The 115,343-nt window shown below is 63.9% G+C and carries 106 protein-coding genes and 2 pseudogenes (1 of these 108 running past the window's edge); 54 read left to right on the top strand and 54 right to left on the bottom strand.

Going from position 1 to position 115,343, the window contains the following annotated elements:
* From SO139_RS07605 to SO139_RS07565, 9 genes are all read left to right on the top strand, one after another.
* Positions 1–960 carry the 3' portion of an amidase gene (locus tag SO139_RS07605; protein WP_449378294.1) on the top strand. Its footprint begins 480 nt before the window's first position, so only the last 960 of its 1,440 coding nucleotides appear in the window; its start codon lies beyond the left edge, outside the window; the stop codon is at positions 958–960.
* The gene (atzF, locus tag SO139_RS07600; RefSeq protein WP_449378293.1) at positions 957–2,378 is read left to right on the top strand and encodes an allophanate hydrolase; all 1,422 of its coding nucleotides are present in this window, start codon (positions 957–959) and stop codon (positions 2,376–2,378) included. The genes SO139_RS07605 and atzF overlap by 4 nt, the downstream gene beginning before the upstream one ends.
* A 20-nt stretch (positions 2,379–2,398) precedes the next feature.
* Positions 2,399–3,370: an ABC transporter substrate-binding protein gene (locus tag SO139_RS07595; RefSeq protein WP_449378395.1), complete on the top strand. Its 972-nt coding sequence runs from the start codon at positions 2,399–2,401 to the stop codon at positions 3,368–3,370.
* A 15-nt stretch (positions 3,371–3,385) separates the two neighbouring features.
* Positions 3,386–4,183, top strand: a complete 798-nt coding sequence (locus SO139_RS07590; protein ID WP_449378292.1) for an ABC transporter ATP-binding protein — start codon at positions 3,386–3,388, stop codon at positions 4,181–4,183.
* A 4-nt stretch (positions 4,184–4,187) separates the two neighbouring features.
* Positions 4,188–5,006: an ABC transporter permease gene (locus tag SO139_RS07585; RefSeq protein ID WP_498539852.1), complete on the top strand. Its 819-nt coding sequence runs from the start codon at positions 4,188–4,190 to the stop codon at positions 5,004–5,006.
* Between the two features lie 451 nt (positions 5,007–5,457).
* Entirely contained in the window at positions 5,458–5,760 is a 303-nt protein-coding gene (locus tag SO139_RS07580; protein ID WP_449378290.1) for a DUF485 domain-containing protein, read from the top strand.
* Positions 5,757–7,448 (top strand): cation acetate symporter, encoded by a 1,692-nt coding sequence (locus SO139_RS07575; RefSeq protein WP_449378289.1) that lies wholly within the window; start codon positions 5,757–5,759, stop codon positions 7,446–7,448. Before SO139_RS07580 ends, SO139_RS07575 begins: the two co-directional genes overlap by 4 nt.
* Before the next feature lie 113 nt (positions 7,449–7,561).
* Positions 7,562–9,364, top strand: a complete 1,803-nt coding sequence (locus SO139_RS07570) for a putative nucleotidyltransferase substrate binding domain-containing protein (RefSeq protein ID WP_498539851.1) — start codon at positions 7,562–7,564, stop codon at positions 9,362–9,364.
* Positions 9,365–9,366: 2 nt separating this feature from the next.
* Complete coding sequence (locus SO139_RS07565; RefSeq protein ID WP_449378287.1) at positions 9,367–10,038, top strand: 3'-5' exonuclease; 672 nt, start codon at positions 9,367–9,369, stop codon at positions 10,036–10,038.
* 68 nt (positions 10,039–10,106) lie between these two features.
* On the opposite strand, the gene SO139_RS07560 is transcribed toward SO139_RS07565, so the two are convergent.
* The 3 genes from SO139_RS07560 to SO139_RS07550 all read right to left on the bottom strand — a co-directional run bounded on the left by SO139_RS07560 (position 10,107) and on the right by SO139_RS07550 (position 13,111).
* A complete protein-coding gene (locus SO139_RS07560; RefSeq protein WP_449378286.1) occupies positions 10,107–10,595 on the bottom strand; it encodes a flavin reductase family protein in 489 nt (162 codons plus the stop codon).
* 5 nt (positions 10,596–10,600) lie between these two features.
* Positions 10,601–12,190, bottom strand: a complete 1,590-nt coding sequence (locus SO139_RS07555; RefSeq protein WP_449378285.1) for a 4-hydroxyphenylacetate 3-hydroxylase N-terminal domain-containing protein — start codon at positions 12,188–12,190, stop codon at positions 10,601–10,603.
* A 111-nt stretch (positions 12,191–12,301) separates the two neighbouring features.
* On the bottom strand, positions 12,302–13,111 hold the full coding sequence (locus tag SO139_RS07550; RefSeq protein WP_449378284.1) for an IclR family transcriptional regulator domain-containing protein: 810 nt from the start codon (positions 13,109–13,111) through the stop codon (positions 12,302–12,304).
* Between the two features lie 138 nt (positions 13,112–13,249).
* Between SO139_RS07550 and SO139_RS07545 the strand changes: the two genes are divergently transcribed.
* The 5 genes from SO139_RS07545 to SO139_RS07525 are packed head-to-tail and all read left to right on the top strand — an operon-like array spanning position 13,250 to position 17,986.
* The gene (locus SO139_RS07545; RefSeq protein ID WP_449378283.1) at positions 13,250–14,578 is read left to right on the top strand and encodes an ABC transporter substrate-binding protein; all 1,329 of its coding nucleotides are present in this window, start codon (positions 13,250–13,252) and stop codon (positions 14,576–14,578) included.
* Between the two features lie 22 nt (positions 14,579–14,600).
* On the top strand, positions 14,601–15,317 hold the full coding sequence (locus SO139_RS07540) for an ABC transporter ATP-binding protein (protein WP_449378282.1): 717 nt from the start codon (positions 14,601–14,603) through the stop codon (positions 15,315–15,317).
* A gap of 3 nt (positions 15,318–15,320) precedes the next feature.
* Complete coding sequence (locus SO139_RS07535) at positions 15,321–16,019, top strand: ABC transporter ATP-binding protein (protein WP_449378281.1); 699 nt, start codon at positions 15,321–15,323, stop codon at positions 16,017–16,019.
* A 5-nt stretch (positions 16,020–16,024) separates the two neighbouring features.
* A complete protein-coding gene (locus tag SO139_RS07530) occupies positions 16,025–16,894 on the top strand; it encodes a branched-chain amino acid ABC transporter permease (protein ID WP_449378280.1) in 870 nt (289 codons plus the stop codon).
* Positions 16,895–16,906: 12 nt separating this feature from the next.
* Positions 16,907–17,986 carry a branched-chain amino acid ABC transporter permease gene (locus tag SO139_RS07525; protein ID WP_474797085.1) on the top strand — a complete coding sequence of 360 codons (1,080 nt, stop codon included), beginning with the start codon at positions 16,907–16,909 and terminating at the stop codon, positions 17,984–17,986.
* A gap of 273 nt (positions 17,987–18,259) precedes the next feature.
* Here the strand turns inward: SO139_RS07525 and SO139_RS07520 are convergent, their stop codons facing one another.
* Entirely contained in the window at positions 18,260–18,466 is a 207-nt protein-coding gene (locus SO139_RS07520; RefSeq protein ID WP_449378278.1) for a cold-shock protein, read from the bottom strand.
* 737 nt (positions 18,467–19,203) lie between these two features.
* Between SO139_RS07520 and SO139_RS07515 the strand changes: the two genes are divergently transcribed.
* Positions 19,204–19,647: an SRPBCC family protein gene (locus SO139_RS07515; RefSeq protein WP_449378277.1), complete on the top strand. Its 444-nt coding sequence runs from the start codon at positions 19,204–19,206 to the stop codon at positions 19,645–19,647.
* 560 nt (positions 19,648–20,207) lie between these two features.
* The gene (locus tag SO139_RS07510; RefSeq protein WP_449378276.1) at positions 20,208–20,660 is read left to right on the top strand and encodes a universal stress protein; all 453 of its coding nucleotides are present in this window, start codon (positions 20,208–20,210) and stop codon (positions 20,658–20,660) included.
* Positions 20,661–20,931: 271 nt separating this feature from the next.
* Here SO139_RS07510 and SO139_RS07505 read toward each other — a convergent pair whose 3' ends face one another.
* From SO139_RS07505 to SO139_RS07490, 4 genes are all read right to left on the bottom strand, one after another.
* Positions 20,932–22,263, bottom strand: a complete 1,332-nt coding sequence (locus tag SO139_RS07505; protein WP_449378275.1) for an Hsp70 family protein — start codon at positions 22,261–22,263, stop codon at positions 20,932–20,934.
* Positions 22,264–22,354: 91 nt separating this feature from the next.
* Complete coding sequence (locus SO139_RS07500) at positions 22,355–23,251, bottom strand: YncE family protein (RefSeq protein WP_449378274.1); 897 nt, start codon at positions 23,249–23,251, stop codon at positions 22,355–22,357.
* A 15-nt stretch (positions 23,252–23,266) separates the two neighbouring features.
* Positions 23,267–24,013 (bottom strand): sulfite exporter TauE/SafE family protein, encoded by a 747-nt coding sequence (locus SO139_RS07495; protein WP_449378273.1) that lies wholly within the window; start codon positions 24,011–24,013, stop codon positions 23,267–23,269.
* Positions 24,014–24,147: 134 nt separating this feature from the next.
* Entirely contained in the window at positions 24,148–25,044 is an 897-nt protein-coding gene (locus SO139_RS07490; RefSeq protein WP_449378272.1) for a DUF1259 domain-containing protein, read from the bottom strand.
* A gap of 478 nt (positions 25,045–25,522) precedes the next feature.
* Here SO139_RS07490 and SO139_RS07485 point away from each other — a divergent pair, with 478 nt between their 5' ends.
* The 10 genes from SO139_RS07485 to SO139_RS07440 all read left to right on the top strand — a co-directional run bounded on the left by SO139_RS07485 (position 25,523) and on the right by SO139_RS07440 (position 33,902).
* The gene (locus SO139_RS07485) at positions 25,523–25,660 is read left to right on the top strand and encodes a hypothetical protein (protein ID WP_198031694.1); all 138 of its coding nucleotides are present in this window, start codon (positions 25,523–25,525) and stop codon (positions 25,658–25,660) included.
* A gap of 239 nt (positions 25,661–25,899) precedes the next feature.
* A complete protein-coding gene (gene oxlT / locus SO139_RS07480) occupies positions 25,900–27,189 on the top strand; it encodes an oxalate/formate MFS antiporter (protein WP_449378271.1) in 1,290 nt (429 codons plus the stop codon).
* 260 nt (positions 27,190–27,449) lie between these two features.
* The gene (gene oxlT, locus SO139_RS07475; RefSeq protein WP_474797082.1) at positions 27,450–28,766 is read left to right on the top strand and encodes an oxalate/formate MFS antiporter; all 1,317 of its coding nucleotides are present in this window, start codon (positions 27,450–27,452) and stop codon (positions 28,764–28,766) included.
* Positions 28,767–28,955: 189 nt separating this feature from the next.
* Positions 28,956–29,381, top strand: coding sequence for a CBS domain-containing protein (locus tag SO139_RS07470; RefSeq protein ID WP_449381505.1), 426 nt, complete (start codon positions 28,956–28,958; stop codon positions 29,379–29,381).
* A 105-nt stretch (positions 29,382–29,486) separates the two neighbouring features.
* Positions 29,487–30,500 carry a 2-dehydropantoate 2-reductase gene (locus SO139_RS07465; protein WP_449381504.1) on the top strand — a complete coding sequence of 338 codons (1,014 nt, stop codon included), beginning with the start codon at positions 29,487–29,489 and terminating at the stop codon, positions 30,498–30,500.
* Positions 30,500–31,288 (top strand): fumarylacetoacetate hydrolase family protein, encoded by a 789-nt coding sequence (locus SO139_RS07460; RefSeq protein ID WP_449381503.1) that lies wholly within the window; start codon positions 30,500–30,502, stop codon positions 31,286–31,288. Before SO139_RS07465 ends, SO139_RS07460 begins: the two co-directional genes overlap by 1 nt.
* Positions 31,289–31,523: 235 nt before the next feature.
* On the top strand, positions 31,524–31,721 hold the full coding sequence (locus tag SO139_RS07455; protein ID WP_449381502.1) for a hypothetical protein: 198 nt from the start codon (positions 31,524–31,526) through the stop codon (positions 31,719–31,721).
* 77 nt (positions 31,722–31,798) lie between these two features.
* Positions 31,799–32,398 carry a hypothetical protein gene (locus SO139_RS07450; protein ID WP_449381501.1) on the top strand — a complete coding sequence of 200 codons (600 nt, stop codon included), beginning with the start codon at positions 31,799–31,801 and terminating at the stop codon, positions 32,396–32,398.
* Positions 32,399–32,583: 185 nt separating this feature from the next.
* On the top strand, positions 32,584–33,111 hold the full coding sequence (locus tag SO139_RS07445; RefSeq protein WP_449381500.1) for a P-loop nucleotide/nucleoside kinase family protein: 528 nt from the start codon (positions 32,584–32,586) through the stop codon (positions 33,109–33,111).
* 80 nt (positions 33,112–33,191) lie between these two features.
* On the top strand, positions 33,192–33,902 hold the full coding sequence (locus tag SO139_RS07440) for a hypothetical protein (RefSeq protein ID WP_449381499.1): 711 nt from the start codon (positions 33,192–33,194) through the stop codon (positions 33,900–33,902).
* Between the two features lie 40 nt (positions 33,903–33,942).
* On the opposite strand, the gene SO139_RS07435 is transcribed toward SO139_RS07440, so the two are convergent.
* From SO139_RS07435 to SO139_RS07425, 3 genes are all read right to left on the bottom strand, one after another.
* Positions 33,943–34,278: a hypothetical protein gene (locus SO139_RS07435; RefSeq protein WP_449381498.1), complete on the bottom strand. Its 336-nt coding sequence runs from the start codon at positions 34,276–34,278 to the stop codon at positions 33,943–33,945.
* A 360-nt stretch (positions 34,279–34,638) separates the two neighbouring features.
* Positions 34,639–35,400: an outer membrane protein gene (locus tag SO139_RS07430; protein WP_449381497.1), complete on the bottom strand. Its 762-nt coding sequence runs from the start codon at positions 35,398–35,400 to the stop codon at positions 34,639–34,641.
* Positions 35,401–35,573: 173 nt separating this feature from the next.
* Positions 35,574–35,846, bottom strand: coding sequence for a hypothetical protein (locus tag SO139_RS07425; protein WP_449381496.1), 273 nt, complete (start codon positions 35,844–35,846; stop codon positions 35,574–35,576).
* Positions 35,847–36,133: 287 nt separating this feature from the next.
* On the opposite strand from SO139_RS07425, the gene SO139_RS07420 reads away from it, so the two are divergent.
* From SO139_RS07420 to SO139_RS07405, 4 genes are all read left to right on the top strand, one after another.
* Complete coding sequence (locus SO139_RS07420) at positions 36,134–37,129, top strand: NAD(P)H-dependent flavin oxidoreductase (protein WP_449381495.1); 996 nt, start codon at positions 36,134–36,136, stop codon at positions 37,127–37,129.
* 57 nt (positions 37,130–37,186) lie between these two features.
* Entirely contained in the window at positions 37,187–38,158 is a 972-nt protein-coding gene (locus SO139_RS07415) for a quinone oxidoreductase family protein (protein WP_449381494.1), read from the top strand.
* A 209-nt stretch (positions 38,159–38,367) separates the two neighbouring features.
* Positions 38,368–39,741 (top strand): cation-efflux pump, encoded by a 1,374-nt coding sequence (locus SO139_RS07410; RefSeq protein WP_449381493.1) that lies wholly within the window; start codon positions 38,368–38,370, stop codon positions 39,739–39,741.
* Between the two features lie 223 nt (positions 39,742–39,964).
* Complete coding sequence (locus tag SO139_RS07405) at positions 39,965–42,295, top strand: PAS domain-containing sensor histidine kinase (RefSeq protein WP_449381492.1); 2,331 nt, start codon at positions 39,965–39,967, stop codon at positions 42,293–42,295.
* A gap of 6 nt (positions 42,296–42,301) precedes the next feature.
* Here the strand turns inward: SO139_RS07405 and SO139_RS07400 are convergent, their stop codons facing one another.
* Positions 42,302–43,195: a LysR family transcriptional regulator gene (locus SO139_RS07400; protein WP_284261668.1), complete on the bottom strand. Its 894-nt coding sequence runs from the start codon at positions 43,193–43,195 to the stop codon at positions 42,302–42,304.
* 227 nt (positions 43,196–43,422) lie between these two features.
* On the opposite strand from SO139_RS07400, the gene SO139_RS07395 reads away from it, so the two are divergent.
* Genes SO139_RS07395 through SO139_RS07375 form a run of 5 tightly spaced genes read left to right on the top strand, consistent with a single transcriptional unit; the run spans position 43,423 to position 49,388 of the window.
* Positions 43,423–43,899, top strand: a complete 477-nt coding sequence (locus SO139_RS07395; RefSeq protein WP_474797081.1) for a formate dehydrogenase subunit gamma — start codon at positions 43,423–43,425, stop codon at positions 43,897–43,899.
* Positions 43,896–45,452: a formate dehydrogenase beta subunit gene (locus SO139_RS07390; protein ID WP_449381490.1), complete on the top strand. Its 1,557-nt coding sequence runs from the start codon at positions 43,896–43,898 to the stop codon at positions 45,450–45,452. The genes SO139_RS07395 and SO139_RS07390 overlap by 4 nt, the downstream gene beginning before the upstream one ends.
* A 10-nt stretch (positions 45,453–45,462) precedes the next feature.
* Positions 45,463–48,336: a formate dehydrogenase subunit alpha gene (gene fdhF, locus SO139_RS07385; protein WP_449381489.1), complete on the top strand. Its 2,874-nt coding sequence runs from the start codon at positions 45,463–45,465 to the stop codon at positions 48,334–48,336.
* 4 nt (positions 48,337–48,340) lie between these two features.
* Positions 48,341–49,165, top strand: a complete 825-nt coding sequence (gene fdhD, locus SO139_RS07380; RefSeq protein WP_498539850.1) for a formate dehydrogenase accessory sulfurtransferase FdhD — start codon at positions 48,341–48,343, stop codon at positions 49,163–49,165.
* Positions 49,155–49,388, top strand: a complete 234-nt coding sequence (locus SO139_RS07375) for a formate dehydrogenase subunit delta (RefSeq protein ID WP_449381487.1) — start codon at positions 49,155–49,157, stop codon at positions 49,386–49,388. The genes fdhD and SO139_RS07375 overlap by 11 nt, the downstream gene beginning before the upstream one ends.
* Here SO139_RS07375 and SO139_RS07370 read toward each other — a convergent pair.
* From SO139_RS07370 to SO139_RS07310, 13 genes are all read right to left on the bottom strand, one after another.
* Complete coding sequence (locus tag SO139_RS07370; RefSeq protein WP_449381486.1) at positions 49,363–52,329, bottom strand: bifunctional [glutamine synthetase] adenylyltransferase/[glutamine synthetase]-adenylyl-L-tyrosine phosphorylase; 2,967 nt, start codon at positions 52,327–52,329, stop codon at positions 49,363–49,365. The genes SO139_RS07375 and SO139_RS07370 overlap by 26 nt on opposite strands.
* Positions 52,326–53,786 (bottom strand): sensor histidine kinase, encoded by a 1,461-nt coding sequence (locus tag SO139_RS07365; protein ID WP_449381485.1) that lies wholly within the window; start codon positions 53,784–53,786, stop codon positions 52,326–52,328. Before SO139_RS07365 ends, SO139_RS07370 begins: the two co-directional genes overlap by 4 nt.
* Positions 53,770–54,450, bottom strand: a complete 681-nt coding sequence (locus SO139_RS07360) for a response regulator transcription factor (protein ID WP_449381507.1) — start codon at positions 54,448–54,450, stop codon at positions 53,770–53,772. Before SO139_RS07360 ends, SO139_RS07365 begins: the two co-directional genes overlap by 17 nt.
* Positions 54,451–54,724: 274 nt before the next feature.
* Positions 54,725–56,302 carry a Do family serine endopeptidase gene (locus tag SO139_RS07355; RefSeq protein WP_498539849.1) on the bottom strand — a complete coding sequence of 526 codons (1,578 nt, stop codon included), beginning with the start codon at positions 56,300–56,302 and terminating at the stop codon, positions 54,725–54,727.
* A 193-nt stretch (positions 56,303–56,495) separates the two neighbouring features.
* Positions 56,496–56,975 carry a cytochrome c-type biogenesis protein gene (locus tag SO139_RS07350; RefSeq protein WP_449381483.1) on the bottom strand — a complete coding sequence of 160 codons (480 nt, stop codon included), beginning with the start codon at positions 56,973–56,975 and terminating at the stop codon, positions 56,496–56,498.
* Between the two features lie 4 nt (positions 56,976–56,979).
* On the bottom strand, positions 56,980–58,962 hold the full coding sequence (locus SO139_RS07345; protein ID WP_449381482.1) for a heme lyase CcmF/NrfE family subunit: 1,983 nt from the start codon (positions 58,960–58,962) through the stop codon (positions 56,980–56,982).
* Positions 58,959–59,450 (bottom strand): cytochrome c maturation protein CcmE, encoded by a 492-nt coding sequence (gene ccmE, locus SO139_RS07340; protein ID WP_449381481.1) that lies wholly within the window; start codon positions 59,448–59,450, stop codon positions 58,959–58,961. The genes SO139_RS07345 and ccmE overlap by 4 nt, the downstream gene beginning before the upstream one ends.
* Positions 59,451–59,481: 31 nt before the next feature.
* Positions 59,482–60,588 carry a c-type cytochrome biogenesis protein CcmI gene (gene ccmI / locus SO139_RS07335; protein WP_449381480.1) on the bottom strand — a complete coding sequence of 369 codons (1,107 nt, stop codon included), beginning with the start codon at positions 60,586–60,588 and terminating at the stop codon, positions 59,482–59,484.
* A 133-nt stretch (positions 60,589–60,721) separates the two neighbouring features.
* On the bottom strand, positions 60,722–60,991 hold the full coding sequence (locus SO139_RS07330) for a hypothetical protein (RefSeq protein ID WP_449381479.1): 270 nt from the start codon (positions 60,989–60,991) through the stop codon (positions 60,722–60,724).
* Between the two features lie 101 nt (positions 60,992–61,092).
* A complete protein-coding gene (locus SO139_RS07325) occupies positions 61,093–62,487 on the bottom strand; it encodes a hypothetical protein (protein WP_449381478.1) in 1,395 nt (464 codons plus the stop codon).
* Positions 62,488–62,648: 161 nt separating this feature from the next.
* Positions 62,649–64,025, bottom strand: a complete 1,377-nt coding sequence (locus SO139_RS07320; protein WP_449381477.1) for an ATP-binding protein — start codon at positions 64,023–64,025, stop codon at positions 62,649–62,651.
* Between the two features lie 80 nt (positions 64,026–64,105).
* Complete coding sequence (locus SO139_RS07315) at positions 64,106–64,780, bottom strand: response regulator transcription factor (protein ID WP_449381476.1); 675 nt, start codon at positions 64,778–64,780, stop codon at positions 64,106–64,108.
* 230 nt (positions 64,781–65,010) lie between these two features.
* A complete protein-coding gene (locus tag SO139_RS07310) occupies positions 65,011–65,163 on the bottom strand; it encodes a hypothetical protein (RefSeq protein ID WP_449381475.1) in 153 nt (50 codons plus the stop codon).
* A 225-nt stretch (positions 65,164–65,388) separates the two neighbouring features.
* On the opposite strand from SO139_RS07310, the gene ku reads away from it, so the two are divergent.
* The 4 genes from ku to SO139_RS07290 all read left to right on the top strand — a co-directional run bounded on the left by ku (position 65,389) and on the right by SO139_RS07290 (position 67,455).
* Positions 65,389–66,375: a non-homologous end joining protein Ku gene (gene ku / locus SO139_RS07305; RefSeq protein ID WP_449381474.1), complete on the top strand. Its 987-nt coding sequence runs from the start codon at positions 65,389–65,391 to the stop codon at positions 66,373–66,375.
* Between the two features lie 60 nt (positions 66,376–66,435).
* Entirely contained in the window at positions 66,436–66,672 is a 237-nt protein-coding gene (locus tag SO139_RS07300) for a hypothetical protein (RefSeq protein ID WP_449381473.1), read from the top strand.
* Positions 66,673–66,868: 196 nt separating this feature from the next.
* Positions 66,869–67,030: a hypothetical protein gene (locus SO139_RS07295; RefSeq protein ID WP_449381472.1), complete on the top strand. Its 162-nt coding sequence runs from the start codon at positions 66,869–66,871 to the stop codon at positions 67,028–67,030.
* A 260-nt stretch (positions 67,031–67,290) separates the two neighbouring features.
* Positions 67,291–67,455, top strand: coding sequence for a Flp family type IVb pilin (locus tag SO139_RS07290; protein ID WP_027521278.1), 165 nt, complete (start codon positions 67,291–67,293; stop codon positions 67,453–67,455).
* Positions 67,456–67,538: 83 nt separating this feature from the next.
* Here SO139_RS07290 and SO139_RS07285 read toward each other — a convergent pair whose 3' ends face one another.
* Both SO139_RS07285 and SO139_RS07280 read right to left on the bottom strand, forming a co-directional pair.
* A complete protein-coding gene (locus SO139_RS07285) occupies positions 67,539–68,732 on the bottom strand; it encodes a M20/M25/M40 family metallo-hydrolase (RefSeq protein ID WP_449381471.1) in 1,194 nt (397 codons plus the stop codon).
* Positions 68,733–68,838: 106 nt separating this feature from the next.
* Positions 68,839–69,414 (bottom strand): CAP domain-containing protein, encoded by a 576-nt coding sequence (locus SO139_RS07280; RefSeq protein ID WP_449381470.1) that lies wholly within the window; start codon positions 69,412–69,414, stop codon positions 68,839–68,841.
* A gap of 183 nt (positions 69,415–69,597) precedes the next feature.
* Between SO139_RS07280 and SO139_RS07275 the strand changes: the two genes are divergently transcribed.
* Positions 69,598–70,623: an aldo/keto reductase gene (locus tag SO139_RS07275; protein WP_449381469.1), complete on the top strand. Its 1,026-nt coding sequence runs from the start codon at positions 69,598–69,600 to the stop codon at positions 70,621–70,623.
* Between the two features lie 24 nt (positions 70,624–70,647).
* On the opposite strand, the pseudogene SO139_RS07270 reads toward SO139_RS07275, so the two are convergent.
* A pseudogene (locus tag SO139_RS07270) lies at positions 70,648–71,043 on the bottom strand ((R)-mandelonitrile lyase).
* A gap of 51 nt (positions 71,044–71,094) precedes the next feature.
* Positions 71,095–72,288 carry an arabinose transporter gene (locus SO139_RS07265; protein WP_449381468.1) on the bottom strand — a complete coding sequence of 398 codons (1,194 nt, stop codon included), beginning with the start codon at positions 72,286–72,288 and terminating at the stop codon, positions 71,095–71,097.
* A gap of 116 nt (positions 72,289–72,404) precedes the next feature.
* Here SO139_RS07265 and SO139_RS07260 point away from each other — a divergent pair, with 116 nt between their 5' ends.
* From SO139_RS07260 to SO139_RS07240, 5 genes and pseudogenes are all read left to right on the top strand, one after another.
* Positions 72,405–73,304 (top strand): LysR family transcriptional regulator, encoded by a 900-nt coding sequence (locus SO139_RS07260; RefSeq protein ID WP_449381467.1) that lies wholly within the window; start codon positions 72,405–72,407, stop codon positions 73,302–73,304.
* Between the two features lie 134 nt (positions 73,305–73,438).
* A complete protein-coding gene (locus SO139_RS07255) occupies positions 73,439–75,073 on the top strand; it encodes a thiamine pyrophosphate-requiring protein (RefSeq protein ID WP_498539848.1) in 1,635 nt (544 codons plus the stop codon).
* Between the two features lie 133 nt (positions 75,074–75,206).
* Positions 75,207–77,798: a GAF domain-containing sensor histidine kinase gene (locus SO139_RS07250; protein WP_498539847.1), complete on the top strand. Its 2,592-nt coding sequence runs from the start codon at positions 75,207–75,209 to the stop codon at positions 77,796–77,798.
* A 2-nt stretch (positions 77,799–77,800) separates the two neighbouring features.
* Positions 77,801–77,925: pseudogene (locus SO139_RS07245) on the top strand (response regulator); the annotation flags it as partial.
* Between the two features lie 213 nt (positions 77,926–78,138).
* Entirely contained in the window at positions 78,139–79,815 is a 1,677-nt protein-coding gene (locus SO139_RS07240) for an alpha/beta hydrolase (protein WP_449381506.1), read from the top strand.
* Positions 79,816–79,854: 39 nt separating this feature from the next.
* On the opposite strand, the gene SO139_RS07235 is transcribed toward SO139_RS07240, so the two are convergent.
* The 6 genes from SO139_RS07235 to SO139_RS07210 form a co-directional block, all read right to left on the bottom strand.
* Complete coding sequence (locus SO139_RS07235; RefSeq protein WP_498539846.1) at positions 79,855–81,168, bottom strand: LLM class flavin-dependent oxidoreductase; 1,314 nt, start codon at positions 81,166–81,168, stop codon at positions 79,855–79,857.
* A gap of 23 nt (positions 81,169–81,191) precedes the next feature.
* Positions 81,192–82,265: an ABC transporter substrate-binding protein gene (locus tag SO139_RS07230; protein WP_449381463.1), complete on the bottom strand. Its 1,074-nt coding sequence runs from the start codon at positions 82,263–82,265 to the stop codon at positions 81,192–81,194.
* A 21-nt stretch (positions 82,266–82,286) separates the two neighbouring features.
* Positions 82,287–83,075, bottom strand: coding sequence for an ABC transporter permease (locus SO139_RS07225; RefSeq protein ID WP_449381462.1), 789 nt, complete (start codon positions 83,073–83,075; stop codon positions 82,287–82,289).
* A 2-nt stretch (positions 83,076–83,077) separates the two neighbouring features.
* Positions 83,078–83,851 carry an ABC transporter ATP-binding protein gene (locus SO139_RS07220; RefSeq protein ID WP_449381461.1) on the bottom strand — a complete coding sequence of 258 codons (774 nt, stop codon included), beginning with the start codon at positions 83,849–83,851 and terminating at the stop codon, positions 83,078–83,080.
* Positions 83,852–84,167: 316 nt separating this feature from the next.
* A complete protein-coding gene (locus tag SO139_RS07215; RefSeq protein ID WP_449381460.1) occupies positions 84,168–85,751 on the bottom strand; it encodes an MDR family MFS transporter in 1,584 nt (527 codons plus the stop codon).
* 170 nt (positions 85,752–85,921) lie between these two features.
* Positions 85,922–86,437, bottom strand: coding sequence for a YcgN family cysteine cluster protein (locus SO139_RS07210; RefSeq protein ID WP_449381459.1), 516 nt, complete (start codon positions 86,435–86,437; stop codon positions 85,922–85,924).
* 295 nt (positions 86,438–86,732) lie between these two features.
* On the opposite strand from SO139_RS07210, the gene SO139_RS07205 reads away from it, so the two are divergent.
* The 4 genes from SO139_RS07205 (at position 86,733) to SO139_RS07190 (ending at position 90,840) form a co-directional block, all read left to right on the top strand.
* The gene (locus tag SO139_RS07205; RefSeq protein ID WP_449381458.1) at positions 86,733–89,012 is read left to right on the top strand and encodes a transglycosylase domain-containing protein; all 2,280 of its coding nucleotides are present in this window, start codon (positions 86,733–86,735) and stop codon (positions 89,010–89,012) included.
* A gap of 9 nt (positions 89,013–89,021) precedes the next feature.
* Positions 89,022–89,600: a DUF1214 domain-containing protein gene (locus tag SO139_RS07200; protein ID WP_449381457.1), complete on the top strand. Its 579-nt coding sequence runs from the start codon at positions 89,022–89,024 to the stop codon at positions 89,598–89,600.
* Entirely contained in the window at positions 89,597–90,181 is a 585-nt protein-coding gene (locus tag SO139_RS07195) for a DUF1254 domain-containing protein (protein ID WP_449381456.1), read from the top strand. Before SO139_RS07200 ends, SO139_RS07195 begins: the two co-directional genes overlap by 4 nt.
* Positions 90,182–90,687: 506 nt before the next feature.
* Positions 90,688–90,840 carry a hypothetical protein gene (locus tag SO139_RS07190; RefSeq protein WP_449381455.1) on the top strand — a complete coding sequence of 51 codons (153 nt, stop codon included), beginning with the start codon at positions 90,688–90,690 and terminating at the stop codon, positions 90,838–90,840.
* 622 nt (positions 90,841–91,462) lie between these two features.
* On the opposite strand, the gene SO139_RS07185 is transcribed toward SO139_RS07190, so the two are convergent.
* The 14 genes from SO139_RS07185 to SO139_RS07120 all read right to left on the bottom strand — a co-directional run bounded on the left by SO139_RS07185 (position 91,463) and on the right by SO139_RS07120 (position 105,441).
* Entirely contained in the window at positions 91,463–91,783 is a 321-nt protein-coding gene (locus tag SO139_RS07185; RefSeq protein WP_449381454.1) for a 4Fe-4S binding protein, read from the bottom strand.
* A complete protein-coding gene (locus SO139_RS07180; RefSeq protein ID WP_498539845.1) occupies positions 91,780–93,405 on the bottom strand; it encodes an FAD-dependent oxidoreductase in 1,626 nt (541 codons plus the stop codon). The genes SO139_RS07185 and SO139_RS07180 overlap by 4 nt, the downstream gene beginning before the upstream one ends.
* 43 nt (positions 93,406–93,448) lie before the next feature.
* Positions 93,449–94,318, bottom strand: coding sequence for an ABC transporter permease (locus SO139_RS07175; protein ID WP_498539844.1), 870 nt, complete (start codon positions 94,316–94,318; stop codon positions 93,449–93,451).
* On the bottom strand, positions 94,311–95,192 hold the full coding sequence (locus tag SO139_RS07170) for an ABC transporter ATP-binding protein (protein ID WP_474797080.1): 882 nt from the start codon (positions 95,190–95,192) through the stop codon (positions 94,311–94,313). The genes SO139_RS07175 and SO139_RS07170 overlap by 8 nt, the downstream gene beginning before the upstream one ends.
* Complete coding sequence (locus SO139_RS07165; protein ID WP_474797079.1) at positions 95,189–96,244, bottom strand: ABC transporter substrate-binding protein; 1,056 nt, start codon at positions 96,242–96,244, stop codon at positions 95,189–95,191. Before SO139_RS07165 ends, SO139_RS07170 begins: the two co-directional genes overlap by 4 nt.
* A gap of 28 nt (positions 96,245–96,272) precedes the next feature.
* Entirely contained in the window at positions 96,273–97,202 is a 930-nt protein-coding gene (locus tag SO139_RS07160; RefSeq protein ID WP_449383819.1) for a TauD/TfdA dioxygenase family protein, read from the bottom strand.
* A 644-nt stretch (positions 97,203–97,846) separates the two neighbouring features.
* A complete protein-coding gene (locus SO139_RS07155; RefSeq protein ID WP_449383820.1) occupies positions 97,847–98,146 on the bottom strand; it encodes a hypothetical protein in 300 nt (99 codons plus the stop codon).
* A 125-nt stretch (positions 98,147–98,271) separates the two neighbouring features.
* A complete protein-coding gene (locus SO139_RS07150) occupies positions 98,272–98,991 on the bottom strand; it encodes a hypothetical protein (protein WP_498539854.1) in 720 nt (239 codons plus the stop codon).
* Positions 98,992–99,409: 418 nt separating this feature from the next.
* On the bottom strand, positions 99,410–100,174 hold the full coding sequence (locus SO139_RS07145; protein WP_449383821.1) for a hypothetical protein: 765 nt from the start codon (positions 100,172–100,174) through the stop codon (positions 99,410–99,412).
* A gap of 2 nt (positions 100,175–100,176) precedes the next feature.
* Positions 100,177–100,374: a hypothetical protein gene (locus SO139_RS07140; RefSeq protein ID WP_449383822.1), complete on the bottom strand. Its 198-nt coding sequence runs from the start codon at positions 100,372–100,374 to the stop codon at positions 100,177–100,179.
* Positions 100,375–100,378: 4 nt separating this feature from the next.
* A complete protein-coding gene (locus tag SO139_RS07135) occupies positions 100,379–100,819 on the bottom strand; it encodes a hypothetical protein (RefSeq protein ID WP_498539843.1) in 441 nt (146 codons plus the stop codon).
* Between the two features lie 40 nt (positions 100,820–100,859).
* Complete coding sequence (locus SO139_RS07130) at positions 100,860–104,267, bottom strand: CHAT domain-containing protein (protein ID WP_449383824.1); 3,408 nt, start codon at positions 104,265–104,267, stop codon at positions 100,860–100,862.
* Positions 104,268–104,472: 205 nt separating this feature from the next.
* Positions 104,473–105,234, bottom strand: a complete 762-nt coding sequence (locus SO139_RS07125; protein WP_449383825.1) for a hypothetical protein — start codon at positions 105,232–105,234, stop codon at positions 104,473–104,475.
* An 18-nt stretch (positions 105,235–105,252) separates the two neighbouring features.
* Positions 105,253–105,441, bottom strand: coding sequence for a hypothetical protein (locus SO139_RS07120; RefSeq protein ID WP_449383826.1), 189 nt, complete (start codon positions 105,439–105,441; stop codon positions 105,253–105,255).
* A gap of 252 nt (positions 105,442–105,693) precedes the next feature.
* Here SO139_RS07120 and SO139_RS07115 point away from each other — a divergent pair, with 252 nt between their 5' ends.
* Positions 105,694–106,668, top strand: a complete 975-nt coding sequence (locus tag SO139_RS07115) for a DUF2336 domain-containing protein (protein ID WP_498539842.1) — start codon at positions 105,694–105,696, stop codon at positions 106,666–106,668.
* A 3-nt stretch (positions 106,669–106,671) separates the two neighbouring features.
* On the opposite strand, the gene SO139_RS07110 is transcribed toward SO139_RS07115, so the two are convergent.
* The 3 genes from SO139_RS07110 to SO139_RS07100 are packed head-to-tail and all read right to left on the bottom strand — an operon-like array spanning position 106,672 to position 109,650.
* Positions 106,672–107,016 carry a DUF1491 family protein gene (locus SO139_RS07110; RefSeq protein WP_449383828.1) on the bottom strand — a complete coding sequence of 115 codons (345 nt, stop codon included), beginning with the start codon at positions 107,014–107,016 and terminating at the stop codon, positions 106,672–106,674.
* A gap of 59 nt (positions 107,017–107,075) precedes the next feature.
* Entirely contained in the window at positions 107,076–107,792 is a 717-nt protein-coding gene (locus SO139_RS07105; RefSeq protein ID WP_449383829.1) for a peptidoglycan-binding domain-containing protein, read from the bottom strand.
* Positions 107,785–109,650: a PAS domain-containing sensor histidine kinase gene (locus tag SO139_RS07100; protein WP_449383830.1), complete on the bottom strand. Its 1,866-nt coding sequence runs from the start codon at positions 109,648–109,650 to the stop codon at positions 107,785–107,787. Before SO139_RS07100 ends, SO139_RS07105 begins: the two co-directional genes overlap by 8 nt.
* A 385-nt stretch (positions 109,651–110,035) precedes the next feature.
* On the opposite strand from SO139_RS07100, the gene SO139_RS07095 reads away from it, so the two are divergent.
* Positions 110,036–110,461, top strand: a complete 426-nt coding sequence (locus SO139_RS07095) for a DUF5330 domain-containing protein (RefSeq protein ID WP_449383831.1) — start codon at positions 110,036–110,038, stop codon at positions 110,459–110,461.
* Positions 110,462–110,529: 68 nt separating this feature from the next.
* Positions 110,530–110,958, top strand: coding sequence for a SufE family protein (locus tag SO139_RS07090; RefSeq protein WP_498539841.1), 429 nt, complete (start codon positions 110,530–110,532; stop codon positions 110,956–110,958).
* A 7-nt stretch (positions 110,959–110,965) separates the two neighbouring features.
* Here the strand turns inward: SO139_RS07090 and SO139_RS07085 are convergent, their stop codons facing one another.
* Positions 110,966–111,379 (bottom strand): Ros/MucR family transcriptional regulator, encoded by a 414-nt coding sequence (locus SO139_RS07085; protein ID WP_449383833.1) that lies wholly within the window; start codon positions 111,377–111,379, stop codon positions 110,966–110,968.
* A gap of 9 nt (positions 111,380–111,388) precedes the next feature.
* Positions 111,389–112,252, bottom strand: coding sequence for a DUF308 domain-containing protein (locus SO139_RS07080; protein ID WP_498539840.1), 864 nt, complete (start codon positions 112,250–112,252; stop codon positions 111,389–111,391).
* A 312-nt stretch (positions 112,253–112,564) separates the two neighbouring features.
* On the opposite strand from SO139_RS07080, the gene SO139_RS07075 reads away from it, so the two are divergent.
* Positions 112,565–114,214, top strand: a complete 1,650-nt coding sequence (locus SO139_RS07075; protein ID WP_449383835.1) for a glycosyltransferase family 39 protein — start codon at positions 112,565–112,567, stop codon at positions 114,212–114,214.
* A 183-nt stretch (positions 114,215–114,397) separates the two neighbouring features.
* Positions 114,398–115,177 (top strand): class II aldolase/adducin family protein, encoded by a 780-nt coding sequence (locus SO139_RS07070; RefSeq protein WP_498539839.1) that lies wholly within the window; start codon positions 114,398–114,400, stop codon positions 115,175–115,177.
* The last annotated feature ends 166 nt before the right edge of the window (positions 115,178–115,343 follow it).

The following is a 115,343-nucleotide window of genomic DNA, read 5'->3' as shown; positions in this document are numbered from 1 at the left end:
CGCAATCCCTGGAATCTCGCCCACACGCCGGGCGGCAGCAGCGGAGGCTCGGCGGCGGCGGCGGCGCTGAACTTCGGGCCGTTGCATGTCGCGACTGACGGCGGTGGTTCGACCCGGCTGCCGGCGGCGCATAGCGGCGTGTTCGGGTTCAAACCGACATTCGGCCGCGTCCCCGTCTATCCGCCCTCGCAGAACGGCACCCTGTTTCACGTCACGCCGATGACGCGCCGGGTCGACGACGCGGCCCTGCTGCTCGATGCAATCGCGCGTCCGGACGGACGCGACTGGAACGCGCTGCCGTCGCAGGAGATTCCCTGGCTGGCGGATCTCGATCGCGGCGTCAAGGGCTTGCGCGTCGCGTTCAGCCCGGGGCTCGGCTACGCTCAGGTCGATCCGGAGGTCGCGAAAATCGGCGCCGCGGCGGCCAAGACCTTTGCCGAGCTCGGCGCGGTCGTCGAAGAGGTCGACCCCAAAATCGAAGACCCCTTCGATATCTTCCAAACCTTCTGGTTCGCCGGCGCCGCGAAGCTGCTGGCCTCGTTCGATCCCGCCCGCCGCGCGTTGGTCGAGCAAGGCTTGCAAGACGTTGCCGAAAAGGGCCGGAGCATCGATGTCATCAGCTACCTGCAGGCTGTCGACCGGCGCGAAGCGCTCGGCCGGCACTTCAACCGCTTCCATCAGGACTGGGACCTGCTGCTCACGCCGACGACCGCGCATCCCGCTTCGGTCATTGGCGCATCGGAGGCCGATCTCGTGGTTCGGCCGATCCGTTCGCCCTTCACCTATCCGTTCAACCTGACGCAACAGCCGGCGGCTTCGATCCCGGCGGGATTGACTGCCGCGGGATTGCCGGTGGGCTTGCAGATCATCGGTGCGAAATTCGCTGATACCACCGTCCTGCGCGCCGCGCGTGCGTTCGAGCAGGCGAAGCCGTTTCCGCGTCCGCAGGATCCTTCATGAGTAGACCAACGCAAATGCTCGATCTCACGCTCCCGCAATTGACCGCCGCCTATGCGAGCGGCACGCTCAAGCCGTCGGGCGTCGTCGAACGCATCCTGGACGAAATCGCGCGCCGCGGCGAGGATGGCGTCTGGATCAGCGTCGTCGGGCGCGAGGACGCGCTCGCGCGGGCGAGGCAGCTAGAGGCGCTGCCGGCGCAGCAACGCGAGGCTCTTCCGCTCTGGGGCATTCCCTTCAGTGTCAAGGACTGCATCGACACGGTCGGTCTGCCGACCACGTCGGCATGCCCGGCGTTTTCCTATGCGCCGGCAAGGAACAACCCGGCGGTGGGGCGCCTGCTCGCCGCAGGCGCGATCCTGATCGGCAAGACCAATATGGACCAGTTCGCGACCGGGCTCGTGGGCGTGCGATCGCCTTATGGCGTGGCGCGCAATCCATTCGATGCTCGCTACATTCCCGGCGGCTCGAGCTCGGGGGCGGCGGTGTCGGTCGCCGCGGGGCTCGTCAGCTTCGCGCTCGCCAACGATACCGGCGGGTCGGGCCGCGTGCCGGCCGCATTCAACAATGTCGTCGGATTGAAGCCGACCCGGGGCCTGCTCAGCGAAGTCGGTGTCGTCGCGGCCTGCCGCTCGATCGAGACGCTCTCGATTTTCGCATTGACGGTGCCGGACGCCCAGGCCGCGTTCGACGTTGCGCGCGCCCATGACGAGGAGGATCCGTTCTCCCGGACCGGATCGCTGACGGAAGCACGTCCGCTGCCAGCCAAGTTCAGCTTCGGCGTCCCCTCCCCGCAATGGCTCGACTTCTTTGGCGATCTGGATGCGGCCGCGCTGTTCGACAAGGCGGTCGCGCGGCTGCAAGGCCTTGGCGGGCGCAAGGTGGAGATCGACTACGCGCCCTTCGCGGAGATCAACGATCTCCTGTTCAAGGGCGCATGGCTCGCGGACCGTTACGGAGCGCTTCGCCATTTCGCCGACAAGCAGCCCGAGGCGCTGCTTCCGGTCACCCGCGAGATCCTGTTCGGGGGCCGCGGCATCTCGGGCGGCGACGTCTTCGCGGCCCAGCAGCGGCTCAACATTCTCAAGCGGCAGGTCGACAAGCTCTGGAACGAGATCGATATCCTCGCCGTCCCCACCACCGGCACGATCTACCGGATCGACGAGGTCGAAGCTGATCCGATCGTCCTCAATGCCAGGCTCGGGACCTACACGAACTTCGTCAATCTCGCCGATCTCTCGGCGGTTGCGGTTCCCAGCGGCTTCCTGCCGAACGGCCTGCCGCAGGGCCTGTCGCTGATTGCCCCGGCCTTCGCCGATCATCGTGCAGCCTCCCTGGCGCAGCGCTTCCACGAAGCCGGCCAACTCCCGCTCGGCGCGCGCGGTGTGCGGCCGGCTGCGAATCCAAACCATCGTTATTGACACAAGGAGACCGTATCGTGATGTCCATTGCCGCCTCATTCCGGCCGGGCAGGCTCGCAGCCGCCGCAATCGCCGCCGTGATGTCGCTTACCTCCGCATCATCGCACGCTGAAGACATTACGATCGGCGAAGGCATTGCGCTCGGCTGGGGCCAGTTCTTCGTCGCCGATCACGACAAGACCTGGCAGAAGCAGGGACTGACGCCAAAGGTTTCGACCTTCGCCAGCGGAAGGCTGGTGCTGGACGCGCTGGTCGGCGGCGGCGTAGTGATCGGCACAGCGGCCGAGACGCCGGTCGTCTTCGCAGCCCTGAACGGGCTGCCGGTTCGGATCATCGGCACCTTGAACCGGCATGAACCGTTCGATCTCGTCGCGATCAAGGACATCAAGACCGCGAAGGACGTCAAGGGCCGGCGTATCGGCTATTCGCAGGGCACGAACGCGCATCTCTATCTGTCGAAGCTGCTCAAGCAGGAGGGCCTCGCCTGGTCGGACATCACCGCCGTCAGCCTCAATCCCGGCGACTTCGTCAGCAGCCTCGCCGGCGGCGCGATCGACGGCTTCATCTGGACCGAGCCGCATCTATCGCAGGCCGTCGCGCAAGGCACCGACAAGTTCCACATCATCCGTTCGGAAGGGCTCTACAACACCTACTCCTCGATCATCACCCTGCAATCGACCATCGACAGCAAGGCCGATCTGCTCGTGAAGGCGCTGAAGGCATTGATCGAGGCGGACGACACCATCAGGAAGGATCCCGATGCCGCGGCAACACTGACCGCAGAGCGGATCAAGCTCGATCCCGCGATCGCAAAATCCTTCTGGAAACGGACCAATTTCAATCTCGCGCTGGACAAGCCTGCGCTGGTGTCCCTGCTGCAAGAGCAGGCGAAATGGGCCGTGGACAACAAGCTGGTGCGTCCGGATGCGAAGATTCCCGACTTCAACACCGTGGTGGTGACGTCGCTGTACGATCGGGCGCGCAGCGAATAGACCAGGCCGGCTGCAATGGACGCGAGGGTGGAGATCAAGCCGCATACCAACGCCGGTGTGCCGCTGATCAGGTGCATCGAGCTCGGTCATGTCTACGATTCCGGTCGCGGCAAGACCATCGCGCTCGGCAATATCTCGCTGACCATCGACCGCGGCGAATTCGTGTGCATTCTCGGACCGAGCGGATGCGGCAAAAGCACGCTTCTTAACATCCTCGCGGGCTTTGTCGCGCCCGCCCATGGCGACGTCCGGGTGGATGGCCACGCCATCGACGGCCCAAGCTCCGAACGCGGCGTGGTGTTTCAGGACTACTCCCTCTTTCCCTGGCTGACCGCGCAGGCCAACGTCGAGTTTGGCCTCCGCATGGCGGGCATGGCAGCGGCGAAGCGGAGCGACATTGCCCGACAATTGCTCAGCAGTGTCGGACTTCCCGACGCCGGCGCAAAATATCCCTTCGAGCTGTCGGGCGGGATGAAACAGCGCATCGCGATCGCACGGGCCCTCGCAACTCGCCCGTCCCTGTTGTTGATGGACGAACCCTTCGCGGCCCTCGATGCAATGACCCGCAGCTCGCTTCAGGCCAAATTGATCGATATCCACAGGCAGGAGCAGCCCACGATCGTGTTCGTGACCCACAATATCGCGGAGGCGCTGGTGCTCGCGACGCGCCTGATCGTGATGTCGCCGAATCCGGGACGGATCGTCGAGGACATCAAGGTCGACCTGCCACGTCCGCGCCGGCGTACGACACCGCGCTTCAACGAATTATACGAGCACGTGGCAAGATCAATCGGGCTGGAGACCGCCGAGTAACAGCATGACATTGCGCGTAAGCAGTCACACGCTCGCCGGCTTCATCGGCACACTCGCCTTCTTCGGCGCATGGGAGGCACTGAGCCGCAGCGGCCTCGTCAACGACGTTATGCTCCCGGCGCCAAGCACGATCGTGCAGTCCGGATGGACGCTGATCCTCGATGGCGAGCTGCCGCGGCATCTGGCCGCAAGCCTGTTGCGCGCGGCGATCGGGTTCGTCAGCGGATCGGTGCTCGCCGTCGCGCTTGGGGTGGCCATGGCTCGATTGCCGCTGCTGCACGGAACGCTCAATCCACTCGTGCAGATGTTCCGCGCCGTGCCGTCACTCGCCTTCGTGCCATTGGCGATCTTCTGGTTCGGCATCGGCGAGGCATCCAAGATCTTCCTGATCGCCTGGGGCGTCTTCTTCCCGGTATGGGTCAACACCTATATCGGCGTGCGCGATGCCAGCCCGCTGCTTGGGCGGGCGGCGGCCAGTCTTGGCGCGCGCGGCTGGCGCAATTTCGTGTTCGTCATCATTCCCGGCGCACTGCCGTTCATCATCGCTGGCCTCAGGATCAGCCTGTCCGTCGCACTGGTCGTTCTCGTCGCGGCCGAACTCGCCGGCGCCGCCTTCGGAGTCGGCTACCTTATCCAGATGTCGCAGCAGGTGTTCCGGGTCGACCACATGTTCGTAGGCCTGATCGCACTCGGCACGATGGGCGTGGCAGCCGATCTCTTGTTCGAGCGCACGGTGCGCTGGCTCCTGCCCTGGTACGGTGCCGAAAAGGCCGGGCACAGCGACGGACGAGCAGATCGATCCCCCGCCGCCAAGAAGCTCTGAGACGCCGTGTCGGATCGGCCGCGTCTCACGGGCAGACCTATGGTTTGGGTGACGATGGTTCGCACTGGTCCGTCCGGATGGCGCGAGAGGACTTCCGGCAGCCGTGATCCCGAGGGGGCGGCTGCTTCCTTGCGGAACGCGGGTTGATAGCAACCAATATTCACGATGCGGCCGCTGGCTCTGGCGGCAGATTGGCAAGTTCCGGCCGGACGATCCACTGCCGGCGCTCCCAACAAAAGCGGGCAAAAAATCCGAGATCTCGCGTCGGGCCGGCCACGTCTGAGCGAAAGTAGCCGCTCGGATCGATCCCGGCATTGCCCGGGGGACATCCCACTCGGATCAGCCGGATTTGATCTGGATCATGGAAGCCGGTCCGTCTGCAGGACACTCTAGTCAAGCCCTCGCCACGCAGGGGGCTGTCGCAACGGGAAGAACTCCAGGGATCATTGCTGTGAGCAAGCTCGCAAGGATTGAAAGCGATCCGAACTACCAGGAGCTCGTGCGTCGCCGTTCGTCGCTGGGCTGGACGTTGTCGCTGATCATGCTGGTCATCTATTTCGGCTTCATCCTGCTGGTAGCCTACGCTCCCAAGTTTCTGGGCGCTCCACTTGGTCACGGCGTGACGACGATCGGCATTCCAATCGGATTGTCCGTCATCGTGCTCGCCTTCGTGCTGACGGGCATCTACGTGCGGCAGGCGAATTCCAGCTACGACGTGCTCATTCGCAAGATTGTTGAGGAGAACCCCTCATGAGAAAGTTCTCCCTGTTGCTTGTACTCCTGCTCGCAAGCATGCCCACGCTCGCGCTTGCCGCTGGCGCCGTCGAGGGCGGCTCCAAGCAGGAGATCAACTGGTCGGCGATCGGTATGTTCGTCGGGTTCGTCGGCTTGACGCTCGTCATCACCTATTGGGCCGCAAAGCGGACCGCGTCGGCAGCAGATTTCTACTCGGCCGGCGGCGGCATTACGGGCTTCCAGAACGGGCTTGCGATCGCCGGCGACTACATGTCGGCGGCTTCCTTCCTCGGCATTTCCGGCCTCGTCTACACATCCGGCTACGACGGCTTGATCTACTCCGTCGGATGGCTCGTGGGTTGGCCGATCGTCACGTTTCTGATTGCCGAGCAGCTGCGCAATCTCGGCAAGTTCACTTTTGCCGACGTCACGTCGTTTCGGCTCGGGCAGACCGACATCCGGATCCTGGCGGCCTGCGGCTCGCTGGTGACCGTTGCGTTCTACCTGATCGCGCAGATGGTCGGGGCAGGCAAGCTGATCCAGCTGCTGTTCGGTCTCGACTACTGGATCGCGGTCGTCCTGGTCGGCGGCTTGATGATGATCTACGTGACCTTTGGTGGAATGAAGGCAACGACCTGGGTGCAGATCATCAAGGCGGTGCTGCTGCTCTCGGGCGCAACCTTCATGGCCGGAGCCGTCCTCTACAAGTTCGGGTTCAGTCCGGAAGCTCTGTTCGCCAAGGCAACCGAGGTGCATCCCAAGAAGCTCGCGATCATGGAGCCCGGCAGCCTGATTTCCAACCCGCTGTCGGCAATCTCGCTCGGCCTTGCGCTGATGTTCGGAACGGCGGGTCTGCCGCATATCCTGATGCGCTTCTTCACGGTGAAGGATGCCCAGGCCGCGCGCAAATCGGTGTTCTATGCGACGGGCTTTATCGGCTACTTCTACATCCTGACCTTCATCATCGGCTTTGGCGCGATCACGCTGGTTTCGACCGATGCGATGTTCCTGGACGGGGCCATTCTTGAACGGACCAAGAGCGGAATCGCGGCGATCAAGGGCGGCTCCAACATGGCCGCGATCCATCTTGCGAACGCCGTCGGCGGCAACCTGTTCCTTGGGTTCATTTCGGCCGTCGCCTTTGCCACGATCCTGGCGGTGGTGTCGGGGTTAGCCCTGGCCGGGGCGTCATCCATCAGCCACGATCTCTACAGCATGGTCATCAAGGGCGGAAATGCCAACGAGCAGGACGAGATCCGCGTCTCGAAGATCGCGACATTGGTCCTCGGCGTGCTCGCGATCTTCCTCGGCATCGTGTTCGAGAACCAGAACGTCGCCTTCATGGTGGGCCTTGCCTTCGCCATCGCGGCCTCCTGCAACTTTCCCGTGCTCGTGATGTCGATCTTCTGGAGAGGCCTGACGACGCGGGGCGCGCTGATCGGCGGTTTCCTCGGTCTCATCAGCGCGGTCGTCGGCGTCGTTCTGTCGCCGGCCGTCTGGGAGGTGACGCTGGGCTTCGCCAAGGGATCTGCGCCGATCAAACTGGACAATCCGGCTCTGTTCTCGATGGCCATCGCATTTGCAGGCATCTGGCTTTTCTCCACTCTGGACCGCAGCAAGCGTGCCGCTATCGACCGTGACGGCTTTGATGCACAATATGTTCGGTCCCAGACTGGCATCGGAGCTGCCGCTGCCACGACGCACTGAACGAGGCCACAGGGCGGGCTCTTCGGCATCGGCCGGGTCACTGCACCGGCCGGTGCCGCGCTTCGAGGGTCAGTCGCCAGCGCCGGGATCGTCCGTGGCTTCGAGAGGCCGAAATGCCCAAGGCATTCGACATCAACAATCCACCGTTCGATCGTCTGACGCCGAACGAGGCCGAGACGTTACGAGGGGCGCTCGACATAGCGTACTTCCGTCCGGGCGAAGCAATCATCGCCGGGGACGCTCCGGCGGATGCCATCTATGTCGTCATCAAGGGCACGGTCGAGGAGCGGAGTGAAGCCGATCTGCTCGCGCTGCTTGGTCCAAAGGACACATTCGATAGCCGCGCACTCGTTCACGACCAGAACGGTCACAAGTTTCTCGCCCGCGATGAAACGCTTTGCTATGTGATCCCCAGGAAGGTCGCCCTCAACCTGATCAAGGCCAATCCGCGATTTGCGGCATTCTTCTACCGCGAAATCTCGCAAAAGCTGGATGAGCTTGCCAACGACGAAGAGGCCAGGCGTTACGGCTCGCTGATGCATGCCAGGGTTGGCGAGCTATTCCTGCATCCTCCATCATTCGTGGCTGCGACCGACACGATTGAAGCCGCTGGTCACCTGATGCGCGAGATCAACAGCAACGCTCTGTTCGTACGCAATGGCGAGCGGATCGGCATTATCACGGGCATGAACCTGTCCAAAGCGGTGGTGTTGCGGCGTCTGCCTATCCAGACACCGGTGGGCGAGCTCGCGAACTTCGACATCGTGTCGATCCGCCCCGACGATTTCGTCTCCTCGGCTCTCCTGCTCATGACGAAGCACAACAAGCGGCGGCTCGCCGTGCACGACGGCGAACGGTTCGTCGGTATTCTCGAGGAAATCGATCTCCTGGGTTTCCTGGCAGGCAGTGCTCAGGTCGTCGCCGGTCGCATCGATCGAGGCTCCAGCCTGCAGGATCTCGCGGTTGCTGCAGGCGAGATCGAAGCACAAACGCGGGTGCTGCGGCGGCAAGGCGTCAAGGTCGAGGTCATCGCGGAGATCGTCTCGGACCTCAACCGGCGCCTGCTGTCCAGACTGTTCGAAATGGTCGCGCCGGCAGAGCTGCGGACCAGCGGTTGCCTGATCGTGATGGGTAGCGAGGGGCGCGGCGAGCAGACCATGCGCACTGACCAGGACAACGGTCTCATCCTCGATGGTCCAGTCGAGAGCAAACCCCTGGAGCATTTCCGCAACGAATTCTCCGGCGCGCTAGGAGGTTTCGGGTTTCCGCCTTGCCCCGGCAACATCATGGTGAGCAATCCGGCATGGTCGAAGCCGCTCACCGACTACCTGACGGATTTCCGTCGCTGGGTCGCCCTCCCCGACGAGGCCGCGCACATGAATGTAGCCATCGTGTATGATGCCCAGGCGATCGCCGGCAACGCGTCACTGCTGGATAGCGCCAAGTCGACGCTGATCGAGCTGATCCGGGGTGAACAGGCGTTCCTGGCCCACTTTGCGCGCGCAGTTGACGCCTTCGAAACGCCAATCGGTCTTTTCAACAACCTGATCACATCCGAGGGTAGCGGAGACGCGCTTGACCTGAAGAAAGGCGGAATCTTTCCCATCGTGCACGGCGTTCGCAGCCTGGCGCTCGAACAGGGCTTGCGCGAGACTTCCACCGACAAGCGAATCTCCCGGCTGTGTGACTTGGGAGTGTTGCGAGCAGATTTTGGACGCGACCTGAAACAGGCCTTCCGATTCTTGCTGATGCTCCGGCTCGACGGGCAGCTGGCCGCATCCGCCGGGACGTCGGGTACTCTGGTGAGACCTGCGCATTTGTCCAGCATGGAACGTGATCTGCTGCGGGACACGCTTCAGGTCGTGAAGCAGTTTCGAGAAATTGTTCGTCATCGTTTCAAGCTCGGTATGTTCTAAAGATGTTGCCACGCGCGATCAAACGGTTGCTTCACCAGGCGACCCTGAGCGATCAGTCGTATCGATTCATGTTCGATCGAGCTCCGGACGACGACTTTGTCGTCTTAGATTGCGAGACCACGGGTCTCAACGTGCGGACGGACGACATCGTCACCATTGCGGCCATCAGGATTCGCGGCAATCGGATTCTGACCAGCGAGCATTTCGAAGCCGTCGTCCACCCCGACAGGGAGATGGGAGCGGAAGCAATCAAGATCCACCGCTTGCGTCACTCCGATGTCGCGGCCGCGCCGATCGTCTGGAAGGTGCTGCCGAGCCTTCTCCGGTTCATCGGGGCGCGCCCCCTCATCGGCTACTACGTCGACTTCGACATCGCCATGCTGGACAAGTACATCCTTCCGTTGGTCGGGATCGAGCTGCCGAACGAGCGGATTGAAGTTTCACGGCTCTACTACGATCGCAAATACGGTGATGCGCCGCCCAACACGTCGATCGATCTCTCGTTCGCCGCGATCCTCCGCGACCTCCGTATTCCTCCTCTTGCACAGCACGATGCTTTCGACGACGCCTTGATGACTGCAATGATGTTCTTGCAGTTGCGCGACCTCGCCGAGCGCGGCGTACGGATCGAGCGCCAACGCACAAGCGCCGTTTTCAATCCGATCGGAGCGTAGCCAAGGCCCAGTGAGGCTTCCCGCTCGACCACCAGAAGCCGACGGCTTCCACTCCGCAGCGGTGACGTTCAAGACCGCTGAAAGCTCCCGTAGTTGCCCTTGTGAAACACGAGGGGGCTACACGCAGATTCGTCGCCCGACAGCACCTCACCGAGGATGATGTCGTGGTCGCCGGCCTTGTGGGTGGTGGCCACGCGGCAGCAGAGCCGGGCTGCGGCGCCCTGCAGCAGCGGCAGTCCGTCGGCGCTGAATGCCACTGCCAGATCCTCGAACCTGTTCTTCGATTGCCCTGTGAAGCGGCGGGACAGGTCGGATTGATGCTGGCCCAGAATATTCACCGAAAACAGGCCGCGCTGCCGGATCGCCGCTCCGGTCGCGCTGCCCTCATTGGTGCAGAACAACAGCATGCAGGGATCGAGCGACACCGACGTCAGCGAGTTGATCGTCGCGCCGAACAGCTCGCCGTTCCATTCGGTCGCGATGACGGCGACGCCGGTCGGAAACGTTCCCATCACCGACCGGAAACGTTTGGAATCGATGGCGGTTCTGCTCAGCATCGATCTCACTTTCGCAGCATGTGGTAGCTGAGCTCGCCGGGATCTGTGAGGTCCGGGACCTTCCAGCCGTCGAGGTCGTACTCGGCCATGCAGTCCTCGGCAAAGCCCTTGAAGCGGTCGGCATTGCCCGAGGCCTGCGCGCCGAACAGGCAGTAGCGACGGATCTCCTCGGTCGAGCCGCCGTAGTTGATCTCGTAGAGCTCGTGGCGTCCGCCGAACTCGCTGCCGAGGCAATCCCACAACAGCTTGAGCAGCTTGACGCGCTCCTCCGCCTTGTAACCGTTGGAGCCGCGCAAATAGCGATCGAGATAGGGGCGGATCTCGTCGTTCTTGAAATCGCTGGCGTGGCTGTTGAGATAGATCAGGCCCGAGGCGACCGTCTGCTCGATCAAATATTTCACCTTGGTGTAGGCCATGGTGGCGATGATCTGATAGGCGTTGCCGGGGTCCATGTTGGGCAGCACGTAATCGCCGATCCATGGTTTTGGATCGCGCACCATTGCATCCGACAGGCTCCAGAACAGATTGCGCCAGGCGATGACTTCGCCGACATTGGCCTGCACGCCGCGATAGTCCTTGGTGCCGGCGGCCTCCGTCGCCTTCAACAACAGTCCGCTGATGAAGTCGAGCTTGACCGCAAGCCGCGTGCAGCCATGCACGACGAAGCGCGGCAGGAATCCGGTGCGCGGGAAGAAATTGTTCGCCTTGTCGATGTCGCCGTAGACGAAGACGTTCTCCCAGGGCACCAGCACCTTGTCCATGATGAACACGGCGTCGTTCTCGTCGAGCCGGCTCGAGATCGGATAGTCGAACGGGCTGCCCATCACGCTCGCACTCATCTCGTAGGAGGTGCGGCAGATGAACTTCACGCCGGGCGCGTTGGTCGGCACCATGAACACGACGGCGAACTTCTTGTCTTGCAGCGGAATGAGCCCGTGATGCGCGACGAAGGTATAGTTCGTCAGCACGGATCCGGTCGCGACCACCTTGGCGCCGGAGACGATGATGCCGGCATCGGTCTCCTTCTCGACATGGCAGCAGACGTCGGCGACTTCGTTCGGCGGACGGTCGCGGTCGACCGGCGGATGGATGATGGCGTGGTTGATGAAGGGCACGCGCTCCTGGCTGAACTTGTACCAGCGCTTGGCATTGTCCTGGTACGGCTCGTAGAAATCCGCGTTGGCACCCAGCGTCGCGAGAAACGCGGCCTTGTAGTCCGGCGCCCGGCCCATCCAGCCATAGGTGATCTTCGCCCATTCGGCGATCGCGTTACGGCCGGCGAGAAGATCGTCCATCGTCTTCGGCGCCTTGAAGAACGCGTGCGTCACGCCGCCATTGCCGGTCTCGGTCGGCAGCAGGAGCCTGTCCTTGCGCTTGTCGTCGTGGAGCGCGTCGTAGAGACGCGCGACCATGCGTGCGGTGTTGCGGAAGGCCGGGTGCCTGGTGACGTCCTTCACCCGCTCGCCATAGATGTAGACGGTGCGATCGTCGCGCAGCGAGTCTAGATATTCCGCGCCTGTTTGCGGACGCGTGACTTTGACGTTGCCGGTGTGCTCCGGCGGAATTGCCACCGCTGCCTGCGCCTTGCCTGCCATCGCGCGATCTCCCCTTTAGGAATCGTTCGATAATCGAACTAGTGTCCGTATTTCGAACTTATCGCGACGATACGGCCGGCCCGCCTCGATGGCAAGAGCCGGACACGTCCCTCAGACGGTCATTGAGGAGACCTGCTCGCTGATGCGATTGAGCTCGGGCAGGAAATGCTCGCGCATTTCATTGCGCGTCGTTCGCGTCGAATGCGTCGACAGGTTGATGGCGCCGACGACCTGGCCGGCGCGATCGAACACCGGCACGGCGATCGCACGCAGGCCGCGCTCTAGCTCCTCGTCGACGATGGAGAATTTTTGGGCGCGGTCGGCGCGAATGCGGTCGAACAGCGCCTGAAGATCGGTGATGGTCTGCGGCGTGTAGGCCTCGATCCGCTGCGACTTCAGCCGCCGCCAGATCTCGGCCTCGTCGAGATAGCCGAACAGCACGCGGCCGAGCGCCGTGTGCAGCGCCGGCAGCCGGCTCCCGACCGACAACGCAGCCGACATGATGCGCCTTGCGGGCACGCGGGCGACATAGACGATGTCGTTGCCTTGCAAGATAGCGGCCGAGCAGGATTCGGCGAGACGCTCGCTGAGCTCGCGCATCAGGGGCAGGGCGCGATCGATCCAGCTCTGCGTCGACAGGTAAGCGAAGCCGAGATCCAGGATCTGCGGCGACAGCGCGAAGGTCCGGCCGTCCTGCACGACATAACCAAGCTGGGTGAGCGTACGCAGCACCCGCCGCGCGGTGGCACGCGAGAGATCGGCAACCACGGCTGCTTCCGACAGCGTCATGGTCGGCCGCTGACGACCGAACGCGCCGAGCACCGCCAGGCCCTTGGCGAGTGTCGTCATAAACTCCTTGTCGTCGGGCTCGCCCTTGCGATGCCCGGGGTCGGCCTTGTGGCGCTCGGATGCTTGCGTCATGACGCGGCCTGTTGACTCCATCTGGGCGCTGGCGGAAACTGGTCGAATTACGAACTACTGTTCGAATATCGAACGCCGGCCCGTGTGTCAATCGATCCACGATGAGAATCCGGCGCATCCAGAGGGGAGGACGCGCAGATGACCTGCCGCAAGATCAGCTCGACTCATCGTCATTCCGTCGATCGCCGCACGCTCCTGAAATACTCCGCTGCAACGGGCGCGGCCCTCTCGGTCGGATTGAAGTCGCCGGCGATCGCGCAAACGCGCGCGATCAAGCTCGGCTATGTCTCCCCGCTCACAGGCCCCCTCGCCGCCTTTGCCGAGGCCGACAATTTCATCCTCGCCAATTTCAAGGAGGCGACCAAGGCGGGCATCAAGGTCGGCAATGCCACCGTGCCGGTCGAAGTGGTGGTCAAGGACAGCCAGTCCAATCCGAACCGCGCCGCCGAGGTCGCCAAGGATCTCATCGTCCAGGACAAGATCGATCTGATGCTGGTGGCATCGACACCGGAGACCACCAATCCGGTCTCGACCCAATGCGAGATCGAGGAGGTGCCGTGCATCTCCACGGTTGCGCCGTGGCAGCCCTGGTTCATTGGCCGCCAGGCCAATCCCGGCGGCGGACCGCCGGCGTGGAAGGGCTTCAACTACACCTATCATTTCTTCTGGGGGCTCGAAGACGTCATCGCCGTCTTCACCAACATGTGGAGCCAGGTCGCGACCAACAAATCGGTCGGCGGTCTCTTTCCCAATGACGGCGACGGCAACGCATGGGGCGACAAGGTCGTCGGCTTCCCGCCAGTGCTCGAGAAGGACGGCTACAAGCTCACCGATCCGGGCCGCTACCAGAATCTCACCGACAATTTCTCGGCACAGATCGGCGCGTTCAAAGCGGCGAATTGCGAGATCATCACCGGCGTGGTGCTGCCGCCGGACTTCACCACCTTCTGGAAACAAGCGCTCCAGCAAGGTTTCAAGCCCAAGGTCGCCTCGGTCGGCAAGGCGATCCTGTTCCCCGTCGCGGTCGAGGCGCTCGGCAAGGACGGTCACAACTTGTCCTCGGAGGTGTGGTGGACGCCAAACCATCCGTTCAAATCTTCGCTCACGGGCATGAGCGCGAAGGATCTCGCCACGGCCTATGAGGGCGCGACCAAGAGGCAATGGACGCAGCCGATCGGCTTCGTCCACGCGCTGTTCGAGGTCGCGGTCGATGTCTTGAAGCGCGCGCCCGATCGCGACGGCAAGGCGATCGCCACGACGATCGCCGCGACCGATCTCGACACCGTCGTCGGCAAGGTGCAGTGGGGATCTGCGAACCTGCCGCCGTTTGCCGCCAAGAACGTCGCCAAGACGCCGCTCGTCGGCGGACAGTGGCGGTTCAAGGACGGCAAATACGACATCGTCGTCACCGACAACCGGACGGCGCCGGCCATTCCGGTCGGCGGCAAGATGGAGCCGATTGCCTGATCGGGCGGCGCGTTGAAAAACCATGCTGCTGGAAGTCGCCGGCCTTAAGAAGAGCTTCGGGTCGATCGTCGTCGCCGACGATCTCGACCTGACGATCGCGCCTTCCGAGGCCGTCGGCATCATCGGTCCGAACGGCGCGGGCAAGACCACATTGTTCAACCTGATCGCCGGCGGCCTGTCGCCGAGCGCAGGCCACATCCGCTTCGACGGCAGCGACCTCGCCGGGTTGCCGCCGCAGGGCCGTTGCCACGCCGGCATCGGCCGCACCCACCAGATCCCGCAGCCGTTCGAAAATCTCACGGTATTCGAAAACCTGCTCGTCGGCGCGGTCCATGGCCAGCGCAAGACCGAACGTGAGGTCGCGCAATCCTGCGGCGAGATTCTCGACCAGCTTGGGCTGCTCAAGCGTGCCAACACGCTCGCGGGTTCTCTCACATTGCTCGAGCGCAAGCGTCTGGAAATGGCTCGCGCGCTTGCGACGGCGCCAAAGCTTCTGCTGCTCGACGAGATTGCCGGCGGCTTGACCGAGGGCGAATGCGCCGAGCTCGTCGCGACCATCGGTGAAATCCGCAAGACCGGCGTCGCGATCCTGTGGATCGAGCACGTCGTCCATGCTTTGTTTGCCGTGATCGACCGACTGGTCGTGCTCAATTTCGGACGCAAGATCGCGGAAGGCGCGCCGAAGGAGGTGATGCAACGGCCCGACGTGCATCAGATCTATATCGGCATCGAGGCGTGAGGCATGCCGCTGCTCAGGACACAGAAGCTCACGGCCTTCTATGGCGACTTCCAGGCGCTGTATGGCGTCGATACAAGCCTCGAGGCGAGCGAGACCATCGCGATCATCGGCGCAAACGGCGCAGGCAAGTCGACCTTCCTGAAAGCAATCGCGGGCCTGATTCCCGGTGCGGCCGACAGCGTGTTGCTCGACGGCCTGCGGATCGGCGCAAAGCGTGCTGCCGACATCGTCAAGCTTGGCGTCGCGCTGGTGCCGGAAGGACGACGGCTATTTCCCTCGCTCACCGTGGAGGAGAATCTCCTGATCGGCGGCTACGGCCGCAAGCTCGCTGGCCCCTGGACGCTCGATCGCGTCTACGCCCTCTTCCCTATGCTGAAGGAGCGGCGGACGTCGCCCGCGCCCATCCTGTCGGGCGGCCAGCAGCAGATGGCCGCGATCGGCCGCGCCCTGATGTCCAATCCCCGCGTGCTCTTGTGCGACGAGATCAGCCTCGGGCTTGCGCCGATCGTCATTGCCGACATCTACGCGGCCCTGCCGCGGATCAAGGCCGAAGGCACCAGCGTCGTGCTGGTCGAACAGGACATCGTGCAGGCGATGAAGGCCGCCGATCGCGTCTACTGCTTCCAGGAAGGTCGCGTCTCCCTGGAGGGCCGTCCCGGCGCGCTCTCGCGCGACCAGATCCACCGCGCTTATTTTGGTTGAATGCGATGACCGGCTTTCTCGACGCGATCATCCAGGGCATCCTGCTCGGCGGCCTCTATGCCCTGTTCGCCACCGGGCTCTCGCTGATGTTCGGCGTGATGCGGCTCGTCAATCTCGCCCATGGCGACTTCATCGTGCTCGCAGCCTTTGCCATTTTCGTGGTGACGGAGAAGCTTGGGCTCGATCCCTTCGTTGCGGTCGCTGTCGCAGCTCCGATCCTGTTTGTGCTCGGCTTTGCGCTTCAGCACGTATTGTTGAACCGTACGCTCGGACGCGACCTCCTGCCACCGCTGCTCGTTACCTTCGGCCTCTCGATCATCATCCAGAACGGGCTGTTGCAGACATTCTCCGCCGACAGCCGTCGCCTGCGCTCCGGCGCGATCGAGACGGCCTCGGTGTCGCTCGGTGGCGATATCGCGGTGGGCGTTGTGCCGCTGCTGACGCTCGCGTCTGCCATCGCGGTGATCGTGCTCCTCAACATCATCTTCTATCGCACCGCGATCGGCCGAGTGTTCCGCGCTACTTCTGACGATCTCGACGTCGCGCAGCTCATGGGGATCGACGTCAACCGCACCTTTGCGATTGCGATGGGCCTTGCCTTCGTCGTAATCGCGATCGCGGCGCTCTATTTGGGCCTGCGGGCCAATTTCGATCCCACCATCGGTCCGGCGCGACTGCTCTATGCCTTCGAGGCCGTGATCATCGGCGGGCTCGGCAGCTTCTGGGGCACGCTGGCGGGCGGCATCGTGCTCGGCCTCGCCCAGACCATCGGCGCGCGAATCGACCCGGAATGGCAGATCCTGTCCGGCCATCTCGCCTTCCTCGTGGTGCTGGCGATCAGGCCGCGCGGCCTGTTTCCGCGCGCGGTCGATTGAGGAGCCGCGATGATGGATACGGGCGCAGCGAGGCCGACGCGGGTGTTTCACATCGAGACCGCCGATCGACTTTCGCGCTCCTCGGCAATTGTCGCCTGTATCGTCCTGCTCATGCTGGTAATGCTCCCGGTCTTCGCCGGCCGCAATCTCATCCAGGATCTGATCTTCCTGTTCTACATGCTGGCCCTGGCGCAATGCTGGAACCTGCTTGCGGGCTACGCCGGCCTGATCTCGGTCGGCCAGCAGGCTTTCGTCGGACTGGGTGGTTATGTGCTCTTCACGCTGACGCTCATCGGCGGCGTCAATCCGTTACTCGCAATCCCCGTTGCGGGCATCGTGTCGGCGACACTGGCTTTGCCGACCGCGCTGATCGTCTTCCGCCTGCGCGGCGCCTATTTCGCGATCGGCACCTGGGTCGTGGCCGAAGTCTACCGTCTGGCTTTCGCGCAGGTGAAGGCGGTCGGCGGCGGCACGGGAACCTCGCTCTCCCCATCCGTCACCTCCTCCGTGCCCGGCATCGAGTGGATCAAGGCGCTGCTCGATGTGCGCACGCCGGCGGCGCGCGACATCGCCTCCTACTGGCTTGCGCTGGCCTTGATGGCCGGCACGCTCGCCTTCGTCTATCTCGTGCTGCGCTCACGCCGCGGCCTTGCCTTGGGCGCGATCCACGACCGCGAGGCCGCGGCTGCGAGCCTCGGCGTCGACATCGAGCGCATCAAGCTCACCGTCTATGTCGCGACCGCCGCGATGACCGGCATGGTCGGCGCGCTGATCTACCTTCAGAAGGCGCGCATCTCGCCGGACGCCGCCTTCTCGGTGCTCGACTGGACCGCCTACGTCGTCTTCATCGTCGTCATCGGCGGCATCGGCACGATGGAAGGCCCTGTCATCGGCGCGATCATCTTCTATCTGATGCAGCGCTATCTCGCCGATTTCGGCGCCTGGTATCTCATCCTGCTGGGCACGCTTGGCATCCTCGTCATGCTGTTCGCGCCGCGCGGCCTCTGGGGCCTCGTCTCCGAACATTACGACCTGACGCTATTCCCGACGCGGCGCCGGCTGGTGGTGGACGAGGATAACGGTCGGGGATGAGGCCGGCACCGTGAATGCCCCTCCCCACTCCCGGGCTCCCATCTTGTTCGCTGCGTCTTCGGCAGCGTGATCCGGACCCGAAAGGCCGCGTTAGCGCAAGGTGTGAGGCGGTTTTCCCTCGCGACAAACGCGGAACGCGTTTGCGCGGAGATCATGCCCAAACAGCAACCTAAAGCGCGATGACGATTCATCCTAATCCCATCACGCTTTGGGGGAAGCCGCAGCCTGGTCGCCTTGGCTATTTCTGCCGGAGATCAGTCGTCAGTGGGCGTGTCAGACCCTCAGGTTTTCCGCGCTGCTTTTGCCACGCTTGGGGTCGACTTTGACTTCGTAAGAGATCTTTTGGCCTTCTGCCAAGCCAGAAAGACCCGCGCGTTGGACCGCGCTGATGTGAACGAAGATATCGTTGCCGCCATCGTCCGGAGCGATGAATCCAAACCCTTTTTGACCATTAAACCACTTCACCGTACCCGTCGCCATACTATCACTTCCTTCTGCTTCACTGCTGCATCTGCTCACTGTCCGAGAAAGGACCGCGATTTCTTGCTTACCCTGCCAAAGCTCAACGTCATGAGCGCCAACCCCGTAGCTTCAACCAGGGCCGAGCCGACTTCATTGGAGATGTTATGGCGAGAGATGAATTTGCCGCCGGTGCTTAAAATGTTACGCCTCGATCATCGCCGCGCTTTCCGTGAGAGCGCTTTCCGTTTTGGGTACGTCTTTCGGCTGCTCCAACGCCAGAAATCCGAGTGGGCATCCGCCGCTGTTCGTCCGTGATGGTCGGATCGGCAAGCCGTCCCGATCCGCACCAACGGTCCCGCAACGGGCGGCCGCTACGGGACCATTGGTGCGACGCGTATCGGGTTGCCGATACGCCCCCCAATAAAATGCGACGGAAATGAAGCATGCAATTGTCCCTAAAGACAATTGTCCGTCGGAGGCGGCCGTCCCAACTGCCTTGAGCGCGCAAGGTCAGAAGAATTCCTCCAGGCGCCGGAGCAACCGTTCGGCCACTGCAGGCCGGCGTTCACGATGACGCCACTGGATGTGCGGCAGTTTAGCAGTGCCGGCCAGACGATCCGCCGCCGGGCTCCCAACAAAGCCAGCAAAAAATCTGAGATGTCGCGTCGGGCCGGCTACCTCCCGTTCGTCCTCGGGTTATGAATGGGCAACGGACGTCCGCGTCGGACCCATCACTTCAAGGAGGATTAACGAGCATGCCTAGCACTGTACGCCTGCACCGCGTCCTGGCGACCAGCCCCGAGAAGATCTATCGCGCCTTCCTCGAGGCGGACGCACTGGCGAAATGGCTTCCGCCCAACGGCTTTACCTGCACCGTGCATCACCTGGAGCCGAAGGTCGGCGGCACATTCAGAATGTCCTTTCGGAACTTCACGACCGGCAACGGCCACGCCTTTGGTGGCGAATATGTCGAGCTCGTTCCGGGCGAGCGGCTGCGCTACACCGACAAATTCGACGATCCCAATTTGCCGGGCGAAATCCAGGTGACCGTGATCCTGAAGAAAGTATCGGTCGGCACCGAGCTGGATATCACGCAGGCAGGCATACCGGACGCCATTCCGCCTGAGGCCTGCTATCTCGGCTGGCAGGAGTCGCTGCGGAACCTGGCAAGGCTCGTCGAGCCTGAGATCAATCAGTAGGCCGCGGAGTGAGCTGAACCGCTTTGACGTCAGACGAAAGGGCCGCCTGTTGAGGCGGCCCTTTTTGTGTGACAGACGCATCGCCGTGGGTTCGCCCGGCTCGTCCAATGCCGAGATCATCGCGACCGGCGTTTCACTCGCGCGGGAGCAGCACTCGATCCATAGCGAGGAGCGCTCTTTTCTGGTAAGTACACAACACTCCGGAATCTCCTTCGATGATCAGCAGCGGCGCCTCGAGCTTCCCATGATCACCGCGCGGCATTGGCCCCAATGTCATTTCCAAAGTGTTCGCATTGCGTGCCGGGTCCATGACCGGGCAAAGCGGCCACGACGCGCAGTAGCATCGGCAGAATGGAGGGCCCGATGACCAGAAGGATCAAATGGTGGGGTGTGATCGGCGTCGCGGCGTTCATCATCGGCGCGCTGATCGTGATCCATTACTCACTGCGGATCGCCGCCCTGATGGGGGTCGCTCACTAACGTAGCGAGACGCGGACGGCGACGATCGGGCTATACAAGTAAGCGCCACTCAAAATGTTCGACGAGCAAGGGAGCCCCCAATGTACGCCAATATTCTCTTGAGCACGGATGGATCGGATGTCGCGAGAAAAGGCCTTGAGCATGGAATTGCCCTGGCAAAGGCCTTGAACGCCAAAGTGACGGTGATCACCGTAACGGAACCGCTGCCAGTCGACTATGGGGGCGGACACGCCGGGGGTTGGATTCCCTCGCAGGAAGAGTTTGATCACTTCGACGCAGCCTGCAAGGAACGCGCGGACAAGTTGCTCGGCGAAGCTCGAGCTATGGCGGAGCAGGTCGGAATATCTGCAGAGCTCTTGCATGTTCCGAATGCGCACCCAGCCACTACGATCATAGAAACAGCAAAGTCGGGGGGCTGCGACTTGATCGTCATGGGCTCTCATGGGCGTCGCGGCCTCAGGAAGCTATTCCTGGGAAGTCAAACATCGGAGGTCCTGGCCGACGGAAGCGTGCCGGTATTGGTCGTGCACTAAAACGGATCAAGCTTGCGGCGAGTTAATCTGCCTTACCGAAAAGATATTTGCAGCGGCGCGTGATCTGCGGTTGCTACATCTTGGTGTTTCCATGGAAGCGTAGCCTCCTCGCCGCACGAGGGGGTCTTTAGTGGAGGAAACGCTCGGCCCGGAAGTCTCCCCGACCCTCCGGGCCGCTTTCTCGCCCGGACCGATCGGAAATATTCTGCGCCAGGACGTGGCAGGGGCACACTTCCTTCGTGGCAACAATCAAGCCTAATCCGATCGCGCTCTACGCGCTCGCTCTCGACGTGAGCCCGCCGCTAGCGGCCCAGCGGTCCGGATCGGGGCTGTGTCCGATCAGGGCGAGGCCGTAAGCGATCGACTCGAACTGGTCGCCCGACATCAGCCGTTCGTTGCCGAACCGCTCGGCGAATAGCCGCCGCACCGCGGGCACGAAGGAGGTCCCGCCGGTCAAGAACACCTTTTCTACTTCGCGCGCGGTGATGCCGGCCTCGCCCAGCACCTTGTCGATGGTCGCCCCTAACCTCGCGATATCGTCGGCAATCCAGGCTTCGAAATTTTTCCGGGTGATGGTCGAGCCAATGTCGACCCCGCCGCGATTGAAGCGGAAGTCCACCTGATCCTGGGTCGACAACGCGACCTTGGCATCGGATACCGCGCGGTACAGCGAAAAGCCCAGGTCGAGATCGACGATGGTGATGAAATCCTGAAGCAGAGCCGGCTTCAGCGCGGTGCGCGAAAGCTCCCGGAGCTCGCGCAGATCGCCGTTGCTCTTCATCATCGCGAGCTGATGCCAGCGCGCGAGGTTGGTGTAGTGGCTGTTGGGGATCGGCAGCACCTTGTCGAATGATCGGAAGCTGGTGCCTTTGCCCAGCCGCGGCGAGACGACGTGATCGACGATGCGGTAATCGAACGTGTCGCCCGCAATCCCGATGCCGGCATGGCCGAGCGGCTCGGAGCGCAAAGCCCCGCCTGTTCGCGAAAAACGCATCACGGAGAAATCGCTGGTGCCGCCGCCGAAATCCGCAACCAGCACGGTGGCATCGCGCTCCAGCCGGCGGGCGAAGGAGAACGCTGCTCCCACCGGCTCGTAGACATAGCGCGCGTGGCCGGCGCCCAGGCGTTCGAACGCGGCCCGATAGCGCTGCATCGCCAGCGCCTCGTCGGGATTGCCACCGGCAAAGCGCACCGGCCGTCCGACCGTGATGCTTGCCGCCTCGAAGCCGAACCTGTCTCCGCCATGGCGCGCCAGCGTGCGCAGGAACGCCGCCAAAATATCCTCGAACTTGTAGCGCTGCCGGAACACCTGGGTGGAATTGAAGCTGCTGCTGGCCGCGAAGGTCTTGAACGACTGCAGGAAGCGGTAGACGTGGCGTCCTTCGAGAAACTGTTCGATCGCCCACGGGCCGCCTTCAGCCTGCGCTCCCGCTCCCGGCCGATCCTCCCAGAAGCACAGGGCCGACACAAAGACGCTGTGGCGTTGTCCGCCATGATCGAAGCGGATGGCCTCGACCCTACGGTCGTCCGTCGCGAGCGCGACGACCGTATTGCTGGTCCCAAAATCGATGCCGATCGAGACGGCGGGCGAGGCGCTCGACATAAACCACTCTGACAGATGCTTGGAAAAGGGGGCAGACCATTAGCGGCTTTGAACTGCCCTGCCAAGTCCCCGATCCACCACTGAAATGCCGTCATCCGTCAGCCAAAACCAGAACTCCGCCGTGGCGAGGCGAAATCACATAGAGCTGGTCGGGCGCGACCAACGCGGTTGTGTGTGCCCCCTCCCCGGTCGTGGTCCGTGATCTCGCACCCGTCTTCGGATCGATCGTCTCGATCACACCGGGCTCGCCGATCGCCACATGGACGCGACCGGTGGCCGGATTGAAGAAGGTCACGTCGGGCGCGCCCGCGATCGGCCAGACGTTGGTCACCTTTCCGGACGTGCTGTCGACCTCCACCAGCTCGCCGTCATCGCAGGCGGCGTAGAGCCGGTGGCTGATATGATCGATGTCGAGACCATGCGCACCGCCTGATGGCAATGGCCAATGCACGACGTCGCCGAGATCGGGCAGCCGGGCCGACAAAATCATCGAGGGCTCGCGGATGCAGAGAAACACCCGCTCGGCGGCGGCATTCGTGACGCACCAGCGCGGCCGACCCGGCAGATCGATCGTGCGCTGCGTGACGTCCTTCAGATCGATGCATTGCAACGTCGGCCCTTGCTGCGCATCGCCGATGCAGGCGGCGATGCCGATCCCCTTGCGCCTGACGATCGCTGCACCGTTCGGACGTGGCCCCGACGGGAGGACACCTTTGATGTCGTAAGTCGCGGCGTCCAGCCAGGAGACCGTGGCCGCCCCGCGATTGGTGGTGAGAATTTCGCCGTCATCGGCTACGGCACCTGCCACCCCCGGAAAGCCCGGAAGCGTCGCGATGTGCTTGTGCGTGTCGTGATCGATCACCTCGATGCAGTCGCGCGCGGTGTGGGCGATGAAGACGCGGCGGGTTCTGGGATCGAAGGCGGCATGGTCGAAGTCGCTGTTCGATCCGTCGGGTATGGCGATGACGCCAAGAGTTCTGAGTGACATGATGACCTCGTGAAGTCAGCGAAAGGCAACCGGCAGCACCGAGACGATCAGCGACAGTCCCGCGAACAGCAGCAGCACCAGCACCATCTTGCGAAAAGTCTCGTCGTCGATCTTTCCAAACAGCCTGAAACCCGACCAAAGACCGGCGACCATGAACGGCACGCCCAGCGCGTACAGCACCAGCGTATCCCTGGTGATGGTGCCAGCGGCGGCCTGGGACAGCGAGATGACGACGAAGGCCACGAACAGGACCGGCTGAAACACGGCGCGCTGCACGTCCTTGGGCCATCCGCGCCATTGACAGGAGATCGTCGAGATGATGCCGCCGAGCCCGGTCAGGCCGCCGAGCAGGCCGTTGGAGATTCCGATCGCGATGTCGGCCCCGGTGCCGATCTTCATCGGAGCGAACACGGGTCGAGTCAGCCCGTAGATCGCATAGAGCATCAGCAAGATGCCGACGCCGAAGCGCAGGTGCGTCGGATTGAGATAGGCGAGAATGCTGACGCCGATCGGGATGCCGATGACGGTGCCCAGCGCTAGCGGCCAGGCCTTCCTGAGGTCGAGCACATGCCGCAGCTTGAAGATGCCGTAGCCCTGCGTGAGCAGGCCATAGCCGGCGATCAGCGTGGCGGTCTGCATCGGCGTGATGATGTGCAGCCAGATGCCGGATACGACGAGGCCCATGGCAAAGCCGGAGAAGCCACTGACGAAGCCGCCGCCGAGCGCGGCCAATGCAAACAGCGCGAAGGCAAGTCCATCCACAGGGTCACTCCCCCCGAACGAGGTCGCGAGCTCTTGGATGGATGTCCATCTGACGGGGAGGCCTGCATGTCCCCAACGTCGTCGAGCTAGTGTGGCGGAGCGCTTTGCATGTCGAATTCCGTCTGTGCCGTACGTCAGCTCTTCGTGCTTGCGGTCTTGTCGATCGCGGCGCGCAGGCCCTTGGCGAGCTTGATCGCATCGTCGTTGGCCCAGAAATGCATGAAGAACAGCCGCGGCTGCTCGTCCAGCATGTGGCTGTGCAGCGCCGTCACCTCGATGCCGTTCGCCCTGAGCGCCGCAATCACCGGGTTCACCTCCTCGCCCGTCAGGACGAAATCGCCGGTGATGGCGGCCTTGCCGCCGCCGGTCGGCTGGAAGTTGATGCCGGTCGCAACCCCCAGCGGTCCCACCGGATTGAGCGGCATGCCGCCTTCGCTGATGGGATCGCGACGCGGCACGGTGAACGCGTAGACGCCGCCATTAGCCTGTCCCTTGGCGCCGATGATCTGATCGAGCTGCGCCGTATCGAGATCGACCGCAGGCGGCGGGCCGGCCGGCGCGGCGATGGTAAGCGGCGTCTTGCTCTCGGCGAGCGCATCGTGGATGGCCGCGGCGAGTCTGCTGGGATCGCCATGCCCGGCGACATGTATGTAGAACGTCGCCGGGCTCGCGCGCAGGAGATGATTATGCACGGCTGATATCTCGAGCCCGCTTTCGATCATCTTCGCCATCACCGGATTGATCTCGGATTCGAGCAGCACCAGATCGCCCATGATCATCGCGCCGCCATGCGCGGGCTTGAACGCGATCCAGCCGCCGAGCGCGAGCGCCGGCTTGATGGTCACGCCATCGAGCGTCACGGCAAGATCGCTGCGCGGAAAGCCGTAACGATGCACGTCGCCGGCAACCGTCGGCTTTCGGCCCAGCGTGTCATCGATCCTCTGCCAGTCGACGTCCTGCGCCCACGCAAGTGAAAGGCTGCCCACGACCGCCAGCAGCAGGGTCGCACAAGAGATGATGGATTTGCGCATGAGTGTTCTCCTGGTTGTGTCCTGCCCCAGGGCAACAGGCGCGGCTCCGCGGAGACAGCGCGCCTCAACGTGTGCCGGCGCGCTCGAGCTGCCGGCAAGTCGGGATCGTTTGTCAGGTGAAGTCGGGATGTAAGCTGACATGCGGCGTCCTCGAGAAGTCAGGACGCGATTCTTGGGCATGTCGCCTCACGGGGAGATCGCACATCCCCGTTAGGCGAATAAAGACCCTCGCGCCCACCGCGTCAACATGGTGGTGCCGATCGGGCTCGAGATGATCAGAGCAACGGAAACCGCCCCGCTTTGCTCCATTTCCGCATCCTTATGCCCGAAACGGCCGCTTTAAGGGAAAGTTATGCTGCAATGCAGGATGACAAATGCTGCTATGCAAACAAATCGATTGTTTCTGGCATCTGGCATACATAAGTTGCCCTTCGAAGATGAGACGGCACACTGGCCGCCTTGAGAAAGGGAACTTCCGATGTCCAAGTCCGCCGCCGTTGCGCTCCAGCCCTCCAGCTCTCTGATCAGCCGCCTCGTGGCCGCGATCGACCGCCTGTTGATGGCGAGCGCCGAGATCTCCATTCGCAATGGCGACCAGCCGCGCTTTGGCCTTTAAGACCTTCAGCGCGTCGTATTGTCGCGCCGAGTTTAAATCTCCCGAATTGCGACTTTCGATGAATGGCCCCTCTCCGCGGGGCCATTTCTATTTGTGCCCACGGCTCGTTGCGCGACCTCGATTCAAGACGGTTGCGGCATAAGCGCACGGCGAGCCGTCGGGCGCTTGAAGCTTGGCATAATGAATACAAGAATGCCTCTACAGCGCTCGCAACAAAGAGAAGCGCCTCTGGAGGATTCATGACGGACATGGTGCACGCAACAACGGCCCCAGCGGCCGCTCGCGTCAGCGACACCTTTCGCTGGGCTCAACTCGCGATCGGCGTAGCCGCGATGGTGATGATCGCGAACTACCAATACGGATGGACGTTCTTCGTCCCCGACATCCAGAAAACGTTCGGCTGGGATCGCGCCTCGATCCAATGGGCCTTTACGTTGTTCGTGCTGTTCGAGACCTGGCTCGTGCCGGTCGAGGGATGGTTCGTCGACAAATACGGCCCGCGCATCGTCGTGCTCGTCGGCGGCGTGCTATGCGCGATCGGCTGGGTGATCAACGCCAAGGCCACCACGCTGAACGGTTACTATCTCGGCATGATCGTCGCGGGCATCGGCGCCGGCGCCGTCTACGGCACCTGCGTCGGCAACGCGCTGAAATGGTTTCCGGACAAGCGCGGCCTTGCCGCCGGCCTCACCGCGGCCGGCTTCGGCGCAGGCTCCGCGCTCACGGTCGCGCCGATCCAGGCGATGATCAAGGACTCAGGATTCCAGTCCACCTTCCTCTATTTCGGCCTCGGCCAAGGCATCATCATCTGCATTCTCGCCTTCTTCCTGCTCGCGCCGAAGCCGGGCCAGGTGCCAAACGTGGTGCAGAATGCAGCGCTGGTGCAGAGCCGCCGCAACTATCAGCCGACCGAAGTGCTGCGACAGCCGATCTTCTGGCTGATGTACTTCATGTTCATGATCGTCGGCGCCGGCGGCCTGATGGTGACGGCGAACCTGAAGCCGATCGCGGTCGACTGGAAGGTCGACGCCATTCCGGTCACGCTCGTCGGCATGACCATGACGGCGGTGACCTTCGCGGCGACCATCGACCGCGTGCTCAATGGCCTGACGCGTCCGTTCTTCGGCTGGATCTCCGACATGATCGGCCGCGAGAACACGATGTTCATCGCCTTCGGCATGGAGGGCATCGGCATCTGGATGCTCTACCTCTGGGGCCACGATCCCGTCTGGTTCGTGCTGCTGTCGGGCTTCGTGTTTTTCGCCTGGGGTGAGATCTACTCGCTGTTCCCCTCGACCTGCACCGACACGTTCGGCGCAAAGTTCGCGACCACCAATGCGGGCCTGCTCTACACTGCGAAGGGCACAGCCGCACTTCTTGTTCCGCTCGCGAACTACGTGCAGCAGACCTCGGGCCATTGGGACAACGTCTTCATCATCGCGGCCGGCGCCAACATCCTTGCCTCACTGCTTGCGATCCTGGTGCTGAAACCCTGGCGCAAGACTGTGGTCGCGCAGGCGACTGCGTAAGACTTTACCTCTTCCATCTGCGTGTTGCGCCCGGCCCCCTGGGGCCGGGCGTTTTCGTTTTTTGGAGACCGGTTCCGATTTCACATAATCCGAAGGCGCCAATGCATTTTGCTGCGACGCATGACAAGATAGGGCTTGCATTCTGGGATATGGTATACCAAGGTGCGCGCCGCGCTTGCGACGATACGCCACAAGATTTGCGACACTCCGCCGTCTTGCCGGCGTGGATAACAACAGACAGGCGCCTTGGGAGGTTGTTGATGATTTCCAGCACGGACGGCGCCGTCACGGCCGCGCCTCTTCGAAGTGGTTTCCGTTGGCTCCAGCTCGTGATGGGCATCGTCTGCATGGCGATGATCGCCAACCTGCAATATGGATGGACGCTGTTCGTCGATCCGATCGACGCCAAGCATCACTGGGGTCGCGCCGCGATCCAGCTCGCTTTCACGATTTTCGTGGTGACCGAAACCTGGCTGGTGCCGATCGAAGCCTGGTTCGTCGACAAATACGGCCCACGCATCGTGATCATGTTCGGCGGCGTGATGATCGCGCTGTCCTGGGTGCTCAACTCCTACGCTGAATCGCTCACCTTCCTGTATGCCGCTGCGGTCGTCGGCGGCATGGGTGCGGGCGCGGTGTACGGCACCTGCGTCGGCAACGCGCTGAAATGGTTCCCCGACCGCCGCGGTCTTGCTGCCGGCGCGACCGCCGCAGGCTTCGGCGCAGGCGCCGCGATCACCGTCGTGCCGATCGCCAGCATGATCGCCTCGAGCGGCTACCAGAGCGCATTCTTCACCTTCGGCATCGGCCAGGGGCTGATCGTTTTCCTGCTCGCCTTCTTCATCCAGCCGCCGTCGATCTTCGTGCCGCCGAAGAAGAAGAAGCTCAACCTGCCGCAGACCAAGATCGACTTCACCCCGCCGCAGGTGCTGCGCAGCCCGATTTTCTGGGTGATGTACGTGGTGTTCGTGATGGTTGCCTCCGGCGGCCTGATGACTGCGGCCCAGATCGCGCCGATCGCACACGACTTCAACATCGCCAACACGCCGGTCACGCTCGCCGGCTTCCAGATGGCGGCGCTGACCTTCGCGATCTCGCTCGACCGCATCTTCGACGGTTTCGGCCGGCCGTTCTTCGGCTGGGTCTCCGACAATATCGGCCGTGAGCACACCATGTTCATCGCCTTCGGCACGGCCGCCCTGATGCTGCTGACGCTGTCGGCCTATGGCCACGTGCCGATCGTGTTCGTGCTCGCGACGGCGGTGTACTTCGGCGTGTTCGGTGAGATCTACTCGCTGTTCCCCGCAACCTGCGGCGACACCTTTGGTTCGAAGTTCGCAACCACCAACAACGGCATGCTCTACACCGCGAAGGGCACCGCCTCGCTGCTGGTACCGCTCGCAAGCGTGATCTCGGCGACCTATGGCTGGAAGTCGGTGTTCGTCGTGGCAGTTGCGCTGAACGCGACAGCGGCGTTGATGGCCGTGTTCGTGATCAAGCCGCTGCGGCGCTCCTTCATCCTCGGCAAGGAAGCCGAGATGACCGAGGCGGCGACGGGCAACGCAAAGACGGCATAGCCGTCCACCACATCGACATTCAATCGAAAGGGGCGCAGCATTGCGCCCCTTTCTTTTTGTCAATTCCTCTCGCCGGACAAACGTCAGCATGGCTGCCGCAAGATTTTTCGTATGTGCCAAATCCAGCGCTTGACGATTGGCATAATGTATACCAGACTATTTCCAGATCGTTCACCCAGGGAGGTTGCAATGCTGGTCGGAGACATTCTGCGCAAGAAGACATCGCGCGTCGTGACCGTGCGTATGAACGAAACGGTGGGTATTGCCGCGAAGCTGATGCGGGCCAACAACATCAGCGCACTGGTGGTCAAGGACGTCGTCCGCTCCGAGGGCAACACCGCGGTCGGCATGTTCACCGAGCGCGACGTGGTGCGTGCCGTTGCCGAGCACGGCGCGAACGGCGTCAACGTCAAGGTCTCCCAGCTCGTCTCGGTGCAGCAGCTCGTCTCCTGCACCTCCTCCGACACGATCGAGCACGTACGGCATCTGATGAACCGGCACCACATTCGGCACCTGCCCGTCATCGACGACTACAGCCTCATCTCCGTCATCAGCATGCGCGACATCGCCGCTGCCGTCGACCAAATCACCGACAGCACGCCGCACGCGGCCTGACGGACGAGCAACTTCCACCCGTGACTTCCACCCCTGCTCGGACCATCCGAGCCGGCCTGGACCTTTCGTGCCCAAAATCCGATTCAGCTTCCCCGCGAGGATTTTATGAAGATCTGCATCTACGGCGCCGGCGCGATCGGCGGATATCTTGGTGTGCAGCTTAAGCGCGCTGGTGCCGACGTCAGCCTCGTTGCGCGCGGCCCTCACCTCGCCGCCATGCGCGAGCGTGGCCTCACGCTGCTGATGGACGGCGAGGAGCACGTGGTGCATCCGCGCTGCACTGACAACGCGGCCGAACTCGGCGTGCAGGACTACATCATCGTCACGCTGAAGGCGCACTCGATCACCGGCGTGATCGAGAAGATGCAGCCGCTGCTCGGGCCGCGCACCCGCATCGTCACCGCGGTCAACGGCATCCCCTATTGGTACTTCTACAGGCATGGCGGAACTTACGAGAACTCGACGCTCGAGAGCATCGATGCCGGCGGCCGGCAGTGGCGCGAGCTGGGCGCGGAGCGCGCCATCGGCTGCATCGTCTATCCCGCCACCGAGATCGAGGCGCCCGGCGTGATCCGTCACGTCTACGGCAACAACTTTCCGCTCGGCGAACCCTCGGGCGAGATCACGGGCGACGTCCAGCGCTTGGCCGATCTCTTCGTCGCCGCCGGCATGAAGGCGCCGGTGCTCGACCGCATCCGCGACGAAATCTGGCTGAAACTGTGGGGCAACGTCTGCTTCAACCCGATCAGTGCGCTGACCCACGCAACCCTCGACGTGATCTGCACCGATCCTGCGACGCGTGCGCTGTCGCGCGCGGTCATGCTGGAGACGCAGGCGATCGCCGAGACCTTTGGCGTCAAGTTCCGCGTCGACGTCGAGCGCCGCATCGAGGGCGCCCGCAAGGTCGGCGCGCACAAGACCTCGATGCTCCAGGATCTCGAGCGCGGCCGCCCGATGGAGATCGATCCGCTCGTCACTGTGGTCCAGGAAATGGGCCGCATGACCGGCATCGCAACGCCCGCGCTCGATTCCGTGCTCGCCATGGTCAGCCAGCGCGCCCGGATCGCCGGCCTCTATGACGGCGTCAGGGTGCCGGCCGAAACCAAGGCGGTGGCGTGATGAGCGCGGCCGGCCCGAGCAAATGGCTCCGCTTCCGCAATAATGGCGCGACGGGATTCGGGACGCTCACGCCGAGCGGCATCGCCGTTCATGACGGCGAGATGTTCGGTCGCAACGCGCCGAATGGCAAAGTGCTGGCGCTCGACGAAGTGGAGCTGCTCGCGCCATGCGCGCCGAGCAAGATCGTCGCGCTCTGGAACAACTTTCACGCACTCGCCGCAAAGCTCAATCAACCCGAGCCGCCGGAGCCGCTGTATCTGTTGAAAGCAACCAGCAGCATCACGACGCCCGGCGCCGTGATCCGCCGCCCGTCCTCCTATGACGGCAAGACCACCTATGAAGGCGAGCTCGGCATCGTCATCGGCAAGACCTGCAGCCGCGTTTCCAAAGCCGAGGCCGACGCCTTCATCTTCGGCTACACCTGCGTCAACGACATCACCGCCAACGACATCCTCACCCGCGATCCCACTTTCGCGCAATGGGCCCGCGCCAAGGGCATCGACGACTACGGCCCGTTCGGCCCGGTGATCGTCACCGGCCTCGATCCCGCGAAGCTCGTCGTGCGCACCATCCTCAACGGCGCCGAACGGCAGAACTATCCGATCTCCGACATGATCTTCAGCGCGCAAGAGCTGGTCAGCAAGATCTCGCACGACATGACCCTGCTTCCGGGCGACCTCATTGCCGTGGGCACCTCCGTCGGCGTCGGCGTGATGAAGGAGCCCGTCAACATCGTGACCGTCGCAATCGACGGCATCGGCGAGCTCACGAACGAGTTTCGGCTGTAGCTGAACCGTCGTAGCCCGTATCGAGCGCAGCGGAATGCGGGAGAGCGCGGCCCCGGACTGACGATCGCTTCGAGTTGCCGCGATCCCTGCGTCATTTTCATCACACAAAACATATACCTCCAACGCGCCGCGCGTTCGCCGCACTGTGGACGCATTCCGACGTCCATCTTCGACTTGCTTGGGAAGCGCGGCAGGCTACGGTCGTGCTTTGTCTGATCTCAAAGGGGAACTACCAGTGAAGAAAATCGTGATTGCTATGGGTGCAACGCTTGCCCTGGTGACGGCCGCGAGCGCCGCGGATCTGCCGCACCGGCAGCCCGTTCCCGTCTATCCTCAGGGGCCGGCTCCGATCGGCAAGATGCCGATCGGCAAATCACCGATTGGAAAGGCTCCGATCGGCAAGGCGCCCGGCCCCATCGTGTCGCGCTACTAAAGCCTCACGCATCTCCAAATCTGCTTTTATCGACGGCTGAAAGGCGAAGCGTGGCAATCACACGTCAGAGATCGGCATTGCGCCTCCTTGCGGGATGCGCAGTCCTCTCGCTCGTTTGTGCGATCCAGTCGGCTTCCGCCCACGAGACGCGCAAGCGCATCGCTGATGCGAATGCGCTTGCGTCCCGTGACGCACCTGCCCGCTCGAAGCCGGGTCAGGCAAAAGGCCCGTACTACGTGGACTTCAGGGCAAGGACCGCGGCAAGCTGGGGACATGCCTTCGTCTGGTACGGCAAGACCAGCGAGCGCGCCGTCGAAGTCGCAGGCCTGACGCCCGTGGGCGACACGCTCACCTACGCCCTCGGCCACGTCATCCCGGTCCCATCGGAGACCGGCGCGAGCTATGGCGACCTCGATCCGGAATATCTGACCGCGAGCTACCGCGTCTATCTGAACGAGGCCGACGCCAAGCGGGTGTTCGCTTACATCAGGAAGTTGCAGGACTCCTCGCCGCTCTGGAACGCCGAGACGATGAACTGCACGGGCTTCATCGGCAACATCGCCGATTTCATGGGACTGAAAGTCCCGATGCGCTGGCAGCGCCCCGAGGAGTACGTCAACAAACTCAAGGAAATGAACGCCGGCCGCCAGATGGTCCAGCTCGCGCCGGAGCAGTAGCGCGCATTTTCAATGCCCAATGGGTAGGATGGGTAGAGCGAAGCGAAACCCATCTCGCTCGTGAGAGGAAACGATGGGTTTCGCTTCGCTCTACCCATCCTACGCAATCCTCCCGCGCTACCGCCCTTCGCGATTCGTTATGCACGGCCTATTGCCAGCACTGAACGGCCGAACCAACATGGGGCATGACAGCATTCACTACGCCCCAGCTGCTGGTGCTCAGCGGCCTGCCTGGCACCGGAAAGACGACGCTAGCCCGGGAGCTGACGAGACAAACCGGCGCGACCTACCTTCGCATTGACGCTATCGAACAGAGCCTGCGGGCGGGCGGCGTCGAGCCTGGCGCGTACGGCTACGTCGTCGCGAACGCGCTCGCGTTCGAGAATCTTAGACTCGGCCGCGTTGTCATTGCCGATTGCGCCAATCCCGTCCTTGCCAGTCGGCGCGGCTGGCGTGCAACGGCCCAGCGAGCCTCTGCCCGGATTGTCGAAATCGAACTGATCTGCAGTGACCTCGCCGCTCACCGTGGCCGGATCGAAGCCCGCGTGTCCGATATCGAAGGCCACATCCTCCCGACCTGGGACGAGGTCGTGAACAGGTCCTACGAAGCCTGGGACCGGGACCACCTCATCCTGGACACGGCGGATGGTTCGACAGACTCCCTGATCGCTCGCATTCTGCAGCACATCGGGGCGAACCGCCGGGACGAGTGACTCGAACCCGAGTGTCGCAGAGCGCGACAAACAAGGCACTGCCACCGGTAAAGACATCGTCACCCCCGCAGATCGCCATCATGTCCTTCATACTCGGCCTCCTCTCCGGTCTTCTCGGCGCACTCGCCGGCTGGTCGGGCCTTGCCGCGCTGGTGGTCATGCTCGGCGGGCCGGACCGCGACGGCGGCATCGCGATGGGCGCGTTCTTCAAGATCGGACCATTTGGCGGCCTCGCCGGCTTCATCGTTGGCGTCTGGCTGTTCACGAGGTTCGGCCTCGTCCGCGAGAGCGTACCGTCGGACGATGCGGCGGTACCGGGCGCGGTGAGCCGGGCGCGCATCTCCTACCCCGTTGCCGTGACTGTCGTGACGATCGTCGCGGGCCTCGCCTATTGGGGCTGGTACGAGCTGATCCGCTCGCCCTACCTCACGCACGGCTTCATGATGCTCGAGCTGCAATTCCGCCTGCCGCCCGGCATGGCCTTGCCGCCTGACAGGACCGACGTGCAGATCTATGTCGACGAAGGCCACGGCTACGCGCCGGTGACGGTGGGCGAGCTCTGGCACGGCCACGACGGCGACCGCCAGGTCATCCTCGCGACCGCCGCGCTGTCGTACAAGACGAGCCGGCGCGAGGTCAGCCTGACTCTGCCCGATGCGGCCACCGAGACATGGCGGCTCGATCTCTCCCGCGATCCCGATCCCACGCCGGGCTATTCGCCCTGGCGTCCCGGGATCGGCGGTTCGCCTGCGAAGATCGAGATGAATTTCCGCTTGAGTGCCGACAGGTGAAGGCGCGTGTAGATGGAGGGAACGCCCAGGCGGGCCCACCTCATTGATCGCTCACCGCGTCAAGCGGAACCGTGCCTTCGCATCCAGCGGCGCTGCCATCGACGACGCGAACGAATGCCGTCCGATAGCCGCTACCGAGAACTTCAATCTTGCTGCCTTGCGGGGTTTTGCACATTAGTAGCGGCAAGAGAGGACTCTCATCGGTAGACCCGGTATTCGTCAGGCTGTTGAAGCGGCTGAGTGCCTCCGCGTCCTTGAACACAAAAACCATCGGCGAGTTTGTGTTGTTGCGTAGCACCTTCGCTTCGCTGTCGGTCATCACGACGACCGCAATGACAATAGCGAGGAAGCAAGCTGGTTTAGAAAGCCTGAGCATCGCCAGTCCTCGGATGATATCAGCTTGCTTCTTTCACGATTGGAGAGTCCCCTGGCTCGCAATTCCAGAATTGGCACATGTTCGAGAGCTCTGTCTTACGACCTTTGATTCAGATCAAGCAGCAGCCAGTTTCAGCGGTATCGCCACTGCAGTCCGGCTAAGCGTTTCGTGCAACAAAAAAGCCCCGGCTGTACCGGGGCTCAAGTGGCGGGTAACCAGCGATCGATCAAAGCGCGATGAGATTGGGATGAATCGTCATCGCGCTTTGGATTATCGCTTGAGCATGATCTCCGCGTTTGTCGCGAGGGGAAACCGCTTCACGCATTGCGCTAACGCGGCCCTTCGGGTCCGGATCATGCTTTAGTAGCGCGCGGTGACCGGTGCACCGTAACCGCCGAAGCGGTAGTTGAAGCGCACGGTGACCATATCAACGTCCTGGCTGATCCGGTCGCCGAGAAGGACGACGCCACCGGGCGTGACCACACCTCCGGCTGCGAAGGTGCGGTCGTCATGCCCCATCCAGAGATGGTCGTATTCAAGACCGACCGACCAGTTCGGCGCGAACCCATACTCCCAGCCGACGCCCAAGGCCCCACCCCAGCGCGTGTGACTTGCCGAGTCCAGACCGACCCCGGTGAAGTTGTTGAAGACATCAAGTCGATTGTGGGTCACGGCTGCACCACCCTTCACGTAGAACAGTGATGCGTTCCACGCCCAACCGAGTTGGGCCGTGAAGAGGCCAATGCCGTCGGTTTTCCCTGTGGTCGAAAGCAGCGGATCGATCAGGCTGACGCGCGTATTCTTGATGTCGGCCCAGTCGCCCTGAGCTTCCAATCCGAACACGAACTGATTGGTTTGCCAGCGATACCCGATCTGTCCGCCGACAAGGCCACCGGAGCGAGAAGCGCAACCGCCTGCGACCGTTCCTGCGAGCGTCACGAAGTCCACGCAACCGCGGCTTTGACCCCATCCACCATTGGCACCGATGTAGAAGCCGCTCCAACTGTAGATCGCCACCACCGGCGCAGGTGGCGGTGCCTTGACGGCCATGTCGGCCGCCGATGCGGGAGCAACCAAGCCCAAGCCGGCGAAGCCGACAGCCGCCAACAACAGTTTCTTCATGTGATTATCTCCTTGTCCCCGAATGCCAACGGCGTCGACCGTTATGCACGTTCACGTGCATATCTGTTTCGATTCCAGCCTGAAGTTTAATGATGAGCGTCTCAAGGCCCCGTAACAGAATGGCAACACTCAAGAGCAATCGAAAGCGCAGTGCTGAACGTCGGGTACAACGCTCAATCGAAGTCGAGACGTCGCGAAGGTTCAGCCGTACCGTCGGGTTCTTCTGCAAGCCACATGTGCACGTCGGCGGACGGGACATGCCGCCTCGGCAGATATGGATTTATTGTACCCGCGAAAACGACCAGCCCTTCGTCCAGCTTTGCGCGCGCGAAAACTTTGGCCTCGGCTTCGGTCGCAAATGTCCTGGTTTCGCGCGGGCTTCGTCTTTTGGAGAGAAGAAGCCCCTGTTTGCGGGTTTCAAAGGTGACGTACCAGGTTAGCGTCATCTCACTCGACTGCCAAACGTCTCAGTTGTGTGGAGGCAGTTCAGTCGTGGAGCTGCGCGCAGCCTTGATTTAGGTCAATCGATTGCGAGCGCGCACCGGCGGATCGGACTGCGAAGGCCTGCCCGCATAGGATTATCCGCCGCGCGGAATCATCCCCGGCCCTCGCATGATCGCCCTGTCCTGGGCGCACTTCCTGCGAATGGACTTTCGCCGGACCGGGCGGCATCCTGCCGGCGAAATCAATCGATAACAGGGCCGTCACGCGCCCGAGCAAACAGAGGGCGCCCATGCTGAAGACACGTTTCACCGAGCTGGTCGGCGTCGAGCACCCGATCGTCCAGGGCGGCATGCAGTGGGTCGGGCGCGCCGAGCTCGTGGCGGCGGTGGCGAACGCCGGCGCGCTCGGCTTCATCACGGCACTGACCCAGCCGACGCCCGAGGACCTCACCAAGGAGATCGCGCGCTGCCGCGAACTCACCGACAAGCCGTTCGGCGTCAACCTCACCATTTTGCCCGCGATCAAGCCGCCGCCCTATGCCGAATACCGCGCCGCGATCATCGAGGCGGGCATCAAGGTGGTCGAGACCGCCGGCAACAAGCCGCAGGATCATGTCGACGAGTTCAGGAAGCACGGCGTCAAGGTCGTGCACAAATGCACCAGTGTCCGCCATGCCCTCTCGGCCGAGCGGATGGGCGTCGACGCCATCTCGATCGACGGTTTTGAGTGCGCCGGCCACCCCGGCGAGGACGACACGCCCGGCCTGATCCTGATCCCGGCCGCCGCCAACAAGGTCAAGATCCCGATAATCGCCTCGGGCGGCTTTGCCGACGCGCGGGGCCTCGTGGCCGCGCTGGCGCTCGGGGCCGACGGCATCAACATGGGCACGCGCTTCATGGCAACCAGGGAGAGCCCGATCCACCAGCTCATCAAGGAGAAGATCGTCGCCAATGACGAGCGCGAGACCGAGCTGATCTTCCGCACCATGCGCAACACCTCGCGCGTTGCCAGGAACGCGATCTCGACCAAGGTCGTCGCCATGGAGAAGGAAGGCGCCAGGTTCGAGGACATCCGCGAGCTCGTCGCCGGCGCCCGCGGCAAGATGGTCTATGCGTCAGGCAATTCGGACGAGGGCATCTGGTCGGCCGGCCAGGTGCAGGGCCTGATCCACGACATCCCGAGTTGCGCCGAGCTCATCTCCCGCATTGTGCGTGAGGCCGAAACCATCATCAGGAACCGGCTCGAAGGAATGATCGTTCACCCGAAAGCGGAGGCTGCGGAATGATCACCTGTGCACCCCTTCGCGTTGCGATTCAGGTTTAGGATGAACCAGAGGTGACGCATGAAGGCCTACGTCTATGGCCCTAACGGGGCTGCGATTTCCGACTTCGCTCAACCATCACCCAAGGGCACGCAGGTGCTGGTCCGCGTCCGCGCCTGCGCACTCAACCGCGCCGACATCGGCATGCGCAAGGGACACGCCCATGGCGCGGCCGGCGGGGTCGGCACCGTGCTCGGCATGGAATGGGCCGGCGAAGTCGCAGCCCTCGGGCCCGACGCCAAGGGCGTGAAAGTCGGCGACCGCATCATGGGCTCGGGCGCCGCGGCATTTGCGGAGTACACACTCGCCGATCACGGCCGTCTGTTCCATGCGCCCTCGAACATGAACTTCGAAGAAGCTGCGACCCTGCCAGTCGCGCTCGCGACCATGCACAACGCCGTCGTCACCGTCGGCGGGATTCAGCCGGGCCAATCAGTCCTGATCCAGGGCGCAAGCTCCGGCGTCGGCCTGATGGCGATGCAGATCGCCAAGCTCAAGGGTGCAAAGCTCGTGATCGGTTCGTCGACGGATGCCCATCGCCGCAGCCGGCTCACCGACTACGGCGCCGATCTCGCGATCGACTCCTCCGATCCCGGCTGGGTCGATCAGGTGGTGACGGCCACCGGCGGCGATGGTGTCGACCTCATCGTCGACCAGGTCTCGGGCAAGGTCGCGAACCAGAACCTTGCCGCCACCAAGGTGAAGGGGCGCATCGTCAATGTCGGCCGTCTCGGCGGCACGCATGCCGACTTCAATTTCGACCTGCACGCGGCGCGCCGCATCGACTATGTCGGCGTCACCTTCCGCACCCGTACCATCGAGGAGATCCGCGAGATTTTCGAGGAGGTTCGCAAGGACATCTGGAGTGCGGTGGAGGCGCGGAAGCTGCGACTGCCGATCGACAAGGTATTTGCCTTCGGCGACATCGACGAGGCCTTCGCGCACATGGAGGCCAACAGGCATCTCGGCAAGATCGTCGTGACGCTACCGTAGGAGCCGCTCCAGTCTCGGTCTCTCGTGGGCAAAGCGAAGCGTGCCCACCATGCATCAGCGGGCGCGGAATTGATGGTGGGCACGGCGCTACCGCGCCTTTGCCCACCCTACGAGATCAAGCAAGATGTAGATCGCTCTTGCAACTCACTTGCGACTACGCCTGTGGATCATCGCTTGATGTTGGGCGATGGGCTGCTAAATCCCCGGCCATGACAGCACAGCACAGCAAAACCTCGGTCGCCGCGATCTCGATCTTCGCCAGCGGCGGCATGGCCGCCGCCAAGTTCGTGGTCGGAATCACGATCGGCTCGCTAGCGCTGATCTCGGAAGCCCTGCATTCCTCGATCGACCTGGTCGCGACCATCATCACCTGGGCGGTGGTGCGGGTGTCCGACAAGCCGGCCGACGACGAGCATCATTACGGCCACGGCAAGCTCGAGAGCATCTCCGCGCTCGGCGTCACCGCCCTGCTCTACGTGCTGGCCGGCGGCATCCTGGTCGAGGCCTATAGCCGCATCCGCGAGGGCTCGCCGCCGCCGACCATCTCGGCCGTGCCCTTCGTCGTGCTGGTGATCGACATCCTCGTCAATCTCTGGCGGGCGCGAGCGCTGCATCGCGCCGCGCGGGAGACGCGGAGCCAGGCACTCGCCGCCGACGCGCTGCATTTCGCCTCCGACGTGATGGGCTCATTTGCCGTCATCGCCGGCCTCATCCTCGCCGCCTTCGGCTTCTGGTGGGGCGACGCCGCGGCGGCCGTCGCCGTCGCCGTGATGATCGCGGCTCTTGGCCTGCGCATGGCCGGCTCCACGGTGCAGACGCTGGTCGACCGCGCGCCGGAGGGCGCGTTGGAGCAAGCCACGGCCGTGATCAAGAGCGTGCCCGGCGTGCTCGACGTCGAGCGCCTGCGCGTGCGCATGGTCGGCGCGACCTATTTCATCGACACCATCGCAAAGGTGCCGCGGACCTATCCGATCGACCGCGTCGAGGACATCAAGCGCAACGCGCAAGCCGCCGTCGGCAAGGCGTTCGGCGATGCCGACCTCACCTTCACCGCGGTCCCCGTGGCGCGCGACAACGAGACCGTGCGCGACCGCATCATGGTGATCGCACGCAATTCGGGCCTTGCCATCCATCACGTCACCGTGCACGACCTCGGCGCCAAGCTGATCGTCGGTATCGATCTCGAGGTCGACGCCGAGATGCCGCTGGTCGCGGCCCACGACGTCGCCAACACGCTGGAGCGCAACATCCAGGAGGAGTTCGGCGAGGATGTGGAGGTCGACGTCCATATCGAGCCGCTCCAGCCGGAGCTGCCGTTCGGCGTCGACGCGCCGGCGGAACGGGTGCAGGCCATTGCAGCCGCGCTCACCGGCTTCGCCGCTGATAGCGAGATCCACGACATCCATAATGTGCGCGTGCGCAACACCGATGCCGGCGAGATCGTCAACTTTCACTGTCGCGCCACGCCGTCGATGAGCGTGATCAAGGTGCACGAGCAGGTCGACGAGATCGAGCGCGCACTGCGGCGCGCCTTCCCGAGCGTGAAGCGCGTGATCAGTCACGCCGAGCCGCCGCGCGCCTGACCGATCACGCGAAGAGTCACACGTTCCCGTTTCGGACTCACCGCGCACGTCATATTGAGGACGCTCGCGGTGCACACTCTCCATTGGATAAGAATTATTTCGCGTTAACGATTCGTTGACTCTCGACAGCCCGCGAAAACTGGATTCAAATCGCTGTGATTCGGAAGCGAGCGGGGGCTTCATTCCGAATTGTGGTGCAGCAATATCTCTGGGGGCCGAAGGCATGCCGCGCGCAGACGCCGCGAGCGCGTGCGTCCAATCCGATTCGATCAAGGGATTGGCGCAATCGATCGCGAAACCGGCCTACCACCGGCTCCTGATCGCCGAGCCGGCGCTCCGGCGCGCTGTGCCTACCCTCATCATCGCCTTCCTCATCACCATCTGTCTCGGCGCCTTCGTCCAGGTCGTTGACCAGACCCGGCAGAAGCGTCTGGTGATCAAGCACGACATTCAGGCGCTCGCCGACCTCCTCGCCGAGCGCATCGACCGCGTCGCTGCGGTGCGCGTGGATCGGCAGAAGAACATCGAGCGTCTGCCGACGCTGTTGCCCGAGCTCATTCCCTCCTGGGGCACGGCTACGGGCCGCCACGTCATCGTCACCTCCGTTGGCACCGACCGCCGCATCCTCGCACGCATTCCCGTGGACACCGATCCGGCCGGCAACGACCGCCTGCTCGATGCGATCACCACCGCGCAGCTGGTTGCGACGCCGCCGCAACAGAACGACGTCTCCGATCTCACACTACCGAGCGGCAACAGCGCGATGGCAATCTCGCGTCCGATCAAGTCACTGCCCGGTCAGGTCACCGTGATCCAGGAGCGCAACGAGCCGATCTGGGGCTCGGATGCGGCGCTCTCGGTGACGCTGTCGGCGACCACCGGCTTCGTCGTCCTGATTCTCGGATTCGCCTTCCACTGGCAGTCGACCCGCGCCCGCGAGGGCGACCTGATCAACGACGCCGTGCGCGGCCGAATCGACACCGCGCTCAACCGCGGGCGCTGCGGCCTTTGGGACTGGGATCTTTCGCGCGGCAAGATCTTCTGGTCGCAGTCGATGTTTTCGATGCTGGGCCTCGACGGCCGCAACGAGCTCCTCACCTTCGGTGAGGTCAACGCGCTGGTGAAGTCGGACGACATCGACCTGTTCGCGATCGCCGACCAGCTGATCTCGGGCCAGATCGACCACATCGACCAGAGTTTCCGCATGCAGCATGTCGACGGCCACTGGATCTGGCTCCGGGTGCGCTGCGAGCGCACCCGCGCCACGGGCGATTCCGCCATGCACCTGATTGGCATCGCTGTCGACATCACCGAGCAGAAGAGCCTTGCCGAAAAGACGGTGGAAGCCGACCTGCGGCTGCGTGACGCCATCGAGACGATCCCGGAAGCCTTCGTGCTGTGGGACAACAGCGACCGTCTGGTGCTCTGCAACTCGCACTTCCAGCGCCTGCACAGACTGCCAGACTCGGCCGTCATCCCCGGGACCTCCTACGAAACCGTGCTCGAGGTCGGCCGCATGCCGGAGGTGCGCACCCGCCACAACGAGACCGCCAACCAGGGACCGGGCGCCCGCACCTTCGAGGCGCAGCTCGACGACGGCAGCTGGCTGCACATCAGCGAGCGCCGCACCAAGGACGGCGGCTACGTCTCGGTCGGCACCGACATCACGCGCATCAAGGAGCACGAGCAGAAGCTGGTCGACAACGATCTGCGCCTGCGCGCCACCGTCATCGACCTGAAGCGCTCGCAGGCGGCGCTGGAGCGCCAGACCAACGAGCTCGCCGATCTCGCCGAAAAATACCAGCGTGAAAAGACCCGCGCCGAGGAAGCCAACCAGACCAAGTCAAAATTCCTCGCCAATATGAGCCACGAGCTGCGCACGCCCTTGAACGCGATCATCGGCTTCTCGGAGGTCATGGGAAGCGGCATGTTCGGCGAGCTCGGAAACGAGAAGTACCAGGAATACTGCCAGGACATCCTCACCAGCGGCCACTATCTGCTGGAGGTCATCAACGACATCCTCGACATGTCCAAGATCGAGGCCGGCCGCATGAAGCTCGACATGGAGGAGCTGGACCTGTCGCGCACGCTCGCCGAATCGCTGCGGGTGGTCTCAGGCCGTGCCGAGGACAAGAACCTGACGCTCGATGCCGACATCGAAAACATCATCTCTGTCGTCGCCGACCGCCGCGCCACCAAGCAGATCATCGTCAACCTCCTGTCCAACGCCGTGAAGTTCACGCCCGACGGCGGCCGCATCGTGGTGCGCAGCCGGCAGCTCGAGGACAAGGTCGTGCTGATGATCGCCGACACCGGCATCGGCATCGCCCCGCATTCGCTGACGCGGCTCGGCCGGCCCTTCGAGCAGGTCGAGAGCCAGCTCACCAAGACCTATCATGGCTCGGGCCTGGGGCTTGCGATCGCCCGCTCGCTCGCGCAACTGCATGGCGGCACGATGCGGCTGCGCTCGAAGATCGACGTCGGCACCGTCGTGCGCGTCACGCTGCCGCGCGATGCCAACAAGGTCTCAGCCGGGATCTCCGCGGCCGCCTGACCCCGATCAGGATTGCAGGGTCGGCGCCACCTCGCGTGCGACGTTGACGAGCGCGGCGATCAGCGGCGTCATCGGGTCGCGCTGCGGGATCACGAGGCCAATGCTGTAGTTGACCTCGGGATCGATGATCGGAATCGAGCGGACGGTGTCCGCAAGACCGAGCGTCTCGGCAAGCTTCGCCGGCATCACGCTCGCCCAGCGCCCCGTCTTCACATGGGTGAACAGCACCAGCAGCGAGTTCGACGTCAGCGTCGGCGTCGCCTCGGCGTTCACCGAGCGCAGCGCGCGGTCGATGATGCGGCGGTTCTGCATGTCCGGCGTCAGAAGGCACAGCGGCACCTTGCCGACCTCGGCCCAGGTCACCGTCTCGCGGTCGCCGAACATCGCATCCGGCGCGGTCAGGAGGCGATAGCTCTCGTTGTAGAGCGGGATGGTGCGCACCTTGCCGATCGGCTCGTTCTCGATATAGGTCAGCCCCGCATCGACCTCGAGATTTTCGAGAAGTCCCAGCACCTCGGACGAGGTAGTCGACTGGATGCGGAAACGCACCTCCGGATGTTTGGCGCGGAACGGCGTCGTCAGCGAGGCCACCATGCCGAGCGCGGTCGGGATCGCCGCGATGCGGATCTCGCCGGAGAGCTTGTGCTTCAGGCCGTTGATCTCGTCGCGCATGGCGCGGGCGTCGCCGACGATGCGCCGCGCCCAGTCGAGCGCCCGCTCGCCTTCCGGCGTAAAGCCCTGGAAGCGCGAGCCGCGCTGGACCAGCATGACGCCGAGGATCTCCTCGAGCTGCTTGAGCCCGGTCGACATGGTCGGCTGGGTGACGCCGCAGGCCTCTGCCGCGCGTCCGAAATGCCGCTCCTTGGCGAGCGCCAGCAGAAGTTCAAGCTTGTCGAGCAACCGCTATTCCCCTGGAATTCTGTCGTGGCATGCAAGCTATCACGGCCGGCTCCCTCCAACACGCGAAAACGGGCCGCGGCAGGAACAATCATTCGATTTTCATATCAGCCAATTGCAACGACCGATCGATGCGAATTCCCGATCGCAGCATGAGACAGCTTTATTGATTCTCGAACGATTCCAAATACTCATGGAGGGGTCGGTCACCCTCTGATTGAGAATGAAGAATGACGGGGATTCACGAGCCTTGGGACGAAACGCGCGGCGCTGAGATCATCGCCGAACATGCCGGACAGGAGGGCGCGACGCTGGTCATCCTCCATGCCCTGCAAGAGGCCTTCGGCTATGTCCCGGAAGCCGCCATCCCGATGGTCGCGCAGGCGCTCAACCTGTCGCGCGCCGAGGTTCATGGTGTGTTTACCTTCTACCACGATTTTCGCCACAAGCCTGCCGGCCACCACGTCCTCAAACTCTGTCGCGCGGAAGCCTGCCAGGCTGCCGGCGGCGATGCGCTGGCCGCGCGCGCCGAAGCGAAGCTTGGCGTCTCCCTGGGCAACACCACTGCCGATGACCGGGTGACGCTGGAGCCGATCTACTGCCTCGGCCTGTGTGCCACCGCGCCTTCGGCGATGCTCGATGGCCGCCTCGTTGGCCGCCTCGACGAGAAGCGCCTCGATGCGCTGGTTGCGGAGGCGCAACGATGAAAATGCGCATATTCGTTCCCCGCGATGCGGCTGCCGTCGCTGTCGGCGCCGACGATGTGGCCGCAGCGCTCGAGCAGGCTGCGGAGAAGCGCGGCCTTCCAGTTGAGATCGTCAGGACCGGCTCACGCGGACTGTGCTGGCTGGAGCCGATGGTCGAGGTGGCGACCCCGCAGGGTCGTGTCGCGTACGGCCCTGTCAGCCCGGAAGATGTCTCCTCCGTGCTCGACGCCATGGCGAACAACGGACAGCATCCCCTGCGGCTCTGCGTCGCCGACGAGCTTCCCTGGCTGAAGCGCCAGACCCGCCTCACCTTCGCGCGCTGCGGCGTGATCGATCCGCGCTCGCTCGAGGACTATCGCGCCCATGACGGCTACAAGGGCCTCGAGCGCGCGCTGTCGCTCGGCCCGGATTCGATCCTCGCTGAGGTCACCGCGTCCGGCCTGCGCGGCCGCGGCGGTGCAGGCTTTCCGACCGGCATCAAGTGGAAAACAGTCGCCCAGGCGAAAGCCGATCGCAAATTCATCGTCTGCAATGCCGACGAAGGCGACAGCGGCACGTTCGCCGACCGCATGATCATGGAGGGCGATCCCTTCCTGGTCATCGAGGGCATGACCATCGCGGCGATCACGGTCGGCGCCACCAAAGGCTACATCTACATCCGCAGCGAATATCCGCACGCCGTCGAGGCGATGAACGCGGCGATTACGGCGGCACAGCGCGGCGGCTATCTCGGCACGAATATCGGTGGGTCCAGGCACAGCTTCGATCTCGAAGTGCGCGTCGGCGCCGGCGCCTATGTCTGCGGCGAGGAGACCTCGCTGCTGGAGAGCCTCGAAGGTCGCCGCGGCATCGTGCGCGCAAAGCCGCCGTTGCCGGCGCATCATGGTTTGTTTGGCAAGCCGACCGTCATCAACAACGTGCTGTCGTTCGCCGCCATCCCCTTCATCCTCGCCGAGGGGGCCAAGGCCTATGCCGATTTCGGCATGGGCCGTTCGCGCGGCACGATGCCGATCCAGCTCGCCGGCAACATCCGCCATGGCGGACTGTTCGAAACCGCGTTCGGCGTGACGCTCGGCGAGCTCGTCGATGACATCGGCGGTGGCACGTTTACGGGCCGACCGGTCCGCGCGGTGCAGGTCGGAGGGCCGCTCGGAGCCTACTTCCCCCGTGCGCTGTTCGACACGCCGTTCGACTATGAAGCCTTCGCCGCCCGCGACGGCCTGATAGGCCATGGCGGCATCGTCGTGTTCGACGACAGCGTCGACATGCGCAAACAGGCGCGCTTCGCGATGGAGTTCTGCGCCATCGAATCCTGCGGCAAGTGCACGCCGTGCCGGATCGGCTCGACCCGCGGCGTCGAGACCATCGAGAAAATCATGCGCGGCGAGCGCGTGAGCGAAAACCTCGCCCTCGTCGAGGACCTCTGCAACACCATGAAATTCGGCTCGCTCTGCGCGCTCGGCGGCTTCACGCCCTACCCCGTGCTGAGTGCCCTGAAACATTTCCGGGAAGATTTTGGCCCGGCACCGGCCACGCTTCAGGCCGCGGAATAGGAGAACAACGATGTCTCTGATCGAGGAAATCGACTTCGGCACGCCGCGCTCGAAATCGGAAACGATGGTCACGCTGACCATCGACGGCAAGCAAATCTCGGTGCCCGAGGGCACCTCGATCATGCGCGCGGCGATGGAAGCGGGCCACCAGATCCCGAAGCTGTGCGCGACCGACATGGTGGATGCATTCGGCTCCTGCCGCCTCTGCCTGGTCGAGATCGAAGGCCGTGCGGGCACGCCGGCCTCCTGCACCACGCCCGCGATGAACGGCCTCGTCGTGCACACCCAGACCGAGCGGCTGAAGAAGCTGCGCAAGGGCGTGATGGAGCTCTATATCTCCGACCATCCGCTCGACTGCCTCACCTGCGGCGCGAATGGCGATTGCGAGTTGCAGGACATGGCCGGCGCCGTCGGCCTGCGCGACGTGCGCTACGGCTACGAGGGCGAGAACCACGTCTTCGCCAAGTCCAATGGCGATGTGAACCCCGCCTGGATGCCGAAGGACGAGTCCAACCCCTACTTCACCTATGATCCCTCCAAGTGCATCGTCTGCTCGCGCTGCGTCCGCGCCTGCGAGGAAGTGCAAGGCACCTTCGCGCTGACGATCTCGGGCCGTGGCTTCGACAGCCGCGTCTCGCCCGGCATGAGCGAAAGCTTCCTCGGCTCCGAATGCGTCTCCTGCGGCGCCTGCGTGCAGGCCTGCCCGACCGCGACCCTGACGGAAAAGTCGGTGATCGAGATCGGCCAGCCCGAGCATTCCGTCGTCACCACCTGCGCCTATTGCGGCGTCGGCTGCGCCTTCAAGGCCGAGATGCGCGGCGAGGAAGTCGTGCGCATGGTGCCCTACAAGGACGGCAAGGCCAATCGCGGCCATTCCTGCGTCAAGGGCCGCTTCGCCTGGGGTTATACCAACCACAAGGAACGCATTCTCAAGCCGATGATCCGCGAGCGGATCGAGGATCCCTGGCGCGAAGTGTCCTGGGATGAAGCGTTTTCCTTCGCCGCCGCCAGGATGCGCGGCATCCAGAAGAAATACGGCCGCGACGCGATCGGCGGCATCACCTCGTCCCGCTGCACCAATGAAGAGACCTATCTGGTGCAGAAGCTGATTCGCGCCGGCTTCGGCAACAACAATGTCGACACCTGCGCCCGCGTCTGCCACTCGCCAACCGGCTACGGCCTCGCCACCACCTTCGGCACCTCCGCCGGCACGCAGGATTTCGACTCGGTCGAGGACACCGACGTCGTCGTCGTCATCGGCGCCAACCCGGCCTCCGCCCACCCCGTGTTCGCCTCACGCCTGAAGAAGCGGCTCCGGCAGGGCGCAAAACTGATCGTGATCGATCCGCGCCGCACCGAGATGGTGGAATCGCCTCACGTGAAGGCGCTGCACCTACCGCTGATGCCCGGCACCAACGTCGCTGTCATGACGGCGCTGGCGCATGTCATCGTCACCGATGGCCTCGTCAACGAAGACTTCGTGCGAGAGCGCTGCGACTGGAGCGAGTTCGAGGAATGGGCGGCGTTCGTCGCACAGCCGAAGAACAGCCCGGAGGCGACCGCCATCCTCACCGGCGTCGATCCCAAGGTGCTGCGCGAAGCGGCGCGCACCTACGCCACCGGCGGCAATGGCGCGATCTACTACGGGCTCGGCGTCACCGAGCACAGCCAGGGCTCGACCACGGTGATCGCGATCGCCAACCTCGCGATGGCGACCGGCAATATCGGCCGCCCCGGCGTCGGCGTGAACCCGCTGCGCGGCCAGAACAACGTGCAGGGCTCCTGCGACATGGGCTCGTTCCCGCATGAGCTGCCCGGCTATCGCCACATCTCCGGCGATGCCGTGCGCGACCAGTTCGAGGCGATGTGGAACGTCAAGCTCAATCCCGAGCCGGGCCTGCGCATTCCCAACATGTTCGATGCTGCGGTCGAAGGCACGTTCATGGGGATCTACGTGCAGGGCGAGGACATCCTGCAGTCCGATCCCAACACCTCGCACGTTGTGGCGGCGCTCTCGGCGATGGAATGCGTCATCGTCCACGACCTCTTCCTCAACGAGACCGCCAACTATGCCCATGTCTTCCTGCCCGGATCGAGCTTCCTCGAGAAGGACGGCACCTTCACCAACGCCGAGCGCCGCATCCAGCGCGTCCGCAAGGTGATGACGCCGAAGAACGGTCTGGCTGATTGGGAGGTCACCATCGGGCTTGCGAAGGCGATGGGCTTCGAGATGAACTATAGCCATCCATCCGAGATCATGGACGAGATCGCGGCGCTGACGCCGACCTTTGCCGGTGTCTCCTACGCCAAGCTCGACGAGCTTGGCTCGGTGCAGTGGCCCTGCAACGCGAAGGCGCCCGAGGGCACTCCGGTGATGCATATCGACGGCTTCGTCCGCGGCAAGGGCAAGTTCGTCGTCACCGAATATGTGGCGACCGACGAGCGTACCGGACCGCGCTATCCGCTGCTGCTGACCACCGGACGCATCCTCAGCCAGTACAATGTCGGCGCGCAGACCCGCCGAACCGACAACGTGGTCTGGCACGCAGAAGACCGGCTCGAAATCCATCCGCACGACGCCGAGCAGCGCGGGGTGCGCGACGGCGACTGGGTGCGGCTGATGAGCCGCGCCGGCGAGACCACGCTGCGCGCGGAGATCACCGACCGCGTCGCACCGGGCGTAGTCTACACCACCTTCCACCACCCGGACACGCAGGCCAACGTCATCACAACGGACTATTCGGACTGGGCGACCAACTGTCCGGAGTACAAGGTCACCGCCGTGCAGGTGTCGCCGTCCAACGGACCGTCCGACTGGCAGAAGGCCTATGACGCGCAGGCGCGGCACTCGCGCCGCATAACGCCCGCTGAAGCCGCGGAGTAAGCGCATGCATGTGGCGGTCCAGGCCATCGATCGGGATATCTGGCGCGACGGTGCGACCTCAGGCGGGACGCGGCTGATCCCGGAGGAGACACCGCTCGCGCTGACCTATAATGGCGGCACCTATGCCGTCATGATGGGAACGCCGCAGAATCTCGAAGACTTCGCCGTCGGCTTCAGCGTGAGCGAAGGCATCGTGAAATCCGCCGACGACATCCAGACGCTCGAGGTGGTTCGCCTCGATGACGGCATCGAGCTCCGGATGTGGCTGGCCTCGGAAGATGCCGGACGCATGAGCGAACGGCGGCGCCACATCGCTGGGCCGACCGGCTGCGGCATCTGCGGCATCGAGTCGATTGCGGAGGCCGTGCGGCCCGCCGCGGTCGTGCCGCAGGGGCAAACCTTCACGCCGGAGCAGATCATGACGGCGATGCAGGGCATTGCTTCCCTACAAGCGATCAACATGCAGACCCGCGCCGTGCATGCCGCTGCGTTCTGGTCCCCTGCCCGCGGCATCGTCGCGCTGCGCGAGGATGTCTGCCGCCACAACGCGCTCGACAAGCTTGCCGGCGCGCTGGCGCGCAGCCGCACGGATGCAAGCGGCGGCATGGTGCTGCTGACGAGCCGTGTCTCGGTGGAGATGGTGCAAAAGACGGCGGCGATCGGCGCGCCGGTGATGGTCGCAGTCTCGGCGCCCACTGCGCTTGCCGTGCGCACCGCGGAGGCCGCCGGCATCACGCTGATTGCCATAGCCCGGCAGGACGGATTTGAAGTGTTCACGCATGGGGGCCGCGTGGCCTGCCGTGCCACGGAGGTTGCCGATGTCGCCTGACCGCCTGATCTACATGGCCAACCAGATCGGCAAATTTTTCCAAAGCCAGGGCCATGACAAGGCCGTGCCGGGGATCGCCGAGCACATCAAGAAGTTCTGGGACCCCCGGATGAAGCGCGCGATCTTCGCGCATCTCGACGGTGGCGGCGCCGGGCTGGAGCCTCACGTCCGCGAGGCCATCGTATCGCTGAAAGAGGCTACTGCCCTTCCAACAGCGCCTTGAACACGCGTCGCACCTCGCTCTGCGTCTCCTTCACGCGAGCTTCCAGCGATGAGAAGTCCGGCGTATCACCGGCACGTGCCATCACACGCTGCAAATCGACACCGGCAGTTTCCGGCTTGAAGCGGTCGCTGACGCAGAGGCGCAGGATCTGGGTCAGATCGTGGTAAAGTCGCGCTGCCGCGCGCAGGATCTCGGTCTCCGAGTGCGCCAGCACGCCGAGTCTTGCGGCGTTCTCCAGCACCTGCATGGTCGAGACATCGAGAATCCCCGGCTTGTCATACGCGTGGACGAGCTGGAGATATTGCGCGATGAAGTCGATATCGACCATGCCGCCGGCGGCATATTTGAGGTCCCAATAGTCGGTCTCGCCCTTCTCCTGCGCGATCGCACGGCGCATGTCGGCGACGTCGTTGGCGATAGTGACGGGATCACGGCGCCGCGTCAGCACCTCGCGGATGACGGTCTCGATCCGCGCGCGGAACGCCGGCGAAGCCGACACGACGCGGGCGCGCGTCAGCGCCATGTGCTCCCAGGTCCAGGCTTCGTGGGCCTGATAGTCGGCGAAGGAAGCGATGCTGGAGGCCACCGGGCCTGCGCGGCCCGACGGTCGCAGTCGCATGTCGATCTCGTAGAGCACGCCGTAGTTGGTCCGCGTCGTGAAGGCGCTGATCAGGCGCTGGGTGAAGCGCGCGAAGTAGTGCGCCCCCTGGAGCGACTTTGGTCCGTCTGAATCTGGATTTTCGCTGTCGAAATCATAGAGCAGGATCAGGTCGAGATCGGACGCCGCCGTCATCTCGCGACTGCCGAGCCGGCCCATGGCGATGATCGCGGTCTCCTGCCCCTTGATCCGACCATGCTGGGCGGCGAAGCGATCGGCGACGAGTCCGTGCACGGTGTGCACGATGCCCTCCGCAACGTCCGCGAATGCCGTGCTCGCGTGCTGGGCGGAGACCGTGCCCGAGAGAATGCGCGTTCCGATCAGGAACAGGCTCTCCTGGCCGAACAGGCGCAGGCGGTCGAGGAACTCCTCGTAGGAATCCGCATCGCGCACTGTGGCCGCAAGCCGTGCCGATAACTCCCGCTGGTCCGGCATGGCGCCGAAGAAGCGCGGATCAATCAGGCCGTCCATCAATTGCGGCTGCCGCGCCAGCATCTCGCCGAGCCGGGGAGCAGCGCCCAGAACCAGCGCCACGAGGGCAACGAGATCGCGGTTCTGGCTGAGCAGCGTGATCAGCCGCCCGCCGCGCTGTAGGGCCTGGAGGAAATGATCGAACGCCGCGACAGCGCGGTCCGGGTCCTCGGCATGGGCAAGGCCGTCGATCAGGGCCGGCACGAATTCGACGAAGGCGCCGCGGGTCGCTTCGTTACGGAAGACACGGTAATCGCCGGTGATCCAGCCGCGTACCGTCTGTCCGACGGCGGCCGGCTTGTTGAATCCGAGCGTCGCCAGGTGCTGCAACAGGCGCGGATCGTCGGGACCTGCACCATAGTCGATCGCAGGCAGCTTGGCCGTACCGGTCGGATCGCCCTCGAACAGTTTTTCGTAGTGCCCCTGGACGATCTCGAGCTGGCGCAGGAGGTCGCGCGCAAAGGCCTCGCGACTTTCATAGCCGAAGAACCACGCCAGGCGCTCCACGGCCTCCTTGTCGTCGGGCAAGGCGTGGGTCTGCTCATCGGCGATCATCTGAAGGCGATGCTCGACCCGGCGCAGAAACTGGTAGGCGGCAGTCAGCTCGTCGCGCGCCTCAAAGGTGATCCAGTTGCTGCTGGCGAGCACGTCGAGGGCGGTCAGTGTCGGTCGCACCCGCAATTTCGGATGACGGCCACCCGCGATCAACTGCTGGGTCTGGGCGAAGAATTCGATCTCGCGGATACCGCCGCGCCCGACCTTCACGTTGTGGCCCTCGACCGCGACCTCACTCTGGCCGCGATAGGTCTGCATCTGCCGCTTCATGTCGTGAACGTCGGCGAGCGCGGCGAAGTCGAGATGCTTGCGCCAGACGAACGGCGCGATGTCGGCGAGCAGCGCCTCGCCGGCCTTCAGGTCGCCGGCGCAGGGCCGGGCCTTGATCATGGCCGCGCGCTCCCAGGTGCGCCCTTCCCGCTCGTAGTAGTGCAGCGCGGCGTCGCGTGAGATCGCAACTTGCGTCGAGGACGGATCGGGACGCAGCCGCAGATCGACGCGGAACACATAGCCGTCATAGGTGCGCTGTTGCAGCAGGCGCGCGAGCCCCTGCGTCACCCGCACGAAGAAAGGCTGCGGCTCGATGTCGGGCGCAAGCGTCGTTGCGTCGGGATCGAAGAACACGATCAGGTCGATGTCGCTGGAATAGTTCAGCTCACCCGCGCCCATCTTGCCCATCGCCAGCACGATCAGGCCGCAGCCCTCTTCCGGAGCTTCCGGATTGGCCGGCAACAGCTTGCCGCGTGCGACGTCCTGCCGCAGCAGGAACCGGAGCGCCATCTGGACCGACGACACAGCGACCTCGGTCAATGCCGCCGTCACCCGCATCACCGGCCAGACCCCGCCGATGTCGCAGAGCGCGATCAAGAGCGCCGCCTCCGATTTCATGCGGCGGAGCAGCCGCGTCACCTCGGCTTCCTCGGTGGCGGCGAGCACGGCGCGCCTGGCGTCGTCGATCAGCGACGCCAGATGCGCATCGGGATCGCACGCAAGCAGCCGGATCAGTCGCGCCGGATCGCTGCGGATCAGGTCGAACAGATAGGGCGAGAATTCTGCGATGCCGGCCAGGATTGGACGAACGAAGGGACGATCAAGCAGCGCCGCGATCGCAGCCGCATGCTGCGGCTCGAGTTCGGCGAGCCAGTCACGAAGGCGTTGTTCGGCGGTATTGGAAGCGGCAACATGGGGGCCTTCCGCGAAGCGTGCGGCCAGACTTCCACCATGCTTGTCCGCGTTTCCCGGCGCGGAGAGATTCATGCCACCTTCTGTGGCACATCCGGTATTGCAGGAGCAACCCTGTCGCCGGCCCCGGCGCGGGCGGGCAGGACCAGCGTGGCGACGAGGCCCGGATGGGCATCGCCCAACTTCAACTCACCGCCATGCAGTGTTGCAACCGCGGCGGCAAGGCTGAGACCCAGGCCCGAGCCCGGCAGCGTCCGGCTCGCCTCGAGCCGCACGAAACGTTCCACGGCATGCTTGCGATCACCTTCCGGGATACCAGGGCCGCGATCGGTGACGCTGAGCAGCACGTGATCGCCTTCGCGCCTGGCCTCGATGAGGATCTGGCGACTATCCATGCTGACCACGGTTCCCGCGGACTGCGCGGCCGGCTTGCCATACTTGATCGCGTTCTCGACGAGATTGGCGAGCGCCTGGCTGATCAGCTCGCGGTTGCCATGAACCGGCGTCGGCTCGGCCTTCACCTTCAACGTCATGCCGTCGTCCTCGGCGAGCGGCTCGTAGAGCTCATGGATGCCGCTGGCGACGTCGGAGGCGTCGAAATCGTCCATGTTGCCGCGGGCCTGGCCGGACTCGGCGCGGGCGATCATCAACAGCGCGTTGAAGGTGCGGATCAGCCCGTCGGATTCCTCGATGGTCCGCTCCAACGCCGCACGATAGTCGGCCTCGCAGCCGGACTTGGCCAGCGCCTCCTCGGCGCGGTTGCGCAGGCGCGTCAGCGGCGTCTTGAGATCATGGGCGATATTGTCGGAGACCTCCTTCAAGCCCACCATCAGCGCCTCGATGCGCTCCAGCATGGCGTTGAGATTTTCCGCGAGCCGGTCGAGCTCGTCGCCACTGCGCCCCACCGGCAGGCGCTCGCTGAGATCGCCGGTCATGATGCGATGCGCCGTGCCGCTCATCGCGTCGATACGCGTGAGCACGCGGCGTGCGACGAAGATGCCGCCGCCGAGGCCGAGCACCACGACGATCAGGATCGACCATTGCGCGGCCTTGGCGACGATGCCGAACAGGCGCCGCCGCTCGGCGAGGTCGCGGCCGATCAGAAGGCGGAAGCCGTTTTCCAGTTCAGTGACGCGCACGAGTGCGCGATGGTCGCGGTCATCAGCATCCTCAATGCGCCGGTAGGCGGTCTCCGACCAGCCGCGCGTCGCCATCACGCCCGGTGCCAGCGAGCCGACATTGCCGGCAATCGCCTGCCCAGTCGGCGTGGTCACGAGATAGAGGTTGGCGCCCGGACGCAGCGCCCGATACTCGATCGTGCGCACGAGGCCGAACATTCCGCGGCGGCCGTAGATCGCGTTGATCTCCGAGGTCTCGGCATTCACCGTCTGCGTGATCTCTTCGGTGATCAGCCGCCGCGTGTTCCAGGCGAAATAGCCGAGCAGCGATGCGGCAAACACCGCAAACAGAAACAGGTAGACCAGCGTCAGCCGGAACGCGGTCGTTCGTATCAGCTTACCGAATGCCGTCACGAATCATGTACCCCGCGCCGCGGATCGTGTGCAGCAGCGGCCGATCGAACCCCTTGTCGATCTTGGAGCGCAGCCGCGAGATGTGCACGTCGATCACGTTGGTTTGCGGATCGAAATGATAGTCCCAGACGTTCTCCAGCAGCATGGTGCGCGTCACCACCTGCCCTGCATGCTTCATGAGATATTCGAGCAGCCGGAACTCGCGCGGCTGGAGCGTCAGCTCGTCCTTGCCGCGGGCGACGCGGTGGGAGAGCCGGTCGAGCTCGAGATCGCCGACGCGATAGACCGTGTCCTCGGCTGGACCGCCGCGGCGGCGCGACAGCACCTCGACCCGCGCGAGCAGCTCGGCGAACGAGTACGGCTTCGGCAGATAGTCGTCGCCGCCGGCACGCAGGCCCTTGATGCGGTCGTCGACCTGCCCGAGCGCGGAGAGAATCAGCACCGGCGATGAATCGCCCTTGTCGCGCAGGGCGCCGATTAGCGACAGGCCGTCGCGCTTGGGCAGCATGCGGTCGACCACCAGCACGTCGTAATCGCCGCTCTCGGCCATGGCGAGGCCTTCCTCGCCGTCAGAGGCGTGGTCGGCGATGTGACCGACTTCGCGAAACGCCTTGACGAGATAATCGGCGGATTCGCGGTCGTCTTCGATGATGAGGAGGCGCATCGTGCGGTCGGCAGCGGTCAAGGAGGTCAGCCCTTCTGTCAACATGGCGCGGTCGGCAATCGCATGCAAGCGGAGCGGAAGATTCTCGAACCGGGAAAAGAGCGGGCGGTGAAGCTGGGGGACCTCACCGCCCTTAGGCCCTTCCGACGGAGGGGGGCGTATTCCACCGGAAGGTAGGATGGGGAAGCGGAGTTGCTCCGCTCCCCGGAAGGAAGCCCGCGGCGGGGGCGACTAATGCCGACGGCTCCCTTCATCTCTTGAGGCCTCCCGACCCTCAGCCCTTGGCAAGGGGGACTGCGACGAAGCGCGACTGGCCGCCGCTCTTCACGCGCATCAGGACGCTGTTCTTGTTGTCGGTGCGCGCCGCGTTGATCGCTTCGCGCACGTCGCCGGCGGTGCTCACGCTCTTGCCGGCGACCTCGAGAATCACGTCGCCTTCCTTGAAGCCGCGCTCGGCCGCGGCGCTCTTCGGATCGACCTCGGTGACCACGACGCCGTCCTTGCCGCCGCCGGCCACGCTGTTGGCGGGGGCAACCGTCATGCCGAGCTTCGGCACGTCGGTGCCGCGGGTCGGCGCCTTGCTGTTGTCGTTGTCGGTGTCGGCCTTGGCCTCGACCGTGTTCGGCAACTGGCCGAGCGTGAGGTTCAGGACCTTGTCCTGGCCCTTGTGCAGCACGTTGAGCTTCACAGTCGCACCGGGCGCCATGCCGCCGATGGTGCGGGCGAGCTCACGGGCGTCCTTGACGGACTCGCCGTTGACCGAGGTGATGACGTCGCCGGACTCGATGCCGGCCTTCGCCGCCGGGCCATTGGCCTGCGGCTCCGCCACCAGGGCGCCTTCGGCCTTCTTCATGCCGAGGCTGTCGGCGATGTCGGAGGTCACGGGTTGGATCTGCACGCCAATCCAGCCGCGGCTGACCGAGCCCTTGTCCTTGAGCTGGGCGACCACGCTCTTCACGGTCGCGGCCGGAATCGAGAACGCGATGCCGACGCTGCCGCCGGACGGCGAATAGATCGCGGTGTTGACGCCCATCACCTCGCCGTCGGTGTTGAAGGCCGGACCGCCGGAGTTGCCCTTGTTCACGGGCGCGTCGATCTGGATGAAATCGTCATACGGACCGTTGCCGATGTCGCGGCCGCTGGCCGAGACGATGCCGGCGGTCACGGTGCCGCCGAGGCCGAAGGGATTGCCGACCGCGAGCACCCAGTCGCCGATCCGCGGCTTGCCGTCGGACAGCTTTGCGAAGGAGAAGTTCGAGCCGCCCTCGACCTTGATCAAGGCGAGGTCGGTGCGCTGGTCGGTGCCGATCACCTTGGCACTGTAGGTCTTGCCGTCGTCGGTCGTGACCTCGACCTTGTCGGCGCCGTCGACCACGTGGTTGTTGGTCACGGCAAAGCCGTCGGCCGAGGTGAAGAAGCCCGAGCCCTGGCCGGTGACGGCACGCCCGCCGCCGCGCGGTCCGCGCAAGCCGGGGATCCCGTCCTGCCCGCCGAAGCGGCGGAAGAAGCGCTCCATCGGCGAGCCCGGCTGGAACGGCGAATCATCACCGTCATCGTTGCTCGCGGTCTTCTCCTTGATGTTGACCTTCACCGAGATCACCGAGGGTTTCACCCGCTCGACGATGTCGGCAAATCCGATCGGACGTTCGACCTTCTTGACCTCGTTGTTGACCTGCGCATGCGCCGGGCTTGAGAACAGGTCGGACGGCGACGTCGAGGGGCTGAAGCCGTAGACGGCGACGCCCAGGCCGGCGACCACCGAGGCCATCAGCGCGAGCTTGCGGGCAACGAGCAGCGACCGGCGCGGCTGCCGGTACGACGGGAGGGACGAAAGATCGGGACGTTCGGTCATGCAGGGGATCTCCAGGGCCTTGAATTCCTTTTGGCGCTGCTTGGACAGCGCCTTACGGCCCTGAAGATGGTGATTGGCGCCTTACAGCGCGCTGGCGGCGGGGTTAAACTTTTGTAATGATGGGCAAATACCGGTGCGGCAGAATGGCGCAGGCCGAAAATGATGATTTTGCAGGAACTTAACGGAGGTTCCTTCAGCTCGATTTCGCCTCGTCGGACATCAGTGCCGCCAGCTTCGCTTCCTCGTCAGGGGTGAGCGGCGGCGCCACATTTGCAGCGCCTTGCGGCCGGCGCCGAATCTGAAGCCAGAGCGCGATACCGCCCGCGCCCAGCGCGAGCGGCGTGAGCAGCCATAGCAGCAAGGTCTGCCGTTCGAAGCGCGGCTTCAGCAGGACGAACTCGCCATAGCGTGCCACCAGGAAATCGATCACCTGGGAATTGCTGTCGCCGGCCGCGATCCGTTCGCGCACCAACAGGCGCAGGTCGCGCGCGAGCGGCGCCTCGGAGTCGTCGATCGACTGATTCTGGCAGACCATGCAGCGCAACTCGCGCGACAATTCGCGCGCACGCGCCTCCTTCGCGGGGTCGGCCATGATCTCGTCGGGCTGCACGGCGTAGGCTACGGGCAGCCCCAAAAATGCAAGCGCAAGGATCGCTGCGATCGTCCGGCGCATCGGATCACTCCGCCGGCTGCAAGCGCTGCTGCGCGCGCGCCGGTTTTGGCGCGCCAACACGCAAGCGGCGGTCAGATAGCGACAGCACGCCGCCGAACGCCATCAGCACCGGCCCCCACCAGATCAGCAGCACGAAGGGCTTGTGATAGATGCGCACCGCGATCGCGCCCTCGGCGGTAACGTCGCCGAGCGAGATGTAGAGCTGGCTCGCGCCGCGGGTCAGAAGCGCAGCTTCCGTGGTCGAGGAGCCGCGCGTGGTAAAGCTTCGCTTCGACGGTGTCATGACGCTGAGCACCTCGCCATCGCGGCTGACGTCGAACCGCGCGATCATCTCGCCGAAATTCGGGCCCTGCCGCTGGAACAGCCCATCGAGCTTCAGCTCGTAGCCGGCGACCTTGGCGACGTCGTTGGGCTTCATGGTGCCGATATATTCGCTGTTCCAGGTGGTCTCGCAGACGATGCCGATCAGCGCGATGCCAAGGCCGGCATGCGCGAAGGCCGTGCCCCAGACCGAGCGCGGCAATCCGCGCGCACGCCGCACCGCCGTTCCAAACGGCGCGCGGAACAGGCCGACGCGTTCGACGAGATCGGTCACCGCGCCGAGGATGACAAATACCGCGAGCGCGATGGCCGGAGGCGCAAGCGCGCTGCCGCCATGCGCCCAGGCCCACACCAGTGCCAGCGCCAGCAGCGCGAGGAGGCCGGCGGCCAGCAGACGCTGCGCGGCCCCAAGCAGATCGCCGCGCTTCCACGCCAGCATCGGGCCAAAGGGAACGGCAATCAGCAGCGGCACGAACAGCGGCCCGAAGGTGAGATTGAAGAACGGCGCGCCGACCGAGATCTTTTCGCCGGTCAAGACTTCCAGCCCGAGCGGATAGAGGGTTCCGACCAGCACCGTCGCGCAGGCCGTGGTGAGGAAGAGGTTGTTCAGCACCAGCGCGCCCTCGCGCGAGATCGGCGCGAACAGCCCGCCCTGCTTCAGCGACGACACGCGCGCCGCATACAGGCTCAGACTGCCGCCGATGAAAACGCAGAGGATCAGCAGGATGAAGACGCCGCGCGTGGGATCGCTGGCAAAGGCATGTACGGAGGTGAGCACGCCCGAGCGCACCAGGAAGGTGCCGAGCAGCGACAGCGAGAACGTCAGGATCGACAACAGGATTGTCCAGACCTTCAGCGCATTGCGCTTCTCCATCACCAGCGCCGAATGCAATAGCGCGGTGCCAGCGAGCCACGGCATCAGTGAGGCGTTTTCGACGGGGTCCCAGAACCACCAGCCGCCCCAGCCGAGCTCGTAGTAGGCCCAGTAGGAGCCCATCGCGATGCCGAGTGTCAGGAAGATCCAGGCAACGAGCGTCCACGGCCGCACCCACCGCGCCCAGGCGGCATCGATGCGACCTTCGATCAGCGCCGCGATCGCAAACGAGAACGAGATCGAGAAGCCGACATAGCCGAGATAGAGCATCGGCGGATGCACCGCGAGGCCGACGTCCTGGAGCACCGGATTGAGGTCGCGCCCCTCGATCGGTGGGTTGGCGATGCGCAGGAACGGATTCGAGGTGATCAGGATGAAGAGATAGAAGGCGCTCGCAACCCACGCCTGCACGGCGAGCACATGGGCGCGCAGCGACAGCGGCAGGTTGTTGCCGAAGGCAGCGACGAGGCCGCCGAACAGCGCCAGGATCGACACCCACAGCAGCATCGAGCCTTCATGGTTTCCCCACACGCCGGTGATCTTGTAGATCAGCGGCTTCATCGAGTGGGAATTCTCGTAGACGTTGGCGACGGAGAAATCCGAGGTGACGTGCAAGGTGACGAGCGCGACGAAGGACGCGCCGACGAACAGTAATTGCGCAAGCGCCGTGGAGCGCGCGACGTTCATCAATGCGGGGTCGCGCAGCCGTGCGCCGATCAGCGGCACGAAGGACTGGATCAGCGCAAGGCCCAGAGCGAGCACCAGGGCGTAGTGTCCGGATTCCGCGATCACCGTACGGCTCCCTGCGGATTGCCTTGCGCAGTCGTTGCTGCCGGCCTGGCGCCGTAATCATCTTTCCAGTGCCCCTGCTTCTTCAGTGCATCGGCAACGTCCTTGGGCATGTAGGTCTCGTCATGCTTGGCAAGCACTGTGTCGGCCTTGAACACGCCGCTGGGGTCAAGCGCGCCTTCGGCGACGACGCCCTGCCCTTCGCGGAACAGATCGGGCAGGATGCCCTTGTAGGCGACCGGTAGTTTTGCGCTGCCGTCGGCGACTTCGAAGGTCACCGCGAGATTGTCGCCACGCTGCAGCGAGCCCGGCTGCACCAGGCCGCCGAGGCGAAACCGCTTGCCCGGCGCGATGTGCTTCTCGGCGACCATCGTCGGGGTCGAGAAGAACACGATGGAGTCGCGCAGCGCGTTCAGCACCAGTGCTGCGGCGAGCGCGAGCACGGCGAGTGATCCGCCGATGATGGTCATACGTCGCTGCTTGCGCGTCATGGCTGGTTTCTTTCCGCCCTTCCTGCGATCATCATCCGTCGAGCCCGAGATTCTTCAGGCCTTCATTGAGCTGGCGCAGCCGATCGGCGTCGTTGGCTACCGCCTCGCGGGCATCGCTGAGCGCGCCCTTCGCCTTGTCGCGCTCGCCCATCACGACGTAGGCACGCACCAGGCGCAGCCAGCCGTCGACGTCATCGCCGTTCTGCTTGAGCCGGTTGGCGAGCCGCTCGACCATGCCGCGGATCATCGCGCCGCGGTCGCCTTCGCTCATGTCCTTGGCCGCTGCGATCGTGTCGTCCGAGAGCGCCGGCGCGGCGCTGCCGCCGCCGACCCGTGCCAGCGAGGATTGCACGAGCGCACGCCAGGGCGCGTCCGGCGGCGCTTTCGCAAGCACCCCGCGCCAGATCGCGGCCGCATCATCCTTGCGGCCATCTTGCTCAGCGGCGAGACCGAGAAAATAGTTTGCCTTCGGCTCCTCAGCATTGAGCGCGTGCGCGCGCTCGAATTCCGCCTTGGCTTCGGCCGTCACGACACCGCCGGCGGCGGCCAAAAGCGCCTCGCCGAGATCGGACCTTCGCTCCGCGCTTTCGCCATTATAGGAGAGCGCATTGCGATAAGCGCGCACCGCGTCATCGTAACGGCCGAGCCGCTCCAAAACCGGCGCAAGCACGTTCCAGCCGCGACCGTCGGTCGGATTCTTCTCGAGGTGCTGCTCGACCTGCGCCACCATGGTCTCGAGCGACTGCTGCATGCCGGGGGCGCGATCGCGTTGCGCCAGCGGAAAGTCGTGCAGCCTCGGCGAGCCAAGCGGAACGTAGACCAGGATCGCGACCAGCGGCAGGCCGAGCAGCGCCAGCACGGCCGCCGCGCGGCGCCATTTCAGGTTCGACCGGCCGTCCGACGCAGGCTCGCTGCTGGCCGCGGCCAGCAACCGGCGACTGATCTCGATCCGCGCAGCCTCCGCCTCCGGCGCCGCAATCAGGCCTGCGGCAAGATCGTGCTCGACTTCGGCAAGCTGGTCCTTGTAGACGGCGACCTCGCTGCCTCCGCTCTGCGCGCGGCCGGCACGGCCGAGCGGCCAGAGCACAGCGAAAATCGCCGCGACCGTCATCAGCGCGAACACGAACCATAGCGTCATCGGGCAAGCTTCCGGCAGCGCGTCATCCCGCGCCTCTCACGTGGCTTTACACCACGCTCAAGCGGGGCGGCAATTGACAATTGTCAATTTGGCGCGACCGAGGATGGGGCCGAAACGGAGACAATCCAACGGCTTAGGCGATCTCGAATTCCGCGCTCTGCGCCGCGTCCTCGCCGTGCCCGTTCAGCGCCTTCAGGAAATAGGTTCCCGGCCCGACCGTTTCCGGCAGCCTGATCCGCAACGCGCCGACCGGAACGGGAGAGGCGATCGTCGTGACCGGATCCGGCAATTGCCGGCCACTCGCCTTCTCGACCAGCACCACCTTCGCCCTGACCATCATTCTGCGATAGGTCGCCGAAATCACGCGGTTCTCGATTTCCACGAAGCTGATGACGGGTTTCATGCGCCTACAAACAGGGATTCCGACGACTTGGGCGTGGACCGTACGTTCCGTCACCGGCCTCGTCAACCACAAATTGCAGGTAAGCTGCGATACGCTTAAATTTACCCGGCGCGCGAGGATTTGCGCTCGCCGGTCAGCGCGCTTTCGGCCGCCCGGCTCATCAACGAGGCGTAGTCGTCGCCGAACAGCACTTCGCAGAAACGGATGGCAGCGGCCATCTGCTGCTGGCGATAGGCCCGGACCTTGTGGTCGGCGGCGCGCAGCGACTGCACCAGAGACTCCGTTGACCGTTCCACATATTGCTGGAGGTCCGAATAGGTGCGCAGCGTCACCTCGTTGATCGCAAGCTCGCTGGCATAGTTGCGACAGGTCGCGACAAAATCGATCAGCGCGGCTGTTTCCTCGACCTCGGTGCTGTCGACGCGGGCGCCCGGCGGAATGTCCTTCTCCGCGCGCTGGCGCAGGATGCGGCGGACACGGCCCGGTACGCTGTCGATCTCCGATTGCAGGGCGTTGGAGATATCGGCACGGATCGAAGTGAGCTGCTTGCCCCACGTGGAATCGTTGCGCAGATCGAGCTCGGTGCGCAATCCGCGCACGCCGTCATGCAGGGCCTTGAGATTCTCGGCGATGTTGTCAAAGCGGCCGCGCTTGATGTCCAGCCGCAGCATGGCGGCGAGACAGGACAGGTCATGCAGGGCCATTGTGACCGCCACGCCGAACGGCGTCGCGGCGACGCGGATCTCGTCGTCGGAGGCCGCCATCTTGATGGCGAGGCGGATGATCTGCCAGGGCGCCGTCAGCCGCTGGATCACCATCGACAGCGCAAACGGCAGCATCTGCGGCGTCTGCAGGACGGGAACGTTGAGCGCGGCCGTCACCGAGCCGATATGGGAATCGCCGAAAGCACGCAGGAACCGCGGCAGCTTCTCATTGAGGCTCGCGATGGCCTCCCGAACCGCGAGCACGGCACCGACCGAGTAGAGGTCCTCGATGACATTGGGCGGGCCAACGCGGGCAAGCGCGCGTGACTTGTCGCCGCCGCCAGGCCCCGTCAACTCGAAGATCGCGTCGGCCGCGACCGCCTGGATCTTCAGGGCCAGAGCCTCTCCGCCGTCGCCGGCAGGCAGCCGGGAAAGCGCGGCGTCGATCTCACTCACCTTGGCAGGGGCACCATCGCGGCCAAGCCATTGCCAGATCGGGAGCAGCGAGGAGCGGCGGATTTGTCCAAGGCGGATCGGAATGCCGGCCTCGACGAGGAACGGTTCCAGCGGCTGGTAAAGCAGGCGCGACAGATCCTCCGTGCGCGGCGCGGCGTCTTCATCGGCCTCGGTCTTGCGCACGATCTTACGCAGCTGCTCGAGCACGAGGGTGGCCACCGCCGTGTCCTGGCCGCGCTCCAGCGCGCGCTCGAACTCCCGCATCAGCAGCGCCTGCGACTGCGGCGGGAGCTGCGCGAGATAGTCTCTCAGCCGCTCGATCGATGTCTGGCTCATGCGCCTGGTAATGCACGGTCACGTGGCGGACGAGGGATGCGTCCGGGCGCGATCATAGGAGCCGGCGCGTTAAGAAGCCGTTTAGGAAGTTACCCAGCAGGGTGGCGTTTTGTGTCGAAACCTGCCTTTCCGGAACGGAGAAAGGCGCGCGGGAACAAAGGCTAAATGCCGGGGAGCACCAGTTCCGCCCGCAAGCCCCCGATCGGCGCGCTGCCGAGGGTCAGACTGCCGCCGTAGAGCGCGGCGAGGTCGACGACGATCGACAGGCCGAGACCAGATCCCGGCTTGGACTCGTCGAGCCGCTGCCCCCTGCGCGAGACCTGCGCCCGCTCGGCCTCGGACAGGCCACGGCCATCATCGTCGACGATGATCCGCAGGCGTGGTCCGGCATCGGGCTTGCCGGACGCGTCCACCAGCACCTCGATGAAGACACGCGAGGCCGCCCATTTGCAGGCATTGTCGACGAGATTGCCGACCATCTCCTCCAGATCCTGCCGCTCGCCGCGAAATTTCGCGACGGGATCCGCCTTGGCCTCGACGGCGATGCCGCGCTCGCGATGGATCTTCTCCATGGTCCGACGCAGCGCCTCGATGGCCGGTGCAACCTCCGTCACGGTGCCAACGATCGAGACCCTGGCCGCGATGCGGGCGCGCTCCAGGTGATGGGCGAGCTGGTCGCGCATGACGTCGGCCTGCTCCATGACCTTCTCCGCGAACGGATCGGCAGCGTGGGCGGTGGCCTCGTTGACGATCACCGAGAGCGGCGTCTTGATCGCGTGCGCGAGATTGCCGACATGGGTGCGCGCGCGCTCGACGATCTCGCGATTGGCCTCGATCAGCGCATTGGTCTCGCGCGCGAGCGGCGCGATCTCGACGGGGAATTCACCTTCCAGCCGCTCGGCACGCCCGGAGCGGATGTCGGCGATTGCCTCAGAGATGCGCTTGAGGGGCGCTAGGCCGAAGCGGACCTGGAAGACCGTGGTGAGCAGGAGCACGATACCGAGCGCCGTGAACGTGCCGCCGAGGTAATAGTCGAAGCTGCGCGTCTCGTCGAAAATCTCGGTGGCATCGCCCGCGACGCTGACCAGGAACTTGCCGTCGGCGCCGAGATCGACCGGCCGCTCCACCATCCGCAAGGTCTGACCTTCCGGCCCATCGACATAGCCGAGCCGGATGCCGGCCGCAGTCAGCTCGACGCCCTGCTCCTCCAGCTTCGGCAGCTTCTTGTCCCATAGCGAGCGCGACGAGCGCACCTCCGGCTTTTCGGTGTCGGTGCGCGTGATCTGCCAGTACCAGCCTGACAGCGGCAGCTCGAACAGCGGCTCGCCGAGCGACTGGAATTGACGGTCCGGCGGCTCATCGGGCGTGGCCACCTCGGCAATCAGCGTGCGCAGGTAGAGATTGAGCCGGCGGTCGAAGGCGCGCTCCGTGGCGTTCTTGTACACCGATGACAGCACGACACCGGTGATGGCCAGGATCACCACCAGCCACGCCGTCGCCGACAGGAACAGGCGGTTGGCAAGCGAGCTAGCGCGCATTGGATCGATCCCGGCAGGCGCAGGACGGCAGGTGGTCGGAGACGGTCATAGGTGACCAAGACCCCGGTCGCGCCGCCCGGTCAAGTACCAGGCGCAGCCGGTGGGGTCAGGAGATAGCCGAGGCCACGGACGGTCTGGATGATATCGACGTCCAGCTTCTTACGGATGCGGCCGACAAAGACCTCGATGGTGTTGGAGTCGCGGTCGAAATCCTGATCGTAGAGATGCTCGACGAGCTCGGTGCGGGAGACCACGCGCCCGGCATGGTGCATCAGATATTGCAGCAGCCGATATTCGTGCGAGGTCATCTTCACGGGGTTGCCGGAGACGGTCACCTTGTTGGTTCGGGTATCCAGCGTCACCGGTCCGCAGGTCAATTCGCTCTGGGCATGACCGGCCGATCGCCGCAGCAATGCGCGGATGCGCGCCAGCACCTCCTCGAGATGGAAGGGCTTTGCGACGTAGTCGTCGGCGCCGGCATCGAAGCCCTGGACCTTGTCGCTCCAGCGGTCGCGCGCGGTGAGGATCAGGACGGGCATGGCGCGTCCGTTGCGGCGCCAGGCCTCCAGCACCGAGATGCCGTCCTTCTTGGGCAGGCCGATATCGAGCACCACAGCGTCATAGGGCTCGTTGTCGCCGAGATAGTGCCCCTCCTCCCCGTCGAAGGCGCGGTCGACGACGTAGCCGGCGTCGGTCAGCGCCTTGGTGAGCTGGCGATTGAGATCGGGGTCGTCCTCAACAACAAGCAGGCGCACGCTTCTCTCCAAGAATAGTCCGAAAGGGATGGACTGCGGAATCTACTGCCAAGATGATCAATCCTGGCGTGAACTGAATATGAACGCCGGGAACTGGCAAATGTTACTTTTTCGTCATGAAGCCGACACGACAGCGCCCGCCATGCGGCCGGGCAAAACCGGCCGTATGGCGGGCGCAATTTGCCGCGTTCCGCGGCGAGTCGGAAGCGCTGATCGCAGCTAGCCGGCGCTCAGGTCCGGAAGAACACGAACCAGATGACGCCGAGGATCAGGATCGCAAGTCCGGTCGAGACGGTGAGCAACGCTGCGACCGACGGACCGGGCTCGCCCTGGCGCGCTTCGGTCGATGTTTCGATGATCTGATCGTCGCGTCTCGTAGCCATGGCAACCCTCAACTGCCGGGGTGTCGCGTCCAAATGCCGCGACCTCCTCGCGGCCTCTCGTGACGTGCGGCGGGGCAACGTCTGATCGCGAACGATGTTCCGGTCCGGACTTGGCAGAGGGTCGGCGATTAACGCCGTTGCAAGATTCCATCCCGCGGCTTGCTATGATTCGCGGTTCCCCAGTGTTATCCTCGTCAGTTGTCCCTGTTGCGTTTGGAGTAGCCCATGGCCCCCCGTGCCAATTGGAAGGGTTTTTTGCGCCTCTCGCTCGTGACCTGCCCGGTCGCGCTTTATCCCGCCACTTCGGATACCGAGAAGGTCTCCTTCAACCAGATCAACCGAAAGACAGGCCACCGGATCAAGTACCTCAAGGTCGACGCCGAGACCGGCGACGAGGTCACCTCCGACGACATCGTCAAGGGCTACAAGGTCGACACCGATACCTATATCGAGGTCACCAAGGACGAGCTCGATGACATCGCGCTGGAATCGACCCACACGATCGAGATCGACGAATTCGTGCCCCAGACCGACATCGACAACCGCTATCTGATCCGCCCCTATTATCTCGTGCCGGACGGCAAGGTCGGCCATGATGCCTATGCGGTGATCCGCGAGACCATCCGGAGCATGAACAAGGTCGCGATCGGCCGCGTGGTGCTGACCAACCGCGAGCACATCATCGCGCTCGAACCGCTCGACAGCGGCCTGATGGGCACGCTGCTGCGCTACCCCTACGAGGTGCGCAGCGAGACGGAGTATTTCGACGACATCCAGGACGTGAAGCTAACCAAGGACATGCTCGACCTCGCCAAGCACATCGTCGAGAAGAAGTCCGGCGCATTCGAGCCCGAGCTGTTCGAGGACCACTACGAGACCGCGCTGATCGACCTGATCAACAAGAAGCGCAGCGGTGTCCCGCTCGCCGCCAAGGCCGCGCCGAAGACGGGCGGCAACGTCATCAACCTGATGGACGCGCTCAAGAAGAGCCTTGCGACCGAGAAGGGAGCCGCGCCCGCCGCCAAGGCCGACGGCAAGGCCAAGAAGCCGAAGAAGCGGGTCGAGGGTCAGCGCGAAATGCTGCTGCCGATCGCCGGCAAAGGCGGCAAGACTGCTGCCGGCAAGGAAGCGCCCAGGAAGACTGACAAGCAGGCCGAAAAGCAGGCCGACAAGCCGGTGCGTGCGCCGGCGCGCGGCAGGAAGGCCGGATAGCGCCACGACCTCCGGGCGACGCTGCCGTGATTTCCCTTCCCGCGTATCGCCCGGCCTGACATGCCCTGGTCGACGTCGTTCGACGAACCGATCCCCCTGCCCAACCGGCGCAAACTGCTCACGCTGCAAGAGGCGGCCGACTACATCGTGCAACTGCCAGAGGACGCGCAGCACGAAGCCCACTGGCAGACCGCCATCGAGACCCTCATCAACGCGGCTGAGACCGGTGGCGGCTGGATGATGTTCGCCCGTATCGCCATGTTGCGGGCGTTGAACGCGGACGGCCGTCGCGGATGAGCGCTGCCAGCCCCCTGCTCCCTTGCCGACCCGTTGGCGAACAGGCTCAATAATCCGTTAAGCGGCGCGTCGTTTTTCGCGACGGCCGCCTGACCTCATGGTCGCACCGGGTATTCCTACGGAAGAGAAAATTAACCGTCGATTGTCGCTCTGCGCCGCATGATCACGCTCTTGATTGAGCCAAGGTCGCACGCCCGTGCAGCAGCAGGACGGCAGAAAAAACTACATCGGCATCGTGAACGACACGAGCGACGAAGAGCGCGTCGCCGACAGTGCCGCGCGATCGCAGCCGCGCGTGATAAACTATCTGGTCGGGCGCCTCGCGGTCGTGCTGAAAAGCCATCGCAAGGACACGTAGAGACGCGCGATCACGCCATAGCGCTTTCTCGATTTCTTTACCATGCTCAGCCCCTGCAATGCCGCATCCACAGGTAGGGCACCGATTCAAATCCACCTGAATTGGGTGAGGAAACCTTAATTTAATGGGTGCCATCATACAGGCAGCACGCGAGGTCGACCGAACCTGTTATTTTGACGCGCACGAAAAAACTTAATCGACCGATTTACCCCTTCGAAAACGACGTCCGCATAGATTAGACGGATCAATAGGAGTCGACGATGGCTTTGCTTAGGTCTTTCCTTGCCGATGAAAGTGGTGCCACCGCCATTGAGTATGGTCTGATCGCCGCCGGCATTGCGCTCGCAATCGTCACGGTTGTGAACAACACGGGCTCAGCGCTGCTCAACAACAAGTTCAACTCCATCAGCTCGGCGATGAAGTAAAGCCGATAGCTGACCTGACGCGAACTCCAGCCTTCCATTGATTCCAGGACGGCGTCCGGCTTCGGCTCGAACCGTGACGCCCCTCACCGCATCGTCGCAAGCCGTAGCGCGAGCGCACAGGCGCGGTCGTATTCGTCGAGATTGATCCATTCGTCGATCGTGTGCGCCTCGTTCTGCCCCGCACCGAAGGTCACGGTCGGAATGCCGTGCCGGACCATCCAGTTCGCGTCCAGGCCGCCATTGGCAGCGCGGACGGCCGGCGCCCCTCCAACCGCGGACACGGCTTCGATCGCGCGTTTGACGACGGGCAGGCTCTCCTTCATGCGGAACGGATAATAGTCGGTCTCGGCCTTGAATTTGATGCGACCGGATTTGCCTTGCGCGTTCGTGACGCGCTTGGCGGCCTTCTCGAACGCGGCCTTGTAGGCCTTGGTGATCTCCTTGAAGAACTTTCCATCGTGACTGCGGCTTTCGCCGCGCACGTGAACATAGTCGGTGACGACGTTGGTTGCATCGCCTGCCGGGCGCCCCTCGCCGCCGGTGACGGGACCGACGTTGCTGGTGCCCTGCCGCTTGCCCTTCACCACCTTGCCGAACCAGCCGCCGGCCTTCACCTCGGCGAGCGCAAGCGCAAGGATCATCGTCGAAGAGATTCCGCGCTCCGGCGCCACGCCGGCGTGCGAGGCGCGGCCGAAAATCTCGACCTGCCAGCGATCCGCACCGACGGCACCGATGGTGACGTTGGAGGCGGAGCCGCCGTCGTAGTTGAAGGCCATCGCCGGCGAGCCGAGCTCCTCCGTCCTGACGTGGCGCGCGCCATAGAGCCCGCTCTCCTCCCGCACGCAGAACAGCAGCGTGATCGGCGGATGATCGAGCTGCTGCTTCGCAAGCTCAGCCGCCAGCGTGACGAGAACGCCGCAGCCGCAGCGGTTGTCGCCGCCGAGTGCGGTCTTCGCCGCGTTGACGATCTTGCGCCCCGACCGCTTCGGATTTGCGCCGGCGCACAGCGGCACGGTGTCCATGTGGGTCATGAACATGATGCGCGGCTGGTTGTGCATCGCGCCGCAGCCGGGCAGATCGACGATGAGGTTGCCGGTCTCGGTCGGCACGGGAATGCGTGTGTTGGCGTCGTCGAGGCGGATCGCCCCCGCCGGCACGCCACTTTCTTGCAGCGCCGCCGTAAGCTCGCGCCCGATCGCTGCCTCCTTTCCAGTCACGCCCTCGACGGCGAGGAAGCGCATGAGGCGGTCGGTGGCGGCCTGGGTGTCGACGGACATGGATGATTTCCTCGATGGACGGTGCCTGCAAGCATCCTTTGCAGCAGCCAGTTCCGCAAGGCTCCTCGCCGCAATTCGCCCGGCGATTCCAACATCGGCCTCCATCTCAAATGCAGAGGCTGAGCAGCTTGACGTGGCAATCCCTGGATTTGGATCCGCTTGAGGGCGCGGCGTCGCGTTTCACGGCGACAACGGGCTCCCTGTCCTTCTTACCCTTGCCCGGCTTCGGCTCGTAATCGCCCGCAATCACCATGGCCCAGTAGGTGCGCTTGCCGCTGGCATTCCTGGCGCTCGCGATTCCGACGCGGGAGGCGTTGTGCAACAAGAGGTTCCTGCGGTGCCCGGAGGAGTCGATCCACTGTCCGAGCGTCTTCTCGAAACTGTCGTAACCATAGGCGATGTTCTCGGCGGCGCGCCCCGCATGCGCAGGCGCAACCCGCCTGGTGAACGGCCCGAGGACCTCATGACTGAGATCGTCCTTTGCCGCCATCGCGCGCGCCTGCTCCAGCGCAATGCGGTCGAGGGTTGCATCGCGTACGACGCGAACCTCGCCGTGCTTGAGACGGAAGCCGGAGATCAGTTCGGCCGGAGATTCGGCGGCCATGACCGGCGCAGCCAGCAGCACAAAGCTGGCCATCATTCCGCCGACCATACGACGTGTCATCGTCCCCCAGGTACCCATCGGTCTCCAAGCCCGCGCGATATCCTGCCGTTTCTCCACCGGCAATGTGGACGCTTCAAGGCGCGCGCCAAGCATCCCTCCATGTGGGCACGTAATGGCACGCGGCCCAAAGTTGCGTTAGCATCCGGCCGAAGGGGCCGCACGGCGAAAGTTGCGGATACAGAACGGTCGAGGAGCATGGCGATGGAATACCGACGCTTGGGTTCGTCAGGGCTCACTGTGCCGGCGCTCAGTCTTGGAACGGGCACCTTCGGCGGGGTTGGTCGCCTCGCGGCGTGGGGCACTACTGACGCGACCGAGGCACGGCGCCTCCTGGATATCTGCCTTGATGCCGGCGTGTCGATGTTCGACAGCGCCGACGTCTATTCGCTTGGCGAATCCGAGCGCGTGCTCGGTGAGGCCATCAAAGGTCGCCGCGACAAGGTTTTGATCTCGACCAAGGCAACGTTCCGTTTCGGCGATGGGCCGAATGACATCGGCTCGTCACGGCAGCATCTGCTCGCAGCGATCGACGGCTCGCTGAGCCGGCTTGGCACCGACTATATCGACCTGTTCCAGCTCCATGGCTTCGACGCCTTTACGCCGCCCGAAGAGGTTCTTGCGACACTCGATGGGCTCGTGCGCGCCGGCAAGATCCGCTACATCGGCGTTTCGAACTTCTCGGGCTGGCACCTGATGAAGTCGCTCGCCGTCGCCGACAAATACGGTTATCCGCGCTACGTCGCCAATCAAACCTACTATTCGCTGATCGGGCGCGACTACGAATGGGAGTTGATGCCGCTCGGCGTGGACCAGGGCGTCGGCGCGGTCGTCTGGTCGCCTCTCGGCTGGGGGCGTCTCACCGGAAAGATACGCCGGGGTCAGCCGAAGCCCGAGGTCAGCCGTTTGCCCAAGACGGCCGACTTCGGGCCGCCGGTGCCGGACGAGCACGTCTATCGTGTCGTGGACGCGATCGACGAGGTTGCCAGGGAAACCGGGAAAAGCGTGTCGCAAATTGCGTTGAACTGGCTGCTCCAGCGCCCGACAGTTTCGACCTTGATCATTGGCGCGCGCAACGAGGCGCAATTGCGCGAAAATCTCGGCGCGGTCGGCTGGTCATTGAGCAGGGATCAGATCGAGCGTCTGGACGCCGCCAGCAAGGTGACGCTGCCCTATCCTTATTGGCACCAGCGAACGACCTTCACCGACCGCAATCCCCCGCCTGTCTGAGGCGCGTTTCGAACGGTCCGGCGATCATTTCCGATATTGTTCGTCGCTGACCTTTTCCATCCAGTCGACCGCCTTCCCGCCCAGTGCTTCCTGGATGGCGATGTGCGTCATGGCCGTTGTCGGCGAAGCGCCGTGCCAGTGCTTCAATCCCGGCGCAAACCACACGACGTCACCCGGACGGATTTCCTCGACGGGGCCGCCCTCGCGCTACACCCAGCCGAATCCCGCCGTGACGATCAGCGTCTGCCCGAGGGGATGCGTATGCCAAGCTGTACGTGCACCGGGCTCGAATGTGACCTGGGCGGCGCCGACCCGTGCCGGCTCCGGCGCCTGGAACAGCGGGTCGATGCGGACCGTTCCGGTGAACCAGTCTTCCGGACCTTTCTGCGAGGGGCGAGACCCGACCCTCTTGATGTCGATGTCCATGTGAAGCTCCTTATTGGTTGGAACGTCTGGTGGTTGACTTCGGTTTCATTGCGGCCTTCCCTGCGCATTGGCCGGATGCGCCATCAGCCACCAGGCGACGAGCGCGGCGGAGAGGACGGTCACCGCGCTGGCGAGGAACACAACGTTTAGCCTCGCTCCGATCGCTATCAATCCAAGCGCGGGGCTCGCAAGCCCCTGGGCCAGGTCGAGAAAGGCAGTATAGGCGCCCATCGCCAGGCCGCGGCTCTGCGCCGGCACGCGGCGGACCGCTTCGACACCGAATCCGGGGTACACCAGCGAGAAACCAAAGCCGGTAAGCGCAGCGCCCACCAACGCCATTTCGGGTCGAACGGCGAGCCAGATCAGCGCCTGCCCTGCAGCTTCGATCAGCGCGCAGACCAGCGCGACTTTTGCACCGCCGATCGCGTCGGCCGCATGGCTGAAGAACACCCGCGCCAGAATGAAGGCAACCGCGTAGGCCGTATACGCGAGCCATCCGTGCGACCACCCACGATTTGCGAACAGCAGGGCGACGAACGTGGTCACGGCACCGAAGCCGACGCTGCCGAGTGCCGAGCCCAGGCCCGGCACCCATACGGCACCGATCACTTCGGCGAAGGAGACGCGGACGTGCTGCACGGGAGCAATCGATGGAAGCTGCGCAACGAGAAGCAGGGTCACGAGCGGAGCCGCGGCGGTCGCCAACGCGATGGCCACAAAGCCGTGGGCGGCATAGAGGGCGGAGCCGGCCGGTGCGCCGATCGCGAAGGCCGCGAACATCGCCGAGCCGACCCACGCGATCACCTTGCCCGTGCTCCGGGAATCGACAAGCGCAAGTCCCCAGCTCACTGCGGCCGTGATGATGAAGCTTTCTGCACCGCCGAGCAGACCGCGTCCGAGAAACAGAATGGTGACCGATGACAGCGGAGCGCCGCTGAAACCGAGCGAGAGCAGATAGAGCAGCCCGGAAGCCGCAGCCGCCAGCAGGCCGGCGATCACGCCTCGCTTCGCCCCGCGGCTGTCCGAGTAGTGGCCCGCCCACGGTCGCGAGATCAACGAGGCGGCGAACTGACTGCCCGCGACGAGGCCGACCACGAAGCTATCGAACCCGAGGCCGTCGTGAACATGAAGCGGAAGAACGGGCAACGCAAAGCCAATGACGAGAAAGGCAACGAAGACCACGCCCATGATCGGCAGCAAGGTCGCTGCGACGCGAGGGGCCGCGACCGGTTCTTGCATCGCTGATATCGACATGTCGGCTTCGAGCTCCGTCCAACGCTGAACCGAACCTAGGACTTCCGCCGACCACAGATTAGGTGATAAATTTCGAATGCGGTTATTAGACAGGCTTATCAATGGACCGGGACGACGCGAGCGATCTCCTCGCCTTTCTCGCGGTGGCGAGAGAACGCAGTTTCACGCGGGCCGCGGCGAAGCTCGGCATGACGCAGTCCGGGCTCAGCCAGATCATCCGAAATCTCGAGGAGCGGATCGGCGTCCGACTCTTGAACCGGACGACGCGCAGCGTCACGCCCACTCAGGCTGGAGAGCGGCTGTTCCTGAGCATCGGCCCCAAATTCAACGAGATGGACGTGGAGCTTGCCGCGCTCAGCGAGCTCCGCGAAAAGCCGGCGGGGACCGTTCGTCTCACGGCGACAGAATATGCCGCCACCGAAATCCTGCTGCCTGCCCTGGGCAAGATGTTGCCGAAATACCCTGACATCCACGTCGAGGTGATCATCGATTACGGTCTCACCAACATCGTGGCGCAGCAGGTCGATGCGGGGATCCGCCCGGGCGAGCTTGTCGCCAGGGATATGATTGCCGTCAGGGTCAGCCCCGATCTTCGCATGGCGGTCGTCGGCTCGCCCGCCTACTTCGCCGAACGGAAGCGACCCAGGACCCCCCAGGACCTGACGGGCCATAACTGCCTCAATCTTCGCCTGCCGACCCATGGCGGCAGCCTCTACGCCTGGGAGTTCGAGAAGAACGGACGAGAACTCAACGTTCGCGTCGAAGGGCAGCTTGTGTTCAACAGCGCAGGCCTGCTCCTGCAGGGAGCGCTCAAGGGGTTTGGTCTCGCCTATCTGACGGAAGGCCATGTGCAGCCCTACGTCTCGAAAGGCCAGCTCGTTCGCGTTCTCAGCGACTGGTGCCCCGCCTTTTCCGGCTATCATCTCTACTATCCGAGCCGCCGCCAACCGACACCGGCTTTCTCGCTGCTGGTCGAGGCGCTGCGATATCGCGGCAAATAGCGACCGAGCGCGACAGCCCTGCATGGCAGACCTACGGCTGCGCGCGAGCGCGCGCGCTTTACGCTTCCGCGAATTCCTGATCCTCTACCCGCCAAACTGGCCGGATCAACCGGCCTGCCGAAGGGAGAGACGCGATGAAGCTCGGCACTGCGATCGCGGAAATCATGAAGCGCGAGGGGATCGAGATCCTCTGCGGCTATCCCGTCAATCACTTGATCGAGCACGCGGCGAAGGCGGAGATTCGGCCCGTCATGGTGCGGCAGGAGCGCGTCGGCATCCATATGGCGGATGCGATCTCGCGCGTCACCTCGGGGCGCAGCATCGGCGCCTTCTGCATGCAGCATGGTCCGGGGGCCGAGAACGCCATGGGCGGTGTCGCGCAGTGCTTTGGCGAGTCGGTGCCCGTGCTGGTGCTGCCGATGGGCTATCAGCGCAGGCTCTCGCACATCGAGCCGAACTTCAACTCCAGCGAGGTGATGAAGGCGTTCGCCAAATCCTCCGAACCGATCATCCTGGCCGCTGAAGTCGCCAATATCTTTCGCCGTGCCTTCACCAAGCTCAAGAACGGCCGCGGCGGTCCCGTCATCGTCGAGATCCCCTCGGACCTGTGGAACGAGGAGGTTCCGGAACCACTGACCTACACACCAGTGCTGCGCACCCGCTACGGCGCCGACCCTGTTCATGTGAAGGAGGCTGCGGCGCTTCTGATCGACGCGAAACGGCCGGTGATCTATGCCGGCCAGGGCGTGCACTACGCGCAGGCTTGGCTGCAACTGAAACGGTTCGCCGAACGGCTCGCGATCCCCGTCACCACAAGCCTCGGCGGCAAGTCGTCGTTCCCCGAGACGCATCCACTCTCGCTCGGCTCGGGTGGACTTGCCGTGCCGCGCGCCGTGCCGAAGTTCCTTGCCGAGGCCGATGTGATCTTCGGCATCGGCTGCTCCTTCACCGAGACCAGCTTTGGCATCGCCATGCCCAAGGGTAAGATCATCATCCATTCGACGCTCGATCCAAACCATCTCAACAAGGATATCGAAGCCAAGGTCGGGCTCGTCGGCGATGCCGGGCTGGTGCTCGATGCGCTGCTCGAGGAGATCGGCAAGACCGTCACGTCGAACCGCGATGCCTCGGCGGTTGCGGCCGAGATCGCGACCTCCCACAAGGATTGGCTGGCAAAGTGGATGCCAAAGCTCACCAGCAACGACGCGCCGCTCAATCCCTATCGCGTGCTCTGGGACCTCCAGCACACCGTCGACATCCACAACACCATCATTACTCATGACGCCGGCAGCCCGCGCGACCAGCTCTCGCCGTTCTGGAGGGCGGTCGAGCCCCTCTCCTATCTCGGCTGGGGCAAGACCACGCAGCTCGGCTACGGTCTTGGGCTTGCGATGGGCGCAAAGCTCGCAAGGCCGGACAAGCTTTGCATCAACGTCTGGGGCGATGCCGCGATCGGTTTTACCGGCATGGATTTCGAGACCGCGGTGCGCGAGCGCATCCCGATCCTTTCGATCCTACTCAACAACTTCTCGATGGCGATCGAGCTGAAAGTGATGCCGGTCTCGACCGAGAAATATCGCTCGACCGACATTTCCGGCGACTATGCCGCGATGGCGCGCGCCTTCGGCGGCCATGGCGAGCGGGTGACCAAGCCTGAGGACATCGTTCCCGCGATCAAACGCGGCATCCAGAAAACCCGCGACGGTATGCCGACGCTGCTGGAGTTCATCACCAGCAAGGAGACGGAGGTGTCGCGGCCGGGGGCCTGAGCGACTTGGCGAGCATTACCCGATATGCGGCGCAAGGATATTCCTGGCCTGAACGGTTCCAGAATGGAATAATCGCTGCCAGACTAGCCAATTGGGCATGGCGCCAAGACGCCGGCCAAAATGGATATTTTTGATGACTGCGCTTTCGCAGGACGTCGCAGCCGAGCTCAGGGCCAGGATTGCCGAGCTCGTACAGCAATTGCAGTCAAGCGCCGCGGCGAATGAGCGGTTGCAGCATGAGTTGGCGCTGTCGCGCGACCGGCAGGCAGCCAGCGCCGAGATTCTACGCACCATCGCCAGTGCCCCTGGCGACGCGGGTCGGTCGCTCCAACAAATCGCCGAGACCTGCGGCCGGCTGTTTGACGCCCCCAGTGTCTCGATCCAGCTCGCCGAGAATGGCGAATGGGGCGAGGCCTATCGGTTCGGTACCAGCGCCCAGCACATCCGCTCGATCGTGCCGCTCAACAAGATCACTGTCGGCGGGCAGAACATGCCGGGCCAGGTCATCACGCGAAACGAGCAGATCAACATTTCCGACCTCGATCACATCGATCCCTCGATGGCGGAATGGCCGGGCCTGCCGCTGGCGCGCGCCGCCGGCACGCGCACGATGTGCGGCACGCCGCTGCGCCGCGACGGCAAGGCGATCGGCGCACTGATCATTTATCGCGACAAGCTCCAGCCCTTCACTCCGGATGAGCTGGCGCTCCAGCAGAGCTTCGCCGACCAGGCCGTGATCGCGATCAAGAATGCACGGCTGTTCGAGGAGGTGCAGGCCAGGACGCACGAGCTGACCGAATCACTGGAGCAGCAGACCGCGACATCGGAGGTACTGAGCGTCATCAGCCGCTCGGCCGGCGATCTCGCGCCGGTATTCGACGCCATGCTCAGCAAGGCAATGCAGCTCTGCGGCGCCAATTTCGGCGTGCTCAACACCTACGATGGAACGCAATTCCACACGGCGGCCACTTATGGACTGCCCCCCGCTTACGATCAGTTCCGGCGCAAGCTGCCCCTCAACTATGGTCCGGCCACCGCGCCGACGCGCCTTTTGGCGGGTGAAGCATTCGTCGAAATCACTGATCTGCTAGAGTCGGACGCCTATCGCAGCGGAGAGCCGAACCGTCGGGCGCTGGTCGATCTCGGCGGCGCGCGCTGCCTGCTCGCGGTGCCGTTGCTCAAGGACGAGCGCGTGGTCGGCAATGTCATGATCTTCCGACAGGAAAACCGGCGCTTTTCCGAAAAGCAGATCGCGCTCCTGCAGCAATTTGCTGCCCAGGCGGTCATCGCCATCGAGAACACGCGATTGCTCGGCGAATTGCGCGAGCGCACCGAGGATTTGACCGAGTCGCTGCAACAGCAGACGGCGACCGCCGACGTGCTCAAGGTGATCAGTCGCTCGGCCTTCGACTTGCAGGCCGTGCTCAATACACTGGTCGAATCGGCGGCACGCCTATGCGAAGCCGATATGGCGGCGATCACCCGCAAGACCGGCAATGTTTATTTCCGGGCGGGTTCCTACGGCTTTCCAATCAAATTCGCCGAATATGTAAGAGATCTCCCGGTCCTGCCCGACAAGCGCACCATCACGGGCCGGACTTTGCTGGGCGACAAGGTGGTCCATGTCACCGATGTGCTCGAAGATCCCGACTACTCCTTTGAAGGCCAGGAATTGAGCGGCAATCCGCGCAGCTTTCTTGGCGTGCCCTTGCTGCGCGAAGGCAACCCGGTTGGCGCCATTGTCCTTGCACGTCGCGAGGTCCGCCCGTTCAGCGAAAAGCAGATCGAGCTCGTTACGAGCTTCGCCGACCAGGCCGTCATCGCGATCGAGAATGTGCGCCTCTTTGACGAAGTGCAGTCCCGCACCAAAGAACTTGCCGCCTCCCTCGACGACCTCCGCACCGCCCAAGATCGGCTGATCCAGACCGAAAAGCTCGCCTCCCTCGGCCAGCTCACCGCCGGCATCGCGCATGAGATCAAGAACCCGCTCAACTTCGTCAACAATTTCGCAGCACTGTCATCGGAACTGACGGACGAGCTCAACGATATTCTGAAGTCTGCCAGACTCACCGACAATATCCGCGACGAAGTCTATGAATTGACAGGGCTCTTGAAGGACAATCTGCAAAAGATCGTCCAGCACGGGCAGCGCGCCGATTCCATTGTCAAGAACATGCTGCTGCATTCCCGCGAAGGCAGCGGCGAGCACCGGCCGACTGACGTGAACGCCTTGGTCGAGGAGAGCCTCAACCTCGCCTATCACGGTGCCCGCGCCGAGAAGCCGCAGTTCAACGTCACGCTCAAATGCGAGCTCGATCCCGAGGCTGGCATGGTCGACGCCTTCCCCCAGGAGATCACCCGCGTTCTCCTGAATCTGATCGCCAACGGCTTTTACGCGGTCGCCAAACGCAAGGCCGCGAATGGCGCTGACGACTACGAACCTGTCCTGGTCGCGGGCACACAGGATCGCGGCGCCCAAGTCGAAATCCGCATCCGCGACAACGGCATCGGCATTCCCCCTGACGTAAGAGAGAAGATGTTCAACCCCTTCTTCACGACCAAGCCGGCAGGCGAAGGTACGGGACTCGGGCTTTCCATGAGCCACGACATCATCGTGAAACAGCATGGTGGCACGATCGACGTCGAAACCGTGTCCGGCGAATTTACCGAGTTCACGATCAGATTGCCGCGCAAAGGCAATTTTTCAGACAGGACCAGAGGTTAGCCGTGACTGTGATGGTTCTCGTGGTGGACGACGAGCCCGACGTGGAGGCGTTGTTCCGCCAGCAATTTGTCGCGATCTCCGCGCTCAGCGCTTTGTGATGGATTTTGCCAATTCGGCGGCGGAGGCGCCACAGGACTCCTGACCAAGCCGATCGACTTCGCCCTGCTGCGCGGAGGGAGCGACGCGCGGCTCGCGCAGGCGGGATAGACCCTCACGGGAACCGCCGCCCGCCTCACCTCGGTTGCGATCGAGTCCGATTGTGCGATAGTCGTCCAATTCAGGAAGTCGTCGCGCCGTGGGTGCCGCTTTCAAAAATCTCGCATGGCTGATCCGACGGCAGATGTTGTCGCTGTCCGGCGTCGGCCTCATGCTGGGCGCTTTGTTCTTCGCGGCTTCGCTCACGCCGACGCTCATTCCACGCAGCTATCTCACGCAAGGCGCGCTGGCCGGCGCCTGCTTCGCGATCGGCTACGCGGCCGGCCTCCTCTGGCGCTGGCTGTGGCATTACCTTGAACTGCCCGAACCTTCGCCGCGCGTGCGATCGACCGCCAACACGCTGGTCGCGGTCGGCTGCCTGCTCGTCGTCGTCATTTATCTCTGGCGAACCGCCGAATGGCAGAACTCGATCCGCGCCGTCATGAAGATGGCGCCGGTCGAGACCGCGCATCCGTTCAAAGTCTGCGCCATCGCGCTGCTCACATTCGTCGTGCTTCTGGCGCTGGGACGGCTGTTCGTGCTCATGGTTCGCTTCCTGGCCGCACGCAAAAGTCGCGTCGTCCCGAGAAAGATCGCAAACGTCCTCGGCGTTCTCGTGGCGGCGCTGCTGTTCTGGTCGATCGCCAACAATCTCCTGATCCGCACCGCGTTCCGCGCGCTCGATTCCTCCTTCCGCGAATTCGACGCCCTGCTCGAGCCGGAGCGGCCGCAGCCGACGGCGCCCGAGAAAACGGGAAGCGCGGCATCGCTGGTGAAATGGAATGAGCTTGGACGTGCGGGGCGCGAATTCGTGGCCTCGGGTCCAACCGCAGCCGAGATCAGCGCCTTCACGGCGCAGCCCGCGCAGGAGCCCGTCCGGGTCTATGTTGGCCTCGGTGCCCGCGACACGGCGCAGGCGCGCGCCGAGCTGGCGCTGGACGAGCTCAAGCGCCAGCACGGCTTCGAGCGCGCGATCCTGATCGTCATCACGCCGACCGGCACCGGCTGGGTCGACCCTGCGGCGATGGGCACCGTCGAGTATCTCCACCACGGCAACGTGGCCAGCGTCGCGATGCAGTATTCCTATCTCAACAGCCCTCTGTCGCTGATGTTTCAGCCCGAATACGGCGCGGAAGCTGCGCGCGCCCTGTTCTCGGAAGTTTACGGCTACTGGACGACGCTGCCGAGAGACAAGCGGCCAAAACTGTACCTGCATGGTCTCAGCCTCGGCGCCATGAACTCGGAGAAATCCGCCGAGCTGTTCGAGACGATCGGCGACCCCATTGCCGGCGCGCTGTGGAGCGGGCCGCCGTTCGAGAGCCGCATCTGGCGCTCGGTCACCGCGAACCGCAATGAAGGCTCGCCGGCCTGGCTGCCTGAATTTCGCGACGGCCGCTTCGTACGCTTCATGAATCAGAACGGGCCGACGGTGCCGGCCGATGCGCCCTGGGGCGCGCTGCGCGTCGTCTATCTGCAATATGCCAGCGATCCGATCGTGCTGTTCGACTACCACGATGCCTACCGCGCACCAGCCTGGATGAAAGCGCCGCGCGGCCCGGACGTGTCACCTGAGCTGCGCTGGTATCCCGTCGTGACGATGCTCCAGCTCGCCCTCGACATGGCGGTCGCCACCAACACGCCGATGGGCTTTGGCCATGTGTACGCGCCCGAGCATTACGTCGATGCCTGGATCGCCGTCACCGATGTGCAGGACTGGTCCGCCGAGGCGCTCACGCGGTTGAAGGACCATCTTGCGGCAACAGCGAGGAAGGCGGCCGAGCGCAGCGCTGATGACAACCCTTATGCCGATCGCGGCGGATGACACGCCGCCCCGGCCCTGCACGCCAAATGGCGCGTCCATTTACGAATAGTGCAATCGCGGCGGACGCGCCAGACCGAGATGATCCCGCAGTGTCGTACCTTGATATTCGCGCCGGAACAGGCCGCGCTCCTGGAGCTCCGGAATGACGAGATCGACGAAGTCGTCCATGCTATCGGGGAGACTCAGGATCGAGATCATGAACCCATCAGCAGCATCCGCATCGCTCCATCGCTCGATGAAATCTGCGATATCGGCAGGGGTGCCGATGACGCGATTCATGCCGCCCGCGAGCTCGAGATAGAGTTCGCGAATAGTCATTCCCTTGTCCCGCGCGATATCGAAGAGTGCTTTCTGACGCGTCTGATTGCCATTGGTCAGGGGCACCTCAGGAACGGGATCATCGAGATCAAAGGCGGTGAAATCGAAACCACCCGTGAGCTTACGGAGCGATTCCAAACCGATTTCAGGATGCACCAGGCTTTGCAGATATTCGAACTTCTCTTCGGCCTCACGCATCGTGCGGCCTACGACCGGGTGTATTGCAGGCAGGATCTTGATGGAATTCCTGTTGCGGCCGAAGGCTTCGGCACGCCGCTTGACATCGGCATAGAACGCCTGGGCCTTGGCGACATCCGGCTGCCCTGTGACGAACACCAACTCGGCATATTTGGCGCCAAAGGCCTTCCCGGCCTCGGAGGCGCCGGCCTGCGCGATGACCGGATAACCTTGCACCGGCCGGGCCACATCTAGAATTCCGTCCAGCGAAAGGCGTTCACCGCGGAAGCTGACGGGGTGGAGCTTTTCGCGATCAAAGAAAACGCCGTTGGCCTTGTCGCGCGTGATGGCGCCGTCCTCCCAGCTATCCCAGAACGCGCAAACCGCGCGGAAGAACTCGTCGGCCATCTCGTAGCGCAGGTCATGCTCGGGCAATGGCCCACGACCGAACAGAGGACCTGACGGCTGTGCCGACGTCACCACGTTCCAGCCGGCGCGACCACCGCTCAGGTGGTCGAGCGAGGCGAAACGCCGCGCCGTATGATACACCTCGTCGTAAGTCGTCGAAGACGTGCCGACCAACCCGATCCTGTCCGTTGCTGCCGCGAGATAGGACAACAAGGTCATCGGCTCGAACCGCACGACTTCCTGCCGGATGGCCAGTTGCGGCAGATTCACGGTGAAGAAATCCGGCACGAACAGCGCATCGAGCTTCCCGCGCTCCGCCGCCTGGGCGACCCGTTTGTAAAGTTGCGGATCCAGCCCCCCGCCGGCCGGAACTCCCTTGTGTCGCCAGGCCGCAGTGTGAAAGCCGCTGGCCGTCAGAAACGCACCAAGGTGGACCTGTCTCCGTGTCATTGTCTTTCCCAAGGCCACGTCACTCAGTTTCCAGTCGCGGCTTCTGCCGCGCGCCTGGCGATGTCAGCGCGGTCGAAAGCGTTGATCTCCTTGATCAGGCTATTGTCGATGACGTCGGCCGCCGTGATCTTGGCGTTGATCATGTGCCAGTCACTGATCGTGGCCAGATATCGATTGTACACGTCCACACGTGAATAGCCCCAATCCTCCAGCCTGCCGTTCAAGGGCGAGTCGCCGGAGGCGTGGGATTCCGTGAGAGCGATGTTTGACTTTTCCACTTCCGCAACAGATTTGCTGGAAGGAAGTGCCTGCGGGAAAATCTCGTAGAACACCTTCTGGGCCGCGCGTGGCGATGCAAACGTGAAAGCGAGTCCCTTGGCATAGGCGCGAGCAAGACCGATTGCTTCCTGTCTGTGGCCAGCCAGATAATCTGCTTTGGCGATCAGGCCCAACGACGGTGCAGCGTCGATGTCCGGCGCGTCGATCTTGCGCAGGGTCACGCCGGCATTTTCAATCTGCAGATGAGCCAGCGTGAAGATGCTGACTGCATCAATTTCGCCCTTGCGGAGAAAATAAGCGGCTCGCTGGGCATCGCCCACCGCGACCAACGTGACGTCCTTTTCGGGATCGAGACCCGCTGACTTGACAAGGCCTTTGGCAACAGACGCGCCGACGGCGGAGAGCGAGATCACGCCAATCTTCCTGCCCTTCAGGTCCGCGACGCTCTTCGCCTGGCTTTCGGCCGGCACCCGGATCTCCCAGGGTGAGTTCTGATACACGGTAAAGAAGACTTTCGCCTTTAGTCCCTTGGCAACGAACGCAGCGGTCGCCTCAATCGATGGGACGGCGTAGTTCATCTCGCCGGTTGCGACGAATGTCACGCAATCCATGCCCGTTGCGACATTGACGATCTCGACATTCAGCCCCTCCTGCTCGAACCATCCGAACTTCTTGGCAGCGGCGACCGGCGCCAGCGATATTCCGGCGGATGACGTGCACCAGGCGAGACGGACCGGTTTTGTCTCGCTCTTCGCCGCAACGGGCAGCAAGACGGCCAATGACACGAGCAGCGCGGACCCCAGAGACTTGAACGACATGAAGAACTCCGAATTGCCCCGTCAGCGTCCCAGACTGGAACGACGGGTCTTTCGATTGACATCCCAGGACAGAAGGTAGTCGCTGAGCAGCGCCACCATGCGGTTGAGAAGGAAGCCGATCGTTGCGAGAATGACGAGAACGGCGAACTGACCTGCGATGTCGAGATTGCTGCCCATCGTCTGAAGAAGCACGCCAAGTCCCGCACGCGCCCCCACGAATTCGGCGACTATCGCGGCGATGAGTGCAAAGGTCATCGACACCTCTGCTCCGGCCGCGATGAATGGAAGGGCACTGGGCAGACGCAGCAGCGTGAAGATTTGAACGGGGCTGGCGTCGAGCGAGCGGAGCAGGTCGACGCGATCCTTCTGCGCGGATTGAAGACCCGCGACGGCGTTTACCATCAAAGGAAAGAAGCACATCAGCGCAACGGTCACGATCTTGGATTGGATACCAAGTCCGAACCAGATGACGATGACAGGCGCGAGTGCCACCTTCGGAACTGACTGGAAGAACAGGACATACGGATAAACGTAGAAAGATGCCGTGCGGCTCATCGATATGAGCGTCGCAAGAAGCAGTGCGGCGACGAAGGCGACGCCAAAGCCGGCCAGCGTTTCCGTCAATGTCACACGCACATGTTCGAGATACAGGCCTTTCGCCAGGCCGCCCCAGAGTGCTTCTCCGACTGCCAAGGGCGTTGGAAAAATGAAGCTCGCGACTTCGAAATGCACGATGGCTACATGCCAGGCGGTCAAAAGAACGGCAAAGATGGCCAAACTGACCACGACCTTGAGAGCGATATCTTTCACGATCAATCCAGACGTCCGCCGGCGTTGAGATGACCACGAATCTGGTCGGCGTAGCGGCCGAAGGCGGCGGTCGCCGTGTCCGAAATTCCGCGCGGTCTCGCCAAGTCGATCGCAATGTCCGCACGGATCTGCCCAGGTCTTCCGCTCATCACGAGAACCCGGTCAGACAGAAGAATTGCCTCGGGGACCGAGTGAGTAACGAAGACAATTGTCTGCCGCTGCTCCAGCCACAATTGCTGCAATTGCATGTTCAGCGTTTCGCGAGTCAGAGCATCGAGCGCCCCGAACGGTTCATCCATCAGCAGCATCGTCGGATCGTTGATCAGCGCGCGAGCTATGCCCACGCGCTGCTGCATTCCTCCCGACAGCTCAAACGGATAACTCTTCGCAAAGTCGGACAGTTGCACCGTCTCCAGCAACGTCCGCGCCCTTGCTTCGGTTTTTTTCCGGTCGCGGCGATGAACAATTCCAGGAAGCATCACATTGCCGAGCACCGTGCGCCACGGGAAAAGCACAGGCGACTGAAACACCGTGCCGATCTCTCTGCGCGGGCCGCGAACATCGTCTCCGTCGATGAGAATCTGACCTTCGGAGGGACTATCAAGGCCACCGATCAGACGAAGAAGGCTGCTTTTGCCGCAGCCGGAAGGCCCGACGATGGATATGAACTCGCCCGCGAGGACGTCGAAAGTAACCTCGGTCAACGCACAGACCGAGCCGCGCTTGGACTGGAAGCGCTGCTCGACGGAACGAAGACTGATCGTACTGGAGGGCATGAGTCTTGCCGACGGAGAAGAATTGGCGCCGGTCTTACGTTCTCCGGATTCCCTCCGCCAGATGTTCTTGAAGTAAAGAATATCCTGCTAAATTGGCCGGACGTCTCGCGTCGCAATCCAATGTAAGAGGTCGCAATGCAAGCATGAAATTACCGCGGCCAATCGTCCTCCGACGCCGCTCGCGCTCCACCGCATCGGCTGAACCCAGATTGTCTGGCGCGAAACGTCTCGATGCTGTCGACGAAATTGATGCGGCTCGACTCGCTTCGCAGCAGCCAACCTTGCTGCAGCAGCCAACGACGCGATCGGGCGTCCCCTACTCCGCCATCTCGACGGGCTGCGCGCTAGCTGGTCCGGCGAGCGGCCGCTCCTCCATCAGGATCAGGCAGAGCGAGGCGAGAGCCATCATCGCGGCCGCCGCGCCGAAAACGTAGCGGAACGCCATCATCATGTCGGCCGAGGGAATCGCGTTGATCGCGCCATGATGCTCGCCGGCGAGCGGGATGTCGGCGCCGAGCGAGATCAGCAGGATCGCCGCAAACGCTGCGACCGTGAACGAGGACATCAGCGAGCGGAAAAAGTTCATCGCGCCGGTGATGGTGCCGACCTGGGCTCGGGCGACCGAATTCTGCAGCGAGACCACGCAGACCGGGAAGGTCGTACCGAGGCCCAGCGCGAACGCGGCCATCAAGACCAAGAGAGCCCACAGCGGCAACGTGAGGAACGTGAGTCCCAGTCCGCACAGCGCTGCCCACGATGTACCGACGACGGCGACGCGCTTGTAGTGCTTGGCGCGCGCCATGGTGCGGCCGGCGATTGCCGCACCGCAGGTCGAGACCGCCGCGAGCGGAATCAGCGCAAGTCCGGCCTCGCTGGCGCTGAGATGGTAGACGGACTCATAGTAGAGCGGGAGCTGCACGGTGAGACCGGTCATCGCGCCGAGCGCGCAGCCGCCGGCGGTGAGCGCGTAGGGCGCGACCGTACCGCTGAGCAGCGGCAACGGCAGGAACGGCTCGTCCGCCTGCAGCGCGTGCCACACGAAGGTCACGGCGAGCGCGACCGCGGCGCCGATCATCGCAATCACGGTCGGCGAGAGCCAGGGGTAGCGGGTGCCGCCCCAGGTCAAGACCAGCATGAAGACAACCGCGGACGCCATCAGCAAGACGCCGCCGAACCAGTCGACCTTGCGCTTGCGATGGAAGACCGGGATCCTGCCCATCTTCGGCAGCAGCAGCGCGAGCGCTGCGGCTGCGAGCGGCAGGTTGATCCAGAAGATCATCGACCAGTGCAGATGCTCGGCGAACACGCCGCCGATCACGGGACCGAGGATGCCGCCGACCATCCAGACGCTGGAGAAATAGGCCTGGTACTGGCCGCGCTCGCGCGGGCTAACCACGTCGGAGATCACGGTCTGCACCACCGGCATGATGCCGCCGCCGCCAAGGCCTTGCAGGCCGCGCGCCAAAATCAGCATCGGCATGTTTGGCGCTACCGCGCAGAGGATCGAGCCGGCCACAAAGAGGCTCAGGGAGGTTATGAGCATGGCGCGGCGGCCGTAGATGTCGCTGAGCGTGCCGAACACCGGCGCCACGGCGGTGCCGGCCAGCAGATAAGCCGTGATCACCCAGGAGAGGTTTGAGACGTCGCGGAACTGGCGTCCGATGGTCGGCAGCGCGGTCGCCACGATGGTCTGGTCGAGCGCCGCCAGGAACATCGTCAGCATCAGGCTGATGACGATGGTGCGGACTTCGTCCGCGGTCAGCGGCGCCGGCGGAGCGATGGAGGGGGCGTCGTCGACGCTCAAGACCTCGGTCGGAAGGCGGGACAGCTCTTCGGCGATGTCGTCGGACAAAGCCCTGATGTCGGCAGTCGCGTGGCTCTGCCGTTCGAACTTGTTCATTTCGGACGTAGTTCTTGTTGCGGCGCAACGCCGCGATGGAATCGTTCTATGAACTGCAATGTACGCAGCAAATCCTCATCGAGGCAGGCACCTCGATGCATGGGAGCATCCCGTCCCCGGGTCATCCCGAAGACGTGATCGGTTCGAAGACGGGAACGCAGGTGGCCTTGTCAGGCCTTGGGCCGCCTCCTCAGCCGCGCCCGCTTCGGCAGCAGCGCCGGCCACTCGACGATGTGATCCTCGAGCTCCTCGTCCGGGATCTCGTCCTCGCTGCCCTCGACCCGGCCACGCACGGAGACGCCCGCTTCATGCACGGTATTGGGATCGCCTGAGATCAGCGGGTGCCACCAATAGAGGTCGCGCCCTTCCGCGACGAGCCTGTAGCCGCAGCTCGGCGGCAGCCAGTTCAGGGTGCGGACATTGGCCGGGGTCAGGCGCACGCAATCCGGCACCTTCTCGGACCGATTCGGGTAGTCCTTGCAGGCGCAGGTGCCGGCATCGAGCAGCTTGCAGCCGACATGGGTGAAATAGATGTCCCCGGTGTCCTCGTCCTCGAGCTTGTTCAGGCAGCAGCGCCCACAGCCGTCGCAGAGGCTCTCCCATTCAGCCTCCGACATCTGCTCCAATGTCTTGGTTTTCCAGAAGAATCCTTCCTGGCCTGAAGGTCGTTTGGGAGCTGCGGTCATTGCGTCTTCAACTGGTTTCATAAGACAATCGGCCAAACCATCTAGGGCGCGGGCCGATGACGCTGCAAGTAGCGCCGTGGACGTTCCGTAAAGATGCGGGGCCAATTAGGCCTGTCGTTCAAAATCGCGAGCGTGACCATTGGTTTATGGCCCCCGCTCGGCTAGAACAACCTGCGAGTCCCCCCGAAGGACGCAATTGGGCGCCTTGGGTTTGCCGCAACGTTCCCGCAAGACGTCTCGATGCCGCCCCGGCCGGGTGCTTGAACGCTTTCGAACCGAGCCTCAAGGGTTCTAGGTGCGCCAGATCATACCACCGCATTGGAAGAGCAAGGCCCGGAATTTCTTCCTGGACCTCGATGCGCGCATCGACTCCTCGCTGTTCTCCTCGGCCAAGGGCATCCGCGAGCTCTACGAGCGCTACTCGACCTTCATGGACCGCTTCTATGTCGGGCGGTGGAAGCGCTGGGTATTCATCGAGCCGCTGTCGGAGGCCGCTACCCTCGGTCTCGGCGGCCTGGTCCTGCTGCTCACCCTCGCCATCCCCGCCTTCCGCGAGACGGCGGATGAGGACTGGCTGAAGAAGTCCGACCTCGCCGTGACCTTCCTCGACCGCTACGGCACCCCGATCGGCAGCCGCGGCATCAAGCACAACGACTCGATCCCGCTGGAAGATTTTCCGGACGTGCTGATCAAGGCGACGCTCGCCACCGAAGACCGCCGCTTCTACGATCATTTCGGCATCGACATCGCCGGCACCGCGCGCGCCCTCGTCACCAACGCCCAGGCCGGAGGCGTCCGCCAGGGCGGCTCCTCGATCACCCAGCAGCTCGCCAAGAACCTGTTCTTGAGCAACGAGCGCACCATCGAGCGCAAGATCAACGAGGCTTTCCTCGCGGTCTGGCTGGAATGGCGGCTGACCAAGAACGAGATTTTGAAGCTGTATCTGGACCGCGCCTATATGGGCGGCGGCACCTTCGGCGTCGACGGCGCGGCGCATTTCTACTTCAACAAATCCGCTCGCGACGTGACGCTTGCGGAAGCCGCGATGCTCGCCGGCCTGTTCAAGGCCCCGACCAAGTACGCGCCCCACATCAACCTGCCCGCCGCCCGCGCCCGCGCCAACGTGGTGCTCGACAACCTCGTCGATGCCGGCTTCATGACCGAGGGCCAGGTGTTCGGCGCCCGCCGCAACCCGGCCTTCGCAGTCGACCGCCGCGACGAGGCATCGCCGAACTACTATCTCGACTACGCCTTCGACGAGATGCGCAAGCTCGTCGACACCTTCCCGAAATCCTACACCGAGCGCGTCTTCGTGGTCCGCACCGCGATCGACACCAACGTGCAGAAGGCCGCGGAAGACGCGATCGAGAACCAGCTCCGTCAGTTCGGCCGCGACTATCACGCGACGCAGGCCGCGACGGTCGTCGCCGATCTCGACGGTGGCATCCGCGCCATGGTCGGCGGCCGCGACTATGGCGCAAGCCAGTTCAACCGTGCGACCGACGCCTATCGGCAGCCCGGCTCGTCGTTCAAGCCCTATGTCTACACGACGGCGCTGCTGAACGGGTTCACGCCGAACTCGAAAGTGGTCGACGGCCCGGTCTGCATCGGGAACTGGTGTCCGCAGAACTATGGCCACTCCTATTCCGGCTCGGTGACGCTGACGCAGGCGATCACCCGCTCGATCAACGTCGTGCCGGTGAAGCTCTCGATCGCGATGGGCGGCAAAGAGGGCCCGAGAGCGGGCCGCGCCAAGATCGTGGAGGTCGCCCGCCGCTTCGGCATCAAGGCGCCGCTGCCCGACACGCCGTCATTGCCGATCGGATCCGATGAAGTCACCGTGATCGAGCATGCCGTGGCGTATGCGACCTTCCCCAACAAGGGCAAGGCCGTGACCCCGCATTCCGTACTTGAAGTGCGCACCGGTGGCGGCGACCTGGTCTGGCGCTGGGACCGCGACGGTCCGAAGCCGCGGCAGGCCATTCCCGCGAACATCGCGGCCGACATGGCCGGCATGATGAGCCACGTGGTGAGCGAAGGCACCGCGCGCCGCGCCGCGCTCGACGGCATTCCGACCGCGGGCAAGACCGGCACCACCAACGCCTATCGCGACGCCTGGTTTGTCGGCTACACCGGCAACTTCACCTGCGCGGTCTGGTACGGCAATGACGACTACTCGCCGACCAACCGCATGACCGGCGGCTCGCTGCCGGCGCAGACCTGGCACGACATCATGGTCGCGGCACATCAGGGCGTCGAAGTCCGGGAGATTCCCGGCATCGGCATGGGCCAGAAACTGCCGCCGCAGCCGGTTGCCGCCAACGCACAGGCCAATGCGGCGCCGAAGGTGCTGGAGACCAAGCCCGGTCCGCCGCCGATCCTGACCAAGCGCGGCGCCGATATTCTGGTGCGGGTGGAGAAGCTGCTCGACGACGCCGCCAAGACCACGACCAAGACGACGTCCGACGACACGGCGAAGCCGGCCAAGCCCGCCTCGCCGTCGAGCGCGCTCGCCTTCCCGCAGAACTATGCGGCGGAGGAGAACGCGACCTCGTCCGGCCCGCGCAAGAACTGACCTGATCCCATGCGGCTGATCATCATCACATTGACGGCCCTTCTGCTCGCCACCGCGGTCGGCGTCGGCGCGACCTGGATGACGACGACGCGCGGCACCGACATCGGCGCGCTCACGATCGGCGCATGGACGGCGCGCCCGCGCACCGGCACCGCCGACGTCGACCCCTATTCGCGCGCCACCATCGTGCGCAACGGCGAGCTGCCGATCGGCACCGGCGACGGCGTTGCGTTCACCGCGACCACCGACGACAAGAAGAAGGCGCTCGACGGCCGCTGTGACATCGTGGTCTCCGGCGTGACCCCGCCGGCGCGGTTCTGGACGCTGACGCTCTATGACCGCAAGGGCCATCTCGTCGCCAACTCGCTGCAGCGCTACGGCTTCACCAGCCAGGAAATCGTCCGGCAGTCCGATGGCTCGTTCGAGATTCACATCGCCTCGCGCTCCCGCGCTGGCAACTGGCTGCCGACCGGCGGCATCGAGCGCTATGCGCTGATGTTCCGCCTCTACGACACGCCCGTCGGCGTTGCCACGCGTACCCAGCGCGACGCGCCGATGCCGCAGATCGCGACGGTGGGCTGCCCATGATCCGGCTCGCGTTCACGATCCTCGCCGGCGTCCTGCTCGGCCTCATCGTTCACCTCGTCAGCGTGCTGGCGCTGCCACGGATCGCGACCCAGGACGCCTATTCGCGGCTGACGCCGATGACGAAGGAGAACGCGGTCACACAGCTGCCGCTCGCCGATCCCAACACCTCGCCGATGCCGTTCATGGACCCGGCCTTTGCGCTGGCGATCTGCCGTTACGATCTCTCCGGCGGACCCTTGAAGCTGAAGGTGCCGGTGAGCCAGGCCTATACTTCGGTGTCGTTCTACACCCGCAACGAGATCGCCTATTACGCCATCAACGACCGCTCCGCCGGCAAGAAGGTGATCGAGCTCGACCTGATGACGGAAGCCCAGCACAATGCGCTGCCCGAGGACGAGGAGGTCACGGCGGCCGACCGGCTGATCATCGATTCCCCGAGCGCGACCGGCCTGATCGTCATGAAGGCGCTCGCCGCCGAGCCCGGCCTGATGCCGCAGGCCCAGGCCTCGCTGGCGGCCGCGAGCTGCGCGCCGCAGACCGACGCCCCCACCAAGGCCGAGGCCCCGCGCGGGCGGCGGTGAGCGGCCCGTCGGCAGCCGTTATCAAAAATCTGGAAAACAACCCCATGTACAGTAGCCGCGGGCCGGAGAACCGGGCCTGATTGGCTCGGTCCGGGTCGTCAGTCCAACCCGTAACCGAACGCAACCGGCTGACCCAGTGTACGACATGCCAACCGCACTGACGCCGCTTTGAAGGCATTGGGTCAAGGTGAAGAACCGGAAGCATCCAGCGATGCAGCTCACCCTGTCCTGTGGCCCGGTGCGGTCCCGCTGAGATGACGCCGTACCTTATTCGATCCCCAACGAGGAAATGCAAAAAGGGCGATGCTGGATCGGCGCGGCCCAACCAGGTGACCCCAGAGTCGTTTGAACCATGCCACATGGCCCGTCCCTCCCCTACCGTCGGCGCGATGCACAGAGCCCACATAGCGTGGACGCACCGTGGTAGTCCTTCTATCGGAGGGACCATTGGCCTCGTCGCTCACACGCCCGGCCGAAGGATCCTCATCCTTCGGGCGGATGACGCCGTGCACGCGTGGTTCGTCGTCGTGACTATCCGTCTCGGGGGCGGCGCGCTGATCCTGCACGGGTACGACGAGCTTCACTTCCTGATCTGGATCGCGTTCATTTGGTTCGCGCCGGGCGCGCTCCTGCTCGGTTACAGGAGTGAGCACCTGTGACCTCGCAGCCGAGCTTGCAGTCTGCATGTTTGCGCTATGATGCAGACAACGACGCGCCGTTTCGATTTCGGCATCACTGGCGCCGTGACTTCGTGCCCACGTCTCGGCTGCCGCTTCCGAGTATTTGGCGACATAGAAACGTACCACGGCGCAAGAGACACCAGCTGTGGCCGTTTGGCTGAGCGCAATCAATGCTACAAAAGCTGGGATTGCTCGCCTCATCATCGCGATCCCCCGTGACACTAACGCAGCAACTTCAAACGTCTCTGCCTTGGTTCCGCTCGCCACCCCTCCTGGGATGAAGGTGCGCGGATCCCACCAGCCAGGAAAAAATGGCATCCATCCAGCTCCGCCGTCCAGTCGTTGGTAGGGAGCGCGGCGACAAATTCGGTCGGAACGTTTACAAGTTATCTATAGAATCGCACCAATGATGCATTGATTTTGCGCTAGTGATTCCCACGAAAGTTCATTCGAACAAGCGCTAAAGTTTAACAATCCCATTCTCCCGCAAGCATCCCTTCTGAGACATGAGGTTTCGGGCGGATGGGCCGCTTTGTAGCAAGAGCGGCCGCCACTCCGGTTGTGAATCGATCGCGTATCGGCCGGCGCAGGTTGAGCCCGCTCAATGCCCGAAGAGGAGATAGCTGCGGTCACCGCTCCGGCGGCTCCTGGTGTCATCGGTCCAGCCGACGGCGCGGCGATAGCTGCCCAGCGCGTCCGCCTGCTTGAGCGCAACGAGGTCGACTTGCTGGCTCTCATCCGCGAAAGGCGAGACGTAAAGCGCGTCCTCGGGACAATAGAGCTCGCAGAGGAAGCAGGTCTGGCAATCGCCCTGCCGCGCGATCACCGGAACGTCGTCGGTCTTGTCGAACACGTTGGTCGGGCACACGTTGACGCAGATGTCGCAGGACGTGCAGCGTTCGGTATCGATGACCTCGATCATTCCGCGGCCTCCGCAAAGGCCTCGGCATGCGGCCGGACCGCGGTCCAGACCTCGTCGAGACCGCCCGTCGTCACGTAGTGGCGTTGCCGGTGATCCTGATCGGGGAAATCGTCGCGGCGATGCATGCCGCGGCTTTCCTGACGCGCGAGCGCGCTGCGATACATCCACCGCGCGGTCGCAAGCATCGCTGTGCTTTCACGCGCGCGCAGCACGTCGGCCGCGCCGGCGGCGTCAGCTTCCGATGCGTCGCGCCATGCGGCGTCGAGGCGCGCCAGCGCTCCATCCAGCCGCGAAGCCTCGCGGAAATAGTTCAGCTCATACGGGAAGACTTCATCCTGGACGGCCCTCGCCAGCGCCGCCGGTTCGAACGCGCGCCGCGAGCGGCTGCGAAAACCGACCATTCCCGCTGACGATAGTTTTCGCGCGGCCGCCGTACCAGCCTGCCGCGCGTACGCCGCGGCGCCCTGCCCGGCAAGGGTCCCCGACGACATCGCCCAGGCGGCATTGTGGCTGCCGCCGCCAGTGAAACCGCCGCAGATCAGTTCGCGCGTGGCCGCATCGCCCGCCGCATAGAGTCCCGGCACGCTGGTGGCGCAGGTGTCGTCGACGATGCGCAGGCCGCCGGTGCCGCGAACGGTCCCTTCCAGCCGCAACGTCACGGCAAAACTCTCCCTGAACGGGTCGATACCGGTGCGGTCGAACGGCAGGAAGAAGTTCGGCTGCGACACGCGCATGTGCCGCTGCACGTCCTCGTCAGCCTTGTCGAGCCGGGCATAGACCGGGCCCTGAAGCAGCGCGCGGGCAATCGCCGATCGCCCGCCCTTGGACGCTGCGCCAGGAACCAAGCTGCCATCCTCATAGGTGAAGGTGGCCCAGCCGTAAAACAGCGTCTTGGTCACCGAGCCGAACGCCGGCGAGATCGCGTAAGGGTTGGAGAACTCCATGCTGCTGAACTCGGCACCGACTTCCGCGGCCATCAGATAGCCGTCGCCGGTCAGCACGTTCGATCCCAGAGTCTTGCTCAGGAACGCACAGCCACCGGTCGCGATCACCACCGCGTTGGCGCGCACTGTCCAGCGATCCTGCTTTTGCCGGCGCAAGCCGCTCGCGCCGGCAACGGCGCCGGCATCATCCACCAGCAATTCGAGCGCCGGGCTGTGATCGAGAATGGTGACGCCGGCTTGCTTGGTCCGCTTGCGCATCAGCCGCATATATTCCGGACCTTGCAACGAGTTGCGCTGCGACTTGCCGCGATCATCCACCGGATAGGGATAGCCCCATTCGGCGAGGCGATTGCTCTGCTGATAGGTGAGATCCAGCGTGCGAGCCATCCAGCGGCGATCCTGGAGATAGCCGCCGAGTTTCTCGCGGCTGGCCATCGCCGCCTCGCGCTGCGCCGGCACGGGGTCGACGTACCAGACGCCGGTGCCGGCCGCCGCCGTGGCGCCCGACGTGCCGCAAAATCCCTTGTCGGCAAGCACCACCCGCGCGCCGCGCTCGGCCGCGCTCACCGCAGCCCAGGTGCCAGCCGGGCCACCGCCGAGCACCAGCACGTCGGCATCATATTCAACGGATCCGGCCGGCGCGGACCTGCGCTCGGCGCGGTGGAGTTGGTTGGTCATCGATCACGTCTCCAGCTTATACGGTTGCAACCGGACTGCACCCTCATGCCGTGACTGGCGCCTTCCACCGCATGAAGCGCTGCTCCAGAGCCTCGAGGACAGCATTGAACGCGAGCCCGATGGTCGTGATGCCGAGGATGCCGAAATACATCTGCGGGATCAGAAAACTGTACTGGCTGTTGATGATGAGATAGCCAAGCCCCGCCTTGGCACCGACCATCTCGGAGGCGACCAGCACCAGCATGGCGGAGGCGCTGGCGAGGCGAATGCCGACGAAGATGGTCAGAAGCGCCGCCGGAAAGATCACCTTGCGGAACAGTTGCTGCGGCGTCGCGCCCATCGTCCGCGCCGACTTGATGAGGAGCGGATCGACCTGCTTCACCGCAGCGATGGTGTTGAGCAGGAGCGGCCAGGCGCAGCTATAGATCACCATGGTGATCTTCGACATCTCGCCGATTCCGAGCAGCAGGATGAACACCGGCAGCAGCGCCAACGGTGCCGTATTGCGGCACATCTCGATGAACTGCTTCAGGAGATTGCCAAGCCGGGCATACCAGCCAACGGCGAGGCCAAGTGGGACGATCAACGCAACCGAGATCAGAAATCCACTCAACGCGCGCAGCAAGCTCGCCGACACGTCGTCATAGAGTTCGCCGCTTTGCGCGAGCTGCCAGCCCGCGGCGATCACCTCCGAGAACGGCGGCAGGAATACCGGGTCGATCAAGCCGAGTCTTGGGGCGGCCTCCCACACCGACAACAAGATGATGAGCAACAAGGAGCGTTGTCCGAACCCAGACAGCGCGCGCGCGACTGCGCTGAGACGATTGACGCTCGACGACGACCGCTGGTCCGCACCGGATTGTGGACGCCCGTGCGCAAGCTCCAGCAGCGTCAGCGTCTCAAGGCTAGACATGAGCAACCTCCTTCACTTCACGTTCGACACGAGGCTTTGAGACAACGCCGCTCAATTGTCCTTGCTGGGCCTTCTGCACTTCTTCGCGAAGCAGGTTCCAGACCTCGTGCCGCACATGGCCGAACTCCGGCAGCGAGCGCACGTCGTCGGCCTCGCTGCGCAGCGAGGCCGGAACCTCGATAACCTGCTTGATCCGGCCCGGGCGTGACGTCATCACCGCTACGCGCTGGCCCAACACTACGGCCTCGTCGATGCCGTGAGTGATGAAGACGATGGTCTTGCCCGTGGCGCGCCAGATCCGCAAAAGTTCGCCCTGCAACGTCTCGCGCGTCTGCGCGTCAAGCGCAGCAAACGGCTCGTCCATCAGCAACACCTCCGGATCGTAGGCGAGGCTTCGCGCGATCGCGACGCGCTGCTTCATGCCACCGGACAGTTCGTGCGGATAGCGGCCGGCAAAGCCGGACAAGCCGACGAGATCGAGGAAGTGCCGCGCGATCTCACGCCGCTGCTGCGCCTTGAGCCCGGCGATATCGAGTCCGAACTCGACGTTTTCCACGGCGGTACGCCAGGGAAACAAAGCGTATTGCTGGAACACGATGCCGCGGTCGCGGCCGGGCCCGGTGATCGGCCGCCCGTCGAGCAGGATGCGGCCGCTGGTCGGTGTCGTCAGCCCACCCAGCAAATCGAGCAACGTCGATTTCCCGCAGCCACTCGGGCCGACCAGCGCCAGGAACTCGCCTGCGCGAACGTCGAGTGTGATGTCTTCCAGGGCGGTGAAGCGGTCCGCCGGACCGCCCCCCTCACCTCGCGTCACGAATTCCTTACGGACGTGCTCGAAGCTGATCTTGACCGGGCTGGTTTCGACTTGGCTCATCGCGCCTCCGCCGTCTTTCCCGGACGGAAGTAATTCAACTCGTTGGTGTAGATATCCGACGGTTTGAGCTGATCGGGTTTGAGAAGGCCATCCCTGACCAACCAATCGATCCACACCTGCAGCTCGGCATCACCAATGACGCCGCCCTTGGACGCAACACCGGTGCTCTTCCAATATTTGATCGGAGTGGCGTCCTCATTCCGTTTGCGCTCGGCAATGATGCGTTCGAAGCGGGCGCGGACCTCTTCCGGCGGCGTTGCCTGCGCCCATGCGATGGCGCGCGACACGCCTTCGATCAGTTTGCGGGAGGCGTTGGGATTGTCCTTGATGAATTTGTTCCGCAGGACATAGGCGCCGCCCGTGAAATTGCCAAACAGGTCGGTGTCGGCAAATAGCCTGCGTATGCCACCGCGTTCAACTGCCTTGTCGCGCGACACACCGTTCAGCGTGGTCACTTCGACCTGCCCTTGGCGCAATGCCTGCTCGCCGGCAACCGGCGGAATTGCGACCAGCGTCACCTGCTTCGCCTCCGCCGGCGTCAGGCCGTTGCGGGCCAGATACTCACGCAATGCGAATTCGTGATGAGCGCCGAGCGTGTTGACCGCGACCTTCTTGCCGATCAGGTCGCGCGCCGTCCTGATCGGGCTGTCCTCCTTCACGTAGTAGCCGAGGTGGGTGGAGTCATCGGATCCGTAATAGCCGACGACTGCCTTGATCGGCGCTTTTGCCGCGATCAGCTTGATCACCGAGCCATAGAATGCGCCGCCTATGTCGATATCGCCGGTGACCACGGTCTGGATGTCCTGGGGACCGCTGATGGTGTTTCCGACCCATTTGAGCTTGAGCGGGGCGAGGTAACCCAAGTCGTCAGCCAGTTCGATAAAGGTCACTTGGCCGACCCAACCCTGGTAGCGGATCTCGGTCGTTTCGAGCGGCGGCTCAGCGAAGGCGGAGGCCGCAAAGCCCAAGGTCAGGGTGCCGGCCAGCAGCAATCCCGCGGCCTTGCGCGCGGCGAGGTGCCGCGCGCGAACAAATCGGAACAGGGAGTTCATTCTGTCAAATCCTGTCAGTGAAGCTGGATCAGGCGGCCTTCGCTGTCTGCGGTTTCAGCGTCTTGACCCGCGTCACGCTGCGACGGCCATCGACGCTGAGCGGGACCTCGCCATCGATGGTGGCTCGGCGAACGACGCGATGCTGATCCCCATAGTCGTTGACCGCGTAGTGTTGGGTCGCGCGGTTGTCCCAGATCGCAACGTCACCGACCCGCCAATTCCAGCGCACAGTGTTTTCCGGCGCCGTGACGTGAGACTGGAACAGGTCGAACAGTTTTTGGCCGTCATATTTCGGCAGCCCAACGAAACGCTGGAGAAAATTGCCAAGCACCAGCGTGCGCTCGCCGGTCTCGGGGTGGACGCGCACCACCGGATGCTCCGTCTCGTAGACGGTGCCGGTGAACACTTCGTCGAAGCGCTTCCTGTCCGCCTCCGTCGCGCGCACCTTCGCGGCGTAATCATAGGCGTTGCTGTGGACGGCCCAGAGCTCGTCGGCAAGCTTGCGCAGCGGCGCCGGCAGGTCGAGATAGGCCGCTGCCGTGTTCGACCAGAGGGTATCGCCGCCATACGGTGGGATCACAACACCGCGCAGCACCGAGATCTTTGGATAGGCGTCGACGAAAGTCACGTCCGTATGCCACTCGTCGGCACGGCCGCCGCCGCGGCCCGAATCCAGCTCCAGGATCGACGCGGTACCTTTGCTCGCACCAACCGTCGGATGCGGCACGAGGTTTCCGAGCCTGGCAGCAAAGCGCTCCTGCTCGGCATCGTCGAGATGTCCCTGGTCGCGGAAGAATATGACCTTGTTCTCGAGCAGCACCTGATTGATGGAGCGAATGACGTCATCGGACAGATCGCCGGACAGCTTGATGTTCCTGATCTCAGCCCCGATTCTGGCCGCGCGCTTGATGATATCAGCGCGCGGAATGACGTTATCGATGGTGGTCGCATTGCTCATGATTGTACTCTCTAGTTGCTAATTTCAGACAAAGCTCCGCCATGCGCAGATCGCATGGGCGGAGAATAATGGATGATGTCCTGGCTTTTATTCCCGGGGGATCGCGTCGCCGGCTAGATGGTCCGCGGTGTACGGATCCCGGCGGTACAGCTCTCCGCCATCGCTTCAGCCCAGCACGGCGCGCGCAAGGCCGAGGTCAGCCAGGCTACTTCGCGAATGACGAGTGGATCGGATTGCCGCATGGTGAAGGATCTCGCTTGGACGTTTCAGATCGTAAAAGCGATCGCGGTCCAGTCAATGAAACGAAACCAGCTTTGTTTTCCGCGGAGAGAAATGATCGCTTCGTCGGCGACACCGGCGTGAAAAAAATTGTGATGATTGCCGTCCGAATGACCGCTTCACGCATTCAAGCGCCGACAAATCAAGCCAATCGACCCACGAAGCAGACGGATTCACTCACTTTCTTCATCAGCGCGAACGCACTCGTCTCCGATCGAGGAGAAATCCCACAAGGTTCTTGCTCGATTCCCGCACAACAACGCAAATTCATTTCATCGACGGTTACCCTGAAATTGAAAAAGGCCGCCGGAACATGTCCAGCGGCCTTCGCCCTTTACGTGGTTCGCCGGGCGACGCCCCGACGACTACAGATCGATGCTAGCGGCGATGTTACGGCCCTGCAGTTCGGCAATCTTCATTCCGTCGGCCATTACCTGCGCGAACTCCGGGTCCTTTGCCACCGCCTCCTGCACCTTGCCGTAGACTTCCCAATTGGCGTAGCGCGTCGTCACCAGCAACTCTCCTGCCCAGTGGCCGGTGTGGAAACGGGACAGCCGAAGAAATTCGGCACCGTGTTTTTCGAAGATTTTCTTCGCCTGCCTGACGATCTTGGTCATTTCCTCGGGCTTGTCGGTTTTGAAGCGAGTAAACTGAACGATCGGCATGGGACTACCTCCATAGTGATGTGAAAGATCCAAGAGGCATGTATCGAGCGACGTTTGAGGAGCAAATCTCAATCCGACCTCGATGAACGTTTGTCTTCATCGACTCGTTGTTGGTTCAGGCTTCGCTAGCGGCAACAACTCTGCCCTTTCGCGGCGTATGGGCTTGCATCGTCACTGGCCAAAGCAGGTGGGCCGATATCAAGGCCTACCTGTGCCATAGGCAGGACGCGCTCGAACACGAAGCGAGAGGTCACTGGTATTTCCGCGTCCGCGCGACCGTCCTGGCCGATGAGGATGAGGCCTGCTCCGCCATTTGCCACGGTCAGGATGACGGCTTCACCTGTCCATGTCTGGATCGGCCTCATTCCAATGATGAGAAACTCACCGATAGGCTGGTCCAAATATTGAAGTCTGAGCTGCGGAGCAATTTCAGCCGGTGCAAGACCGAAGCCCAGTTGCTGCGCGAGTGCGTAGATCTGTCGTAGCGACACGGTCTCGCTCCGAAAGCCCAATTCGGCCGCCGACACCGTCAGAAGCTCTGCCGCCGCTTTCGTGCCACTGACGGTAAAGGCCGGCCGAGCAAGAGCCGCCGCAGCCGAGTCGCCGACGCCGCAACCGATCGCGCTCATGGCGTTGAGAAGAGCGAACGAATCCGAGAATGTCCCGATTGTTATCGTCTTCCACACCGCAACATCCGAAGCCGATGCCACCGAACTCGGCGGTCTCGGGACAACGGGAGCCGTCTTGAGCGTCAACTGTCTCTGCAACACGTCGCGTGCGGTGCATTGAGCCTTGGCCTCGTTCGTGGATCCGAGGATGCACGCGGTGCAGAGCACCAACAACACGGCAACCGTAGTGCCGTCGCGCCAGCCCGTCGAATGACGCGAGCGCGCGATGCATCGCTGAGAGGTAACGCAGTCGATCTCACCGCACCTCGTGTCGATATCGCAGAGGTCCTTGCTGGTGAGGCCGCGCAACACGGCAGGCTGCGTAGATGCGGCGGCCTGTCGTAACCATGCGGCGCCTATCAGCGCAATCAAGCCCCTCATGATGACCTCCCTCGCAATGCGAGATCGGCATGCGGCGCATGCTGTTCTTGTTCGACGTCTTCGGAAGATGCCAGCAGGCCGTCCGAACCGCTTTACAAGCAGCTTCCTTTTTTCTTACCGTTACCTTTCAAACCCGATCCAAGGTGCCATCGTACCTGGAGAAGGCGTTTGCTCTTTGCAGACTGCACCCCGACCAGAACCGTCAAAGGCCGCCCTATCCAAGGATCCCCTTCAACCCCGCGTAGATCGAGCCGACCGCGGTGGCGGCGACGCCGACGAGGGGACCGACGGTCTGCATGAGGTCCTGAATCAGGCGCGCCCGGCGGCGCAATTGCTCCTCGCCGACGTGCTGGCCGAGAAGGCGCGCGATCCTGAACGCGAAGGCGTTGGGCTTGCCGCCTTGCGTCAGAACCCGCGGCAACACCTGGAAGATCACGACGCCCAGGATGTTGCCGGACAGGAAGGCGAGCAGGATGCTCGCGCCATACTCGAAGACCTCACGCCACTCGACCCAGACTTCGGGAAGAATCGGGACGCGGTCGTGAATGCCGGTCACCGTCAGCATCAGCTGGATGCTGAGGGCCGCGCACAGCACACCCAGCACCAGCGCGCCGATCAGGGAGACCCGGTGCAGCGGATAGGCGATCAGCCCGAACAGGAGAGGTATGATGATCGACGCCAGCCGGAGCGGCAGCGGCGAGATGTTGAAGGTGATGGTGACGAGGACGTGCGTGGTGACCAGCAGCAGCGCGGGAATCACGACATAGAGAACCGCGTGGGTCGCAAAATACCGCACGGGGTTGTTGTACCGCTCGAGCCTGGCACCGACGCGGTCGAGATCGCGCCTGAGCCGGTCGAGGTCTGTGACGATCTCGTCGATCTCGGCAAGCATCGGGCGCACGACACGCAAATCGCGCGAGCAGTGCTTGCACGCGATGGCTTCATCCTTGATGGTCTCGGCGCAGAACGGACACTCCATCGTCAGCGCGACTTCCTGCGGGTCATGATCGCCTCGATCTCGGCTCTGGCGCGCCGCAACTCGTCACGAAGCTGGTCCCGCTTGCGCAGGAGATCGTCGCGTTCGGCTATCAGCGTGGGAGGAATGGCGATGTCGCGCGCGCAGGACGCGCAGACCAGCGCGCTCTCGACATTCTCCGACCGGCAATAGGGACACTTCATCGCTTCACTTCGGCGCGATCTTCAGGGTGAAGCTGGCTGTGCCGGGGCGGCCGTCGCTGTCCTTGATGTCGACCCGCACCAAATACTCGCCCGGGGGCAATTCGGCGTCCTGCATGTTGATGCCGTCGGCCTGGATGAACGGCTTGACCCGCGCGGTCAGGTCCACGTTGGGCGAGCGCAGGAAGAACACCTTGACCGAATCAGGATCGATCTTGGCCCCTCCGAAGGACTCGAACTTGAGTTGCAACCGCAGCGGCGAGCTGACCGCATCGCTGGGCGAGACCACTTCCACCTTCGGACCGCGCAAAATGCCGCGCCGGTCGGTCGCAATGGCCCCCTTTGGCGGCGGCAGCTTGGCTTCGTCTTCCGTGATCAATTGCGTCGCTTGCGCGACCCCTGAACTCAAGAGGCCAGCCGCGACGAGCCCGAGCAACGTCTTCCGCATCATCCTCACTCAACCCTTTCTTCCCACGCACCACATTTCGCTAGCGCACACCGCCGTCGCCGATGATCGTGTACGGCGCCCAGAACAACGGATGCGCGTAGGCGAATTCGGTCTTGCCTTCGGCGTTAAGATAACCCGGCCCATCGACGAGAGCCATCATCGCCTGGCGCAGCGCCTCGCTTCGCCCGATCTTCGGATCGTCGGCCTGTCGCTTGAACAGGTCGGTCACCAGTTGCCGCGCCGATTGCGAATGCACCGACCAGTTCGTGACCAGCAGCGCGCGCGTGCCGGCATAGAAGAACGCGCGGCCAAGTCCCGAAGCCGCCTCGGCGCCCGCCCCGGCTCCCGCGCCCGTGTTGCACGCCGACAGGATGACCCAGTCCGCATCGAGCTTGAGGCCGAGGATCTCCTCCATAGTCAGCAGGCCATCCCCCTCCTCGCCTGTCACCGCCGGCGACGACAGTGCGAGCGCCGGCTGGGTCAGGCCGTTGAGCTCGCCCGGCACGAGGCCGTGGGTCGCGAAGGCGAGGATCTTGAAGCCGGAGAGGTTCATGGTCTTGACCGCGCTTTCCGTCGCCTTGCTGCCGAGAAACAAGACCTTCGACGGGTCGGCCTGCAAGGCGAGCGCGATCGACTTCAGCTCGTCCGCAGTATCGGGCAGCCGGGGCAGCAGCGCGAGCTCGGCGCTGTCGACGCCTTCGAGCTTCGGACTGTTGCGGCGCTTCAGGGGCATGCCGCGCGTCACGTTGCCGCCGGCATCCGCAACCTGGGTCTTGGCAACAGGAGCTTCCGCCTCGGCCTGCTGGTCCCTGTTGAAATAGGGATCGCCGAACGCCACCAGCTCGCTGCGTCCGGGCTTGCCGGGCGGCAACTGCCGCAGCGTCCGCAAGGCGGCCGCCGACGGCACCGTGGTCACCGCGTGGGTGCGCGCGAGCCATGGCACGTTGCGATAGCTGGCGAACAGCGGCTCGTCATCCTGCGCCACCTCCGCAGGCGCGGTCGGCAGCAAGGAAAGCGGCAGCAGGCCGAGCGCACCGTTGGTGACGACGATCAGGTTCTTTGCGGACTTCCAGCCGCCTTCAACCGGCTTGAGCAGGAGCTCGTAAAGCTCATAGGCGAGCTTGAGGTCGAACGGCGGAATGTCCGAGATCATCGCCGCCTGCGGCTCGAGCGCCTCGCGCAGCTTGCGGATCTTGGTCTCAATGTCGCCGATCCTGGCATTGATCGCGGCGAATGCCACCGGACCCGACTTGGGGACGGCCCAGACGAAGCTGCCATTCTGGCCGAAATAGAACGACAGCATCGCCTCGTTCTCGGAAAGCGTCGCGCGGATTTCAGCGACGCTCGGCGGCTTGGGCGAAACCAGATCAGCGTAAGACGGAAACTTCTGCTTGATCTCCTGGCGCGCCTTGTCGCGCTCGCTGCGCAGCGCCGCGATCGAGGCCTGGATCTGCTGAACGCCCTTCTCGTCGCGATCGGCCGAGGGAATGGCGAGTACGTTGTTGAGCGTGCCGAGCTGGGCATTGACCTGCTTGGTCAGGTCCTGCTCCTTGCGCACGAGATCGGCGAGCGCCGGGTCCTTCGCCGCCGCACGCGCGCTGGAGGCTGCAAGCGCCTGCTGCACCGACCGGCCGCGAATGGCGTCGGCAAGGCCAAAGGTCTCTTCGCCGACCTCGTTGCTGGTTCCCTCGGCACGTGCGAGCAGGAGGAAATAATTTTCGACGGTCCCTTGCAGCCGCTGGCTGCGCGCGGCAACAACCGTCGTGTTCTCGTCGTCGGCGTTCTCACGCGCATTCGACATCATGACAGGAATGGCGGCCTTGAACTCGCGGATCGCGTCCGCATCGCGGCGGGCCCGCATCAAGCCGATCGCCAGCGTCCCGCGTGCCGAGGCGGCGTCGAAATGGTTTTCGCCGACCCGCGCGACCTGCTTCTTCACCAATTGCTCGGCCGCGGCGATGCCGGCGTCGACCTGGCCGGAGGCATAAAGCGACAGGATGCGCGACGGATTGAGCTCGAATACCTGGCGGCGCTGCGGATCCCAATTGGCGACCGCCTTGTCGATCCTCGCGTACATCTCGTTGGCTTCAGGCGCCTTCCGCCGCAGCGCCAGGATACCGGCAAGCTGCGAGAGCAACCCGACGGTAGCCTGCGAATCCTCGGGCACGCCGACCGTCTTGTTGATCTCGATGGCGACGCGGCCGAGTTGCTCGGCCTCCTCGTAGCGGCCCTCCTCGACCAGAATGCCGGCCAGGCCCATCACGAAGCGCGGCGTGACCGGATTGTATTTGCCGGTGTCCTTTAACCGTGCCAAGAGCGCCCGGCGCGCGTCAACCTCGGCTTCAGCCAGTCTGCCCTGCCTCGCCTTCATGCGCGCCTGATTCAACACCAGGCCGTCGACAACTTGCAGCAGGAGCGTCTCTGCAGGCGGGTTTTCCGACTCCAACACTGCCTTGTTACCGGCGCTCTTGCGCAGCTCCGCGGTGCGATAAGCGGCCTCGGCTTCGGCAAATTGCCCCCGTGCCTCGAATATTATCCCGCGGGTAATCTCGATTTCACCCTCCCAGGTCTGGCCGAACTTTGCATAGGACGCTCGCCAGCCCGGAAGCCCACTGGTGCGCGCTTCCTGAATCCCGGTCAGGCTGCGACGCAAATAGGCTTCGGCCTGCGCGACATCGCCCATCTGGAGGAGAATGGACGCGACCGAACGGTTTGCGTTGAACTGATATCCTTTCGCGCCCGGCACGTTGGCCGTCTGGCGCAAGAGCTGTTGCATGATCTCCAGCGCGCGCTTGGGATCGCCTGCGAGGGCGTATTGCACCGACTGCAACTGCAACAATCGCCCCATCATGTTTGGGCTGACGGCCCCGCGGCCCACTTCCACGGCCTTGTTGGCGTCGGCGGTGGATTCGGCAAGTCGCCCGAGCTGGGAGCGCGCATTGGCGCGGTCGAAATAGAACTGGGCGAGATCCTCGCGTGACTCCTTCCCCGTGGGCGTCGAATCCGCGTCCGCCTTCAGCTCCGCGATCAGCTTCTCGTTCGGCTTTTCGCTGTCGAGGATCGAGGTGATGTCGGCGATCGTACGAGGCGGCGCCACAAAGCCTTTGGGCAATGCCGTTCCTGGCGCCAGCTTGGGCGCCTCCTCCTTGGGCGCCGCGACCGCGACATTGGCGCGGCCATTCGCGGCATTGAGGGCGGCGAGCACGCAAGCATGGACCTGCGGCTTGGCCTTGGCTCGACAGGCCTCGAGATTGGCGCCGCCCGCCGGCCCGCCTCCCGCGCGCATGCACGCCTGCACGATCGGCTTGCCGACCGTCATCCGGCAGTTCTCGACCGCCGCTTCCTGCGTGAGAGCGAATACCGGGCCGGTCGATGCCAGCAGAGCGCCGATTGCGAGGAGTTTGCGGATACCTAGCGGCGACAGGTGATTCAAATGACTTTCGAACATGGCCGGAGCCCCTGATCACATGCTGAAAGAAATGGTCAAAAATCAACGCGTCCAATGCATGCAATCTATCGATATCGGCGCTCGCGGGACAAGCACAAATCTATCCGACGAAGGTCCGAGAAGGCCCTGGTCGCGGCTGCTGCGCCGCACAGCCATTCGGTCACCGTCGGGGGTCACCGCCCGGACGGAACCGGGCCGGTTCGCCCTAGCCGCGCACGGTCACCGCCCGGCCGTAAGGCGGCTGGGCAGCGACCGGCGGATTGGCAGTCTGCGCGGCGAGCTCGCCGATCAGGCGGTCGGCGTCCGCCGCCATGCCGTCGGGCGCCTGGATCACCAGCCGCTCCAGCGCCCAGCGATAGGACGAGACGCGCTGCTCCAGGCATTGCTGCACCCACTGGACGATCAGCGAGTTCTCCTGCATGCGCGCGACCGCATCCGCCTTCTCCCTCGGCGACAGCTCGGAGACGCGGGCCATGCTCGCATCGCGCTTCCTGTCGAGATCGATGACGCGGATCGCGCTGGCGAAGAATGGCTCAAAACGGGTGATGTCGTTGCGCACGTCCTCGATGAGCTGCGCATAGCGCGAGGAATGCGAGCGGTGCGGCTCGTCGATCAGGGTGCGACCGTACATGGTGCGGTCGAACACGACTTTCTGCTGCCAGGGTGACGGCAGCGCCTTGTAGTCGCCGAACACGCTCTTCCAGGCGGGACGCGACAGCGGCGGCTCGATCATGGGATAGGCGAGGTCGCGAAGCTGGCGTTCCGCGTCGGTGAGCTGGAATTGCGACGCCTTGAGACCAAGGCTGCCCGTCACCTCGGCACCCAGCCAGCGGTGCATATCGTCGCTGCGCATGTCTTCGCGGGTGCGGCCGAAATCGCCGCCGCTACAGGCACTGAGTGTCGCGCCGATCAGCGCGAGCAGCAGGGCCGATGCGAAACACCGGATCTTGTGATGCGGGTCCGGCATTGCACGAAGGCCGGACTTTTAGCGACGCCGGCGGCGGCGCCCCGGCGCGGTGCCCTCTGCCGGTCCATGACCGCCGCTGGTCTCGTCCGATTCACGCTCGATGCGGATCACGGGAAGGATCAACACCCTCCCCGTCTCTGCGAGCGGAGCGACATCCCCCGATGAGCCCAGCCGGCGACCGGCCGGAAATTCAATGATGGTCCCCATGTCAGCTCTCTTCTATTGCCGCGCGACCGAACGGTCCTCACAACATGGGTGCCATTAAGATCAGCACATGGTTAACGGGGTGTAAACGCGCCAACCGGACCGTAACCACACGGGCAGAACGCGCCGTCCCGTTGCAGCACGACAACAGCTGAAAACGCAGCAACGGCTTCACACCTCGTTTTCCTTAACGAGCCTTTAAAACAACCCGCGATAGGCTGACGCGGACGATTTTTCTCGAGTTGCGTACGCCTCATGACCAAGCCGCTATTTCCAGCATTCGACGGGCTCATTACCCTGTCCCGTCGCGAAGGCGTCGATATTCGCCCCACGCTCTTGCGCGTGCTGACCGATCTTTACGTGCAGGCGAAGAGCCATGGCGGCGATGAGGAGCGGCAATTCGTCGAGCTCGCCTCGCGGCTGATCGACCAGGTCGACGATGCGACGCGCGCCGCGGTGAAGGCTCGTCTTGCGATCTATCCTGCAACACCCGCGCCGATCATGCAGAAGCTCGGGCTCCTGCCAGCACATGAGGGTCGGAGAATTCCGCTGGCGCGCGAGATTTCCGCGCCGCCCGCAGCGCCCGCGCCGGCCCGCACGCCGACGGATGCGGAGCTGCGGATGTCTGCGAACATGGCGATGCAGCCAAAGGACGCCGCTGAGATCCACGACATGTTCTTTCGCGCCACGGCCTCGGAGCGCGCATTGATCCTGCACAATCTGGCTCAGACTCCCCTGAAGGCTGCGCCCTGCATTCCGACCGCGCGTGCCACGCGCGCAATCCAGACGCTGGAATGGGCGGCCTATGCCGAGGACACCGAAAATTTCACGCTAGAGCTCGGCGAGAGCCTGATCCTGCCCTCGCGCGTCGCCGCGCAGATCGTGGACGATGCCGGCGGGGAAGCGCTTGCCGTCGCGGCGCGCGCGCTCGACATGCCGAGCCCCAACTTCCAGCGCATTCTCCTGTTCTTCAAGCCGGAGATCGGAACGTCGGTCAACACCGTCTACCGGCTGTCGCGGCTCTATGACCGCCTCAGCGATCGCTCGGCACTGGTGATGCTCGCTGCCTGGCGCGGCTCGACGCTGGCGGTGACGCGCGCAAAATATCAGTCGTCGCTCTATGACGGCGAACGCCAGCGCGCGCGCAGCAGTGCGAGCCAGCCGCGACCCGCAGTGCAGCCCGGCGCGATCCCGCCGATGCGGACAGGCACCGGCGGATCGGACCGCTAGATCTCAGGCGCGTGCCAATTCCAGAAAATGTCGCCCGGCGCGATCCTCGGTCTCGACGATCCAGGCGTCGGGGTCGAAGCGGATTTCCTTGGTGAGCCGCTCCTCGACCGCTGCTTCCGGCTGAGGTTGCGGCGCCATCGGCACGAAGAAGCGATCGACCGGCCGGCCGTCGTCATAGACAGTCTGCGGAGCAGGCACGTACAGCATCGCGTTGCCGTCAAGCAGCGACACCTTGACGAACACCGCGCCAGCCTCCTCGGCACCACGCCGGCGCACCGCGCCGAACACGCCTTCAGTCTGGCAGCGGCGCAAGTACGCCGCCACCCATATGTTCGATTTCAATCGCATGGACAGGACGATAGGCCAGCCGCGGAAACAGCACCAGTATCCGCGGCAATCAATGGCGATTATTCGACAGGATGTCCGATCACAGCCGCAAGCTCGCGCAACAGGCGGTCGGACACCTGCCCGGTCACCGGCATCTTGTGCTCGCGCTCGAACTTCTGGATCGCTGCCTGGGTTTCGCCGGAGATCGAGCCGGTCACCTTCAACTGTCCATAGCCATATTCGGAGAGCGCGCGCTGCACGGCGGCGACACGACGCATAGAGGGACTCTGCTGCGCCGGGATCGGCGCCGGCGGCCGCGCGACAACGACCGATTGCGACGGAGGCGTCGTCGCCGTGGCCTTGACGAGATTGGTCAGGGGATCGGCGTATCTGGCGGTCGAGGACGTTGCCTCGGCGACCTTCTCGGGCGCCGGCGGCTTCTCCGCAACTTTGGGCTCAGCGACGCGGAACTCCATCGGCTTCGGCTCGAGCGGCAGTGAATCGGCCGCAAGCGGGCGCGGCCGCGGCAATGGGCTCGACAACGCAGCAGCCGACGGCGCCGGCAAATTGATCACGGTGCCGAACATTGGCGCCGGATGGCGGCCGGTTTGCAGGAACAGCGCGTTAGCGATGATGGCGCTGACCGCGGCAAAGGCAACGAGACCAGCGAGAGTATCCTTGGGGCTGTGCAGCAGGATCCGCATCGCGAGATTACGCTCGGTCTCGACGTCGACGACCGCTGCCTTGGCGCCACGGCGGCGCGGAGCATCCTCATCTCTTGCAGACTTTCTAGGCACTTTTCTTCACCAAAGCCGGTTGGTCCTGAACATCATGGCGCGGCGGCGGTACCAGTGTCGCGATCTTGCTTTCGCTCTGCCGTCCTTGCGACGGCGTGCAGACGAGCGGCAGCTTGATGGTGACGGCCGTCCCCTCACCGAGCTTGCTTTGTATCGTCAACTCGCCGAGATGCAAGGCGACGAGGCTCTTCACGATCGACAATCCGAGGCCCGTGCCTTCGTGGCGACGCTGATAGGTCTTGCCGGCCTGGAAGAACGGCGCGCCAATCCGCTTCAGGTCGTCGGGCGCGATGCCGACGCCGGTATCGCTGATGCGAAGGAAGAGGTGCGATGGCGAAACCGTGGCGGCGACGGTGACCTGCCCTCCACGCTCGGTGAACTTGATCGCGTTCGAGACGAGGTTGAGCACAATCTGCTTGAAGGCGCGCGGATCGCCGGTCATCACCGGCAGATCCTGCGGCGCATCGGTGATGAGATCGATGCCGTTCTCGCGCGCCTTCAGCGCGAGCAGATTGCAGCAATGCAACAGCGCGGCGCGCGGCGCGAACGGTTCCGGCGAAATCTCGAACTTGCCGGATTCCATCTTGGACATGTCGAGGATGCCGTTGACGACCGACAGCAGGTGCTGACCGGAAGCGTTGATGAGCTCTGCGTATTCCTTGCGCTGGGCCGCCCCTAACATCAGGGTCTGCTCCTGCGCGATCATCTCGGAGAAGCCGATGATGGCATTGAGCGGGGTGCGCAACTCGTGGCTCATGGTGGCGAGGAAGCGCGTCTTGGCGGCATCGGCCGCTTCCGCGGCGCTGCGAGCCTGATCGAGCGCCTGCTCCTGCATCTTGCGATCGGTAATGTCACGCATCACGGCGACGACCTCGGGCTCGTGCGTCACGTCGCGGCCCAGATCCTGGTCAACCAAATCCTGGTCAAGCGGCCGGCAGCGCATCTCGACCCAGATGAAATCGACCTGGCCGCGCTCGCTGCCGCCAACCTCCCGCCGTAGCCGGAACTCGACGCCGCGCACATCGCCGCGCGCGGCGTCCGACAGCGCGGTGAGATAGGCCGGACGGTCGGCGACATGGACGCGATCGAACAGGCCGTGGCCAGTGAGCTGGGCGACCGGCACGCCGAGCATGGCCTCGACTGCTGGCGAGACGAACTGGACTGCGCCGTTGCGCTGATGCCGCGAGATGACGTCGCTCATGTTGCGCGCCAGGAGGCGGTAGCGCTCCTCTTCGCGCGACAGCAGCGCAACACTGGTACGCGCGAGCGATTCGGCGCCGAAGGCCAGACCCGCCGCATAAAGCGTCGCGGACGCAACGCCGAATGCGGTGAACATGCCGCGTTCGGCGGCATTGGCCTGGTCGAGCGGCAACCAGTCGAGATGACCGAACAGGATCAAGAGAGCCACGCAGGACAGCGCCAGCACCGAGGCAAAGGCAGCCACCCGGCGCGAGGCCGACAGCGCGGCCTCCAGGGGAACGACGACCAGCCAGACTGCGGCAAACGATTCGATGCCGCCCGTGGTCACCGCCACGGCCATGATCAGTCCGGCGAGCGCCAGCGATGACAGCACATGGGCACCTTCATAGCGGCCGGTGCGCGAAAGGAACCACGACAGCAGAATCGGCGCGATCAGCCAGGCGAAGGCCGCAACCTCGATCGCGCTGGGGGCGCCGCGCATGGCAAGATAAATCGGGAACGCGGCAAAGGCGGCGAGGCTGCCGAGCAGCCTGGGGGCCATGAAAGCCCGATGGCGCGCCCGCGTCAGCGCGTCATAACGCGCCGAGGGATGCAGCAGCGCATCGAGACAATCGCGGATGATACTCAAAACTGTCACGGGTCTCGCGCTTCGGCTCATGCATCGAAAAGACGCGCCGGAACGCCTCCTTGTCGTTGAGCCACCGTGTCAGAGCGACATTAAACGAACGCTAAGGCGGTGGCGCATGCGGCAGAACGCCGTGTGATTGCGCGGAATTTTACGCGATTTGACGGTTTCATTCGCGCGGATGGTGAACGCGGGGTTTCCGCATCCCCCGCCGTATGGTTTCGAATTGGTGGAAGGACGCAAGTCGGAGAGCGCGAGCCCGCATCAATCGAAAATTTACGAGCCTTTCGATTCGTTCAAATCCCACACAAAATTTCGTCGAATTAAGCTCAACGCAATCACTTGCGATTTATCGAAGGTTGCTAGGTCGAAGGCCCGCGGGGTGCCGCCGGCTGGATCTAACACGCAAGGTCGCAAGATGCGTTTTCTGCTCCGCATCACATTCTGGCTCGGGCTGGTGCTGGTGCTCCTGCCGCGGGACAAGACTCCCGAATCGGAGAAGGTGCCGCCGATCGGCGCCGCCGAGGCCGTGTCGGCCGCGACCGCGGCCGTCTCCGACATGAGCCAGTTCTGCAAACGCCAGCCCGCGGCCTGCGAGGTCGGCGGCCAGGCCGCAACCGTCATCGGCCAGCGCGCGCAGGACGGGGCACGCAAGCTCTACCAGATGCTCAATGACAAGAAAGAGCAGATCACCAACGGCAAGAATGAAAAGAAGGCGCCCGACCACACTGGCTCGATCGGCAGCATGGCTGAAGCCGATCTCGACCCTGGTCCGGCACAGCGCGACACCCTGACCCAGGACGACCTGGCGCTCGAATGGCGCGGGCCGGAAACGGCGAATTAGGGTCCAACCCCTATCGATTTCGCGTCCTTGCGTCCCTATATTGGCCCTGGGATCACACACGGGCCATCATGACGACGATCGACGAAATCAGGGACAATTTCGAGATTCTGGACGAGTGGGACGACCGCTACCGGTACGTCATCGAGCTCGGGCGCTCCCTGGAACCGATGCCGGAGGCGGAACACTCCGCCGACAACAAGGTGCAGGGCTGCGTCAGCCAGGTCTGGCTCTCCAAGCGGATCGATCGCGAGAATGGCACGCCGGTCCTCAAGTATCGTGGCGACAGCGACGCCCATATCGTGCGCGGGCTGGTCGCGATCCTGCTCTCGCTCTATTCCAACCGCACGCCGCAGGAAATTCTCTCGACTGACGCGCTCGCGGTGTTCGACGAGTTCGGCTTTCGCGACCACCTGACGCCGCAGCGCTCAAACGGCCTGCGCTCGATGGTGGAACGCATCCGCACCGATGCGCGCGAGGCGCTCGCCGAGGCTTCGTGACGCTGCGCTATTTACGTTTGCGCTGCTGCTGCCCCAGCCCCATCTTCTTCGCCAATTGCGAGCGCGCCACCGCGTAGTTCGGCGCGACCATGGGATAGTCGGCCGGCAGGCCCCATTTGTCGCGATACTGTTCGGGCGTCATGTTGTACTGGGTACGCAGATGGCGCTTCAGCGACTTGAAGCGCTTGCCGTCCTCGAGGCACACGAGATAGTCCGGCGCGATCGACTTCTTCAGCGACACCGCGGGCTTTGCCGGCTCGAGCGGCGCTTCGGTCCGACCCGAGGACACCCGCACCAGCGCGCCATGCACCTGGCTGATCAGGTTCGGGATCTCGGCCGCCGGCGTCGGATTGTTGCTGAGGTAGGCGGAGACGATGTTCGCCGTGAGCTCGATGAAGTTCTTACCCGCCGCATCTGACACGGATGGACCTCAGGACCGTTGGTCGAGATGCGTGCGCAACTCGTCGATCGAGGCGAAGCGCATCATACCTTCCGGCATCTGCGCCTCGATCGAGCCGTCGGAATAGAGCGAATAGGCCATCCCATCGACGACGCCCGATTTGAGCACGGTGACGGCCGGCTGCTCAGCCGGTGGTGCCGGACGTGGCTCAGGTGTCGGGGGCGACGCAGGAGCTGGCGCGGCTTCCGTAAAGCTCGAGGGCATGCGCGGCGGCGGCGGGCGGCGGAGCGGAGCTGCCTCCGGCGGCCGCATCCGTTCGGGCTTCGGCCAGGCATCGTCGAAGCTTGCCTGCGGTGGCTCGGCGGGCGCCGGATGCTCCTCACCCGGTTCGGCCTCGGAGGCCTTGGCCTGCGCGCGATCGCGCTCCTTGCGCGAGGTCGAGGCGAACAAGAGATTGCGCCGACGCGGCCCTTCAGGCGTTGCTGCGGACGCTTCCGGCATCGGTGGCACTTCGGCACGCGTATGCGCCGCTGCTTCATCCTGCCAGGGTGGCGGTGCAGCCGGCGATACCGGCATCATTGGGTCGACCTTGGCGGCCTCGCCAGGGACCGCTTCCGGCCCAGACGCGCCCGCCGTCGCAAGGCCCGGCGGAAGCACCGGCCTGACTCTAACCTCGGACAGTGCCGTCGTTGCGGCGAGCCGCCGGGCGATGCCTTTCAGCTCCTGCACGACGGTGTAAAGGCCCATCAGTAACATCCCGGAGCAGACGCCGATGGTCCCGCTGAGTATGAGAGTACTGCCGAGACTGAATTCCTTGAGCGAGATGCCCCAGAGGACCGTGAGGAGGCCCGCCACAAAGGCGAAAATCCCCGCGATCAACAATGCCAGTGCCATCGAACTCACCCCCGGCCGCGCATGATCGCGCGACACCGCCTACGCCAAGATACCGTCATATCGCACGCCTCGCCAACGGCGATTCGCCGTAACCGTTCCTTAAAATAGCGAAATCAGGGACTTATTCACATTCCCTTCAGCAACATCTCGCTAGCTCTATTGAAACTCCAGGATCTGGAAATTGCTGCGTTGCATCAGGAATTTAGCCATAATGCGCAATTACTTGGAAATGGAACTGCGCTATAGGGTTCCCGGGACAAAGGGCCGTGCGCACCGGCGCGGCCGAGAGGGGATTCCGGGTCACCGACTGCCATGACATCCATCACCACTTCGGCGATCGACACGCCTCTGGGGCGCTCGATTGAGCGGACTTGCGATGACCTTGCCATGCTGGTGCTGGCGGCGGTCGCGGTCATCGCGGGGCTAACCTTCCGCGACTACGGGCTTGGCTGGGACGACTACACCCACGCCGAATATGCCGACCTCCTGCTGCGCATGTTCGGCTCCGGCTTCAAGGACACCGCGGCGCTCTCCTTTGCCAATCTCTATATGTATGGCGGCGGCTTCGACATGGTCGCAGCGCTGCTGCACAAGGTCATGCCGATCGAGTTGTTCGAGACGCGCCGCCTCGTCGGCGCTGTCGTCGGCGTGATCGGGCTTGCGGTGACCTGGCGGCTCGCTCGCCGCATCGGCGGGCCACTTGCGGGTCTCGCAGCACTCCTGCTGCTCGCGCTCTGCCCGATCTTCTACGGGCACATGTTCATGAACCCGAAGGATGCGCCCTTCGCGGTGGCGATGATCATCCTGATGCTCGGCCTGGTGCGACTGGCCGAGGAATATCCGCAGCCCTCGCCGCGCACCATTCTGATCGTCGGCCTCGGCGCGGGCCTCTCGATCGGCACGCGTATTCTCGGGGGCCTTTCGCTCGTCTATGCGATGATCGGCTTCATGCCGCTGTTTCTGGAAGAGCTGCGCGTCGAAGGCACCCGCGAAGCAATCCGCCGCTTCGCCCATGTCGTCTACGTGCTGCTGCCCGGCCTCGTGCTCGGCTATCTCATCATGGGCCTGATCTGGCCGTGGTCGATCATGGAGCCCGGCAATCCGTTCCAGGCGCTGACCTACTTCTCGCATTTCTTCGAGAAGCCCTGGAAGGAGATGTTCGACGGCGCGCTGGTGTCCGTGCCCGACATGCCCTGGTCCTACCTGCCGACGCTGTTCGCGCTGCAATTGCCCGAAGTCATGCTGGTGCTGGCGATCGGCGCGGTCATCGGGACCTTGGTCATCCTGCCGCGCCGCCAGATTGCGGCGCGCCGCAAGACCGTCCTGTTGATGCTGACGCTCGCAGCCACGCTGCCGCTCGTGGTCGCGATGGTGAAGCGGCCCGCGCTCTACAACGGCATCCGCCACTTCGTCTTCGTCATTCCGCCGATGGCCGTCCTGGGCGGCGTCGCCTTTGCCTGGACCATGGAGCGCCTGCGGGCCAATCATCGCGCCTGGCAGCCCGTCGTGCTCGCCACTTTCTGCTTCGGCCTCGCGCTGCCGCTCGCCGAGATGATCCGGCTGCATCCCTATCAGTACACGCACTTCAACCACATCGCGGGCACCGTGCGCGCCGCCGACGACCGCTTCATGCTGGACTATTGGGGCCTGGCCTTGAAGCAGGCTTCCGACGAGCTGCGCGAGCAGCTCATCGAGCGCCAGGAAGTTCCGCCGCGCAATCGCAAATGGAAGGTCGCGGTGTGCGGCCCGCAGCGGCCCGCGCAAGTGGCGCTCGGTCCCGATTTTACCATCGGCTGGGATTCCAACGCTGCAGACTTCGCCATGACGCTCGGCGAGTTCTACTGCAAGGGCCTCATCGCGCCGGTCATGGTCGAGATCAAGCGCGACGACGTGGTCTTCGCCCGCGTCTACGATATCCGCGGCCGCAGCATTTCCAGCCTGCTGTCGATCCCGGCGCCGTAATAATTCTCTTCTGAATTGCAGCCCGGACGGAGCGAAGCGAAATCCGGAGACTTTGAGGGACCTCTCGAATATCGCGTCGCTCATGCGGGCTACGCTTGACTGCTGCGCTTCGCGCGCCTTGCTGCGACTTCCTCGCGGGACTAGGCTCCCGCTCCGCAACAACGAGGTTCGGAGTGATTTGCCATGTCGCCAGCGGAAGCGCGCGTGAAAGAAGTGCCGTCGAACATGACGGAGGCTGAGTGGCAACAGCGGGTCAATCTCGCCGCCTGCTACCGCCTCATCGCCCTTTACGGCTGGGATGACCTGGTCGACACCCACATCTCGGCCCGCGTGCCCGGCCCCGAGCATCACTTTCTCATCAATCCCTACGGGCTGATGTTCGACGAGATCACCGCATCCAGCCTGGTCAAGGTCGACCTGCACGGCAACCAGCTCACCGAGAGCGAGTACAGCATCAACCCCGCCGGCTTCACCATCCATTCGGCGATCCATGAGGTGCGCGAGGACGCGATCTGCGTGCTGCATCTCCACACGCTCGACGGCACCGCGGTTTCGAGCAGCGCGGAAGGATTGTTGCCGCTGAACCAGACCGCGCAGCTCGTCACGCACGACCTCGCCTATCACGACTATGAAGGCATCGCGCTCGATCACCAGGAGCGGCCGCGGCTGCAGAAGGATCTCGGCGACCACAACCACATGCTCTTGCGCAACCACGGCACGCTGACGGTCGGTCGCTCGGTCGCCTCCGCATTCGAGCGCATGTATCACCTCGAGCGCGCCTGCTCGATGCAGGTGCGCACGCGGGCGCTCGGCACGCCGGTCTATCCGGTCGAGGAGATCGCGATCGAGAAGAACACCGAACTGCTCTCCAACCGCGACCGCGCCGAGCTTCGCGCCACCAACCTGGTGTGGCCGCCTCTGCTGCGCAAGCTCGACCGCGTCAATCCGGGCTACCGGACTTGAGATTTGCGAGGATTCGTGTAAGATCTTCTGCGAACGACCTCTGCACGTTTTGGAATGAAACGCCGCCCAATTCCGGGCGGCGTTTTTATTTGGTCGTTTGTGAAGAACGTTTCTGAGCACCGTTTTTACGCAAGGTGTGGTTGCGATAGGCGGCGACAGAGTATCC

The organism is Bradyrhizobium sp. UFLA05-89 (assembly GCF_059803475.1).
Note: the sequence above shows the minus strand (reverse complement) of the source record. Positions and strands in the feature narration are given on the sequence as shown.

Excerpts from the sequence above, each read along its gene's own strand:
- atzF (WP_449378293.1), top strand. The coding sequence starts at position 957 with ATGAGTAGACCAACGCAAATGCTCGATCTCACGCTCCCGCAATTGACC.
- SO139_RS07595 (WP_449378395.1), top strand. The coding sequence starts at position 2,399 with ATGTCCATTGCCGCCTCATTCCGGCCGGGCAGGCTCGCAGCCGCCGCA.
- SO139_RS07590 (WP_449378292.1), top strand. The coding sequence starts at position 3,386 with ATGGACGCGAGGGTGGAGATCAAGCCGCATACCAACGCCGGTGTGCCG.
- SO139_RS07585 (WP_498539852.1), top strand. The coding sequence starts at position 4,188 with ATGACATTGCGCGTAAGCAGTCACACGCTCGCCGGCTTCATCGGCACA.
- SO139_RS07575 (WP_449378289.1), top strand. The coding sequence starts at position 5,757 with ATGAGAAAGTTCTCCCTGTTGCTTGTACTCCTGCTCGCAAGCATGCCC.
- SO139_RS07570 (WP_498539851.1), top strand. The coding sequence starts at position 7,562 with ATGCCCAAGGCATTCGACATCAACAATCCACCGTTCGATCGTCTGACG.
- SO139_RS07565 (WP_449378287.1), top strand. The coding sequence starts at position 9,367 with ATGTTGCCACGCGCGATCAAACGGTTGCTTCACCAGGCGACCCTGAGC.
- SO139_RS07560 (WP_449378286.1), bottom strand. The coding sequence starts at position 10,595 with ATGCTGAGCAGAACCGCCATCGATTCCAAACGTTTCCGGTCGGTGATG.
- SO139_RS07555 (WP_449378285.1), bottom strand. The coding sequence starts at position 12,190 with ATGGCAGGCAAGGCGCAGGCAGCGGTGGCAATTCCGCCGGAGCACACC.
- SO139_RS07550 (WP_449378284.1), bottom strand. The coding sequence starts at position 13,111 with ATGACGCAAGCATCCGAGCGCCACAAGGCCGACCCCGGGCATCGCAAG.
- SO139_RS07545 (WP_449378283.1), top strand. The coding sequence starts at position 13,250 with ATGACCTGCCGCAAGATCAGCTCGACTCATCGTCATTCCGTCGATCGC.
- SO139_RS07540 (WP_449378282.1), top strand. The coding sequence starts at position 14,601 with ATGCTGCTGGAAGTCGCCGGCCTTAAGAAGAGCTTCGGGTCGATCGTC.
- SO139_RS07535 (WP_449378281.1), top strand. The coding sequence starts at position 15,321 with ATGCCGCTGCTCAGGACACAGAAGCTCACGGCCTTCTATGGCGACTTC.
- SO139_RS07530 (WP_449378280.1), top strand. The coding sequence starts at position 16,025 with ATGACCGGCTTTCTCGACGCGATCATCCAGGGCATCCTGCTCGGCGGC.
- SO139_RS07525 (WP_474797085.1), top strand. The coding sequence starts at position 16,907 with ATGGATACGGGCGCAGCGAGGCCGACGCGGGTGTTTCACATCGAGACC.
- SO139_RS07520 (WP_449378278.1), bottom strand. The coding sequence starts at position 18,466 with ATGGCGACGGGTACGGTGAAGTGGTTTAATGGTCAAAAAGGGTTTGGA.
- SO139_RS07515 (WP_449378277.1), top strand. The coding sequence starts at position 19,204 with ATGCCTAGCACTGTACGCCTGCACCGCGTCCTGGCGACCAGCCCCGAG.
- SO139_RS07510 (WP_449378276.1), top strand. The coding sequence starts at position 20,208 with ATGTACGCCAATATTCTCTTGAGCACGGATGGATCGGATGTCGCGAGA.
- SO139_RS07505 (WP_449378275.1), bottom strand. The coding sequence starts at position 22,263 with ATGTCGAGCGCCTCGCCCGCCGTCTCGATCGGCATCGATTTTGGGACC.
- SO139_RS07500 (WP_449378274.1), bottom strand. The coding sequence starts at position 23,251 with ATGTCACTCAGAACTCTTGGCGTCATCGCCATACCCGACGGATCGAAC.
- SO139_RS07490 (WP_449378272.1), bottom strand. The coding sequence starts at position 25,044 with ATGCGCAAATCCATCATCTCTTGTGCGACCCTGCTGCTGGCGGTCGTG.
- SO139_RS07485 (WP_198031694.1), top strand. The coding sequence starts at position 25,523 with ATGTCCAAGTCCGCCGCCGTTGCGCTCCAGCCCTCCAGCTCTCTGATC.
- oxlT (WP_449378271.1), top strand. The coding sequence starts at position 25,900 with ATGACGGACATGGTGCACGCAACAACGGCCCCAGCGGCCGCTCGCGTC.
- oxlT (WP_474797082.1), top strand. The coding sequence starts at position 27,450 with ATGATTTCCAGCACGGACGGCGCCGTCACGGCCGCGCCTCTTCGAAGT.
- SO139_RS07470 (WP_449381505.1), top strand. The coding sequence starts at position 28,956 with ATGCTGGTCGGAGACATTCTGCGCAAGAAGACATCGCGCGTCGTGACC.
- SO139_RS07465 (WP_449381504.1), top strand. The coding sequence starts at position 29,487 with ATGAAGATCTGCATCTACGGCGCCGGCGCGATCGGCGGATATCTTGGT.
- SO139_RS07460 (WP_449381503.1), top strand. The coding sequence starts at position 30,500 with ATGAGCGCGGCCGGCCCGAGCAAATGGCTCCGCTTCCGCAATAATGGC.
- SO139_RS07445 (WP_449381500.1), top strand. The coding sequence starts at position 32,584 with ATGACAGCATTCACTACGCCCCAGCTGCTGGTGCTCAGCGGCCTGCCT.
- SO139_RS07440 (WP_449381499.1), top strand. The coding sequence starts at position 33,192 with ATGTCCTTCATACTCGGCCTCCTCTCCGGTCTTCTCGGCGCACTCGCC.
- SO139_RS07435 (WP_449381498.1), bottom strand. The coding sequence starts at position 34,278 with ATGCTCAGGCTTTCTAAACCAGCTTGCTTCCTCGCTATTGTCATTGCG.
- SO139_RS07430 (WP_449381497.1), bottom strand. The coding sequence starts at position 35,400 with ATGAAGAAACTGTTGTTGGCGGCTGTCGGCTTCGCCGGCTTGGGCTTG.
- SO139_RS07425 (WP_449381496.1), bottom strand. The coding sequence starts at position 35,846 with ATGACGCTAACCTGGTACGTCACCTTTGAAACCCGCAAACAGGGGCTT.
- SO139_RS07420 (WP_449381495.1), top strand. The coding sequence starts at position 36,134 with ATGCTGAAGACACGTTTCACCGAGCTGGTCGGCGTCGAGCACCCGATC.
- SO139_RS07415 (WP_449381494.1), top strand. The coding sequence starts at position 37,187 with ATGAAGGCCTACGTCTATGGCCCTAACGGGGCTGCGATTTCCGACTTC.
- SO139_RS07410 (WP_449381493.1), top strand. The coding sequence starts at position 38,368 with ATGACAGCACAGCACAGCAAAACCTCGGTCGCCGCGATCTCGATCTTC.
- SO139_RS07405 (WP_449381492.1), top strand. The coding sequence starts at position 39,965 with ATGCCGCGCGCAGACGCCGCGAGCGCGTGCGTCCAATCCGATTCGATC.
- SO139_RS07395 (WP_474797081.1), top strand. The coding sequence starts at position 43,423 with ATGACGGGGATTCACGAGCCTTGGGACGAAACGCGCGGCGCTGAGATC.
- SO139_RS07390 (WP_449381490.1), top strand. The coding sequence starts at position 43,896 with ATGAAAATGCGCATATTCGTTCCCCGCGATGCGGCTGCCGTCGCTGTC.
- fdhF (WP_449381489.1), top strand. The coding sequence starts at position 45,463 with ATGTCTCTGATCGAGGAAATCGACTTCGGCACGCCGCGCTCGAAATCG.
- fdhD (WP_498539850.1), top strand. The coding sequence starts at position 48,341 with ATGCATGTGGCGGTCCAGGCCATCGATCGGGATATCTGGCGCGACGGT.
- SO139_RS07375 (WP_449381487.1), top strand. The coding sequence starts at position 49,155 with ATGTCGCCTGACCGCCTGATCTACATGGCCAACCAGATCGGCAAATTT.
- SO139_RS07370 (WP_449381486.1), bottom strand. The coding sequence starts at position 52,329 with ATGAATCTCTCCGCGCCGGGAAACGCGGACAAGCATGGTGGAAGTCTG.
- SO139_RS07360 (WP_449381507.1), bottom strand. The coding sequence starts at position 54,450 with ATGCGCCTCCTCATCATCGAAGACGACCGCGAATCCGCCGATTATCTC.
- SO139_RS07355 (WP_498539849.1), bottom strand. The coding sequence starts at position 56,302 with ATGACCGAACGTCCCGATCTTTCGTCCCTCCCGTCGTACCGGCAGCCG.
- SO139_RS07350 (WP_449381483.1), bottom strand. The coding sequence starts at position 56,975 with ATGCGCCGGACGATCGCAGCGATCCTTGCGCTTGCATTTTTGGGGCTG.
- ccmE (WP_449381481.1), bottom strand. The coding sequence starts at position 59,450 with ATGACGCGCAAGCAGCGACGTATGACCATCATCGGCGGATCACTCGCC.
- ccmI (WP_449381480.1), bottom strand. The coding sequence starts at position 60,588 with ATGACGCTATGGTTCGTGTTCGCGCTGATGACGGTCGCGGCGATTTTC.
- SO139_RS07330 (WP_449381479.1), bottom strand. The coding sequence starts at position 60,991 with ATGAAACCCGTCATCAGCTTCGTGGAAATCGAGAACCGCGTGATTTCG.
- SO139_RS07325 (WP_449381478.1), bottom strand. The coding sequence starts at position 62,487 with ATGAGCCAGACATCGATCGAGCGGCTGAGAGACTATCTCGCGCAGCTC.
- SO139_RS07320 (WP_449381477.1), bottom strand. The coding sequence starts at position 64,025 with ATGCGCGCTAGCTCGCTTGCCAACCGCCTGTTCCTGTCGGCGACGGCG.
- SO139_RS07310 (WP_449381475.1), bottom strand. The coding sequence starts at position 65,163 with ATGGCTACGAGACGCGACGATCAGATCATCGAAACATCGACCGAAGCG.
- ku (WP_449381474.1), top strand. The coding sequence starts at position 65,389 with ATGGCCCCCCGTGCCAATTGGAAGGGTTTTTTGCGCCTCTCGCTCGTG.
- SO139_RS07300 (WP_449381473.1), top strand. The coding sequence starts at position 66,436 with ATGCCCTGGTCGACGTCGTTCGACGAACCGATCCCCCTGCCCAACCGG.
- SO139_RS07290 (WP_027521278.1), top strand. The coding sequence starts at position 67,291 with ATGGCTTTGCTTAGGTCTTTCCTTGCCGATGAAAGTGGTGCCACCGCC.
- SO139_RS07285 (WP_449381471.1), bottom strand. The coding sequence starts at position 68,732 with ATGTCCGTCGACACCCAGGCCGCCACCGACCGCCTCATGCGCTTCCTC.
- SO139_RS07280 (WP_449381470.1), bottom strand. The coding sequence starts at position 69,414 with ATGGGTACCTGGGGGACGATGACACGTCGTATGGTCGGCGGAATGATG.
- SO139_RS07275 (WP_449381469.1), top strand. The coding sequence starts at position 69,598 with ATGGAATACCGACGCTTGGGTTCGTCAGGGCTCACTGTGCCGGCGCTC.
- SO139_RS07265 (WP_449381468.1), bottom strand. The coding sequence starts at position 72,288 with ATGCAAGAACCGGTCGCGGCCCCTCGCGTCGCAGCGACCTTGCTGCCG.
- SO139_RS07260 (WP_449381467.1), top strand. The coding sequence starts at position 72,405 with ATGGACCGGGACGACGCGAGCGATCTCCTCGCCTTTCTCGCGGTGGCG.
- SO139_RS07255 (WP_498539848.1), top strand. The coding sequence starts at position 73,439 with ATGAAGCTCGGCACTGCGATCGCGGAAATCATGAAGCGCGAGGGGATC.
- SO139_RS07250 (WP_498539847.1), top strand. The coding sequence starts at position 75,207 with ATGACTGCGCTTTCGCAGGACGTCGCAGCCGAGCTCAGGGCCAGGATT.
- SO139_RS07240 (WP_449381506.1), top strand. The coding sequence starts at position 78,139 with ATGTTGTCGCTGTCCGGCGTCGGCCTCATGCTGGGCGCTTTGTTCTTC.
- SO139_RS07235 (WP_498539846.1), bottom strand. The coding sequence starts at position 81,168 with ATGACACGGAGACAGGTCCACCTTGGTGCGTTTCTGACGGCCAGCGGC.
- SO139_RS07230 (WP_449381463.1), bottom strand. The coding sequence starts at position 82,265 with ATGTCGTTCAAGTCTCTGGGGTCCGCGCTGCTCGTGTCATTGGCCGTC.
- SO139_RS07220 (WP_449381461.1), bottom strand. The coding sequence starts at position 83,851 with ATGCCCTCCAGTACGATCAGTCTTCGTTCCGTCGAGCAGCGCTTCCAG.
- SO139_RS07215 (WP_449381460.1), bottom strand. The coding sequence starts at position 85,751 with ATGAACAAGTTCGAACGGCAGAGCCACGCGACTGCCGACATCAGGGCT.
- SO139_RS07210 (WP_449381459.1), bottom strand. The coding sequence starts at position 86,437 with ATGACCGCAGCTCCCAAACGACCTTCAGGCCAGGAAGGATTCTTCTGG.
- SO139_RS07200 (WP_449381457.1), top strand. The coding sequence starts at position 89,022 with ATGCGGCTGATCATCATCACATTGACGGCCCTTCTGCTCGCCACCGCG.
- SO139_RS07195 (WP_449381456.1), top strand. The coding sequence starts at position 89,597 with ATGATCCGGCTCGCGTTCACGATCCTCGCCGGCGTCCTGCTCGGCCTC.
- SO139_RS07185 (WP_449381454.1), bottom strand. The coding sequence starts at position 91,783 with ATGATCGAGGTCATCGATACCGAACGCTGCACGTCCTGCGACATCTGC.
- SO139_RS07180 (WP_498539845.1), bottom strand. The coding sequence starts at position 93,405 with ATGACCAACCAACTCCACCGCGCCGAGCGCAGGTCCGCGCCGGCCGGA.
- SO139_RS07175 (WP_498539844.1), bottom strand. The coding sequence starts at position 94,318 with ATGTCTAGCCTTGAGACGCTGACGCTGCTGGAGCTTGCGCACGGGCGT.
- SO139_RS07170 (WP_474797080.1), bottom strand. The coding sequence starts at position 95,192 with ATGAGCCAAGTCGAAACCAGCCCGGTCAAGATCAGCTTCGAGCACGTC.
- SO139_RS07165 (WP_474797079.1), bottom strand. The coding sequence starts at position 96,244 with ATGAACTCCCTGTTCCGATTTGTTCGCGCGCGGCACCTCGCCGCGCGC.
- SO139_RS07160 (WP_449383819.1), bottom strand. The coding sequence starts at position 97,202 with ATGAGCAATGCGACCACCATCGATAACGTCATTCCGCGCGCTGATATC.
- SO139_RS07155 (WP_449383820.1), bottom strand. The coding sequence starts at position 98,146 with ATGCCGATCGTTCAGTTTACTCGCTTCAAAACCGACAAGCCCGAGGAA.
- SO139_RS07145 (WP_449383821.1), bottom strand. The coding sequence starts at position 100,174 with ATGGAGTGTCCGTTCTGCGCCGAGACCATCAAGGATGAAGCCATCGCG.
- SO139_RS07140 (WP_449383822.1), bottom strand. The coding sequence starts at position 100,374 with ATGAAGTGTCCCTATTGCCGGTCGGAGAATGTCGAGAGCGCGCTGGTC.
- SO139_RS07135 (WP_498539843.1), bottom strand. The coding sequence starts at position 100,819 with ATGCGGAAGACGTTGCTCGGGCTCGTCGCGGCTGGCCTCTTGAGTTCA.
- SO139_RS07130 (WP_449383824.1), bottom strand. The coding sequence starts at position 104,267 with ATGTTCGAAAGTCATTTGAATCACCTGTCGCCGCTAGGTATCCGCAAA.
- SO139_RS07125 (WP_449383825.1), bottom strand. The coding sequence starts at position 105,234 with ATGCCGGACCCGCATCACAAGATCCGGTGTTTCGCATCGGCCCTGCTG.
- SO139_RS07120 (WP_449383826.1), bottom strand. The coding sequence starts at position 105,441 with ATGGGGACCATCATTGAATTTCCGGCCGGTCGCCGGCTGGGCTCATCG.
- SO139_RS07115 (WP_498539842.1), top strand. The coding sequence starts at position 105,694 with ATGACCAAGCCGCTATTTCCAGCATTCGACGGGCTCATTACCCTGTCC.
- SO139_RS07110 (WP_449383828.1), bottom strand. The coding sequence starts at position 107,016 with ATGCGATTGAAATCGAACATATGGGTGGCGGCGTACTTGCGCCGCTGC.
- SO139_RS07100 (WP_449383830.1), bottom strand. The coding sequence starts at position 109,650 with ATGAGCCGAAGCGCGAGACCCGTGACAGTTTTGAGTATCATCCGCGAT.
- SO139_RS07095 (WP_449383831.1), top strand. The coding sequence starts at position 110,036 with ATGCGTTTTCTGCTCCGCATCACATTCTGGCTCGGGCTGGTGCTGGTG.
- SO139_RS07090 (WP_498539841.1), top strand. The coding sequence starts at position 110,530 with ATGACGACGATCGACGAAATCAGGGACAATTTCGAGATTCTGGACGAG.
- SO139_RS07080 (WP_498539840.1), bottom strand. The coding sequence starts at position 112,252 with ATGGCACTGGCATTGTTGATCGCGGGGATTTTCGCCTTTGTGGCGGGC.
- SO139_RS07075 (WP_449383835.1), top strand. The coding sequence starts at position 112,565 with ATGACATCCATCACCACTTCGGCGATCGACACGCCTCTGGGGCGCTCG.
- SO139_RS07070 (WP_498539839.1), top strand. The coding sequence starts at position 114,398 with ATGTCGCCAGCGGAAGCGCGCGTGAAAGAAGTGCCGTCGAACATGACG.